117 protein-coding genes and 1 pseudogene (2 of these 118 cut by a window edge) are annotated in these 114,276 nt (G+C 69.1%); 79 read left to right on the top strand and 39 right to left on the bottom strand.

Translation table 11 applies throughout. The annotated features are described in order from the left end of the window. The 3 genes in view from pcaB to pcaH are tightly spaced (at most 29 nt apart) and all read right to left on the bottom strand, a layout consistent with a single transcriptional unit that may run on beyond the window. A protein-coding gene (pcaB, locus tag JWS14_RS06880) for a 3-carboxy-cis,cis-muconate cycloisomerase (protein ID WP_206012741.1) crosses the window boundary here: on the bottom strand, positions 1-334 show its start. Its footprint begins 1,019 nt before the window's first position; only the first 334 of its 1,353 coding nucleotides appear in the window; it begins with the start codon at positions 332-334; its stop codon lies beyond the left edge, outside the window. Between the two features lie 29 nt (positions 335-363). Beyond that, positions 364-1,005, bottom strand: a complete 642-nt coding sequence (gene pcaG, locus JWS14_RS06875) for a protocatechuate 3,4-dioxygenase subunit alpha (RefSeq protein WP_072946556.1) — start codon at positions 1,003-1,005, stop codon at positions 364-366. Then, complete coding sequence (gene pcaH, locus JWS14_RS06870) at positions 1,005-1,733, bottom strand: protocatechuate 3,4-dioxygenase subunit beta (RefSeq protein WP_072946557.1); 729 nt, start codon at positions 1,731-1,733, stop codon at positions 1,005-1,007. Before pcaH ends, pcaG begins: the two co-directional genes overlap by 1 nt. A gap of 152 nt (positions 1,734-1,885) precedes the next feature. On the opposite strand from pcaH, the gene JWS14_RS06865 reads away from it, so the two are divergent. From JWS14_RS06865 to JWS14_RS06845, 5 genes are all read left to right on the top strand, one after another. Beyond that, positions 1,886-2,635 (top strand): CoA transferase subunit A, encoded by a 750-nt coding sequence (locus JWS14_RS06865; RefSeq protein ID WP_087559495.1) that lies wholly within the window; start codon positions 1,886-1,888, stop codon positions 2,633-2,635. Further along, complete coding sequence (locus JWS14_RS06860) at positions 2,632-3,273, top strand: 3-oxoacid CoA-transferase subunit B (protein ID WP_206012740.1); 642 nt, start codon at positions 2,632-2,634, stop codon at positions 3,271-3,273. The genes JWS14_RS06865 and JWS14_RS06860 overlap by 4 nt, the downstream gene beginning before the upstream one ends. A gap of 103 nt (positions 3,274-3,376) precedes the next feature. Next, on the top strand, positions 3,377-4,000 hold the full coding sequence (locus tag JWS14_RS06855; RefSeq protein ID WP_206012739.1) for a GNAT family N-acetyltransferase: 624 nt from the start codon (positions 3,377-3,379) through the stop codon (positions 3,998-4,000). A gap of 61 nt (positions 4,001-4,061) precedes the next feature. Next, a complete protein-coding gene (locus tag JWS14_RS06850) occupies positions 4,062-5,069 on the top strand; it encodes an iron-siderophore ABC transporter substrate-binding protein (protein WP_206012738.1) in 1,008 nt (335 codons plus the stop codon). A gap of 48 nt (positions 5,070-5,117) precedes the next feature. Continuing rightward, positions 5,118-7,166, top strand: a complete 2,049-nt coding sequence (locus JWS14_RS06845; RefSeq protein WP_206012737.1) for a S9 family peptidase — start codon at positions 5,118-5,120, stop codon at positions 7,164-7,166. 44 nt (positions 7,167-7,210) lie between these two features. Here JWS14_RS06845 and JWS14_RS06840 read toward each other — a convergent pair whose 3' ends face one another. From JWS14_RS06840 to JWS14_RS51140, 3 genes are all read right to left on the bottom strand, one after another. Further along, positions 7,211-7,471 (bottom strand): WhiB family transcriptional regulator, encoded by a 261-nt coding sequence (locus JWS14_RS06840; protein WP_206012736.1) that lies wholly within the window; start codon positions 7,469-7,471, stop codon positions 7,211-7,213. Positions 7,472-7,535: 64 nt separating this feature from the next. Further along, complete coding sequence (locus JWS14_RS06835) at positions 7,536-8,087, bottom strand: HNH endonuclease (protein ID WP_206012735.1); 552 nt, start codon at positions 8,085-8,087, stop codon at positions 7,536-7,538. Between the two features lie 72 nt (positions 8,088-8,159). Beyond that, positions 8,160-8,288, bottom strand: coding sequence for a hypothetical protein (locus JWS14_RS51140; RefSeq protein WP_255315012.1), 129 nt, complete (start codon positions 8,286-8,288; stop codon positions 8,160-8,162). A 214-nt stretch (positions 8,289-8,502) separates the two neighbouring features. Between JWS14_RS51140 and mihF the strand changes: the two genes are divergently transcribed. From mihF to proB, 12 genes are all read left to right on the top strand, one after another. Then, a complete protein-coding gene (gene mihF / locus JWS14_RS06830; protein WP_005248100.1) occupies positions 8,503-8,814 on the top strand; it encodes an integration host factor, actinobacterial type in 312 nt (103 codons plus the stop codon). A gap of 152 nt (positions 8,815-8,966) precedes the next feature. Beyond that, positions 8,967-9,434, top strand: a complete 468-nt coding sequence (locus JWS14_RS06825) for an SRPBCC family protein (protein ID WP_206012734.1) — start codon at positions 8,967-8,969, stop codon at positions 9,432-9,434. A gap of 230 nt (positions 9,435-9,664) precedes the next feature. Further along, positions 9,665-9,817, top strand: a complete 153-nt coding sequence (locus JWS14_RS49980) for a hypothetical protein (protein ID WP_009474026.1) — start codon at positions 9,665-9,667, stop codon at positions 9,815-9,817. Between the two features lie 56 nt (positions 9,818-9,873). Then, the gene (locus JWS14_RS06815) at positions 9,874-12,582 is read left to right on the top strand and encodes a valine--tRNA ligase (RefSeq protein ID WP_206012733.1); all 2,709 of its coding nucleotides are present in this window, start codon (positions 9,874-9,876) and stop codon (positions 12,580-12,582) included. Then, entirely contained in the window at positions 12,579-14,006 is a 1,428-nt protein-coding gene (gene folC, locus JWS14_RS06810; RefSeq protein WP_072946568.1) for a bifunctional tetrahydrofolate synthase/dihydrofolate synthase, read from the top strand. Before JWS14_RS06815 ends, folC begins: the two co-directional genes overlap by 4 nt. Then, positions 14,003-14,413 (top strand): DUF4233 domain-containing protein, encoded by a 411-nt coding sequence (locus tag JWS14_RS06805; RefSeq protein WP_012688270.1) that lies wholly within the window; start codon positions 14,003-14,005, stop codon positions 14,411-14,413. The genes folC and JWS14_RS06805 overlap by 4 nt, the downstream gene beginning before the upstream one ends. A gap of 18 nt (positions 14,414-14,431) precedes the next feature. Continuing rightward, positions 14,432-14,851 carry a nucleoside-diphosphate kinase gene (gene ndk, locus JWS14_RS06800; protein WP_206012732.1) on the top strand — a complete coding sequence of 140 codons (420 nt, stop codon included), beginning with the start codon at positions 14,432-14,434 and terminating at the stop codon, positions 14,849-14,851. 458 nt (positions 14,852-15,309) lie between these two features. Then, positions 15,310-18,687, top strand: coding sequence for a translation initiation factor IF-2 N-terminal domain-containing protein (locus tag JWS14_RS06795; RefSeq protein ID WP_206012731.1), 3,378 nt, complete (start codon positions 15,310-15,312; stop codon positions 18,685-18,687). Positions 18,688-18,893: 206 nt separating this feature from the next. Then, entirely contained in the window at positions 18,894-19,205 is a 312-nt protein-coding gene (rplU, locus tag JWS14_RS06790; RefSeq protein ID WP_005248081.1) for a 50S ribosomal protein L21, read from the top strand. 42 nt (positions 19,206-19,247) lie between these two features. After that, on the top strand, positions 19,248-19,511 hold the full coding sequence (gene rpmA, locus JWS14_RS06785) for a 50S ribosomal protein L27 (RefSeq protein ID WP_012688267.1): 264 nt from the start codon (positions 19,248-19,250) through the stop codon (positions 19,509-19,511). A gap of 156 nt (positions 19,512-19,667) precedes the next feature. Further along, entirely contained in the window at positions 19,668-21,128 is a 1,461-nt protein-coding gene (obgE, locus tag JWS14_RS06780) for a GTPase ObgE (protein WP_206012730.1), read from the top strand. Further along, complete coding sequence (proB, locus tag JWS14_RS06775; protein WP_012688265.1) at positions 21,125-22,225, top strand: glutamate 5-kinase; 1,101 nt, start codon at positions 21,125-21,127, stop codon at positions 22,223-22,225. The genes obgE and proB overlap by 4 nt, the downstream gene beginning before the upstream one ends. A 3-nt stretch (positions 22,226-22,228) precedes the next feature. Here the strand turns inward: proB and JWS14_RS06770 are convergent, their stop codons facing one another. From JWS14_RS06770 to JWS14_RS06730, 9 genes are all read right to left on the bottom strand, one after another. Further along, positions 22,229-23,056 carry an NAD-dependent protein deacetylase gene (locus tag JWS14_RS06770; RefSeq protein WP_072946571.1) on the bottom strand — a complete coding sequence of 276 codons (828 nt, stop codon included), beginning with the start codon at positions 23,054-23,056 and terminating at the stop codon, positions 22,229-22,231. Between the two features lie 21 nt (positions 23,057-23,077). Then, the gene (locus JWS14_RS06765; protein WP_206012729.1) at positions 23,078-24,013 is read right to left on the bottom strand and encodes a D-isomer specific 2-hydroxyacid dehydrogenase family protein; all 936 of its coding nucleotides are present in this window, start codon (positions 24,011-24,013) and stop codon (positions 23,078-23,080) included. A gap of 9 nt (positions 24,014-24,022) precedes the next feature. Then, positions 24,023-24,421, bottom strand: a complete 399-nt coding sequence (locus tag JWS14_RS06760) for an ectoine synthase (RefSeq protein WP_012688262.1) — start codon at positions 24,419-24,421, stop codon at positions 24,023-24,025. Between the two features lie 17 nt (positions 24,422-24,438). Beyond that, positions 24,439-25,701: a diaminobutyrate--2-oxoglutarate transaminase gene (gene ectB, locus JWS14_RS06755; protein ID WP_095865163.1), complete on the bottom strand. Its 1,263-nt coding sequence runs from the start codon at positions 25,699-25,701 to the stop codon at positions 24,439-24,441. Positions 25,702-25,728: 27 nt separating this feature from the next. Beyond that, positions 25,729-26,241, bottom strand: coding sequence for a diaminobutyrate acetyltransferase (ectA, locus tag JWS14_RS06750; protein ID WP_009474013.1), 513 nt, complete (start codon positions 26,239-26,241; stop codon positions 25,729-25,731). Between the two features lie 151 nt (positions 26,242-26,392). Further along, positions 26,393-28,492, bottom strand: a complete 2,100-nt coding sequence (locus JWS14_RS06745) for a RecQ family ATP-dependent DNA helicase (RefSeq protein WP_095865164.1) — start codon at positions 28,490-28,492, stop codon at positions 26,393-26,395. A 57-nt stretch (positions 28,493-28,549) separates the two neighbouring features. Next, positions 28,550-29,416 carry a ribokinase gene (locus tag JWS14_RS06740; RefSeq protein WP_072946575.1) on the bottom strand — a complete coding sequence of 289 codons (867 nt, stop codon included), beginning with the start codon at positions 29,414-29,416 and terminating at the stop codon, positions 28,550-28,552. 9 nt (positions 29,417-29,425) lie between these two features. Next, positions 29,426-30,895: an MFS transporter gene (locus JWS14_RS06735; RefSeq protein WP_095865166.1), complete on the bottom strand. Its 1,470-nt coding sequence runs from the start codon at positions 30,893-30,895 to the stop codon at positions 29,426-29,428. A 243-nt stretch (positions 30,896-31,138) separates the two neighbouring features. Continuing rightward, positions 31,139-32,239: an NADH:flavin oxidoreductase/NADH oxidase gene (locus JWS14_RS06730; protein WP_072946577.1), complete on the bottom strand. Its 1,101-nt coding sequence runs from the start codon at positions 32,237-32,239 to the stop codon at positions 31,139-31,141. Between the two features lie 113 nt (positions 32,240-32,352). On the opposite strand from JWS14_RS06730, the gene JWS14_RS06725 reads away from it, so the two are divergent. The 11 genes from JWS14_RS06725 (at position 32,353) to JWS14_RS06675 (ending at position 42,434) form a co-directional block, all read left to right on the top strand. Further along, positions 32,353-33,633, top strand: coding sequence for a glutamate-5-semialdehyde dehydrogenase (locus JWS14_RS06725; RefSeq protein ID WP_206012728.1), 1,281 nt, complete (start codon positions 32,353-32,355; stop codon positions 33,631-33,633). A gap of 64 nt (positions 33,634-33,697) precedes the next feature. After that, entirely contained in the window at positions 33,698-34,579 is an 882-nt protein-coding gene (locus JWS14_RS06720; protein ID WP_095865167.1) for an AAA family ATPase, read from the top strand. 10 nt (positions 34,580-34,589) lie between these two features. Beyond that, positions 34,590-36,050, top strand: coding sequence for a vWA domain-containing protein (locus JWS14_RS06715; RefSeq protein WP_206012727.1), 1,461 nt, complete (start codon positions 34,590-34,592; stop codon positions 36,048-36,050). A gap of 19 nt (positions 36,051-36,069) precedes the next feature. Next, the gene (gene nadD, locus JWS14_RS06710) at positions 36,070-36,765 is read left to right on the top strand and encodes a nicotinate-nucleotide adenylyltransferase (RefSeq protein ID WP_072946580.1); all 696 of its coding nucleotides are present in this window, start codon (positions 36,070-36,072) and stop codon (positions 36,763-36,765) included. Positions 36,766-36,799: 34 nt separating this feature from the next. Then, on the top strand, positions 36,800-37,222 hold the full coding sequence (rsfS, locus tag JWS14_RS06705) for a ribosome silencing factor (protein ID WP_072946581.1): 423 nt from the start codon (positions 36,800-36,802) through the stop codon (positions 37,220-37,222). Continuing rightward, entirely contained in the window at positions 37,219-37,878 is a 660-nt protein-coding gene (locus JWS14_RS06700; protein WP_072946582.1) for a histidine phosphatase family protein, read from the top strand. Before rsfS ends, JWS14_RS06700 begins: the two co-directional genes overlap by 4 nt. Next, positions 37,865-38,662: a diglucosylglycerate octanoyltransferase gene (gene octT, locus JWS14_RS06695; RefSeq protein WP_072946583.1), complete on the top strand. Its 798-nt coding sequence runs from the start codon at positions 37,865-37,867 to the stop codon at positions 38,660-38,662. The genes JWS14_RS06700 and octT overlap by 14 nt, the downstream gene beginning before the upstream one ends. A 4-nt stretch (positions 38,663-38,666) precedes the next feature. Then, the gene (locus tag JWS14_RS06690) at positions 38,667-39,533 is read left to right on the top strand and encodes a DegV family protein (protein WP_206012726.1); all 867 of its coding nucleotides are present in this window, start codon (positions 38,667-38,669) and stop codon (positions 39,531-39,533) included. 69 nt (positions 39,534-39,602) lie between these two features. Continuing rightward, entirely contained in the window at positions 39,603-40,469 is an 867-nt protein-coding gene (locus JWS14_RS06685; protein WP_206012725.1) for a ComEA family DNA-binding protein, read from the top strand. After that, on the top strand, positions 40,469-42,025 hold the full coding sequence (locus JWS14_RS06680) for a ComEC/Rec2 family competence protein (protein WP_206012724.1): 1,557 nt from the start codon (positions 40,469-40,471) through the stop codon (positions 42,023-42,025). The genes JWS14_RS06685 and JWS14_RS06680 overlap by 1 nt, the downstream gene beginning before the upstream one ends. Positions 42,026-42,263: 238 nt before the next feature. Continuing rightward, positions 42,264-42,434 (top strand): hypothetical protein, encoded by a 171-nt coding sequence (locus JWS14_RS06675; protein WP_206012723.1) that lies wholly within the window; start codon positions 42,264-42,266, stop codon positions 42,432-42,434. Between the two features lie 6 nt (positions 42,435-42,440). On the opposite strand, the gene JWS14_RS06670 is transcribed toward JWS14_RS06675, so the two are convergent. After that, positions 42,441-43,169 carry an ANTAR domain-containing protein gene (locus JWS14_RS06670; protein ID WP_206015929.1) on the bottom strand — a complete coding sequence of 243 codons (729 nt, stop codon included), beginning with the start codon at positions 43,167-43,169 and terminating at the stop codon, positions 42,441-42,443. 134 nt (positions 43,170-43,303) lie between these two features. Here JWS14_RS06670 and JWS14_RS06665 point away from each other — a divergent pair, with 134 nt between their 5' ends. Together JWS14_RS06665 and JWS14_RS06660 are read left to right on the top strand one after the other, a co-directional pair. Then, positions 43,304-44,854, top strand: a complete 1,551-nt coding sequence (locus JWS14_RS06665; RefSeq protein WP_072946589.1) for a carboxylesterase/lipase family protein — start codon at positions 43,304-43,306, stop codon at positions 44,852-44,854. A gap of 48 nt (positions 44,855-44,902) precedes the next feature. Beyond that, positions 44,903-46,012 (top strand): carboxylate-amine ligase, encoded by a 1,110-nt coding sequence (locus JWS14_RS06660; RefSeq protein WP_206012722.1) that lies wholly within the window; start codon positions 44,903-44,905, stop codon positions 46,010-46,012. On the opposite strand, the gene JWS14_RS06655 is transcribed toward JWS14_RS06660, so the two are convergent. Then, on the bottom strand, positions 46,005-46,754 hold the full coding sequence (locus tag JWS14_RS06655) for a hypothetical protein (RefSeq protein WP_072946591.1): 750 nt from the start codon (positions 46,752-46,754) through the stop codon (positions 46,005-46,007). The genes JWS14_RS06660 and JWS14_RS06655 overlap by 8 nt on opposite strands. Positions 46,755-46,870: 116 nt before the next feature. Here JWS14_RS06655 and holA point away from each other — a divergent pair, with 116 nt between their 5' ends. Next, positions 46,871-47,848 (top strand): DNA polymerase III subunit delta, encoded by a 978-nt coding sequence (gene holA, locus JWS14_RS06650; RefSeq protein ID WP_095865173.1) that lies wholly within the window; start codon positions 46,871-46,873, stop codon positions 47,846-47,848. A gap of 79 nt (positions 47,849-47,927) precedes the next feature. Here the strand turns inward: holA and rpsT are convergent, their stop codons facing one another. Then, entirely contained in the window at positions 47,928-48,188 is a 261-nt protein-coding gene (gene rpsT / locus JWS14_RS06645) for a 30S ribosomal protein S20 (protein ID WP_012688238.1), read from the bottom strand. A 305-nt stretch (positions 48,189-48,493) separates the two neighbouring features. Between rpsT and JWS14_RS06640 the strand changes: the two genes are divergently transcribed. From JWS14_RS06640 to JWS14_RS06620, 5 genes are all read left to right on the top strand, one after another. Continuing rightward, positions 48,494-50,116: a circularly permuted type 2 ATP-grasp protein gene (locus JWS14_RS06640; RefSeq protein ID WP_206012721.1), complete on the top strand. Its 1,623-nt coding sequence runs from the start codon at positions 48,494-48,496 to the stop codon at positions 50,114-50,116. Continuing rightward, positions 50,116-51,087, top strand: coding sequence for an alpha-E domain-containing protein (locus JWS14_RS06635; RefSeq protein ID WP_072946595.1), 972 nt, complete (start codon positions 50,116-50,118; stop codon positions 51,085-51,087). Before JWS14_RS06640 ends, JWS14_RS06635 begins: the two co-directional genes overlap by 1 nt. An 8-nt stretch (positions 51,088-51,095) precedes the next feature. Then, a complete protein-coding gene (locus JWS14_RS06630; protein ID WP_072946596.1) occupies positions 51,096-51,926 on the top strand; it encodes a transglutaminase family protein in 831 nt (276 codons plus the stop codon). A 64-nt stretch (positions 51,927-51,990) separates the two neighbouring features. Next, complete coding sequence (locus JWS14_RS06625; RefSeq protein WP_072946597.1) at positions 51,991-52,764, top strand: aquaporin; 774 nt, start codon at positions 51,991-51,993, stop codon at positions 52,762-52,764. A gap of 80 nt (positions 52,765-52,844) precedes the next feature. Then, positions 52,845-53,657, top strand: coding sequence for an SGNH/GDSL hydrolase family protein (locus JWS14_RS06620; RefSeq protein ID WP_206015928.1), 813 nt, complete (start codon positions 52,845-52,847; stop codon positions 53,655-53,657). A gap of 5 nt (positions 53,658-53,662) precedes the next feature. Here JWS14_RS06620 and JWS14_RS06615 read toward each other — a convergent pair whose 3' ends face one another. Next, complete coding sequence (locus JWS14_RS06615; RefSeq protein ID WP_206012720.1) at positions 53,663-54,226, bottom strand: type II toxin-antitoxin system PemK/MazF family toxin; 564 nt, start codon at positions 54,224-54,226, stop codon at positions 53,663-53,665. 65 nt (positions 54,227-54,291) lie between these two features. On the opposite strand from JWS14_RS06615, the gene lepA reads away from it, so the two are divergent. The 3 genes from lepA (at position 54,292) to JWS14_RS06600 (ending at position 57,762) form a co-directional block, all read left to right on the top strand. Next, positions 54,292-56,184 (top strand): translation elongation factor 4, encoded by a 1,893-nt coding sequence (lepA, locus tag JWS14_RS06610; RefSeq protein ID WP_095865176.1) that lies wholly within the window; start codon positions 54,292-54,294, stop codon positions 56,182-56,184. A gap of 50 nt (positions 56,185-56,234) precedes the next feature. Next, on the top strand, positions 56,235-57,173 hold the full coding sequence (locus JWS14_RS06605; RefSeq protein ID WP_206012719.1) for an NAD(P)H-dependent flavin oxidoreductase: 939 nt from the start codon (positions 56,235-56,237) through the stop codon (positions 57,171-57,173). 205 nt (positions 57,174-57,378) lie between these two features. Beyond that, positions 57,379-57,762 (top strand): substrate-binding domain-containing protein, encoded by a 384-nt coding sequence (locus tag JWS14_RS06600; protein WP_072946601.1) that lies wholly within the window; start codon positions 57,379-57,381, stop codon positions 57,760-57,762. Here JWS14_RS06600 and JWS14_RS06595 read toward each other — a convergent pair whose 3' ends face one another. Then, positions 57,763-59,718: a glycoside hydrolase family 15 protein gene (locus tag JWS14_RS06595; protein ID WP_206012718.1), complete on the bottom strand. Its 1,956-nt coding sequence runs from the start codon at positions 59,716-59,718 to the stop codon at positions 57,763-57,765. It abuts the gene before it with no gap. A 93-nt stretch (positions 59,719-59,811) separates the two neighbouring features. On the opposite strand from JWS14_RS06595, the gene JWS14_RS06590 reads away from it, so the two are divergent. The 8 genes and pseudogenes from JWS14_RS06590 to JWS14_RS06560 form a co-directional block, all read left to right on the top strand. After that, positions 59,812-60,003 (top strand): hypothetical protein, encoded by a 192-nt coding sequence (locus JWS14_RS06590; RefSeq protein WP_005261263.1) that lies wholly within the window; start codon positions 59,812-59,814, stop codon positions 60,001-60,003. An 87-nt stretch (positions 60,004-60,090) separates the two neighbouring features. Continuing rightward, positions 60,091-60,219: an Ms4533A family Cys-rich leader peptide gene (locus JWS14_RS51710; RefSeq protein ID WP_369426194.1), complete on the top strand. Its 129-nt coding sequence runs from the start codon at positions 60,091-60,093 to the stop codon at positions 60,217-60,219. A 181-nt stretch (positions 60,220-60,400) separates the two neighbouring features. Beyond that, positions 60,401-61,432: a sulfate ABC transporter substrate-binding protein gene (locus JWS14_RS06585; RefSeq protein WP_206012717.1), complete on the top strand. Its 1,032-nt coding sequence runs from the start codon at positions 60,401-60,403 to the stop codon at positions 61,430-61,432. 7 nt (positions 61,433-61,439) lie between these two features. After that, positions 61,440-62,321 carry a sulfate ABC transporter permease subunit CysT gene (gene cysT / locus JWS14_RS06580; protein WP_072946604.1) on the top strand — a complete coding sequence of 294 codons (882 nt, stop codon included), beginning with the start codon at positions 61,440-61,442 and terminating at the stop codon, positions 62,319-62,321. After that, positions 62,318-63,124 carry a sulfate ABC transporter permease subunit CysW gene (gene cysW, locus JWS14_RS06575; protein ID WP_206012716.1) on the top strand — a complete coding sequence of 269 codons (807 nt, stop codon included), beginning with the start codon at positions 62,318-62,320 and terminating at the stop codon, positions 63,122-63,124. Before cysT ends, cysW begins: the two co-directional genes overlap by 4 nt. Next, positions 63,121-64,134: a sulfate/molybdate ABC transporter ATP-binding protein gene (locus tag JWS14_RS06570; protein ID WP_072946606.1), complete on the top strand. Its 1,014-nt coding sequence runs from the start codon at positions 63,121-63,123 to the stop codon at positions 64,132-64,134. The genes cysW and JWS14_RS06570 overlap by 4 nt, the downstream gene beginning before the upstream one ends. Positions 64,135-64,159: 25 nt before the next feature. Then, the gene (locus JWS14_RS06565) at positions 64,160-65,539 is read left to right on the top strand and encodes a sulfatase family protein (protein WP_206012715.1); all 1,380 of its coding nucleotides are present in this window, start codon (positions 64,160-64,162) and stop codon (positions 65,537-65,539) included. A 76-nt stretch (positions 65,540-65,615) separates the two neighbouring features. Next, positions 65,616-66,644: pseudogene (locus tag JWS14_RS06560) on the top strand (Mur ligase family protein); the annotation flags it as partial. Positions 66,645-66,667: 23 nt separating this feature from the next. Here JWS14_RS06560 and cysC read toward each other — a convergent pair. From cysC to JWS14_RS06540, 4 genes are all read right to left on the bottom strand, one after another. After that, positions 66,668-68,551, bottom strand: coding sequence for an adenylyl-sulfate kinase (cysC, locus tag JWS14_RS06555; protein WP_072946608.1), 1,884 nt, complete (start codon positions 68,549-68,551; stop codon positions 66,668-66,670). Further along, positions 68,551-69,480 (bottom strand): sulfate adenylyltransferase subunit CysD, encoded by a 930-nt coding sequence (gene cysD, locus JWS14_RS06550; RefSeq protein WP_072946609.1) that lies wholly within the window; start codon positions 69,478-69,480, stop codon positions 68,551-68,553. The genes cysC and cysD (JWS14_RS06550) overlap by 1 nt, the downstream gene beginning before the upstream one ends. Next, the gene (gene stf0 / locus JWS14_RS06545; protein ID WP_206012714.1) at positions 69,477-70,280 is read right to left on the bottom strand and encodes a trehalose 2-sulfotransferase; all 804 of its coding nucleotides are present in this window, start codon (positions 70,278-70,280) and stop codon (positions 69,477-69,479) included. The genes cysD (JWS14_RS06550) and stf0 overlap by 4 nt, the downstream gene beginning before the upstream one ends. Before the next feature lie 247 nt (positions 70,281-70,527). Then, positions 70,528-71,394, bottom strand: a complete 867-nt coding sequence (locus JWS14_RS06540; protein WP_072946611.1) for a universal stress protein — start codon at positions 71,392-71,394, stop codon at positions 70,528-70,530. Positions 71,395-71,551: 157 nt separating this feature from the next. On the opposite strand from JWS14_RS06540, the gene JWS14_RS06535 reads away from it, so the two are divergent. The 7 genes from JWS14_RS06535 (at position 71,552) to JWS14_RS06505 (ending at position 77,989) form a co-directional block, all read left to right on the top strand. Then, positions 71,552-71,950: a DUF1801 domain-containing protein gene (locus tag JWS14_RS06535; RefSeq protein WP_072946612.1), complete on the top strand. Its 399-nt coding sequence runs from the start codon at positions 71,552-71,554 to the stop codon at positions 71,948-71,950. A gap of 148 nt (positions 71,951-72,098) precedes the next feature. Further along, positions 72,099-72,605 carry a sigma-70 family RNA polymerase sigma factor gene (locus JWS14_RS06530; protein WP_072946613.1) on the top strand — a complete coding sequence of 169 codons (507 nt, stop codon included), beginning with the start codon at positions 72,099-72,101 and terminating at the stop codon, positions 72,603-72,605. Beyond that, complete coding sequence (locus tag JWS14_RS06525) at positions 72,602-73,357, top strand: zf-HC2 domain-containing protein (protein WP_072946614.1); 756 nt, start codon at positions 72,602-72,604, stop codon at positions 73,355-73,357. Before JWS14_RS06530 ends, JWS14_RS06525 begins: the two co-directional genes overlap by 4 nt. Before the next feature lie 186 nt (positions 73,358-73,543). Continuing rightward, positions 73,544-75,256 (top strand): thiamine pyrophosphate-binding protein, encoded by a 1,713-nt coding sequence (locus tag JWS14_RS06520; protein WP_206012713.1) that lies wholly within the window; start codon positions 73,544-73,546, stop codon positions 75,254-75,256. Next, complete coding sequence (locus tag JWS14_RS06515) at positions 75,253-75,912, top strand: SRPBCC family protein (RefSeq protein ID WP_206012712.1); 660 nt, start codon at positions 75,253-75,255, stop codon at positions 75,910-75,912. The genes JWS14_RS06520 and JWS14_RS06515 overlap by 4 nt, the downstream gene beginning before the upstream one ends. A gap of 3 nt (positions 75,913-75,915) precedes the next feature. Further along, positions 75,916-76,938: a 3-oxoacyl-ACP synthase III family protein gene (locus JWS14_RS06510; RefSeq protein WP_206012711.1), complete on the top strand. Its 1,023-nt coding sequence runs from the start codon at positions 75,916-75,918 to the stop codon at positions 76,936-76,938. Position 76,939: 1 nt separating this feature from the next. Continuing rightward, positions 76,940-77,989 carry an aminotransferase class I/II-fold pyridoxal phosphate-dependent enzyme gene (locus tag JWS14_RS06505; RefSeq protein WP_206012710.1) on the top strand — a complete coding sequence of 350 codons (1,050 nt, stop codon included), beginning with the start codon at positions 76,940-76,942 and terminating at the stop codon, positions 77,987-77,989. On the opposite strand, the gene JWS14_RS06500 is transcribed toward JWS14_RS06505, so the two are convergent. The 6 genes from JWS14_RS06500 to JWS14_RS51705 all read right to left on the bottom strand — a co-directional run bounded on the left by JWS14_RS06500 (position 77,925) and on the right by JWS14_RS51705 (position 83,592). Continuing rightward, on the bottom strand, positions 77,925-78,680 hold the full coding sequence (locus JWS14_RS06500) for a sirohydrochlorin chelatase (RefSeq protein ID WP_206012709.1): 756 nt from the start codon (positions 78,678-78,680) through the stop codon (positions 77,925-77,927). The genes JWS14_RS06505 and JWS14_RS06500 overlap by 65 nt on opposite strands. Before the next feature lie 4 nt (positions 78,681-78,684). Then, positions 78,685-79,971 (bottom strand): sulfate adenylyltransferase subunit 1, encoded by a 1,287-nt coding sequence (locus JWS14_RS06495; protein WP_072946620.1) that lies wholly within the window; start codon positions 79,969-79,971, stop codon positions 78,685-78,687. Between the two features lie 2 nt (positions 79,972-79,973). Continuing rightward, positions 79,974-80,927, bottom strand: coding sequence for a sulfate adenylyltransferase subunit CysD (gene cysD / locus JWS14_RS06490; protein ID WP_095865187.1), 954 nt, complete (start codon positions 80,925-80,927; stop codon positions 79,974-79,976). Beyond that, a complete protein-coding gene (locus JWS14_RS06485; RefSeq protein WP_095865188.1) occupies positions 80,924-81,694 on the bottom strand; it encodes a phosphoadenylyl-sulfate reductase in 771 nt (256 codons plus the stop codon). The genes cysD (JWS14_RS06490) and JWS14_RS06485 overlap by 4 nt, the downstream gene beginning before the upstream one ends. Further along, complete coding sequence (locus tag JWS14_RS06480; protein WP_206012708.1) at positions 81,658-83,379, bottom strand: nitrite/sulfite reductase; 1,722 nt, start codon at positions 83,377-83,379, stop codon at positions 81,658-81,660. The genes JWS14_RS06485 and JWS14_RS06480 overlap by 37 nt, the downstream gene beginning before the upstream one ends. Before the next feature lie 120 nt (positions 83,380-83,499). Further along, the gene (locus JWS14_RS51705; protein WP_369426193.1) at positions 83,500-83,592 is read right to left on the bottom strand and encodes an Ms4527A family Cys-rich leader peptide; all 93 of its coding nucleotides are present in this window, start codon (positions 83,590-83,592) and stop codon (positions 83,500-83,502) included. Positions 83,593-83,738: 146 nt separating this feature from the next. Here JWS14_RS51705 and hemW point away from each other — a divergent pair, with 146 nt between their 5' ends. Beyond that, entirely contained in the window at positions 83,739-84,986 is a 1,248-nt protein-coding gene (gene hemW / locus JWS14_RS06475) for a radical SAM family heme chaperone HemW (RefSeq protein ID WP_241031277.1), read from the top strand. Between the two features lie 12 nt (positions 84,987-84,998). On the opposite strand, the gene JWS14_RS06470 is transcribed toward hemW, so the two are convergent. Further along, complete coding sequence (locus tag JWS14_RS06470; RefSeq protein WP_005261240.1) at positions 84,999-85,316, bottom strand: type II toxin-antitoxin system VapB family antitoxin; 318 nt, start codon at positions 85,314-85,316, stop codon at positions 84,999-85,001. Positions 85,317-85,525: 209 nt separating this feature from the next. On the opposite strand from JWS14_RS06470, the gene hrcA reads away from it, so the two are divergent. The 4 genes from hrcA to JWS14_RS06450 all read left to right on the top strand — a co-directional run bounded on the left by hrcA (position 85,526) and on the right by JWS14_RS06450 (position 89,340). Next, entirely contained in the window at positions 85,526-86,569 is a 1,044-nt protein-coding gene (hrcA, locus tag JWS14_RS06465; RefSeq protein WP_072946667.1) for a heat-inducible transcriptional repressor HrcA, read from the top strand. Positions 86,570-86,656: 87 nt separating this feature from the next. Then, a complete protein-coding gene (gene dnaJ, locus JWS14_RS06460; protein ID WP_072946628.1) occupies positions 86,657-87,808 on the top strand; it encodes a molecular chaperone DnaJ in 1,152 nt (383 codons plus the stop codon). 2 nt (positions 87,809-87,810) lie between these two features. Beyond that, positions 87,811-88,572, top strand: a complete 762-nt coding sequence (locus JWS14_RS06455) for a 16S rRNA (uracil(1498)-N(3))-methyltransferase (RefSeq protein WP_206012707.1) — start codon at positions 87,811-87,813, stop codon at positions 88,570-88,572. A gap of 6 nt (positions 88,573-88,578) precedes the next feature. Next, positions 88,579-89,340, top strand: coding sequence for an alpha/beta hydrolase family protein (locus JWS14_RS06450; protein ID WP_095865190.1), 762 nt, complete (start codon positions 88,579-88,581; stop codon positions 89,338-89,340). Here the strand turns inward: JWS14_RS06450 and JWS14_RS06445 are convergent. Beyond that, the gene (locus JWS14_RS06445) at positions 89,314-89,496 is read right to left on the bottom strand and encodes a hypothetical protein (protein WP_206016312.1); all 183 of its coding nucleotides are present in this window, start codon (positions 89,494-89,496) and stop codon (positions 89,314-89,316) included. The two genes, JWS14_RS06450 and JWS14_RS06445, sit on opposite strands and share 27 nt — an antisense overlap. Between JWS14_RS06445 and JWS14_RS06440 the strand changes: the two genes are divergently transcribed. From JWS14_RS06440 to era, 6 genes are all read left to right on the top strand, one after another. After that, entirely contained in the window at positions 89,473-89,781 is a 309-nt protein-coding gene (locus tag JWS14_RS06440; RefSeq protein WP_371851580.1) for a hypothetical protein, read from the top strand. The genes JWS14_RS06445 and JWS14_RS06440 overlap by 24 nt on opposite strands. 108 nt (positions 89,782-89,889) lie before the next feature. Further along, positions 89,890-90,963, top strand: a complete 1,074-nt coding sequence (locus tag JWS14_RS06435) for a PhoH family protein (protein WP_012688199.1) — start codon at positions 89,890-89,892, stop codon at positions 90,961-90,963. A 36-nt stretch (positions 90,964-90,999) separates the two neighbouring features. Then, positions 91,000-91,542: an rRNA maturation RNase YbeY gene (gene ybeY, locus JWS14_RS06430; RefSeq protein WP_072946632.1), complete on the top strand. Its 543-nt coding sequence runs from the start codon at positions 91,000-91,002 to the stop codon at positions 91,540-91,542. A 21-nt stretch (positions 91,543-91,563) separates the two neighbouring features. Further along, a complete protein-coding gene (locus JWS14_RS06425; RefSeq protein ID WP_072946633.1) occupies positions 91,564-92,883 on the top strand; it encodes a hemolysin family protein in 1,320 nt (439 codons plus the stop codon). After that, the gene (locus tag JWS14_RS06420; RefSeq protein ID WP_072946634.1) at positions 92,876-93,208 is read left to right on the top strand and encodes a cytidine deaminase; all 333 of its coding nucleotides are present in this window, start codon (positions 92,876-92,878) and stop codon (positions 93,206-93,208) included. Before JWS14_RS06425 ends, JWS14_RS06420 begins: the two co-directional genes overlap by 8 nt. Further along, positions 93,201-94,118 carry a GTPase Era gene (gene era / locus JWS14_RS06415; protein ID WP_072946635.1) on the top strand — a complete coding sequence of 306 codons (918 nt, stop codon included), beginning with the start codon at positions 93,201-93,203 and terminating at the stop codon, positions 94,116-94,118. The genes JWS14_RS06420 and era overlap by 8 nt, the downstream gene beginning before the upstream one ends. A 43-nt stretch (positions 94,119-94,161) precedes the next feature. Here era and JWS14_RS06410 read toward each other — a convergent pair whose 3' ends face one another. From JWS14_RS06410 to pdxR, 3 genes are read right to left on the bottom strand one after another with little or no spacing between them, the layout of a single operon-like run. Then, positions 94,162-94,734, bottom strand: coding sequence for a TetR/AcrR family transcriptional regulator (locus JWS14_RS06410; RefSeq protein WP_072946636.1), 573 nt, complete (start codon positions 94,732-94,734; stop codon positions 94,162-94,164). 2 nt (positions 94,735-94,736) lie between these two features. Next, complete coding sequence (locus JWS14_RS06405) at positions 94,737-96,182, bottom strand: amidase (RefSeq protein ID WP_206012706.1); 1,446 nt, start codon at positions 96,180-96,182, stop codon at positions 94,737-94,739. A gap of 39 nt (positions 96,183-96,221) precedes the next feature. Further along, positions 96,222-97,670 (bottom strand): MocR-like pyridoxine biosynthesis transcription factor PdxR, encoded by a 1,449-nt coding sequence (gene pdxR, locus JWS14_RS06400; RefSeq protein ID WP_206012705.1) that lies wholly within the window; start codon positions 97,668-97,670, stop codon positions 96,222-96,224. 78 nt (positions 97,671-97,748) lie between these two features. On the opposite strand from pdxR, the gene JWS14_RS06395 reads away from it, so the two are divergent. From JWS14_RS06395 to JWS14_RS06340, 12 genes are all read left to right on the top strand, one after another. Then, positions 97,749-98,378, top strand: a complete 630-nt coding sequence (locus tag JWS14_RS06395) for a pyridoxamine 5'-phosphate oxidase family protein (RefSeq protein WP_095865193.1) — start codon at positions 97,749-97,751, stop codon at positions 98,376-98,378. 241 nt (positions 98,379-98,619) lie between these two features. Next, positions 98,620-98,718 carry a K(+)-transporting ATPase subunit F gene (kdpF, locus tag JWS14_RS06390; RefSeq protein ID WP_095865194.1) on the top strand — a complete coding sequence of 33 codons (99 nt, stop codon included), beginning with the start codon at positions 98,620-98,622 and terminating at the stop codon, positions 98,716-98,718. After that, positions 98,718-100,433, top strand: coding sequence for a potassium-transporting ATPase subunit KdpA (kdpA, locus tag JWS14_RS06385; protein ID WP_206012704.1), 1,716 nt, complete (start codon positions 98,718-98,720; stop codon positions 100,431-100,433). Before kdpF ends, kdpA begins: the two co-directional genes overlap by 1 nt. Beyond that, positions 100,430-102,532, top strand: a complete 2,103-nt coding sequence (kdpB, locus tag JWS14_RS06380; RefSeq protein ID WP_206012703.1) for a potassium-transporting ATPase subunit KdpB — start codon at positions 100,430-100,432, stop codon at positions 102,530-102,532. Before kdpA ends, kdpB begins: the two co-directional genes overlap by 4 nt. A gap of 6 nt (positions 102,533-102,538) precedes the next feature. Continuing rightward, complete coding sequence (locus JWS14_RS06375; RefSeq protein WP_206012702.1) at positions 102,539-103,189, top strand: potassium-transporting ATPase subunit C; 651 nt, start codon at positions 102,539-102,541, stop codon at positions 103,187-103,189. A 7-nt stretch (positions 103,190-103,196) separates the two neighbouring features. Continuing rightward, a complete protein-coding gene (locus tag JWS14_RS06370) occupies positions 103,197-105,719 on the top strand; it encodes a sensor histidine kinase (RefSeq protein WP_206012701.1) in 2,523 nt (840 codons plus the stop codon). Beyond that, entirely contained in the window at positions 105,716-106,396 is a 681-nt protein-coding gene (locus JWS14_RS06365; protein ID WP_072946644.1) for a response regulator, read from the top strand. The genes JWS14_RS06370 and JWS14_RS06365 overlap by 4 nt, the downstream gene beginning before the upstream one ends. A gap of 89 nt (positions 106,397-106,485) precedes the next feature. Further along, complete coding sequence (locus tag JWS14_RS06360) at positions 106,486-106,776, top strand: DUF1905 domain-containing protein (RefSeq protein WP_072946645.1); 291 nt, start codon at positions 106,486-106,488, stop codon at positions 106,774-106,776. 88 nt (positions 106,777-106,864) lie between these two features. Next, on the top strand, positions 106,865-107,827 hold the full coding sequence (locus JWS14_RS06355) for an alpha/beta fold hydrolase (RefSeq protein ID WP_206012700.1): 963 nt from the start codon (positions 106,865-106,867) through the stop codon (positions 107,825-107,827). Between the two features lie 58 nt (positions 107,828-107,885). Continuing rightward, a complete protein-coding gene (gene recO, locus JWS14_RS06350; protein ID WP_206012699.1) occupies positions 107,886-108,701 on the top strand; it encodes a DNA repair protein RecO in 816 nt (271 codons plus the stop codon). Further along, the gene (locus JWS14_RS06345) at positions 108,667-109,476 is read left to right on the top strand and encodes an isoprenyl transferase (protein WP_061045323.1); all 810 of its coding nucleotides are present in this window, start codon (positions 108,667-108,669) and stop codon (positions 109,474-109,476) included. Before recO ends, JWS14_RS06345 begins: the two co-directional genes overlap by 35 nt. Continuing rightward, entirely contained in the window at positions 109,473-109,874 is a 402-nt protein-coding gene (locus JWS14_RS06340) for a hypothetical protein (RefSeq protein WP_072946647.1), read from the top strand. Before JWS14_RS06345 ends, JWS14_RS06340 begins: the two co-directional genes overlap by 4 nt. A 3-nt stretch (positions 109,875-109,877) precedes the next feature. Here JWS14_RS06340 and JWS14_RS06335 read toward each other — a convergent pair whose 3' ends face one another. Together JWS14_RS06335 and JWS14_RS06330 are read right to left on the bottom strand one after the other, a co-directional pair. Further along, positions 109,878-110,303: a Fur family transcriptional regulator gene (locus JWS14_RS06335; protein WP_072946670.1), complete on the bottom strand. Its 426-nt coding sequence runs from the start codon at positions 110,301-110,303 to the stop codon at positions 109,878-109,880. A 5-nt stretch (positions 110,304-110,308) separates the two neighbouring features. Beyond that, a complete protein-coding gene (locus JWS14_RS06330; protein ID WP_206012698.1) occupies positions 110,309-110,674 on the bottom strand; it encodes an ArsR/SmtB family transcription factor in 366 nt (121 codons plus the stop codon). A 221-nt stretch (positions 110,675-110,895) separates the two neighbouring features. Here JWS14_RS06330 and JWS14_RS06325 point away from each other — a divergent pair, with 221 nt between their 5' ends. After that, the gene (locus JWS14_RS06325; RefSeq protein ID WP_095865318.1) at positions 110,896-112,287 is read left to right on the top strand and encodes a glycine--tRNA ligase; all 1,392 of its coding nucleotides are present in this window, start codon (positions 110,896-110,898) and stop codon (positions 112,285-112,287) included. Positions 112,288-112,294: 7 nt separating this feature from the next. On the opposite strand, the gene JWS14_RS06320 is transcribed toward JWS14_RS06325, so the two are convergent. Next, positions 112,295-112,924 (bottom strand): hypothetical protein, encoded by a 630-nt coding sequence (locus JWS14_RS06320; protein WP_241031276.1) that lies wholly within the window; start codon positions 112,922-112,924, stop codon positions 112,295-112,297. Between the two features lie 10 nt (positions 112,925-112,934). On the opposite strand from JWS14_RS06320, the gene JWS14_RS06315 reads away from it, so the two are divergent. Then, entirely contained in the window at positions 112,935-113,156 is a 222-nt protein-coding gene (locus tag JWS14_RS06315; protein WP_206016311.1) for a hypothetical protein, read from the top strand. Here the strand turns inward: JWS14_RS06315 and JWS14_RS06310 are convergent. Next, positions 113,134-114,276, bottom strand: the 3' portion of a protein-coding gene (locus tag JWS14_RS06310; RefSeq protein WP_206012696.1) for a TPM domain-containing protein. The gene runs 924 nt beyond the window's last position; 1,143 of the gene's 2,067 nt are visible here — the last part of the coding sequence; the start codon falls outside the window, past its right edge; it ends in the stop codon at positions 113,134-113,136. The two genes, JWS14_RS06315 and JWS14_RS06310, sit on opposite strands and share 23 nt — an antisense overlap.

The following is a 114,276-nucleotide window of genomic DNA, read 5'->3' as shown; positions in this document are numbered from 1 at the left end:
GCACGTGGCCTCCGGGCACCCCGGCCTCGGTGGCCGCGACCTCGCTGCGGAGCAGTTTCACCAGCGGGATCACCGGATTGCCACCCGCGGCCGCCGCGTCGCCGAGGGCCCCGACGTCCACGGAGCCGTCGGCGACGATTCGCGCGAACACGGAGGAGATCGCGTCGGCGGACGCGGCGGGGATGACGCCGCACTTCGCCTCCGCCCGGGCCAGTGCCCCCTCGACCTCGACCATCGCGGTGACCCACGCCCGGTCGGAGAGCAGCGCCGACAACTCGCCGGCACCGAACGTCGGATCGAACAGGGCACCCCGGGAGGTCTCCGGAGAGTTCACACGCGACACCTTTCTGGGTTTGCGGCCGATTACAGGGCGAAGAACGGGGTTTCCCGTCCGTCCGTGTCCTGCACGTGAATCGTCAGGTGGTATCCGCGATCGGTCTTCTCCGCGATCAGCTTGGGGCGGTCGGCTTCCGGGACGGCGGCGAGCACGGGGTCCGATGCGTGGGCGTCCGTATCCTCCGGGAAGTAGAGGCGCGTGTACAGGCGCTCGAGCATGCCGCGGGCGAAGAGCCCGACGTTGATGTGCGGGGCCTCGACTGCGCCGTCCTCGGCGGGGAGAGTGCCCGGCTTGACGGTGTGCACCACGATCGTGCCGCTCTCGTCGGCGAACACGCGTGCCAGGCTGCGGAATCCGGCGGGAGTCGCCTCGGCGGCACCGCGGGGATCGGCAGGACTGTCGAACCGCCCCGCGGCATCTGCCTGCCAGGTTTCGATCATCGCGTCGCCGATGGGCTGACCGGCGCCGTCGATGACGTTGAAGGACACGTCGATTCGTCCGGGAGCATCCTCGGGGACGGCGTCGCCGCTGTTCTCCCACGTGGGGAACAGGCCGATGTGGACGTACGGGCCGACGGTCTGGGACGGGGTGACGCCGAACGGCACCTCGTCCTGGCTCTTGGCGAAGACCGGGTAGCGCGGGGCGTCCGGGTTCTGGGTGTCGATCATCAGTGGCCCTCCGTCTTGTTGAACGGCGTGTCCTCGAACGGGGTGGCGTCCTGGCCGCGCAGGACGATGTCGAACTTGAATCCGACGGCCCAGTTCTCGCGGGTCTGGTCGTAGTCGAACGTGCTGATCATCCGCTCGCGCGCCGCTTCGGGCACCGAGTTGTAGATCGGGTCCTGGAAGAAGAACGGATCGTCCGGGAAGTACATCTGCGTGACCAGGCGCTGGGTGAACGCCTGACCGAAGAGGGAGAAGTGGATGTGTGCGGGCCGCCACGCGTTGTGGTGGTTGCCCCACGGGTACGCGCCGGGCTTGATCGTCGTGAACTCGTAGTGGCCCTGCTTGTCGGTCAGGCAGCGCGCGACACCGTTGAAGTGGGGGTCGAGCGGCGCGGGCCAGGAGTCGTTCTTGTGGCGGTAGCGGCCGCCGGCGTTGGCCTGCCACACCTCGAGGAGGGTGTCGGGGATGGGCTTCCCGGCGCTGTCGAGGACCCGGCCGTGGACGATGATCCGCTGACCCTGGGCCTCGCCGCCGTTGGCGCGGGTCATGTCGTTCTCACCCTTGGTGACGTCGGCGTCGCCGAAGACCGGACCGGTGATCTCGCCGAGTCGCTGCGGGATCAGGATCAGGTCGTTCTTGGGGCTGCGCAGCCGAGTCGTCTTGTACTCGGGGAACAGCAGCGGGGCATTGGCTTCGTGCCCGGCTTGGTAGTGGGCTGGCAGATGCAGCATGGAAGAAGATCCTCACGTTCTCGATGTGAACAGTCGGCCGCTATTCGCACATAGTAGTCGCGTTCTGTGATGGGGCCAATAGGCGGGGCGCAATTTGTTCGCAATGTGGATGGGTGTTCACTACTCGAACATTTTGCGGTAGCCTGGGTCACATGGTCAACAAAGTCTTCGCAACGGCGGCCGAGGCCGTTGCCGACGTCCCCGACGGAGCGTCCCTCGCAGTGGGTGGCTTCGGCCTCGTCGGTATCCCCTCGGTCCTCATCGACGCCCTCCTCGCACAGGGTGCGACCGACCTCGAGACGGTCAGCAACAACTGCGGCACCGACGGTTTCGGTCTGGGTCTGCTCCTCGAGCAGCACCGGATCCGGCGCACGATCAGCTCGTACGTCGGCGCCAACAAGGAATTCGCGCGGCAGTACCTCAGCGGAGAGCTGGAGGTCGAGCTCACCCCGCAGGGCACGCTGGCCGAACGCATGCGCGCCGGGGGAGCGGGCATCCCCGCCTTCTACACCCCCGCCGGTGTCGGAACGCAGGTCGCCGACGGCGGTCTGCCGATCCGCTACGACGGCAAGGGCGGCATCGCGGTCGCCAGCAAGCCCAAGGAGACCCGCGAGTTCGACGGGGAGGCCTTCGTTCTCGAACGCGCCATCCGCACCGACTTCGCGCTGGTCCACGCGTGGAAGGGCGACCGGCTCGGCAACCTCGTGTACCGGGAGACGGCCCGCAACTTCAACCCCGACGCCGCGGGCGCCGGTCGCATCACCATCGCGCAGGTCGAACACCTCGTCGAGCCCGGCGAGATCGACCCCGCCGAGGTGCACACCCCCGGCATCTTCGTCCAGCGTGTGGTCGAGGTCGGCAAGCAGGAAACGGGAATCGAGAACAGGACGGTGCGGGCATGAGCTGGACGCGTGACGAGATGGCGGCCCGGGTCGCAGCCGAACTCGAGGACGGGCAGTACGTCAACCTCGGCATCGGCATGCCGACCCTGATCCCCGGCCACATCCCGGCCGGCAAGGACGTCGTCCTGCACTCGGAGAACGGCATCCTCGGCGTCGGGCCGTACCCGACCGAGGACGAGGTCGACCCCGAGCTGATCAACGCGGGCAAGGAGACCATCACCGTGGTCGCCGGCGGCGCGTTCTTCTCCTCCTCCGACTCCTTCTCGATGATCCGCGGCGGCAGCGTCGACGTGGCCGTGCTCGGCGCCATGCAGGTCAGCAGCCACGGCGACCTGTCCAACTGGATGGTCCCCGGCGCCATGGTCAAGGGCATGGGCGGCGCGATGGACCTCGTCCACGGCGCAGGCAAGGTCATCGTGATGATGGACCACGTCACCAAGAAGGGTGAGCACAAGATCCTCGAGGAGTGCACGCTGCCGTACACCGGCAAGCGCTGCGTCCAGAAGATCGTCACCGATCTCGCCGTCATCGACGTCACCCCCGACGGCCTGCGGCTCGTCGAGACCGCACCCGGTCACAGCGTCGAGGACGTCCAGGCGGCCACCGGCGCGAAGCTCCTGGTCGACGCCACCGTCTAGAAGATCCGATCTAGAAGGTCCGACCGGCCGCCGCCCGACACGAACCGCGGGTGGCGGCCGGTCGTTCCCGCCCACAGCGATGGCAGGCCCGTACCCTCTGGGCATGGGTGTGAGCGTGCGGGCCGCGACCAAATCCGACATCCCCGAACTGACGCGGGTCCTCGCCGACGCGTTCTTCGACGACCCCGTGATGGTCTGGATGTGGCCGGATCCCGAGCGCAGGCGGCGTGGTCTGCCGAGGCTGTTCTCGGTGGAGATCCGCCATCACCACCTCGCCGGGGGCGGGGCCGAACTGGCCGAAGACGGCGACGGTGTGATCCGCGGGGCCGCCATGTGGGATCCGCCGGGCGGCTGGAAGGAGTCGACGTTGTCGTCGCTCCTCAGCCTGCCGGGCCTGGTCCGCGCGTTCGGCACCCGGCTGGGCGTCGGGGCCGCGGTGAGCGGAACCGTCGAAGACGCGCACCCGGTGGACCCCGTGCACTGGTACCTGGCGACGATCGGGACGTCGAGCGCGGGGCGGGGTGGCGGCTACGGGACGGCGTTGTTGCGGTCGCGGCTCGACCGGTGTGATGCCGACGGCATCCCGGCGTACCTGGAGTCGAGTAAGAAGGACAACATTTCGTACTACCAGCGGTTCGGCTTCGACGTCACCGGTGAGATCCGGATCCCGGACGGCGGGCCGACACTGTGGGCGATGTGGCGGGAACCCGTCCGCGTGAACCCTTAGGCTAAGCTCGGCAAGCCTTACCTAAGTGGATCGGAAACCTGGTAGACGAGAGGGTCGCCGCATGAACGTGGGACAACAGAGGATCGGCGTCAGCCGACGCGGATTCCTCCTGGGTACCGGGGGAGCGCTGCTCGCGTTCGCCGCGGCCTGCAGCAGCTCGGACGGCGAAGGCGGCGGCAACGAGCCCACGGGCCCCATCGTCGCCCACAAGTACGGCGAAACCCAGGTGCCGACGGACCCGCAGCGCATCGTCAGCGTCGGCTACAACGACCAGGACACGATCCTCGCGCTCGGTGGCCCGCTGGCAGGCACGTTCGACTGGTACGGCGACTACCCCTACGGCGTGTGGCCGTGGGCGCAGGACCTCCTCGGCGACGCGAAGCCGGAGATCGTCGGCACGGCGTCCACCAACATCGACTTCGAGAAGGTCGCCGCGGTCGCACCGGACCTGGTGGTCGGCACCTACTCCGGACTCACCCAGGCCCAGTACGACAAGCTCAGCGCCATCGCGCCGACGATCGCGCAGCCCAAGGAGTTCGCCGACTACGGCGTCTCGTGGCAGGACCAGACGCGGATTCTCGGCGACGCACTCGGCAAGAAGGACAAGGCCGCCGAACTCGTGTCCGGCGTCGAGACGCAGTTCGCCGACGTCCGGGCCGCCAACCCGGCGTTCGCGGGAAAGACCGTCCTCGTCGGTGCGCTCAAGGGACCGGGACAGTTCGGTGTGTACGGCCCGGAGGACCCGAAGGTCCGCTTCTTCACCGAACTCGGTTTCGTGAACCCCCCTGTGACGGAACAGATCACCGGCAACTTCGCGGAGATCAGCACGGAGCAGCTGTCGCTGGCGAACGTCGACCTCCTCGTCTGGTACGCGGGCGGCGGCTACGGCGACAAGCTGCGTGCGGAACTCGACAAGACGCCGATCTATCAGGAACTCGACGTGGTGAAGGCCGGCCGCACGATCACGCTCGAGGACGCCGCCGCCGAGGCGATGGCGTGGAGCACCGTACTGAGCCTGCCGTACGCGCTGAACGAGATCCCGCCGCGGGTCGCGCCCCTGCTCGCCTGAGACGCGGATGTGTGACGGGGTGAGCCCGGTTCGTGATACCAACGACTCGTGACCGCCATTCCTGAACTCCACGCCGGAACTCCTTTCGACGACCTCGACGACTATCTCGCGCTCGGTCGCGTCGGCGGCCTCGCGCTGTCGGCGGACGGGCGAAGGCTCGTCGTCGCGCAGTCGACGCTCGACGAGAAGTCGACGAAGTACGTCACCGCGCTGTGGGAGATCGATCCCACCGGCGAGTTCGCGGCGCGCAGGCTCACCCGCGGCCGCACCGGGGAGTCCAACGCGACGTTCACCAGTGACGGCGACCTGCTCTTCACGTCTTCCCGGCCGACGCAGGACGAGGACGACCTTCCCGACGACCTGTGGCGCCTGCCCGCGCGGGGCGGCGAGGCCGTGATCGTCGCGCGACGCGGCGGCGGCATCACCGGTGTGCGTGCGGCCCGGTGCGCGCCGCGTTTCGTCGTCACCACGGGCGTTCTGGGGAGATCCGGCGAGTCCGCCGACGACGAGCGGGTGCGCGCCGAGCGCAAGGAGAAGAAGGTCTCGGCGATCCTGCACACGGGCTACCCGATCCGCTACTGGGACCACGATCTCGGTCCCGACGTGCCCCACCTGCTGTCCGCCCCGCTGGACGCGCTCGCGGAGAACGGGCAGGAGCCGCAGCTCACCGACCTCACGCCGATGCCGGGTCCGGCGCTGCGGGAGGCGAACTACGCGCTGAGCGACGACGGCACGTTCGTCGTGACGTCGTGGACGGTTCCCGGCCCGCTGGCGTCGATCCGGAACATCCTGGTGCGCGTCGACACGGAGACGGGGGCGCGCACCGTCCTCGTCGGCGACGGCGACGCCGACCTGTCGGACCCGGTGATCTCCCCGGACGGACGGCACGTCGTCTTCACGCGGGAATCGCATGCGACACCCGACTCCGCGCCGCGATTCACGCTGCACCGGTACAGCTTCGACACCGGCACCGTCACGGACGTGGCGCCCGGATGGGACCGGTGGGCCACGTCCGTGGCCTGGTTGTCCGACGGCTCGGGTCTCCTCGTGACCGCCGACGACCGCGGGCGCGCACCGATCTTCCTCCTCCGCGACGGCGCGGACCCCACGCCGGTCACGACCGACGACTCCGCCTACACCGACCTGCAGGTCGCTCCGGACGGGTCGACGGTGTTCGCGCTGCGGGCGTCGTACGCGGCGCCGCCGCACCCGGTGCGCATCGACATCACCACCGGCGCCGTGTCGCTGCTGAAGGCGCCCGCGGACCTCCCCGAACTCCCGGGCACGCTGACGGAGGTCGAGACGGTCGCCGCGGACGGCGCGGCGGTGCGCGCGTGGCTCGCGGTGCCGACCGGCGCCTCTGCCCACGCGCCGGTGCCGCTCGCGCTGTGGGTGCACGGCGGCCCCCTGGGTTCGTGGAACACCTGGTCGTGGCGGTGGAACCCGTGGCTTCTGGTGGCGCGGGGATACGCCGTGCTGCTGCCGGATCCGGCCCTGTCCACCGGCTACGGGCAGGCGTTCGTCGAACGCGGCTGGGGGAAGTGGGGCAAGGCGCCGTACACCGACCTCATGTCGATCACCGACGCCGCGGTGGCGCTGCCCGAGATCGACGAGAAGCGCACCGCGGCGATGGGCGGATCATTCGGCGGATACATGGCCAACTGGATCGCCGGGCACACCGACCGGTTCAAGGCGATCGTCACCCACGCGAGCCTGTGGGCGCTGGACCAGTTCGGCCCCACCACCGACGCCGCCTGGTACTGGCAGCGGGAGATGACTCCCGAGATGGCGGTGGAGAACTCACCACACCTGTACGTCGCGGACATCGTGACACCGATGCTGGTCATCCACGGCGACAAGGACTTTCGCGTCCCGATCGGTGACGGGTTGCGGCTGTGGTTCGAGCTGCTGTCCGAGTCGGGGTTGCCCGCGGACGACGACGGGGTCACCGACCACCGCTTCCTCTACTTCCCCGACGAGAACCACTGGATCCTCACCCCGCAGAACGCGAAGGTCTGGTACCAGGTGGTGCTGTCGTTCCTCTCGGAGCACGTGCGGGGCGAGGACGTCGCGCTGCCCGAGATCCTGGGCAAGTAGGCTTCAGCCGGTAGGGCGGGGGGCAGGGGCCGCGCCGGGCGGAGTCACGCCCGCCTCTCGCGGCCCCGGTCGAACTCCTTGCCGCCCCACACCCCGGACTGAGCGGTCGCCCTGGCGAAGAGCTCACAGCGGATCCGTAGCGCGCAGTGCCGGCACACGTCACGCGCGTACGCGAAATCCTCTGTCGGGAAAGGGAACCACCGGTCCGGCTCGGGGTCGTTGCGGCACGCGGCGTCGACCCATCCGGCGGGATCGTCGGAGGCGGGCAGCAGTGTGGACAGGGTTGTGTCCAGGACGTCGGTCATCGGGATATCTCCCCTTTCCGGGAGAAGTCGGTCGGTGGAGGCGGAATACCCGGGGATCTCGCGGCTACACCGCCGCGAGATCCCGCCAGATCTGCCGTTGCGCCTTTTCGATGTGCCGCGGCGCCTTCGGCTCCCACAGGAGCGGCATCCGTGCCTCCTCCGGTGTGCGATCGGCCTTCCTCTGGTTACAGGGGGCGCAGCACGCCACGAGGTTGGCCCACGTGTTCGGGCCGCCGCGGCTCCTCGGTAGCACGTGATCGATCGTCGTCGCGACCGGTTCGGCGCAGTAGCCGCAACGATTGCGGTCGCGACGGAACACGCCCGCGAACGTCGCGCGACTGCTGTCGGTCACCAGCACGGAGTGCTGGACGTAGACGTACCGCAGCAGACGGATGGTCTGCGGCAGGCTGATCTCGACGTGCTGCGACCGGATCGGGAACGGCGGCTCCCGATCGGCGACCGTCTCGGCCGCGCCGACACTGATCAGCACTACTGCGCGTTCCGCGGGAATCTCACAGAGCGCCTCGTATGTGACGTTGAGGACCAGTACGGCCGCGCGTGACCAGGTGCGGGCGTCGAGGGTGGTCGAGGGCGGGTTACGGGATACGTACCTCACGGGTGTTCTCGGTTCTGTCGTCGGTTCGCGGCGGTGGAGGCACGCCGGGCGACGGTCGTCGATTCCGGCGTGTCAGGCGGAGCGCTGGGTCTTCGCGGCGGGCATGATCCCGCGTTCGCCTTGCCTGCCGGCGGGGAAGGATGCGGCGCCCGTGCGTGACGGCTGCAACCGGGCTGCGCTTGCTGTGGGCAGTGCGCGCATCGCTACTTCCTTCCTCGAGTCGACGTGTGAACCGATCGGAACACGTCGAGCATGACACAGCGCACCGCCCGCGTCCTGGCAATTTTCGCGCCGTCGGACCTGTGAGCCGGGGCGTGTCGAATCGGACAGGACGCGCGACACGTCCGATGGATGCGGTGAAGTAGCGGTTCTCTCGCTACGGTGTTCGATACGTACCCCGAATGAAGGAGACACCGTGGCACTTCCCCAGCTCACTGACGAACAGCGGGCAGCAGCTCTCGAGAAGGCCGCCGCCGCTCGTAAGGCACGCGCAGAGCTCAAGGACAAGCTCAAGTCCGGTGACATCACCCTCAAGCAGGTCCTTTCCAAGGCTGATGTCGACGACATCATCGGAAAGACCAAGGTCAGCGCCATCCTGGAGGCCCTGCCGAAGATCGGCAAGGTCAAGGCCCAGGAGATCATGGCCAACCTGGAGATCGCGCCCACCCGCCGCCTCCGTGGCCTCGGTGACCGTCAGCGCGACGCCCTGCTGGCGCACTTCAGCTGACACGTTTCCCGGGTGCCCGCCCCACGCCGTCCGGCGTCGGGGTGGGCACCCGGATGCGTCTCCCCTCATTGTTCCGATCGAGTGCAACCTGAGGGTTGCGCAAGGAACCGCCGATGTGCAACCGTGGGGTCGCACATCGGCGAGAGGTGAGGATGATCATGAGCGTTGCGGATACGTCCCAGGACAGGATCGAGCGCGAGATCCAGATCGACGCCCCCATCGAGCGGGTGTTCCGGCTGGTGAGTGAACCCGGCTGGTTCATCGGCGACGGAGATCCCGGCAAGACCACCACCACACGCGAAGGCGACGTCTTCGTCGTGGATTTCCCCCCGTACGGACGCTTCCCGATTCTTCCCGTCAAGTCCGACGCACCCCACTACGTCTCGTTCCGCGGCGGAGACGATCCCGCGCGGCCCCTCGTGGAGGGCACGTCCACCCTGGTCGAATTCTTCCTGTCCGAGCGGGACGGTGGCACCCTCCTGCGCGTCGTCGAGTCCGGATTCGCTGCCCTGTACCCGAGCGCCGAGCGTCGCGCGTCCGCTATCGAGGGCAATGTCGAAGGCTGGGAGATTCAACTCGCGTTCGCCAAGCGGGACGCCGAAAGCGGCCGGGGCGAATAGCGCGGCAGCTGATGTGTCGACCTCGCTGACCACAGTCGGGGGTTGCGGTCAGCGAGGTCGGTGTCCCGCCGGTTCCGGCAGGCACGCCCGGATAGTCGTCGGGTCAGCGCATTTCGTTACCACCGGCGCGCCGTCGCCGTGTCGCCGCCGATCGGCGGGGGTTTCGATGCATACTCGACATTCTCGAGTGGTTGCCGCATCGGATGCGGCAGACGAACCGGAGGAATCCCTTGAACGACCACCACGTGCAGCTCTTCTCCGAGCTGCACAGCACCGCAGGATCCCAGGCAGGCGGAGAAGACGCCGGCGAGGCGCTACGTCCCGTCGACCCGGAACACCGCACCGCCACCGAAGTGCACCGCGCGCTGTTCAGCGACCAGTAGCGGGGCCGCACGGTAGCCCCGTCGTGGGTCGTCCGCGCGTTCATTAGACTCGACGGGTGACCAGTGCAGCTCCAGAAAATCCCCAGAACCGTGCCGATGCCCTCCCGAAGAGCTGGGACCCCAGTTCCGTTGAGGACGATCTGTATCAGGGCTGGGTAGACGCCGGTTACTTCCGTGCGGACCCCGACAGCGAGAAGCCGGGGTACTCCATCGTTCTGCCGCCGCCCAACGTGACCGGCAGCCTGCACATGGGTCACGCTCTCGACCACACGTTGATGGACGCGTTGAGCCGACGCAAGCGGATGCAGGGCTACGAGGTGCTGTGGCTGCCGGGCATGGACCACGCGGGCATCGCGACGCAGACCGTGGTCGAGAAGCAGCTCGCCGTCGACGGCAAGACGAAGGAAGACTTCGGCCGCGAACTGTTCATCGACAAGGTCTGGGACTGGAAGCGGGAGTCCGGTGGCACCATCGGCGGCCAGATGCGCCGCATCGGTGACAGCGTCGACTGGAGCCGCGACCGCTTCACCATGGACGACGGGCTCTCCCGCGCCGTCCAGACCATCTTCAAGCGCATGTACGACGACGGTCTGATCTACCGGGCCGAGCGACTCGTCAACTGGTCGCCCGTGCTGCAGACAGCGATCTCCGACATCGAGGTGAAGTTCGAGGACGTCGAGGGTGAGCTGGTCTCCCTGCGGTACGGCTCCCTGAACGACGACGAACCGCACGTCGTGGTCGCCACCACCCGTGTCGAGACGATGCTCGGCGACACCGCCGTCGCCGTCCACCCCGACGACGAGCGCTACAAGTATCTGATCGGGACGACGCTCGAGCATCCCTTCACCGGCCGCGACATCCCGATCATCGCGGACGAGTACGTCGACCCCGAATTCGGCACCGGCGCCGTCAAGATCACTCCGGCGCACGACCCCAACGACTTCGAGATGGGCCTGCGGCACAACCTGCCGATGCCGACCATCATGGACAAGACCGGCACGATCGCCGACACGGGAACGCAGTTCGACGGTCTCGACCGCTTCGAGGCGCGGGTCAAGGTGCGGGAGGCGCTCGCCGAGCAGGGCCGTGTGGTCGCGGAGAAGCGGCCCTACCTGCACAGCGTCGGGCATTCCGAGCGCACCGGCGAGTCCATCGAGCCGCGCCTGTCGCTGCAGTGGTGGGTGAAGGTCGAGTCCCTCGCGAAGGCGGCGGGTGACGCGGTCCGCAACGGTGACACCGTCATTCACCCCGCGAGTCAGGAACCGCGATGGTTCGCCTGGGTCGACGACATGCACGACTGGTGCATCTCGCGGCAGCTGTGGTGGGGTCACCGGATCCCGATCTGGTACGGCCCCGACGGCGAGGTCGCGTGCTTCGGACCGGACGAGACCGCGCCCGAGGGCTGGGTGCAGGACCCCGATGTCCTCGACACCTGGTTCTCCTCCGGGCTGTGGCCGTTCTCGACCATGGGCTGGCCCGAGAAGACGCCCGAGCTCGAGAAGTTCTATCCCACAAGTGTTCTCGTCACCGGTTACGACATCCTGTTCTTCTGGGTGGCGCGGATGATGATGTTCGGCACGTACGTGTCGGAGGACGACGCGATTGCCGGGCGGGGCGAGCGAAGCGACGGGGTGTTCAGCGAAGGCAAGTCCGGACCGCAGATGCCGTTCGAGGACGTGTTCCTGCACGGCCTCGTCCGCGACCAGTTCGGCAAGAAGATGTCGAAGTCGCGGGGCAACGGCATCGACCCCCTCGACTGGGTCGACCGCTTCGGCGCCGATGCGCTCCGCTTCACGCTGGCCCGCGGCGCCAACCCCGGCAGCGACCTGTCCGTCGGCGAGGACCACGCACAGTCGTCCCGGAACTTCGCGACCAAGCTGTTCAACGCGACCAAGTTCGCCCTCATGAACGGGGCCGCACCCGCGCCGCTGCCCGCCCGCGGCGAACTGACCGACGCGGACCGGTGGATCCTCGACCGACTCGACCAGGTGCGCGGCGACGTCGACACCGCGTTCGACCGGTACGAGTTCAGCAAGGCGTGCGAGGCGCTGTTCCACTTCGCGTGGGACGAGGTCTGCGACTGGTACCTCGAGTTGGCCAAGGTGCAGTTCGCCGAGAACGACACGGTCGGGGCGAACACGAGGGCAGTGCTCGGTAACGTCCTCGACGCGCTGCTGCGCCTGCTCCACCCGGTCATCCCGTTCGTCACGGAGACCCTGTGGAAGGCGCTCACCGGTAGCGAGTCCGTCGTCGTGGCGCAGTGGCCGCAGGCAGCGGAGGACGCCGCGGATGTGGTTGCGGCGCAGCGTGTCGAGGACATGCAGCGACTGGTGACCGAGGTGCGCCGGTTCCGCAGCGATCAGGGTCTCAAGCCGTCGCAGCGGGTGCCCGCCCGGATCAGCGGGATCGCCGAGGCCGATCTGAACACGCAGCTCGCCGCGGTCACGTCGCTGGCCCGGCTGACGGACCCGGAGGACGGGTTCGCCGCGTCGGCGTCGGTGGAGGTGCGCCTGAGCAAGGCGACCGTCACCGTGGACCTCGACACGTCCGGCAACGTCGACCTCGGCGCCGAGAAGGCGCGGCTGGAGAAGGACCTCGCGGCCGCGCAGAAGGAACTCGCGGGAACCACCGCGAAACTCTCCAACGAGGCGTTCCTGGCCAAGGCTCCCGACGCCGTCAAGGACAAGATCCGGACGCGTCAGCAGATCGCGACAGAAGAAATCGAACGCATCACCAAGCGATTGAAGGAGCTGGAAGGCGCGTGACCTCGCCCGACTTTACGCCGGAGGAAGTCAGCCCCGTCGACCTCGCGGAGTTGACGCTGGTCGAGGCCGAACTCGACAAGCGGTGGCCCGAGACGAAGATCGAGCCGTCGCTGAGCCGAATCGCGGCGTTGATGGACATCCTCGGGTCACCGCAGCACGGGTACCCGGCGATCCACGTCACCGGCACCAACGGCAAGACGTCGGTGACGCGGATGGTCGACGCACTGCTCACCGCGTTGAACCGGCGCACGGGCCGCACCACCAGCCCGCACCTGCAGCTCGCCACCGAGCGGATCAGCATCGACGGGCGCCCGGTGTCGCCGCGCCGCTACGTCGACACGTACCGGGAGATCGAACCGTACGTGCAGATGATCGACCAGCAGTCGCAGGCGGCGGGTGGCCCGGCGATGAGCAAGTTCGAGGTGCTCACCGCGATGGCGTACGCCGCGTTCGCGGAGGCGCCCGTCGACGTCGCCGTCGTCGAGGTGGGCCTCGGCGGGCGTTGGGACGCAACCAATGTCATCGACGGGCAGATCGCGGTGATCACCCCGATCAGCCTCGACCACGCGGAGTATCTCGGCGACGACCTCGCCGGGATCGCGCAGGAGAAGGCCGGCATCATCAAGAAGGGTCGCGAGGACGCGCTCGTGCCCCGCGACACGGTCGCCATCCTCGCCGAACAGACGCCGGAAGTGATGGACGTGCTGCTCCGCCGTGCCGTCGAGGTGGATGCCGCGGTCGCGCGGGAGGGCTCCGAATTCACGGTGCTCGCCCGGCAGATCGCCGTCGGCGGCCAGCAGCTCGAACTGCAGGGCCTCGGCGGGGTCTACACCGACATCTTCCTGCCCCTGCACGGGGAGCACCAGGCGCGTAACGCGTCCCTCGCGCTCGCGGCGGTCGAGGCGTTCTTCGGTGCAGGCCCGGAACGGCAGCTCGACCAGGACGCGATCCGGGAGGGGTTCGCCTCGGTCGTCAATCCCGGCAGGCTCGAACGCGTGCGCAGCGCACCGACCGTCTTCCTCGACGCCGCGCACAATCCGGACGGCGCCCGTGCGCTCGCCGCCGCGCTGACCGCCGAATTCGACTTCCGCAAGCTCGTCGGCGTCGTCAGCGTGATGGGGGACAAGGACGTCGACGGCATTCTGTCGGCGCTGGAACCGGTGTTCGACGAGCTCGTGGTGACCCACAACGGTTCGGCGCGGGCGATGGACGTCGAGGATCTCGCCAATCTCGCGGTCGCAAAGTTCGGCGACGAACGGGTCGTGGTGGCGCCGACCCTCGCGGACGCGCTGGAAACGGCCATCGGACTGGCCGAGGAGGTCGCCGAGCCCGGTGAGGCAGTATCGGGGGCGGGCGTCGTGGTCACCGGATCCGTGGTGACCGCCGGTGCGGCCCGCACCCTCTTCGGAAAGGACCCAGCGTGAGCGAGCAGGACCCCCGTGCTTCGGAACCGGAGTTCGGCCCGCCGACCAAGGACCCGTGGAAGGGCTTCCGCGGCGTGGTCGCGGGATCGCTGATCCTGGAAGCGATCGTGGTGCTTCTCGCCCTGCCGGTCGTCGCGACGGTCGGCGGCGGACTCACCTGGTGGTCCGGGACGTACCTGGTGGGGCTCGCGGTGCTCATGATCCTCGGGGCCGGCCTGCAGGGCCGCCCCTGGGCGATGAAGTACAACCTGTTGTTGCAGGTGGGGCTCCTGCTCGGTTTCTTCGTCCACGTGTCGATCGGTTCGGTCGGGGTGGTCTTCGCCATCCTGTGGGGCTACCTCCTCTACTTCCGCCGGAATGTGCGTCAGCGAATGGAGCGGGGCCTGCTGCCGGGGCAGCGCGGCTGACCATTTAGGCTGTGCGCCGTGACTGAGCGCACCCTTGTACTGATCAAGCCCGATGCCGTTGCCCGCGGATATGTAGGAGAAATCCTCGGTCGTATCGAGCGGAAGGGTCTGACGATCTCCGCGCTCGAGCTGCGCACCGCTCCCGGCGACATCGCCGCCGCCCACTACGCCGAGCACGAAGGCCGCCCGTTCTACCCCGGCCTGCTGGAATTCATCACGGGCGGCCCGCTCGTCGCGGCAGTCCTCGAAGGTCCCCGGGCGATCGCGGCGTTCCGGCAGCTCGCCGGCGGCACCGACCCGGTCGAGAAGGCTGTTCCGGGCACGATTCGCGGTGATTTCGGGCTCGAAGCCCAGGAGAACCTCGTCCACGGCTCCGACTCGGTCGAGTCCGCCGAGCGCGAGATCGCCCTCTGGTTCCCCCAGCTCGCCGCCAGCTGACCCACCCTCTCCACCCACCCCTCGATCCACCGACCTGCCCTCCGGGCCGGCGGCGCCATCGCGAACGGAACATGTTCCAGAACGATACGTGCGCCGCTGGCACGGACCGCGGCACACGTGTGGGATACTGAGGGTGGTCGGACCGCAATTTGTGCACCACGTGGCTTCGACCGGATGACACCACGGCTCGATGCCCTTCATCGCTGCCCCTACGTCAACAGGAAATACCTGGGCGTATCGGCACGCTGGATGATCAGGCGCTCGCACCGCGGACCACGGCCATCCGCAAGGCACTACATGGGTGTGCAGTGAAAACGGACACTGCACGCGCTGTGTGGAGCGAGACCAGACAATCTCGCGCTCACATCTGGGGCGCGAGTACACATACTGCGCCCTCGCGTGGCCGCGTGACATTCCCAGACAGGGGAGTGGACGCGCCCGGGGGCTGAGGAGACTACGTGGCCGATCAAGCGCCGCCCACAAATTCAGAGCCGAACGATACGGCCACCGCCGGGAGCGCGGTTCCCGCTCTTCCGGAGAAGATTCGCGTTCACGCCCTCGCGAAGTTGCTGGGCGTGACGAGCAAGCAGGTTCTCGCCGAGGCCGCGGCCCTCGGATTGGAACTGCGCAGTGCGCAGTCGAGCCTGCAACGCGACATCGCCGAGCGGGTATACGCCGGATTCACCGCTGCGGAGACCACTCCTGCCGAGGCGCCCGCCGAGGTTGCACCGGAAGCGGCGGCCCCGGCTGCGGAGGCCGTCGTCGAGGTGGCTCCGGAACCGGTTGCGGACGTCGAGGGAGCGGTCGCCGAGAAGGCTGCCGAGGCCGAGAAGGCTGCCGAGGCCGAGCAGCCGGAGGCACCGGAGGCTCCCGCCGAGGAAGCCCCGGCCCAGGAAAGCCCGGAACCCGTCGCCGAGGAGGCCGCGGTTTCCGAACCCGACCTCGGGCACGACCTGTTCACCACCGCCGCCTACCAGGCCGAGGCGCCCGCTGCCGAGGAGCCCGCCGAGACTCCCGCCGTTTCTCAGGTCCCGCTCTTCCTGCAGCCCGACCTCGCGGCGGTCGAGACGCCGCCGCGTCGCCGGCGCAGTCGCCGGGACGCCGGGACGCCCGAACCCACCACCGAGCAGCCGCCCGTCGCCGAGTCGCGCGAGGATGTCGCCGAGCCCGCGAAAACCACGGACACCGGAACCGCCGACACCGAATCGGACGAGTCCGACGTCGACGGCGATCAGCCGCGTCGTCGTCGACGTGGCCGTCGCGGCCGCGGCCGCGGCCGGGGCGAGCAGCCGAACGAACAGGACACCGATACCGACACCGAGGGTGCCGAGGCCGAGGAGTCCGCGGGCGAGGACAAGGGCCGCGAAGACACGGGCACGGAGAAGGGCGCGGAGACACCGAGCCGGGTGCCCGAGGAGGAGCCGAAGAAGGAGTCCGAGGAGAAGCCCGCGGACGTCGAGCAGGCGGAAGCGGAGTCCGGGGACGAAGAGACCGGTGAGGGTGACTCCGACGGTTCGAGCCGTCGCCGCCGCCGTCGTCGCCGTCGCAAGTCCGGTGGCGAGGGGTCGGGAGACGCCACGTCCGAGGACGATCCGCCGAACACCGTCGTGCACGAGCGTGAGCCTCGCAACAAGAGCCGCTCGAAGGACGAGGTCCAGGGGATCACCGGTTCGACGCGGCTCGAAGCGAAGCGTCAGCGTCGCCGCGACGGCCGCGATGCCGGCCGCCGCCGTCCGCCGATCCTCACGGAATCGGAGTTCCTGGCACGCCGCGAGGCCGTCGACCGTGTCATGGTCGTGCGCGACCGCGTCGCCACCGGGCAACCGCACGCGACGACGCAGGTCGCCGTGCTCGAAGACGGTGTCCTCGTCGAACACTTCGTGACCACGTCGGCGTCGGCCTCGATGGTCGGCAACGTGTACCTCGGGCGCGTCCAGAACGTGCTGCCCAGCATGGAAGCGGCGTTCATCGACATCGGCCGCGGCCGCAACGGCGTGCTGTACGCCGGTGAGGTCAACTGGGAGGCCGCCGGGCTCGGTGGCAACTCCCGCAAGATCGAGCAGGCGCTCAAGCCCGGCGACCAGGTGCTGGTCCAGGTCAGCAAGGACCCGGTCGGGCACAAGGGTGCGCGGTTGACCACGCAGATCAGCCTCGCGGGCCGGTTCCTCGTCTACGTGCCCGGCGGCACGTCCACCGGGATCAGCCGCAAGCTGCCCGACACGGAACGCAAGCGCCTCAAGGACATCCTGCGCGACATCGTGCCCTCGGACGCCGGAGTCATCATCCGGACCGCGTCGGAGGGTGTGAGCGAGGAGGAACTGGCCCGCGACGTGACGCGCCTGCAGGAGCAGTGGGCCGGGATCGAGGCTCAGGCCGCGAAGGCGGAATCCGGCAAGTCCGGCAACCCGCAGGCCCTCTACGAGGAGCCCGATCTCCTCGTGAAGGTCATCCGCGACCTGTTCAACGAGGACTTCTCGAAGCTCGTGATCGAGGGCGAGAAGGCCTGGTCAACGGTCGAGTCGTACATCAAGTCCGTCGCGCCCGACCTCATGCCGAGGCTCGCGCAGCACACGTCGGACAACGGCGTCGACGTCTTCGAGGCGCACCGCATCGACGAGCAGCTGGCGAAGGCGCTCGACCGCAAGGTCTGGTTGCCGTCCGGTGGCACGCTCGTGATCGACCGCACCGAGGCCATGACCGTGGTCGATGTCAATACCGGCAAGTTCACCGGTGCCGGCGGAAACCTCGAGGAGACCGTCACCCGGAACAACCTCGAGGCTGCCGAGGAGATCGTCCGGCAGATGCGCCTGCGGGACATCGGCGGCATGATCGTCGTCGACTTCATCGACATGGTGCTCGAGTCGAACCGCGACCTGGTGCTGCGACGTCTGACCGAGGCCCTGGGCCGCGATCGCACCCGCCACCAGGTGTCCGAGGTGACGTCGCTCGGGCTCGTGCAGATGACCCGGAAGAAGCTGGGCACCGGTCTGGTCGAGGCGTTCTCCACGACGTGTGAGCACTGCCACGGCCGCGGCATCATCGTCCATGCCGAGCCGATCGAGGTGAAGACGTCCGAGGACACCGGTGCACGCGGGTCTTCCCGCGGCGGCGACGCCGGCGGTTCCCGCAAGAAGCGGGGACGCGACAAGTCGTCCGGCGGGGACACTCCGCAGGCTCCCGTGCACGAGGAGGCCCCGACGGTGGATGCCACCGTGAAGCGGGCCCACCCGGTCGCTCTCGCGATGGCACACCACCATCACGAGGAGGAGGAGGCCGCGCACAAGGCGGAGGCTGCGGCCGCGGACAAGGCGGAGCTGCCCGGGATCGAGGAGGCCGTGGCCGAGGCGCCCGCAGCGGTGGCTGCGGAAGCCGTCGTGGCACCCGAGGCCGAGGTAGCCGTCGTCGAAGAGGCTGTCGTCGAGGAAGCCGTGGAAGCTGCGGCCGAGGCGCCCGTCGTCGAAGCGGCACCGGCCGAAGCGGCTCCGGTCGCCGAGACCCCGGAACCCGTCGTGGAGCGCGCACCCGAACCCGCACCGGAACCCGAGCCCGCACCGGAGCCGGTGGCCCCGACGCGGCGCAGGAGTCGCCGGGTGTCGAGGGCAGCGGCAGCGCCGGTGTCCGAAACCCCGAGTGCCGGGACCGTGTTCGTGATTCCGACGCCGGAGCCCGGCGCGGAGCACGTACCGGAACCGGAGCCGGCCATGTCGGCTTCGACCGTGAGCGGACCGGCGGCGTCCTCGTCGGACGGCGCGGATCCGCAGGCAGCGCCGCGCAAGCCGCGGCGTCGACGGGCCGCGGCACGTCCGGCAGGCCCGCCGGTCGACGCCGACCACTGACGAGGGAACGCGGGAAGGCAATCGACGCCGGTTTGTACGGAACGGTTGCCTTCCTGTAACCTTGACCAGTCGCTACTCGGCGATGAAGGTCAGCTGTGCCCTCACCTGTGAAGGCTGCGCGATCTCGACCGAGCTAGCCGTCACACCAGACCAGTCGCGCACACTGTGGCGCGAGCAAGTTCGAAGAAGCAAGGGGTAGCCCTCCGATGGCAACGTACGCGATCGTCAAGACCGGCGGAAAGCAGTACAAGGTCGCTGTTGGTGACCTCGTCAAGGTCGAGAAGATCGAGGGTGAGCCCGGCACTGCTGTCTCGCTTGCTCCCGTTCTCGTCGTCGACGGATCCGATCTGACGACCGACGCCGACAAGCTGGCCAAGATCTCGGTCACGGGTGAGGTCGTCGAGCACACCAAGGGCCCGAAGATCCGGATCCACAAGTTCAAGAACAAGACCGGCTACCACAAGCGTCAGGGCCACAGGCAGAAGCTGACGGTCCTCAAGGTCACCGGCATCAAGTAGCTAGAGCTTCAGAGCTGATTTCACCCGAGGAGGGTCAAGAACATGGCACATAAGAAGGGTGCATCCAGCTCCCGTAACGGTCGCGATTCAAATGCTCAGCGACTCGGCGTGAAGCGTTTCGGCGGCCAGTCCGTCAGCGCCGGCGAGATCCTGGTGCGTCAGCGCGGAACCCACTTCCACCCCGGCGTCAACGTCGGTCGTGGCGGCGACGACACGCTGTTCGCTCTCTCCGCCGGTGCCGTCGAGTTCGGCACCAAGCGTGGACGCAAGACCGTGAACATCGTTCCGGCGGCGGCAGAGGTCTAGTCCTGCCGCGAGTATGCATCGTCCCGTGAGGGACGTTTCAAGCTCCCAATAGGGGCGGACCTGGGTCGAGATACCCGGTCCGCCCCTATTGTTCGTTTCAGAGATCAACACAGTTTCAGAGATCAACACAATTGACTGAGGAAGGATCCGGCAGTCATGTCCCGATTCATTGACCGCGTCGTGCTGCACGTCAGCGCCGGAAAAGGCGGCAATGGCTGCGCCTCCGTACACCGGGAGAAGTTCAAACCGCTCGGTGGCCCGGACGGCGGCAACGGCGGGCGTGGCGGTGACGTCGTGCTCGAGGTGGACGGCAACGTCCACACCCTTCTCGACTTCCATTTCCACCCCCACGCGAAGGCCACCAACGGCAAGCAGGGGATGGGAAGCAACCGCGACGGCGCCCAGGGCGACGACCTGATCCTGAAGGTCCCCGACGGCACCGTCGTCCTCGACAAGGACGGCCGGATCCTCGCCGACCTCATCGGTGTCGGCACCCGCTTCGAGGCCGCCCAGGGCGGCCGCGGCGGGCTCGGCAACGCAGCCCTCTCGTCCAAAGCACGCAAGGCGCCGGGCTTCGCACTCCTCGGAGAGGAGGGCGTCGAGCGGGAACTGGTCCTCGAACTGAAGTCCGTCGCCGATGTCGGGCTGGTCGGATTCCCGTCGGCGGGCAAGTCCTCGCTGGTGTCCGTGCTGTCGGCGGCGAAGCCGAAGATCGCCGACTACCCGTTCACGACCCTGGTGCCGAACCTCGGCGTGGTGTCGAGCGGCGACACCACGTTCACGGTGGCCGACGTGCCCGGGCTGATCCCCGGCGCGAGCGACGGCCGCGGACTCGGGCTGGACTTCCTGCGCCACCTCGAGCGGTGCGCCGTGCTGGCCCACGTCGTCGACTGCGCGACCCTCGACCCCGGCCGCGACCCGATCTCCGACATCGACGCGCTCGAGGCCGAACTCGCCGCGTACAAGGGCGCGCTGTCCGGGGACACCGGCCTCGGTGACCTCGCGGACCGCCCCCGCATCGTGATCCTGAACAAGGCGGACGTGCCGGAGGCGGCCGAGCTGGCCGACATGGTGACCCCCGACCTCGAGGCCCGCGGATGGCCGATCTTCACGATCTCGGCCGTCAGCCGAGAAGGGTTGCGCCCGTTGACGTTCGCGCTGGCGAAGCTGGTCGCGGACTACCGGGAGGCGCACCCGAAGGCCGAGCCGAAGCGGCAGGTGATCCGCCCGGTGATCGCGAACGAGAACAGCTTCAGCGTCATCGCCGATCCCGAGATCCCCGGTGGGTTCATCGTCCGCGGCACGCGCCCGGAGCGCTGGGTGCGGCAGACGCAGTTCGACAACGACGAGGCCGTGGGCTACCTCGCCGACCGCCTCGCGCGGCTCGGTGTGGAAACCGAACTCGTCAAGCAGGGGGCGGAGCCCGGCGCGTCCGTGACGATCGGCAACGTGAGCTTCGACTGGGAGCCCCAGACACCCGCCGGCGTCGACCTCACCCGGACCGGCCGCGGCACCGACCCGCGTCTGGATCAGGTGGAGCGCATCGGCGCGACCGAGCGTAAGCACGCATCCAGGGTCCGTCGCGGTCTCGAAGGCCTCGACCCCGAAGACCAGTGAGCGCCACCCGGCGCACGGTCGCGTCGGCGGGCAGCATCGTCGTGAAGATCGGCTCGTCGGCGCTGACCAGTCTGGTCGGCGGGCTCGACGTCGGTCGGCTCGACGCGCTGGCCGACGCGATCGAGGCACGGATGCGTGCCGGTTCCGACGTGGTCGTCGTGTCGTCCGGGGCGGTGGGCGCGGGTCTGGCCCCGTTGGGGCTGACCAAGCGGCCGCGGGACCTGGCGACGAAGCAGGCCGCCGCGAGCGTCGGCCAACTGGCGTTGGCCCACGCCTGGGGTACCTCGTTCGCCCGGTACGGGCGCACGGTGGGACAGGTGCTGCTGACGGCGGACGACATCGCCCGCCGCGCACAGCACCGCAACGCGCAGCGCACCCTCGACCGCCTGCGCGCCCTGCACGCGGTCGCGATCGTCAACGAGAACGACACCGTCGCCACCGCGGAGCTGCGATTCGGCGACAACGACCGGCTCGCGGCACTCGTCGCGCACCTGGTCGGCGCGGACGCACTCGTGTTGCTGTCGGATGTCGACGGGCTGTACGACGGCGACCCCCGCAAGGGCAATGCGACGCTGATTCCCGAGGTGAACAGCCCCGAGGATCTGGACGGGGTGGTCGCCGGCTCGGGCGGCGCCCTCGGCACCGGCGGGATGGCGTCCAAGCTGTCCGCGGCGCGCCTCGCGGCCGATGCCGGTGTTCCGGTGCTGCTCGCCGCCGCCTCGGACGCCGGGGCGGCGCTGCGGGACGCCAGTGTGGGGACCGCGTTCGCGGCCCGGCCGTCCCGGTTGTCGGCGCGCAAGTTCTGGGTGCGGCACGCCGCGGACGAGCAGGGGATCCTGCACATCGACGAGGGCGCCGTCCGGGCCGTCGTCACCCGGCGCCGGTCGCTGCTGCCCGCGGGCATCACGGCGGTGTCGGGACGGTTCTACGGCGGCGACGTCGTGTCACTCCTCGGCCCCGAGGAACGTCCCGTGGCCAGGGGAGTGGTGGCCTACGACTCGGCCGAGATCAGCGACATCCTCGGCAAGTCGACCCAGGAACTGCCTGCCGAAATGCAGCGCCCCGTGGTCCACGCCGACGACCTGGTGCCGCTCTAGAGGTCAGGCGGGCAGCGCGGACGACGCGTCGAGCAGCGCGGTGAGGGCTTCCGAGCAGCCGGCGTGCACGGTGAGTGTCGCGAACTCGTCGCCGCGCGTCGCTCCCCGGTTGACGATCGCGATGGGGATTCCGCGTTTGGCGGCGCGCCGGACGAAGCGCAGTCCCGACATGACGGTGAGCGAAGACCCGGCCACCAGCAGTGCCTCGGCCTCGTCGACCACGTCGTAGGCGGCCGCGACCCGCGGTTTCGGGACGGACTCGCCGAAGTACACGATGTCGGGTTTGAGCATGCCTCCGCACGCCTCGCAGTCGACCATCCGGAAATGCTCGGTGCTGGTGACGACCGCGTCGGCGTCCGGTGCGATCTCCACTCCCTGTGCGGCGGCGACGGTTTCGGCGAATCCCGGGTTCGCGCGCTCGAGCCGGTCGGCGAGCGTCGCCCGCGAGATCAGTGCGTTGCACGTCAGGCACCGGACCTGGGCGTACGTGCCGTGCAGGTCGATCACCCGGCGACTTCCGGCCTTCGTGTGCAGTAGGTCGACGTTCTGGGTGACGACCGCGCTCGCGACCCCGGCCCGTTCGAGCCCGGCGAGGGCGCGGTGGCCGGAGTTGGGCCGGGCGGCGTCCATGTGCCGCCACCCGAGGTGGTTCCGTGCCCAGTAGTGGCGGCGGAATTCGGGGTCACCGGTGAACTGCTGATACGTCATGGGGTTGCGCGGGGGTGAATCCGGACCGCGGTAATCGGGGATCCCGGAGTCCGTCGAGATGCCGGCGCCGGTGATCACACACAGGCGCCGGCCCCCGAGTACGTCGATCAGTGGGGCGAACACGCACTCCAGAATAGCGCCGGTTCAGTACCCGACGACGGGATCGATCAGAGCGGTGAGATTCTCACCTGCGACGAAGCGGGTGACGTTCAGCGCTACGTGCTCGGCGAACGCCGGGGGACGCACCGCAGGCGGGTTGGAATCGTGCGGGGTGATGATCACGTTCGGCAGATTCCACAACGGGTGACCGTCGGGTAGCGGCTCGGGGTCGGTGACATCGAGTCCCGCTCCGCCGATCGTGTTGTCCCGCAGCGCTTTCACCAGTGCATTGGTGTGGACGAGTGAGCCGCGCGCGACGTTGATGACCCACGCGGTCGGCTTCATCTGCGCGAACTCCGCCGCCCCGACCAGATGGTGGGTGGCGTCGGTGGCGGGAGCGCCGAGCACGAAGTGATCCGCCCGGGCCCACACCTCGCCCAGCCGGGTGGTGGGGAGCGTCTCGATCGCGCCCGGCACCGGGCTGCCGGAGCGATTCACCGCGATCACGTCGGCACCGACGCCCGCGAGCATCGGGATCAGCGCCCGGCCGATACCGCCGGCGCCCACGATCGCGACCGTGGTGCCCCGCAGGGTGCCGACCTTCGAGAAGAACTCCTGCTGGCGCCAGGTCTTCGCCTCGAGGTGCTCGGGCAGCGCCCGCACCCCGGCAAGCAGCAGGGTCAGCGCGTGCTCGGCGACGGTGGCGGCGAACGCGCCCGCCGCCGACGTCCACAGCACGGTGGACTCGGGTCTGATCACCTTCGCGGCGAACCACTCCTCGACACCCGCGGAGTTCAGCTGCACCCAGCGGATCTTCTCGGGAAGCGGATCCGGGAACCCGATCGGACCCGTGGTCCAGACCAGTGCGTCCGCGGACTCGAGGGGTGCCACACGGGCACCGCCCCGGCGCACCGCATCCTCGAGGAGCGGGTCCGGGGCGGGTCCGATGGCTATAGCTGGAACAGCAGCGTCGTCGGCCATGGGTCGAACTTACGCGGGAACCTCGATCAAGGGGTAGACACCGTTTTCGTCGTGGACCTCACGGCCGGTGACGGGCGGGTTGAACACGCACAGCATCCGCATTTCGGTCTCCGGCTCGACGCGGTGACGTTCGTGACCGTTGAGCAGGTACATCGAACCCGGGCCGAGTTCGTAGACCTTGTCGTTGTCGAGGTCGATCAGTTTGCCGGTTCCCTCGACGAGCCAGACGGCCTCGACGTGGTTGGCGTAGTGGAACTCGTTGACCGAACCGGCTTTGATCGTGGTCTCGTGGAACGAGAAACCCACTTTGTCGCCGCCGAGGATGATGCGCTTGCTGCGCCAGTTCCCGTCCTCGCTGGTGATGTCGCGCTCGGTGTCGGTGATTTCTGCGGTGGTGCGAACGATCATGGGTGTCAGTCCTCTCTCTAGCTGCAGACCTTGCCGGTGGCGTCGGCGAGAATGGCCAGGCCGTGGTCCAGTTCCTCGTCGGTGATGGTGAGCGCCGGCAGGAGCTTGACCACCTCGTCGGACGGTCCGGACGTCTCCGCGAGCAGTCCCTCGTCGAAGGCGAGTGCGCAGACCTTGCCCGCGCGCTCCGGCTCGTCGAAGACGAGGCCCTGGACGAGGCCGCGACCGCGGGTGGAGACGGAACCCTCGAACTGGTTCGCCAGCTCGGTGAACGCCTGGTGGATCTTCTCGCCCTTGGCCAGCGTCGACTTGTGCAGGGTGTCGTCGGACCAGTAGTGGTCCAGGGCGACCTTCGACGTGACGAACGACGGGTTGTTGCCACGGAACGTGCCGTTGTGCTCGCCCGGGCCCCACACGTCGAGCTCACGCTTGAACAGGGTCAGCGCCATCGGGAGGCCGTATCCGCCGATGGACTTCGACAGGCAGACGATGTCCGGGGTGATGCCGGCGATTTCGAACGAGAAGAACGGCCCGGTGCGTCCGCAGCCCATCTGGACGTCGTCGACGATCAGCAGGATGTCGCGTTCGGCACACAGGTCCGCGAGGGCGCGCAGCCACTCGGGGCGAGCGACGTTGACGCCGCCCTCACCCTGCACCGTCTCGACGATCACGGCGGCCGGACGGTTCAGGCCACTGCCCGAGTCGTCGAGCACGCGGGAGAACCAGTGGAAGTCCTCGGTGACTCCGTCGAAGTAGTTGTCGAACGGCATCGGGGTGGCGTGCACCAGCGGGATTCCGGCGCCGGCGCGTTTCATCGAGTTACCGGTGACCGACAGGGCGCCGAGCGTCATGCCGTGGAAAGCGTTGGTGAAGTTGATGATCGACGAACGACCCGTCACCTTGCGCGCCAGTTTCAGTGCGGCCTCGACCGTGTTGGTGCCGGTGGGTCCGGGAAACTGGACCTTGTAGTCGAGACCTCGCGGTTTCAGGATCTTGTCCTGGAAGGTCTCGAGCAGGTCACGTTTGGCCACGGTCGACATGTCGAGGCCGTGCGTGATGCCGTCGCCGACGATGTAGTCGACGAGCGCCGACTTCAGGACCGGGTTGTTGTGGCCGTAGTTCAGCGAACCGGCGCCGGCGAAGAAGTCGAGGTAGTCGCGGCCGTTCTCGTCGCGGATCCACGATCCGGACGCCGACTCGAAGACGGCGGGCCAGCCGCGGCTGTAGCTGCGAACCTCGGACTCGAGGCTCTCGAAAATGTTCGTATCGATGTTAGTCATGTTGCTGCATTCCTCCGGGGCATGCTCTTAGCCGATCGTGTACAGATCTTCGGCTTCGTGTCCATCGGGAAAATCGTTAGGGGAGAACAGTTCCTGCTTGTTGATCGCCGTATCTCGGCGACGCGCCAATGCTGTGAACAGTGCGATCGAAGCCTCGTTGTCGGGGCTGATCGTCGTTTCGAGATGGGTAATCCCTTCGGGTGCAAGGCGATCGAGCAGCGCGCTCAACATACGACCTGCAATTCCCTTGCCGCGCTGGTCGGCGTCTACGGCAACCTGCCAGACGAACAGCGTCGCAGGGGATTCTGGGCGGATGAAGCCCGATACGAACCCCACGACGCGTTCGTCGACGACTGCGACGACCGACGATCGGCTGAAATCTCTACACCACAACAGGTATGCGTAGCTCGAATTGAGATCGAGCACTTCCGTGTTCCTGGCGATCTCCCAGAGCCGGACTCCGTCAGTGATCTCTGGACTTCTGAACAACACCGCGTCCGGCGCGGTGGTCGGGATGGCACTCTTCTGAACAGGCGTCATTGGAAATTCGAACCTAACAACCATCCCCTTCGATTTCACGTGCCTCGCGAAATTGGACAGTTCAGGCGGCAGAGCTTTGCAGGTGAGACATGCAAAGTGATGCTGATCACATTATGTAACTTTTGGGTGAACCGCAAGCGACACACTGCGCCTATTTGAGACTCGCGAGCGCGAAGGGGAGAACCGACGCGGCACCCGCCGCGCGGACCGTCCGCGCGGCCATCGTGAGGGTCCACCCGGTGTCGGTGAGGGTGTCGACGAGCAGCACCGGTCCGGTGCCTTCGGGAACGCCGGGGGTCTCCCAGGCGTCGACGAGCCCCGCCACCCGGTAGGCGGAGTTGGCTGCGGACACCGGCGGATGCTCGGGGCGCAGCCGCAGAACTCCCAGGTCGGTGAGCCGGCCCACCGTGGCCAGCTGCCCCGCGATCGACGCCGACAGAAGCGGGTGGGTGGCCGATTCGACCGCCATCACCGCCGTGGGACGCTCGGCCCAGTCCCAGGACGCCAGCACCTGGATGCAGGCCTTCAGGACGGCGTCGGGCGCCGGTCCGTCCGGTTCGTCGAGCAGGGAGCGCAGGCGCTGACCCCAGCCCAGATCGGACAGCCGGCCCAGCACGCGACCCGGTTCGGGACCGTCGGAGATCTTCCCGGACAGCTTCACGCCGAGCTTCGCGAGGCCCGTGGGCCACTGTTTGCGGGGCGCCAGATCCACGCCTGGGCGCTCGAGGCGCGCTCTGGTCTGTTGCACCGCCTCGGCGTCGACGGTCGCGTCGTGGCGCTCTCCGGTGCAGTTGTCGCACCGCCCGCAGTCCGACGTGCCCGCCGCCAGACCCGGGTCGTCGAGCTGCTCGCGCAGGAACGCCATCCGGCACGTGGTGATCCGCTGGTACTCGATCATCGCCTGCTGCTCGGATTCGCGGGCCCGCTCGAGGCGCTCGTACCGGTCGGCGTCGTACGCCCACGGCTCCCCGGTGCCCACCCAGCCGCCCCGCACCCGGCGCACGGCGCCGTCCACGTCCAAAACCTTCAGCACCATCTCCAGCCGGGTGCGGCCGAGCTCCACGAGTGGTTCGAGCGCCTGCGTGGACTGCGGCCGATCGGTATCGAGGACCTCGATCACCCGGCGCACCACGTGCTCGCGGGGGAACGCGACGGACGCGAAATAGCTCCAGATCTGCTTGTCCTCGGATCCGGGCAGCAGGATCACCTCGGCGCGGTCGGTGGACCGGCCTGCGCGCCCGACCTGCTGGTAATAGGAGATGGGCGACGACGGCGCACCGAGGTGTACCACGAACCCCAGGTCGGGCTTGTCGAACCCCATCCCGAGCGCGGACGTGGCCACCAGCGCCTTGACGCGGTTGCCGAGCAGGTCCTGCTCGAGGGTCTCGCGCTCGGCGGCGTCGGTCTGCCCGGTGTATGCGGCGACCGTGTGCCCCTGCTCGGACAGCAGGCTTGCCAGATCCCGGGCCGCCGACACGGTGAGCGCGTAGATGATGCCCGAGCCGGGCAGACTGTCGAGCTTCTGGGCGAGCCACGCGGCCCGGGCGGTGGCCTCCGGAATCTGCACGACCGACAGGTGCAGCGACTCGCGTTCGAGGCCGCCGCGCAGGACGAGGGTCTCCGCGCCGCCCACCCCGAGCTGCGTGGAGACGTCGGAGACGACGCGGTCGTTCGCCGTGGCCGTGGTGGCCAGCACGGGGATACCCTCGCCCAGCTCGGCGATCAGCGTGCGGATCCGCCGGTAGTCGGGACGGAAGTCGTGACCCCAGTCCGACACGCAGTGCGCCTCGTCGACCACGACGAGGCCGGCGTCGGCGGCGAGGGAGGGCAGGACCTGGTCGCGGAAGTCGGGGTTGTTGAGCCGCTCGGGGCTGACCAGCAGCACGTCGAGTTCGTTGTCCGCGACCCGTGTGTGGATGTCGTCCCACTCGGTGACGTTCCCGGAGTTGATGGTGGCGGCGCGCACACCGGCGCGCTCGGCCGAGGCCACCTGGTTCCGCATCAGCGCCAGGAGCGGCGACACGATGACGGTGGGACCGTGCCCGTGTGCCCGCAGGAGCTTCGCCGCGATGAAGTAGACCGCCGACTTGCCCCAGCCCGTCCGCTGGACGACGAGCGCCCGTCTGCGGCCCACCACGAGCGCCTCGATCGCCGTCCACTGGTCGTCGCGGAGGGTGGCGTGCTCGCCTGCCAGCTCGCGGAGCAGCCGTTCGGCCTCGTCACGGAGTGCGGGTTCGGTGGCGGTCGTCATGCCCCCATGGTGCACGACCGGGGTGACACGGACGATCCAGGCGAGTGCAGGGGGCGCTCAGCCGGGAATGGCCGCCTCGATCTCGGTGCGGGTGGGCGACGACGTGGAGGCGCCGCGGCGGGTGGTCGCGAGTGCGCCCGCCGTGCACGCGAACGGGACGGCGGTCCCGGGGCCGCCGCGCCACGACACGCTGAGGGCGCCCGCGAAGGCGTCGCCCGCGCCGGTCGTGTCGACCACCTCGACCGCCGGGGAGCCGGCGTGGAGCGTGGTGCCGTCACTGCCCGCGTAGTCCGCGCCCGACGACCCCAGCGTGGTGACGACGTGGGAGACGGCGCCGATGACCTCGGCGCCGAGTTGCGCGGCCTCGGTCTGGTTCACCAGCAGCACGTCGATCAGCTCCACGAGTTCGGTCGGAAGTGGCTGCGCCGGTGACGGATTCACCATCACGACGGTGCCGTGGGCCGCGGCGTGCGCCGCCGCGGCCACCACGGTGCCGAGAGGTATCTCGAGTTGGCAGAGCAGGACGTCGGCGTCCGCGACCGCGGCGAGTTCGGCGGGTGTCAGGTCCACCACGGTGCTGTTGGCGCCCGGGACCACGACGATGCTGTTCTCGCCTGCGGCGTCGACGGTGATCGCCGCGATCCCGCTCGGCCCGTCGACCTCCCGCAGGTACCGGGTGTCGACCTCGGCGTCGACGAGGGCCTGCCGCAGATCGAGGGCGAACACGTCGGAGCCGACCGCCCCGATGAATGTCACGGCCCCGCCCGCCCGCGCCGCGGCGATCGCCTGGTTGGCGCCCTTGCCGCCGGGGGTGGCGGCGAAGGCGCTGCCCAGGATCGTCTCCCCGGGCCCGGGTAACCGTTCGGTCGCCGTCAGCAGATCCATGTTGACGCTGCCGACCACGGCGACCCTGGGAGCGGACATATTCCGAGACTAGCCCGCGTCGGCGGCCGCCGTCTCCTGTGCGGGCGTCGTGGATGCCTCGCCCTTGGTGCGGCGGAGACGCTTCAGGATGCGGCGGGCCTCGGCGTCCGTGGCCACGGCGGGCGGCGAACCCTCGAGGGGCTTGCGGGCGGTCTCCGAGATGAGGAGCACCGCGATCCCGCCGACGACCGCCGCGGCCATCATGTACATCGGTGCGACGAGGTCGCTGCCCGTCGCGTCCTGCAGCGCCGTGAGCACCAGGGGAGTGGTGCCACCGAAGATCGACACCGCGAGGTTGTATCCGATCGCCAGGCCGCCGTATCGGATCCCGGTGGGGAACAGCGCGGGAAGGACCGATGGGAACACACCGACGAACAGCAGCAGCAGGCCGCCGAGGATTGCGAGGCCGAGGAAGACGGTGAAGTAGTGGCCGACCCCGATGAGGAGGTACGCCGGCAGCGACAACGCGAAGAATCCGACGAAACCGGCCAGCAGCAACGGTTTACGACCGACCCGGTCGGACAGCTTTCCGACGAAGCTGATCGCTACCATCATGATGAGCATGACGATGATCATGAGGACGAGACCGTGCGATTCGTCGTAGCCGAGCGTGTTCGACAGGTACGTCGGCATGTAGCTGAGCAGGCCGTAGTGGGCGATGTTGTAGGTGGCGACCAGGATCACGCACAGCACCAGTGGACGCCAGTTCTCCACCAGCGTCTCGCGCAGTTTGCGTCCCGTGGATTCGTCTGCGAGCGAACGCTCTTCGGCCTGCTCCATCTGCTGGAACGCGGGCGTCTCCTCGAGCCGCAACCGCAGGTAGAGACCGATCAGACCCAGCGGACCGGCGAGCAGGAACGGAATCCGCCAGGCCCAGTCGACCAGGGCGTCGGCGCTCACCACGGTGCTGATGATGGTGACCAGTCCCGCGGCCGCGACATACCCGGCGAGGGTGCCGAATTCGAGGAAGCTCGCGAAGAACCCGCGGCGCTTGTCCGGTGCGTATTCGGCGACGAACGTGCTGGCGCCGCCGTACTCGCCGCCCGTGGAGAAGCCCTGCACGAGCCGGAACAGCACCAGCAGGATCGGTGCCACGAGCCCGATGGATCCGTAACTCGGGATCAGGCCGATGGCGAACGTGCTGCCCGCCATCAGGATGATCGTGGTGGCGAGCACCTTCTTGCGGCCTATCCGGTCGCCGAGCGGACCGAAGAACAGTCCACCGAGCGGGCGGACGACGAAGGCGGCGGCGAAGATCGCGAACGTCGACAGCAGCTGTGCGGTGCCGCTGGCCTCGGGAAAGAAGACCTTGCCGATCGTGGTCGCCAGGTAGGCGTACACGCCGAAGTCGAACCACTCCATGGCGTTACCGAGCATGGTGGCCTTGACGGCGCGTTTGACGGAGGCTTCGTCGGTGACCGTGACATCAGGTGATTCGGCCACCTCGGCCGACGTGATCGAGTGATCTGGTGCATTCATGTCTTGCGCTCCCCAGCGCAGTTATCACCCGCACGGGGCACGTACCTGATGCACGCATCTTTTCGTCGCCCGCACGGCGATTGCTGGTCGGGTTCGGCAACCCACGGCCCTTCGGCGCGATGCGGCCCCCGCCGATCGGCTCTGGCTCGTCGGTCGGTCCCGCTCCACCGTCCGGGGTGCGGGACTACCAGCTGTAAGAGCGATTACCGTAGCAAAGGATGTGGGGGCTTGTCGGCCCGAGCGTCAGTACGCCCGTGCGTACTGCGCCGGAATCTGCGGCGTCACCTGGGCATTCAATACCAGTGCGGCTTTTCGTGGCCAGTACGGGTCGCGCAGCAGTTCACGCCCGAGGAACACCGCGACGGCCTCTCCCGACTCCACGATCCGCTCGGCCTGCTCCGGCTCGGTGATGAGCCCCACCGCGGCGGCCGGGACCGTGGTCTCGTTCTGGATGCGGCGGGCGAACGGAACCTGGTATCCGGGGCCGACCGGGATCCGCGCGGACGCGACGCCGCCGCTGGAGACGTCGACGAGGTCGACGCCCAGGTCGGCGAGCGCCTGCACGAGGGCGACGGTCTGATCCGGGGTCCAGCTGTCCGCGTCCAGCCCCGGCTCCTCGGACAACCAGTCGGTGGCCGACACCCGGACGAAGACCGGCAGTTCGGCCGGCCACACGCTGCGCACCGCGTCGACGACCTCCAGCAGGAGACGGATGCGGCCCGCGAAGCTGCCGCCGTACTCGTCGGTGCGGTGATTGCTGACCGGCGAGAGGAACTGGTGCAGCAGATAGCCGTGTGCCGCATGGACTTCCACCACCTTGAAGCCTGCGCGCGACGCCCGCTCGGCGGCGGCGGCGAAGTCCGCGACCACCTTCCGGATGTCCTCGTCCGTCGCCGCCGCGGGCGGGGTGTGGCCGCCGAAACCGATCGCGCTCGGCGCCACCGTCCGCCACGACAACGGATCGTCGTCGTCGAGGCTCCCCCCGCCGCGCCACGGGACGTGCGCGGACCCCTTGCGCCCGGCGTGACCGAGCTGGATGCCGGGAACCGCGCCGAAGTACTCGAGCTGCGCGTTGATCTGCGCGAAGGCTTCGGTCTGGGTGTCGTTCCAGATGCCGAGGTCGGCCGGGCTGATGCGGCCCTCCGGGCTGACGGCCGTCGCCTCGGTGAGGATCAGGCCCGCACCGCCGATGGCCCGCGTCACGAGGTGCGTCCGGTGCCAGTCGCCCGGCACCCCCACGTCGCTGCCGCTCACGTCGGCCGAGTACTGGCACATCGGCGCCATCCACACTCGATTGGGGACGGTGACTCCACGGAAGGTGATGGGTTCGAACAACACGCTCACTGCAGCACTCCTACCTCTGATGGTCTCGACCAGTCGCAACCCGTCCTGGGGATGAAATCATTCCCGCCCTTCCCGCTCCGCGGGGTGTCCAGCCCTGTATATAGGCTGTGTTCATGACTGCAGTGACTTCCACCTCGTCGGCCGGTGCCACGGTGGATACCCGTGAAGCCGTCCACGCAGCGGCCCGTCGCGCCCGCACCGCGTCGCGGGTCCTCGCGCTGCTCACCACCGCGCAGAAGGATGCGGCGCTCCACGCGGCGGCCGACGCCGTGCTCGCCGCGTCCACCGACATCCTCGCCGCCAACGCCGCCGACATCGAGGCGGCCAGGGCGTCGGGCACCGAGGACTCCCTGCTCGACCGGCTGCGGCTGACCGCGGAACGGATCGAGGGGATCGCGTCCGGTCTGCGTCAGGTTGCCGGGCTGCCCGACCCGGTCGGTGAGGTGGTGCGCGGCTCCACACTCCCGAACGGTCTCGAACTGCGTCAGCTGCGGGTTCCGCTCGGCGTGGTGGGCATGGTGTACGAGGCCAGGCCCAACGTCACCGTCGACGCGTTCGGGCTGGCCCTGAAGTCGGGTAATGCGGCCCTGCTGCGCGGCTCCGCGTCCGCGGCGAAGTCGAATGCAGCGCTGGTCGTGGCGCTGCGGGCGGCGCTGGCGGCGCAGCAGCTGCCGGAGGACGCCGTGCAGTTGCTGCCGAGCGAGGACCGCTCCAGCGTGACGCACCTGATCCAGGCCCGCGGGCTGGTGGACGTCGTGATTCCCCGCGGCGGGGCCGGTCTGATCAGCGCCGTGGTGCGCGACGCGACCGTCCCGACGATCGAGACGGGCGTCGGCAACTGCCACGTCTACGTTCACGCGGCGGCCGATCTGGAGATGGCGGAACGGGTCCTGCTCAATTCCAAGACGCGGCGGCCGAGTGTCTGCAACACCGCGGAGACCGTGCTGGTCGACGCCGCGATCGCCGAGACGGCGGTGCCGAAGCTCCTGCAGGCCCTGCAGATGCACAGTGTGACCGTGCACGGGGACCTGCCCGGGCTGGTGCCCGCGACGGAGTCGGACTGGTCCGAGGAGTACCTCACCCTCGACGTGGCACTCAAGGTGGTCGACGACCTGAACGCCGCGGTCGAGCACATCGACCGGTACGGCACCGGCCACACCGAGGCCATCGTGACGTCCGACCTCGCGGCCGCCCGCGAGTTCACCGCCCGGGTCGACGCGGCCGCCGTCATGGTCAACGCCTCCACCGCCTTCACCGACGGCGAGCAGTTCGGATTCGGTGCCGAGATCGGGATCTCCACGCAGAAACTGCACGCCCGCGGACCGATGGGCCTGCCCGAACTGACGTCCACCAAGTGGATCGTGTGGGGAGACGGGCACACCCGCCCGGTCTAGACCCCGCCGGCCGTCCCTTCCGTCAAGCCCCCTCTGCCCGTCACCCCTTCTGAAAGGAGCGAGCGTGGACCGCGCACTGCCCACCACGAAGCCGTTCTTCGCCAGCGTCGACGACGTCATCGCTCGGCTCGCCGAAACCGGTTACCTGTCCGACAAGGGCACCGCGACCGCGGTGTTCCTCGCCGACCGGCTCGGAAAGCCCCTGCTCATCGAGGGTCCCGCCGGAGTCGGCAAGACCGAGCTGGCCCGCGCCGTGGCCGAGACCACCGGCGCCGAACTGGTGCGGTTGCAGTGCTACGAGGGCGTCGACGAGGCCCGCGCCCTGTACGAGTGGAATCACGCGAAGCAGATCCTGCGCATCCAGGCGGGCAGCGACCACAGCTGGGACGCCACCAAGGCGGACGTCTTCTCCGAGGAGTTCCTGCTGTCGCGGCCGTTGCTGACCGCCATCCGGCGCGAGGACCCGACGGTGCTGCTGATCGACGAGACCGACAAGGCCGACGTCGAGATCGAGGGCCTGCTCCTCGAGGTGCTCAGCGATTTCGCGGTCACCGTCCCCGAACTGGGCACCATCACCGCCACGCGCAAGCCGTTCGTCGTCCTCACCTCGAACGCCACCCGCGAACTGTCGGAGGCGCTCAAACGTCGCTGCCTGTTCCTGCACCTCGACTTTCCCGACGCCGAACTCGAGCGGAGGATCCTCGCGAGCCGGGTGCCGGAACTGCCCGAGGCGGTGGCCGAGCAGCTGGTCAAGACGATCCGTGTGCTGCGCGGCATGCAGCTGAAGAAGCTGCCGTCGGTGGCCGAGACCATCGACTGGGGTCGCACCCTCCTGGCGCTCGGGCTCGACACCCTCGACGACGACGCCGTGCGCGCGACGCTGGGTGTCGTTCTCAAGCACCAATCCGACCAGCTGCGGGCCTCTGCCGAGCTGCGACTGAACTGAAGGACTCCCCATGGCTGCTGGTGGTCCCCTCGCGTCCCCGTCGAAGCCGGGCGGTCCCGCGGCGCCACACGGGCTGCCGGGGCATCTCGTCGACTTCGTCGAGGCGCTGCGGCGGCGCGGGATCACGGTCGGACCGTCCGAGACGGTCGACGCCGGACAGGTGATGTCGGTCCTCGACCTGCTGGACCGCGAATCCCTGCGGGAGGGTCTGGCGTGTGCGTTGCTGCGGCGGCCCACCCATCGGCCCACCTTCGACGCGTTGTTCGAACTCTGGTTCCCGGCGGCGGTCGGGAACCGGGCGGCCGGGGCGATCGACACGAGCCTGCCGCGCAACGCGAAGGGTGACATCGACTACGAGGCGCTGCGCGAGCTGATCGTCGACCTCCTCACCGACGGGTCGCCGGAGGCGCTCGAGCTCACCGAGTTGCTGACCGCGCAGATGGTCGAGGAACTGGGGCAGTACCAGTCGGCGAACGGCCCGTCGTTCTCCGCCTACCAGGCGCTGCGGGACGTCGCACCGGAAACCCTGCTGAAGAAGATCCTCGACGGACTGCTGGGCAATCAGCAGGACACCGGGGCCCGGACGACGGAAAGCTACGAATCCGAGGTGGCCAAGCGCACCGCCGCCCAGCGGATCGCCGACTTCCGCAAGATGATCGAGAAGGAGACGCGGCGCCGGTCGGCCGAGAACCTCGGCAAGGAACGGGTGGCGTCGTACGGCGTCCCCCGGCTGGCCGAGGAAGTCGACTTCCTGCGCGCCTCGGACGCCGAGCTGACCGCGCTGAAACGCAACGTCACCCCGCTGGCACGGCTGCTCGCCAGCCGACTGGCCGTGCGGCGCAGCCGGGCGAGTGCCGGTTCGATCGACCTGCGCCGGACCCTGCGCAAGTCGATGTCCACCGGCGGCGTGCCCATCGACCTCGTCCAGCGCAAACCCCGGCGGGCGCGTCCCGAACTCGTCGTGATGTGCGACGTGTCGGGTTCGGTGGCCGGCTTCAGCCACTTCACCCTGCTGCTCGTCCACGCGCTGCGCGAACAGTTCTCCCGGGTGCGGGTGTTCGCGTTCATCGACACCACCGACGAGGTCACCCGATTCTTCGACGCGGGGGCCGACCTCGGCAGCGCCATGTCGCGGATGATCCGGGAAGCCGACCTGGTCGGCTACGACGGGCACTCCGACTACGGCAACGCGTTCGGGGTGTTCGCCGAGCGGTTCACCCAGAGCATCACGTCCCGCACGTCCCTGCTGGTACTCGGCGACGGCCGCAACAACTACCGCGACCCGAACCTGGAGGCACTGGCCGGACTCGTGTCGGTGGCGAAACACGCGCACTGGCTCAACCCGGAGCCCAGCGGTCAGTGGGGATCGGGCGACTCGGCGGCCAAGGTGTACAACGAGGTCATCAGCATGCACGAATGCCGATCCGCTCAGCAGCTGGCGTCGGTGGTCGCCGGATTGCTGCCGGTGTGAACACGTAAGCTCGACACTCGTGGAACAGGGAGCAACGGGCGCGCGTCGGCGCCGCCTGGGAGTCATGGGCGGCACCTTCGACCCCATTCATCACGGTCACCTGGTGGCCGCCAGCGAGGTGGCCGACCGATTCAGCCTCGACGAGGTCGTCTTCGTACCCACCGGCAGGCCGTGGCAGAAGCAGGGCAAGGGCGTCAGCCCGGCCGAGGACCGGTACCTGATGACGGTCATCGCCACCGCGTCGAACCCGCGGTTCTCGGTCAGCCGGGTGGACGTCGACCGCGAGAAGGTGACGTACACCGTCGACACCCTGCGGGATCTGCGCAGCTACCACCCGGACGCCGAGCTGTACTTCATTACCGGTGCGGACGCCCTGGCGAGTATCCTGTCCTGGCAGGACTGGGAGGAACTGTTCTCGCTGGCGAAGTTCGTCGGGGTGTCGCGTCCGGGATTCGATCTCAACACCGAACATCTGGCCGGGCACCTGGATGCATTGCCGGAGGACGCGGTCACGCTGATCGAGATCCCGGCTCTGGCGATCTCCTCGACGGAATGTCGGCGGCGCGCCAGTCGCCATCGTCCTGTGTGGTACCTCGTGCCGGACGGTGTGGTCCAGTACATCTCCAAGCGGAACCTGTACCGGCCACCGGACTCCGAGCGCCTCGACGGCGCGACGACGATGTCCGAACCGGCCCCGGACAAGACCAAGAGTTAGACAGCACTTTCCGAACGAACTGGGAGAACATCGCGTGAGCGCAACGACCGAAGCCATCGAGATGGCACGCATCGCGGCAGTGGCTGCCGACGAGAAGCTGGCCTCCGATGTGGTGGTGCTCGATGTTTCCGAGCAGCTGGTCATCACCGACTGCTTCGTCATCGCCTCCGCCCCCAACGAGCGTCAGGTGAACGCGATCGTCGAGAACATCGAGGATCGGCTGCGTGAGGCAGGTCACAAGCCGGTGCGGCGCGAGGGCACCCGCGAAGGCCGTTGGGCACTGCTCGATTTCGTGGACGTCGTCATCCACGTCCAGCACAACGAGGAACGCAACTTCTACGCCCTCGACCGGCTGTGGAAGGACTGCCCGGCCGTGCCGGTCGAGGGCATCGGCCAGCACGGCCCGGCGGACGCGAACGGTGCGGGCGCCCCCGAGACCGAGGAGTCCGAGCTGTGACGGATGCTCCCCGTGCCCCGCGGCGACTGATACTGCTCCGCCACGGACAGACCGAGTACAACGCCGACAACCGCATGCAGGGCCAGCTTGACACCGAACTGTCGGAGCTGGGGCGGTCGCAGGCCCGCGCCGCCGCCACCGCGCTCGTCGGTCGCAGACCGATCTCCATCGTGTCCTCCGATCTGCGGCGGGCCTACGACACCGCCGTGGAGGTCGGCGACAACGCCGGTCTGCCGGTGCAGATCGACGAACGCCTCCGTGAGACGCATCTCGGCGACTGGCAGGGGCTCACGCACCTCGACGTCGACGCGCGCGCACCCGGTGCTCGCGCCGCTTGGCGCGGCGACGCGACGTGGGCACCGCCCGGCGGTGAGAGCCGCATCGACGTCGCCCGCCGGAGCAAGCCGGTGGTCGCGGAACTCGTCGAGAAGCACGAGGACTGGGCCGACAAGCCGGTGGTCCTGGTCGCTCACGGCGGATTGATCGCCGCGCTGACCGCCGCCCTGCTGGATCTGCCCGTCGACCGCTGGCCGGTGCTGGGCGGGCTGGGGAACACCAGCTGGGTGCAGCTGAGCGCGTACGGGAACCCCGATTCGCTCAGCTGGCGCCTCGACGTGTGGAACGCTTCCGCGAGTGTGGCCAGTGACGTCCTCTGAGGTGGGTGCCGGTTCCGGGGAACGCCCCGTCCTGCTCGTGCTCGCCGATTCGCTGTCGTATTACGGACCCAAGGGCGGGCTCCCGTCCGACCACCCCGGCATCTGGCCCAATATCGTTGCCCGTCAACTCGGCTGGGATGTCGAGTTGGTGGCGCGGATCGGCTGGACCAGCCGCGACGTGTGGTGGGCGCTGACCCAGGACCCGCGGGTCTGGTCCGCGGTTCCCCGCGCCGGCGCCGTGGTGTTCGCCGTCGGCGGCATGGATTCGCTGCCGTCCCCGCTCCCGACGGCGTTGCGGGAACAGTTGCGCTACGTCCGCCCGCCCGCGCTGCGGCGCGTCGTGCGGAGCGGCTACCAGTGGCTCCAGCCCCGCCTCGCCCCGCTGGGGTGGCCGGTGGCGTTGCCGCCGCGGCTGAGTGTCGAATACCTGGAGAGCTCACGGGCGGCGCTCGAGTACATGCGCCCCGAATTGCCCGTCATCGGAACACTGCCATCCGTGCACCGCAGTGAGGCCTACGGCAAGGTCCACGCGGGACGTCCCGGTGCCGTCGCCGCCATCACCACGTGGTCGGAGGAGAAGAACGTGCCGCTCGTCGACCTCGCGGAGGCGGTGCGCGCGAACGTCTTCAGCAATCAGGGCAACCCGGACGGCATCCACTGGGGCTGGGACGGACACACCGAGGTGGCCGCGGCGATGCTGACCGCGATCCGCGCGGCGGCTGTCGTGCCGGACTCCGCCGAGGGCGCGGTTCCGGCCGACCCGGTGTCGAGCGGAGCCGAGTAGTCCGATGCCCGTCATCGTCGTCACCGATTCTTCGGCATCGATCCTGCCCGAACACGTCGAGCAGTACGGGATCCGGGTGGTCCCTCTCCACGTCCTCAGTGGCGGCCGGGACTTCCGGGAGGGAATCGACGAGGTCCCCGAGGACCTCGCCGGCGTCACCACGTCGGGCGCCTCGCCCAGCGAGCTGTCCGAGGCCTACGCCGAAGCGCTGGAACTGAGTGAGGGCGCAGGCGTTCTCGCGGTCCACATCTCGCGGCAGCTGTCCGGCACATGGGAGGCGGGCCGCCAAGCGGCGCAGGAGTTCGACGGCCGCGTGCGGATCGTCGACTCCCAGTCCGCCGGAATGGGATTGGGGTACCCGGTGCTCGAGGCGGCGCGGGCCGCGCAGGCCGGCGCGAACCTCGAGACGGCATACCGGCGGGCGGTCGACGTCGCGAGCCGTGGGCATTGCCTGATCGTCGTCGACCGGCTCGACCAGTTGCGTCGCGGCGGGCGGATCGGCACCGCCGCCGCACTGCTCGGCACCGCACTGGCGATGAAGCCGGTGCTGCATCTCGTGGACGGCCGGCTGGTGCTGAAAGAGAAGACGCGGACCTCGACCAAGGCCATGGCCAGGATGGTCGACGCCGCGGTGGAGCAGGCAGGCCTGGACAGGACGGCCGTCGCTGTGCATCACATGCACGCCCAGCGGCGCGCCGAAGCGGTGGCGCAGCAACTGAAAGACCGGATTCCGCAGGTCAGCGATCTGGTCGTCACCGATTTCAGTTCGGTTCTCGGTGCGCACGTCGGGGCGGGCGCCATCGGCATCGTGCTGTGCCCGGAACCCGCATTGCAGGACGAAAACCACGATTCATCCACAACTTCGCACTGATCCACAGGCCGATTCGAATGCCGGGTCGGCGCCGCGATCCTGAGGGCGCCGCACTCTAGCGTCGCGTCCATGGGCATCAGGGAAGAACGTTCGAGAGGGCGAACCCGGCTCGCGTTCCTGACGTCGGGGGAACGCGAAGTGCTGCCGCCCGACACTCCGGCGGCGCCGGAGTGGCTGGCCGAGCCGGGTGAGGCCGGCCTCGACGGCGACCAGACGTGGTCCGCTGCGCGCCGCCGAGTCGGCTTCTCGCTGCCCGACCGGTGGCGGGACGCACGATTCGACCCCGGGCGGTCCGGGGCGATCGCGCTGATCGTGGTGGGAATCGTCGTCGCCACGGTAACTGTGCTGGCGGTGCGCAGCGATCGGCCGGCGACGCAGGCGGTTCCGTCGCTGCCCGCCGCGGGAGTGCATTCCCTGAGTCCGGCGCCGGAACCGACGGCTCCCGCCGCCGCAACGGCGCCTGCAGCCGCACCGGAGGAGGAGATCGTCGTCAGCGTGGTGGGCCTTGTGGTGTCGGCAGGCCTCGTCCGGCTGCCACCGGGCGCCCGGGTCGCGGACGCGCTCGCCGCGGCCGGGGGAGTGCGCGCCGGCGGTGACACCCTCGGATTGAATCTGGCGCAACGGCTTTCGGACGGCGATCAGGTGCTCGTGGGCGCCGCGACCACCCAGGCGCCGCCGAGTGCGGTGGGCGGCACCTCCTCGGGATCGCCGGGAACCGCGGGTACGGCGACCCCCGCGGCCGGTGGACTGGTGAACCTCAACACCGCGACGGAGACGGAACTCGACGCCCTTCCCGGTGTCGGACCCGTCACGGCGGCGGCGATCGTTGCCTGGCGCACGACGAACGGCAGGTTCACCGACATCTCACAACTGGGGCAGGTGGACGGGATCGGGCCGGTGCGGCTGGAGAAGCTGCGCGCCCAGGTCACCCTCTGATGCCCGAGAGCGAGCCGCGGCTCCTCGACCTGCGGCTGCTCCCGTTCGCCGGGATCTGCTGGGCGGCAACGCTGATCGGCATCCTCGGCGGCTCCCGTGCGGCGTGGATGCTTCTGGCGACCCTGTCGGGGACGGCCGCCCTCCTCGCCGGTTGTGCCCTACGGTCACCGCGGCGATGGACGGCGGGAACGCTCGCGCTACTGCTCTTCGGGTCGTGCTGCGCGGCAGGGGTGGCCTGGCGGGTTCAGGCAGTGGAACGGCACCCGCTGACCGAACTCGCCCGGAACGAGACGTGGGTCACGCTCGTCGTCACCCCGGTCGACGACCCCCGGGAGATCGCCGGCTTCGGACGGCACGTCCTGGTGAACGCGAACGTCGTCGAGATCCGCCGGGCAGGCGAGACGATCCACGCGGGCGGCGCGGTGGTCCTCCTCGCCCCGGCGGACGGTTGGCTCGGGCTGCTGCCGGGACAGGACGTGGTGCTGCGCGGGCAGCTGAGCCCGCCGCGGCGCCGGGACCTGAGCCTGGCGACGGTCCGGGTGTCCGGACCACCGGCGGAGGTCGGTCCCGCGCCTGCGCACCAGCGGTGGGCCGGCGCCCTGCGAACCCGGTTCGCCGCGGCCGCCGCCGTCCTGCCCGCCGGCGAGGCGGGACTGCTGCCGGGGCTGGTGGTGGGCGACACCTCGGCACTGCCCCGGGAGGTGAAGGACGACTTCACCGCGACCGGACTGACGCACCTCACGGCGGTGTCGGGGGCGAACGTCAGCATCCTGCTGGGGGCGGTGCTGCTCGTGGTCCGCGGGGTGGGGCTCGGTCCGCGGGCCGGCGCGGCGCTGGCCGCCGCCGCACTGATCGCGTTCGTGGTGGTCGCGCGACCGTCACCCAGCGTGCTGCGCGCCGCCGCGATGGGCTCGGTCGCCCTGCTGGCGCTCGTCACGGGGCGGCGGAAACAGGCGATGCCCGCGCTGGCGGCGGGCGTGATCGCCCTGCTGGTGTGGGCGCCGGAACTGGCGGTGAACTTCGGTTTCGTTCTGTCGGCGACGGCCACCGCCGGGCTGATCGTGATCGCGCCCGTGTGGGTCGACGCGCTGGTGGGTCGCGGGTGGCCGCGGGCGGCGGCGGAGACGCTGGCGGTGTCCGCCGCCGCCTTCGCCGTGACCGCGCCGATCGTGGCCGCGATGGCAGGCACCGTGAGTCTGGTGTCGATCTGCGCGAACATCCTGGTGGCCCCCGTGATCGGCGTGATCACCGTGACCGGCGCGATCACCGCGCTGATCGCGGGCATCAGTGTGCCCGTCGCGGAAGTGGTGGTGCGCCTGACCCAGTGGCCGCTGTGGTGGCTGGTGACCGTGGCCGAGCGGGGCGCGCGGATCCCCGGGGCCTCCGTTCCGGTGCCCTCGGGGCCCGCCGGTGCGGTCCTCGTCCTCGGTGCCGTACTGGCGATCGGCGCGGCGCTGCGCAGCCGGGGAACCCGGCTGGTGCTCACGGGAATCGTGGTCGGGGTGCTGGTGCTGTGGGCGCCGATCTGGCCGCCGTGGATGGGTCGCCTCGTGTGAATGCGCCCGAATGAAAACGTGAATCCAGTTGTGCTGCAATGGTTTGTACCGCATTGCTCCTGTGGGGAGTGGGCGCGGAGGGTGGCCGGCGGCACGCTGAAATTCCGGGGGTGGGGCGATTTCTGTATCGTTTCGAATTCGATTCCCGATGTGGGTATGAGACCCCCGAACACCGACTACCATCCGGTGGCAGATGTCGAGGGCGAACGGTCTTGGAACACCCGCGTTGGAGGGCGAGATGTCGGAATCGGAGCGGACGGATCTCGACGTGGACGACGAACTCGACGCCGGACAGGTGTGGAGAGCGCAGCGGGTCGTCGCTGCTCAGTCACTCGACGCCGAAGACTGCCGCATGCTGCTGTCCATGCTCGGCATCGCGGGTAACCCAGATTCGCCGGAGTCGGACTGACCCCGGTCAGGTGATCTTCCGGTGATGGTGCGCCACGATCTCCTGCGCCACAGTCGCCAGTTTGATGTTCATGTCCTGCGAGGTCGTACGGAGAATTTCCATCGCCTGGGTCTCGGAAATGTTGTGGAACGCCATCAGCAGACCCACCGCCTTCCCGATCTCACGGTTGCTCGCGAGGCCGGCTCGCAGCGTCTCGGCCTCGAGGTGCTCGTGCACCGCCGCCAGTGCCACCGCAGCGAACGAGGCGAGCATGATGCCCTGCTCGACCGAGGTGGTGTTCAGGGCCCCCGGTGTGTCGGAGAACAGATCGAGGGCGCCGACCTTGCGTCCCAGGATGACGAGACGGAATCCGGCCGCCCCGCGCACCGGCGTTTCGGCCAGCACCCGCTGCGAGAGCCGCGGCCATTGCGACGACGTGGACAGGTCCGTTTCGAATTGGGGGGTGTCGCTGACGATGGCGTCGACGCACGGCCCCTCGTTCTCGACGCGCTCGAGCTCGTCGACGCGGGCGGCGATGTCGTCGCTGGCCGCGACCGTCACGTAGCGGGACCCCTGCCGGAGCATCAGGCTCGCGTGCTGACAGCCCTCGACGAGTAGCGGTGCGGCGTCGCAGATGGCGTGGTGGACCTGCCCGAAATCCTGGCCCGCGTAGAGGAGATCGGCGAGGGTCGCGAACGTCACCGCAGACTTGCCGACAGCCTGCGAGCGTGTCGTATCGGGCACGGTGTCTCGCATCGGTTCCTCCAGCGTGCGGGCATGTGCCCGGCTCACTGATTCAGTCTGCCAGAGTGGGCGGTCGGCGCCGCTCCGAGCCGGAGGAATTCGAGAACGGACTCCGGGGGGCGGGCGGCCCGGGCCAAGATGACGTCATGGTTTCGCACACCGAGAACCCGCTCGTGGCCGTCGACCAGGGCCTGCTGCGAGGCGTCCACGAGGGCGGCGTTCTGTCGTGGAAGGGCATTCCCTACGCTGCGCCGCCGATCGGTGAGTGGCGGCTCCGCGCGCCGCGCGCGCCCGAATCTTTCGACGGGGTGCGCGACTGCTCCCGGTTCGGTCCGATCGCGCCGCAGAACGAGCACGGGCCGCTGCCCATCGATCCCGGACTGACCATCGACGAGGACTGCCTCACCCTGAACGTCTTCGCGCCGGCGGCGGATGCCGGGCGACCACGGCCGGTGATGGTGTGGATCCACGGCGGGGCGTACTACCTCGGCTCGTCCGGGCAGCGCATGTTCGATCCGGCTCGGCTGGTCGAACGCGGCGACGTCGTGGTGGTGACGTTCAACTACCGACTCGGTGCGCTGGGGTTCCTGGACTTCTCCGCGTTCTCGACCGAGGAGCACCCGTTCGACACGAACCTCGGCCTGCGCGATCAGATCGCGGCCCTGATATGGGTCCGCGACAACATCGCGGCGTTCGGCGGCGACCCGGGCGACGTCACCCTGTTCGGGGAGTCCGCCGGTGGCGGCTCGGTCACCACGCTGATGACGTCGCCGCAGGCGGAGGGGCTGTTCCATCGCGCGATCGCCGAGAGTTCGCCGGCGACGTCCGTGTACGGCAGTGCGCGGGCCGAGAGCATCGCCGAGTCGTTCCTCGAACTGCTCGACATCGCGCCCGCCGACGCGGGCCGTCTGCGCGACCTGCCCGTCGACGTACTGACGAAGGCGTGCATCGAACTCGTCCAGCAGGTGCCCGCGCGGGTCCCCGGGACGCTGGCCGTGGCCCCGACCGTCGACGGGGACGTGGTCCCGCACTATCCGGTCGCGGCGTTCCGCAAAGGCCTCGCGCATCGGATTCCGCTGCTGATCGGGACGAACAAGGACGAGGCCTCGATGTTCCGGCTGATGAAATCGCCCCTGATGCCGATCACCCCGGACGCCGTCCACCAGATGTTCGTGGCGATCGCCGCCGACCACCCCGACCTCCCCGCCGACGAGGAACAGGAGGTGGCCGCCGCGTATCCCGACTACCCGATGAAACGCTCGGCCATGGAGATCTCGCGGGACGCCGCGTTCCGGATGCCGACGTTGTGGATCGCGGAGGCGCACAGCCGTGTCGCGCCCACCTGGCTGTACCGGTTCGACTACGCCACGCCGTTCCTGCGCGCCGCACGGATCGGCGCCACCCACGGCACCGAGGTGCCCTACGTCTTCGGCAACTTCGGCGTCGTCCCGCACGACCCCACGTTCAAGCTCGGTGGGCACCGGACCGCCGGTCACGTGTCGGAGCGGATCCAGCACCGGTGGCTGTCCTTCGCCACCGAGGGAACCCCGGACGGAACCCGAGCGGAGATCGGCTGGCCGCGGTACGACGAGGCGGACCGCACGACCCTGCTGATCGGCCGATCCGACGCGGTCGTCGACGATCCGGACCGGGAACTGCGCCGGGCGTGGGGTGAGGAAGTCATCGGGTTCACCTGACCGGCGGCGCCCGGTTTCGTCTCCGCGGAAGTCGGGGATACCTGCTGAATGAGTCCTGCAGCAACGGAATCGGATCGCGACCTCAGTGTGGGCGTGGAGGAGGAGTTCTTCCTCGCCGACAAGTCCGGTCACCTCTCCTCCTCCGGACCCGACGTGGTCGCGGAGGCCGGCCACGACATTCACGGGCTCCAGCGCGAGCTGGCCCGGTGCCAGATCGAGACGGCGACGGGCGTGTGCCATACCGGGGAGGAACTGCACGAGGAGTTGCGGAGCCTCCGACGCCGGCTGGCGAAGGCGGCCGCGGGCCGCGACCTGTTGCTGGTGCCCAGTGGTACCTCCCTGATCGCCGAGGGGCTGCCCCCGGCGATCACCCCGAGCCCGCGGTACGAGGAGATGGCCCGCCACTTCGGGTCGATCGTGGATACCGTGACCACGTGCGGCTGTCACGTGCACGTGGGGATCCCGAGCCGCGACGTGGGTGTGCTGGTGAGCAACCAGGTGCGCAGCTGGCTCCCGGTGCTGCTCGCGCTCGCCGCGAACTCGCCGTTCCACAGCGGGCACGACACCGGCTATCACAGCTGGCGGCACATCATGTGGTCGCGGTGGCCGTCGGCGGGACCGCCGCCGCACTTCGATTCCGCGGACGAGTACGAGTCTTCGGTCGGCGCCATGATCGGGACCGGTGCCGCCATGGACCGGGGAATGATCTACTGGCACGTCCGGCTCTCCGACAAACAGCCGACCATCGAGGTCCGGATCGCGGACGTCGCCATGACCGCGGCGCACGCGGCGCTCTACGCGGTGGTGGTGAAGGGCCTCGTCGGGTGGGCGCTGCGCTCGATCAGGGACGGCGTCGCCGTGCCGTGGTTGCGCGTCGAGTTGCTGCGGGCGCAGTTGTGGCGTGCGGCCCGGGACGGACTCGACGGGGAATGCACCAGCCCGGCGACCGATCTTTCCCTGCCGATCCGCCGGCACCTGGAATTGCTGAACGAGTGTGTGGCCCCGGGGCTGGGCGCGAGCGACCGGGCCTTCCTCGAATCGGGACTCGACACCGTGCTGCGGGACGGCACCGGCGCCGAGCGGCAGCGTGCCGAGTTCGGGCGCGTCGGCACCCTCGCGGCGGTGGTCGACCTGCTGACCCGCGAAGTGGTCAGCTGAGCGGTGGTGGCGGAGTCAGCTCGGTGAGACCGGCTGCGGTGGTGGAGCCGAGGTAGCCGGGGTGCAGCAGCCCGGTGGATCCGGGCCCCGCGAGCAGGGTGCCCGCGCTGGAATCCGGTCCGGTGCGCAGCGGACCGGGATCGTCGATCAGCGCCTCCACCGTCGCGGTGTCGGCGAGGCTGAGGTCGATGCGCTGCCCCTCGGGGTGATACACGGCGAGGACGACCGGTTCGGGATAGTGGGCGGCGGTGCGGCGCATCACCTGGAATGCCGGATCGGTGCCCAGTGCGAGCACGGTGACATTCGCGAACGACGCGAGCCGGTCGGCGACCGCACGGCCGGAGACGTTGCGCCACGTGCGTCCGTACAGGGCGAGCGCGTCGGACAGATGACGCCTCTCGTCCTCGCCTCGCGGGCTGCCGCCCGCCGGGTCGAGCAGCGACCGCCACTGGTGCTCGTACACGCCGCACGCGGCGTCGAAGTCGTCGTCGGCGCCGTTCGCGGTGCCCACTCCGAGTACCGGCTCGAGGGCGGATCGACCACCGGCGAACACGGCCTCGGCGTGCCCGGAGACCGAGCAGCGGGCCACCAGTTGCACCGACCACCGCAGAAGCAGCCCGTCGCGGCAGGTGTACCGGAAACTCAGTTCGTACCGTTGCCCTGCCGCGCGGTCGTCGTCGAGGTCGATCGTGTGCGCGAAGCCCTCGCGCGTGACGCCGTCCACCTCGGATTCCGCGGTCATATCACGAGTGTCCACCGCCGACGCCGTCGTTGCGTGGTGATCGCCGGTGTTCGCCGTGCTCGGCCCGGTTCCGGGGTGTCGGCGAACGTGTCCGCCCCACGTGGCACGATCTTCGCGTGAGCACTCCAACTCAGCTCGAACAGCTCCATCTGGTCCTCGGCGACGAGGAGTTCCTCGTCGACCGCGCGGTGGCGCAGGTCGTCAGCCAGGTCCGCGCGAGCGCCAACGTGGCCGCCGGCGCCGAGCTCCCCGTCAACCGGCTGCGGGCGGGCGACGCCGGGGCGGCCGAACTCGCCGAACTGCTCAGCCCGTCCCTGTTCGCCGAAGACCGCGTGGTGGTTCTCGAGGCCGCCGCAGAGGCGGGCAAGGACGCGGTGGCGCTGGTCCTCGACGCTGCGGGCGACCCGCCTCCGGGCGTCGTCCTGGTGATCCTGCACTCGGGCGGTGGGCGTGCGAAAGCGATGACCGGGGCACTGGAGAAGCTCGGGGCCGTGGTGCACCCGTGCGCGAAACTGAAGTCCGGCGAACTCATCGGGTTCATCCGCGGCGAGTTCCGCACCCTCGGGGTCCGGGTGTCGCCGGACGTGGTGCAGAGCGTGTTCGAGGGAGTCGGCTCGAATCTGCGCGAACTGGCCGCCGCGTGCTCGCAGCTCACGGCGGACACCGGCGGAAAGATCGATGTCGCCGCCGTGCAGCGGTACTACTCGGGCAAGGCCGAGGTGAGCGGATTCGACGTCGCCGACAAGGCCGTCGCCGGCGACACCGCGGGCGCGATCGAGGCGCTGCGCTGGGCGATGCTGCGGGGCGTGCCCCATGTGCTGCTCGCGGACGCACTGGCAGACGCGGTGCACTCGATCGCCCGGGTCGCTCCGGCCGGGCGGGGCGACCCGTTCCGGATGGCGTCGGAACTGGGTATGCCGCCCTGGAAGATCAAGAAGGCGCAGGCCCTCGCGAAGGGATGGACACCGACGTCGGTCGGGGAGGCGCTGCGCATCGTCGCCGCCCTGAACGCCGACGTCAAGGGCGCGGCGGCCGACGCGGACTACGCCGTCGAGAGTGCCGTGGGACGCGTCTCCCGGCTACGCCAGATCTGACGACGACAACGCAGACACGACAACAGCCGCTCGGTCCGAGGACCGAGCGGCTGTTGGAGAGCCTACGACGGAAGAACCGTCAGATCTTGTTGACAGCCTGCGCAAGAGCAGACTTCTTGTTGGCAGCCTGGTTGGCGTGAATGACGCCCTTGCTGGCTGCCTTGTCGAGCTTGCGGCTGGTGGCGACGAGGAGCTCGTTGGCCTTGTCCTTGTCACCGGCCGCCGCAGCCTCGCGGAACGAGCGGATCGCCGTGCGCAGCGAGGACTTCACCGACTGGTTACGGAGTCGGGCCGCCTCGTTGGTACGGATCCGCTTCACCTGGGACTTGATGTTGGCCACGCGTAAAATCCTGTCGTCTTAAGCTGGTTACGGTCGAGAAAGCTCTGGGCGCACACATATGCACCGACAGGCGAGATTACCAGTGATCGGTGTCCGATCTCAAACCGGCGCCGGACGCGCCGACAAATCCTGCGGCTGTGCTGCTGAACGGGGGTACATGTAGCAGCATGTCTGGGATGACGCCCCCAGCATCGAAGTCGTCAACAATAACGAAGTCGTCGGCAACCTCGAAAGCCCCCGGCCGAAAATCGGGGGGCAGCACACAGGCGGGTGCGAAGGCTGCGGGAACCCCGCCGCGGACGCGGGTGACCGCCCGGCCGCGCAAGCCCGCGGAACCCGCCCACGTCTTCGACGGGTACACCGACATCGGCCGCTACGGGCTGGCGTTCGACGAGATGTTCGACCGCGACGGCACCGTACGCCCGCCCTACAAGGGCGTGTTCAAGGCGCTCGAGCCCGCGGACCGGGCCGACCTCGCCGCCCGATCCGACGCGCTGGGCAGGGCGTTCATCGACCAGGGCGTGACGTTCTCGCTGTCCGGTCAGGAACGGCCCTTCCCCCTCGACCTGGTGCCCCGCGTCATCGCGGCAGCGGAGTGGACGCGGCTCGAGAAGGGCATCAAGCAGCGGGTGCAGGCGCTCGAGATGTTCCTCGACGACGTGTACGGGGAACAGCGCATCCTGCGCGACCACGTGCTGCCGAAACGGTTGGTCACCTCCTGCGAGCACTTCCACCGGGAGGCCTCGGGGATCGTCCCGCCGAACGGGGTGCGGATCCACGTGGCCGGAATCGACCTCGTCCGCGACGAGAACGGGGTGTTCCGCGTCCTCGAGGACAACCTGCGTTCGCCGTCGGGAGTGTCCTACGTCATGGAGAACCGCCGCACGATGGCGCGCGTGTTCCCCGACCTGTTCATGTCGCACCGCGTGCGGTCCGTCGGAGACTACGCCTCGCACCTGCTGCGGGCGCTGCGGGCGTCCGCCGCCCTCAACGAGGCCGACCCGACCGTCGTCGTCCTGACGCCGGGTGTCGCGAACTCGGCGTACTTCGAGCATTCGCTGCTCGCGCGCCAGATGGGTGTCGAACTCGTCGAGGGCCGCGATCTCTTCTGCCGCGACAACATGGTCTACATGCGCACGACCGAGGGTGAACGCCAGGTCGACGTCATCTATCGCCGCATCGACGACGACTACCTCGACCCGATGCACTTCCGGCCGGACTCGGTGCTCGGGGTGGCCGGTGTGCTGAACGCGGCCCGCGCGGGCAACGTCGTCATCTCGAGTGCCGTCGGGAACGGCGTCGGCGACGACAAACTCGTCTACGCCTACGTGCCGCAGATCATCGACTACTACCTCGGGGAGAAGCCGCTGCTCGCGAACGTCGACACGTTCCGCTGCTGGCTCGACGAGGAATGTGAGGAGGTGCTGGACCGGGTCGACGAACTGGTGATCAAACCGGTGGAGGGGTCCGGCGGCTACGGCATCGTCTTCGGCCCCGACGCGTCACCGAAGGAGCTGAACACGATCACGAGGAAGATCAAGGCGGACCCCCGCGGGTGGATCGCCCAGCCTGTCGTCCAGCTGTCCACGGTGCCGACCAAGATCGGGGACGAACTGGTTCCCCGGCACGTGGACCTGCGGCCCTTCGCGGTCAACGACGGCGACGACGTGTGGGTGCTGCCGGGCGGGCTCACCCGCGTGGCCCTGCCCGAGGGATCCCTCGTCGTGAACTCCAGCCAGGGCGGCGGCAGCAAGGACACGTGGGTGCTCGCGAGCAGGAGCTCCGACGAGGAGCGCGAACTCGCAGGTGAGGAGATCGTGGCCGAACCGGCGCAATCGGCCGAGGCCGAGCAGGGACCCGAACTCAGCACCACGCAGCTGCAGCAACAGCAACAGCAACAGCAACAGGGCCCGGGAGGTGATCGCTGATGCTGGCGAGAAACGCGGAATCGCTGTACTGGATCGGCCGGTACGTCGAGCGGGCCGACGACATGGCCCGCATTCTCGACGTCGCCGTGCACCAACTGCTCGACGACGCGTCGGTGGACCCGGACCGCACGTCCCGGTTGCTGCTGCGGGTGCTCGGCATCGAGGCACCCGACACCGAACTCGACGTCCGGTCGGTGACCGAACTGGTGGCGTTCAGCCGCAACCAGGTGGGCTCGATCATCGACTCCCTCGCGAGCGCCCGCGAGAACGCGCGCGGCGCCCGCGAGGTCACGTCCAGCGAGATGTGGGAGTGCCTCAACACCACGTACAACGGCCTCGCCGAACGGGAGCGGGCGTCCAAGCGTCTCGGCCCGCACGAGTTCTTCCGGTACGTGGAGGAACGCGCGGCGATGTTCGCGGGTCTGGCCGACTCGACGATGAGCCGCGACGACGGGTACCGCTTCCTGCTGCTCGGCCGCTCGATCGAACGCGTCGACATGCTCGCGCGGATGCTGCTGTCCCGTGCCGGTGACCGCCCGTCCTCGCCCGCGTGGGTGACGGTGCTGCGCTCCGCGGGGGCTCACGACACCTACCTGCGCACGTACCGCGGCGCGCTGGACGCCAACCGGGTGGTCGAGTTCATCCTGCTGGACCGGCTGTTCCCGCGGTCGGTGTTCCACGCCATCCGGCAGGCGGAGCTGTGCCTCGCCGAACTCGACCACCAGCCGGACAGTCGCGTCGGGCCCCGGGCCGAGGCGCAGCGCCTCCTCGGCAGGGCGCGGAGCGAACTCGAGTTCCTGCCGCCCGGCGTGCTCCTCGAGGATCTCCAGGATCGGCTCGCGGGATTGCAGGAAACCTGCCGCGAGCTGGGAGAAGCCATCGCGCTGCAATATTTTCACGCCGCGCCGTGGGTGGCGTGGACCGATGCACGGGCCGTCGGCGGCGAATCCGTCGTGGAGGGAGAGCTGTGAGCTGGCGAATGAGAGTCGTGCACACCACCGGGTATGCCTACGACGCACCGGTTACGTCCTCGTACAACGAGGCGCGGCTCACCCCGCGCGGTGACAGCAGGCAGACGGTGATCCTGAACCGGGTGGAGACGACGCCGGCGACGCGGTCGTACCGCTACACCGACTACTGGGGCACCGCCGTCACCGCGTTCGATCTGCATGCGCCGCACAAGGAACTCGAGGTCACCGGACTGTCCGTCGTCGAGACCGAACCGTTCTGGGAGCCGGAGGAGAAGGCGGACTGGGACGAACTGGCGAGCCCGCCGCTCACCGACCGGTTCAACGAGCAGCTGAGCAACACCACATTCGTGCCGCGCAGCCGCAAGCTCGACACCATCGCGCGGGACCTGCGCAAGGGGCGGACCCCCGACGAAGCCGTTGTCGCGGCGGCGGACTGGGTGCACCGGGAGATGGATTACGTCCCGGGGACGACGGGCGTCCACACCTCCGCGGTCGACGCCTGGGCCGAACGGCAGGGCGTGTGCCAGGACTACGCGCACCTGACTCTGGTTCTGTTGCGCAGCATGGGAATTCCGAGTCGCTACGTGTCCGGCTATCTGCACCCGAAACCCGATGCGGCGGTCGACGAGACGGTGGCGGGGGAGAGTCACGCATGGGTGGAGGCATGGACCGGGGCGTGGTGGGGATACGACCCGACCAACGCCGTAGCGGTGAACGAACAGCACGTGTCGGTGGGCATCGGACGGGACTACGCGGACGTTCCGCCGCTCAAGGGCATCTTCTCCGGTGGCCGGGCAACAGATCTCGAAGTCGTCGTGGAGATCACACGCCTGGCGTAAAGTGCCACCCAGATCTATCTGTGGAAAGCAGGACTAACGATCCATTTCGACGAAGGTGGGTTCAATGTCTCCAACCGCACAGGAATACGTAGAAGTCGAACCGATCTCGGATCTCAAGAAATACGTAGCTGAGGCGGTCGGTACGTTCCTACTGGTCTTCGCGGCGGTGGGTACGGCGGTCTTCGCCGGGGCCAAGGTCGGGAACCTCGGTGTGGCACTGGCATTCGGACTGACCCTGCTCTTCCTCGTCTACGCCATCGGGCCCATCTCGGGCTGCCACGTCAACCCTGCCGTCACCGTGGGGCACCTCGCGCTCGGCCGGTTGTCCGTCGCGAAGGCGGGGCTGTACGTCGTCGCCCAGGTCATCGGTGGTCTCGTCGCCGGTGTGGTGGTCTACACGATCGCGCAGAGCCTGCCGTCGTACAACAGGGCGGACGACGGTCTCGGCGCCAACGGCTGGGGCGCGCACAGCCCGTCCGCCATCAAGGGACCGCTCGGCGGGGTCATCGAGAACGGTTACGGCATCGGCGCCGCGATGATCGTCGAAATCCTCCTCACCGCGCTGCTCGTGTTCGTGGTCCTCGCGTCCACCGACCAGATCTCCGACGTCCCCCTCGCGGGCGTGTCGATCGGATTCACACTCGCCGTGATCCACCTCGTGTCGATCCCGATCGACAACACGTCCGTCAACCCGGCTCGCAGCCTCGCCGTGGCGCCCTACCAGAACGGCGCGCTCGCGCAGGTGTGGTTGTTCATCGTGTTCCCGTTGATCGGCGGCGCGGTGGGCGCGCTGGTCTACCGTTCGCTGTTCGGCCGGTACGACCGATTGCAGAGCTGAGCTCCGACCGACCCGGGCCGGGTGCCCGGGGCCTGCGGGCCGGAATTCTCGCGTGCGCGGTCGTCGCGCTCACCGGAACGATCCCCGCGACCGCGACCGCCGAGGACGCGCTACGGCCGGGACCGTCGTATGTCGCCCTCGGCGACTCCCGCGCGTCCGGACCGCTCATCGAATTCTCTGAGCACCGCGACCTGTGCCTGCGATCGCCGGACCTGAACTACCCGGCGAAGCTGGCGCGGCTGATCGGCGCCGCCACTCTCATCGACGTCACGTGCTCCGCCGCCACACCCGCCCACGTGATCAGCACCGCGCAATTCGTGGGGACGCGCTTCGCCCCGCCGCAGATCGATGCGCTGCGGGCGGACACCGACGTCGTGACGCTCAGCATCGGGGGCGGCGGATCCAACCACCTGCCGGTGTCGGTGCGCTGCGGCGCCCTCGTTCCCGGCGCCGACGCCGACTGCCGCGACGACCCGCAGGCGGAGCAGCTCACGGTCGAGGGGATCGCGAAGATGGCGCCGCAGGTCGATGCCGTGGTGGCCGCGATCGTGGCGAAGGCACCGCACGCCGAGGTCTACCTGATCGGGCACGGCGGTTCCGTCGGCCGACGCGGCTGCTGGCCGAACCTGCCCGTGTCCGACGCGGACGCGGTCTGGCTCGACCGGTACTTCGAACGGTTCAACCAGATCTACGTCGACGCCGCCGCCCGGTACGGAGTGCACTACATCGACATCGCGAAGGCCGCGGTGGACGGCGGGCACGACGCGTGCGCGCCGACGGGGCAGCGGTGGTTCGAGGGCCTCGCGCCGCAGTCACCCGCCGAACCGGTACATCCCAACGCACTCGCGATGACCGCGATCGCCGAGATGGTCGCCGAAGACCTGGGTCGGTGACCGCGTCACTGCCAGCTGAAGTCCACACGCAGACGCTGCGCGACGATCTCGAACTTGGCCCGGTCCATGACGGCGCCCTCGCGGCGGATCCCCGCCTCCGGCACGTCCAGCACCCGATCCAGCCGGATCCAGCTCGGACGGCCTTCCGCGTCCCACGACCCCGTGCCGACCGCGATCCAGTCCCGGTCGCCGTCGTGCTTGCTCTGCGAGGACAGCATCAACCCCAGCAGGGTGTCGCCGTCTCGCCCGACGACGAGCACGGGCCGGTCCTTGCCCTGACTCGCGTCCTCCTCGTACGCCACCCACGTCCAGACGATCTCGCCCGGATCCGCGCGACCGTCCAGGTCGGGGGAGTACTCCACCTTCCGTGCCCGGTGGGCGGTCGGGGCGGAGTCGGCGGTGACCGGACGGCCCGGCGCCGGCTTCGGCGCGGCGGCCGTCGACCCGGTCAGGACACCGGCCGCGCGGTCCAGCGCGCCGGACTTCTGCAGCTGCGCCAGAAGCTGCGGTCCCTTGTCCCGTGCAAGTCGGCCCAACGTCTTCCCGATGCTGCTCCACGTGCTCGCCATGGCCGCCGAGCTTAGTGCGTGTATGCCGCAGCAGCCGCAACGCGGTGGCTTGGATATCCTGACAGGTGACAGTGGCCCGGAACCGGGCCGGTGCCGGTCCAGGTAAGGGGTCCCCCATCAGCAGCTTCGCCGACAAGACGTTCACGGATCCTGCCCGGATCCGGAATTTCTGCATCATCGCGCACATCGATCACGGCAAGTCGACGCTGGCCGACCGCATGCTCCAGCTCACCGGTGTGGTCGAGGAGCGGCAGATGCGTGCCCAGTACCTCGACCGCATGGACATCGAGCGTGAGCGGGGCATCACGATCAAGGCGCAGAACGTCCGGCTCCCCTGGAAGGTGGGCGACGACGAGTACGTTATCCACCTCATCGACACTCCGGGTCACGTGGACTTCACCTACGAGGTCTCCCGCGCACTCGAGGCGTGCGAGGGTGCGGTCCTGCTGGTGGATGCCGCGCAGGGCATCGAGGCGCAGACTCTCGCCAACCTGTACCTGGCGATGGAGAAGGACCTCACCATCATCCCGGTGCTCAACAAGATCGACCTACCTGCCGCCGACCCCGACCGGTACGCCGAGGAGATCGCGCACATCACCGGATGCGAACCGGGTGACGTGCTGCGCGTGTCCGGCAAGACGGGCATGGGCGTGAAGGAACTGCTCGACGAGGTCGTGAAGCAGGTCCCCGCTCCCGTCGGCGACCCCGACGGTCCGGCGCGCGCCATGATCTTCGACTCGGTGTACGACGCGTACCGCGGAGTCGTCACGTACGTCCGTGTCGTCGACGGCCGGATCTCGCCGCGCGAGAAGATCACCATGATGTCGACGGGCACCACTCACGATCTGATCGAGGTCGGCATCATCTCGCCCGAACCGAAGGCGAGCATCGGCCTCGGCGTCGGCGAGGTGGGTTACCTCATCACCGGTGTGAAGGACGTCCGGCAGTCGCGTGTCGGCGACACGGTCACCGCCGCGCGCGGCGGTGCGACGGAACCCCTCGTGGGATACCGCGACCCTAAACCGATGGTCTACTCCGGCCTCTACCCGCTCGACGGCTCGGACTACCCGGTGCTGCGCGACGCCCTGGACAAGTTGCGTCTCAACGACGCCGCCCTGGCGTACGAGCCGGAGACGTCGGTGGCGCTCGGGTTCGGGTTCCGCTGCGGATTCCTCGGACTGCTGCACATGGAGATCACCCGCGACCGCCTCGAGCGCGAGTTCGGGCTCGAGCTGATCTCGACCTCGCCGAACGTGGTGTACCGGGTGGTGATGGAGGACGGCGCCGAGCACGTCGTCACCAACCCGTCGTACTGGCCGGAGGGCAAGATCCGCGAGGTCTACGAGCCGATGGTGAAGTGCACCGTCATCGCCCCGAGCGAGTTCATCGGCGCGATCATGGAGCTCTGCCAGAACCGGCGCGGTGAACTCGGCGGCATGGACTACCTGTCCGAGACCCGTGTCGAGTTGCGCTACGAGATGCCCATGGGCGAGATCATGTTCGACTTCTTCGACGCCCTGAAGTCGCGGACCAAGGGGTACGCCAGCCTCGACTACGAGGAGTCGGGCGAGCAGCAGGCCGATCTGGTGAAGGTGGACATCCTGCTGCAGGGTGAGGCCGTCGACGCGTTCTCGTCGATCGTGCACCGCTCCGCGGCCGGCGCGTACGGCGGGCGGATGACGTCGAAGCTGCGTGAGCTGATTCCGCGCCAGCAGTTCGAGGTGCCGATCCAGGCGGCGATCGGCTCGAAGATCATTTCGCGTGAGAACATCCGCGCGATCCGCAAGGACGTGCTCGCCAAGTGCTACGGCGGCGACATCAGCCGTAAGCGCAAGCTGCTCGAGAAGCAGAAGGAAGGCAAGAAGCGGATGAAGACCATCGGCCGGGTCGAGGTTCCGCAGGAGGCCTTCGTGGCGGCGTTGTCGTCCGAGTCCGTCGGGGACAAGCCGAAGAAGTAGACGCCCGATCCTGTTGTCCGTCGACGTCTGATCGAAAGTAGGTGCGGCACGTGGCCCTCGAAACCTGGCTGACCCGGACACTGGGAATCGAGGTGCCGATCTTCGGCGCCCCGATGGGCGGACGGGCCGGCGGGACCCTCGTCGGCGAGGTGTCGAAGGCGGGCGGGCTCGGCCTGCTCGGCGCGGCCCGCTACGCAACCCCTGAGTGGGTCGCGAAGGAGACGGCGGTCGCGCGGGGCATCGGCGGCGACGCGTTCGGAATCGGGTTGATGACCTGGGCGCTCGACGACGACGACGCTCTCCTCGGCGCCGCTCTGGCGGAGAACCCGCGGGTCGTGTCGCTGTCGTTCGGTGACCCCGCCCCGTACGTGGAGCGGATCCACGCCACCGGGGCACTGGTGGCGTCCCAGGTGAACACGATCGACGACCTGCGGGTCGTGGAGGCGGCGGGCGTCGACTTCGTGATCGCCCAGGGCGGCGAGGCGGGCGGCCACACCGGCAGGATCGGGACGCTGCCGCTGCTGCAGGAGGTCCTGGAGGCCACGACGCTGCCGGTGCTCGCCGCAGGCGGTATCGCGACCGGCCGTGGTCTCGCGGCCGTGCTTGCGTCGGGCGCGGAGGGCGCGATGATCGGAACCGCGCTGCTGGCCAGCCCCGAGACGATCGGGCCGGAGTACGCCCGCGGCAAGCTGATCGCGGCGGGCAGCGCCGACACCGTGTACACGTCGGTGTTCGACCAGGCCCGCAGCCAGCCGTGGCCGACCCGGTGGGGTGGGCGGGCCCTGAGCAACGACTTCACGTCACGCTGGCACGGCGCGGAGGCGCCCGACGCCGAACTCGCCGCCGCCTACGATCCCGCGAACCCGGACCTCGGTGTCGTGTACGCCGGGGAAGCGGCGGGTCTCGTCACGGCGGAGCGGCCGGCAGGGGCCGTGGTGCGGCAGATCGCGGCCGACGCGGAGCGATTGCTTCACCGTTACGCGGAGTAACCCGTAGGGCCCGAGCCACCGAGTATGCGGCGGCAGGACCGATGGGTGACGAGCGCGGGTTGTACCCCTGGGAATCCGGGGTCGACGGCTCGGCGGTGGAACTCGACCGCGGAAGCCTGACCCAGATGCGGAGATCATCGCGACCGCCAACGGCAGCGTCGACGGCCTCGCCGACCGGCTGCCCGCGCTGGCGGGCAAAACGGCGGTGCTGTCCCAATTCATGTTCGCCACCGGGCAACTCGTCGTCGGCGCCGACCCCGATGACGGCGCGAGTGCGGTGTTCCGCAGGTTGGGGCTGACGCTGCCGCAGGCGCTCGTGGACGAGGCGGGGGCGACCGGGGGCCGTCTCGCCCTCAGCCCCGAGCGGGTGGACGCCCTGAACGCGGATCTCGTCGTGATGCTGCCCAACGGCGGCACCCGCGACGACCTGATGGCGCTGCCGGGGTTCGACCGGTTGCCGTCCGTGCAGCAGGGTGGTCTCGCCGTCGAGGATGATGCGACGGTGGTCGGTTTCAACACCCCGTCCAGTCTTTCCCTGCAGTACTCGCTCGGCCGGATCACACCGCAACTGGAGGCGGTCGGCGCCTGATCAGACCATGTTGTGGGCGGGCTGGAATCCGCCCGCCGCGGCCTCCTCCGCGCGAATGACGTGGACCACCGCGTTGATCAGCGCCAGATGGGTGAACGCCTGCGGGAAGTTGCCGAGGTGCCGCCCCGAGTCGGGGTCGATCTCCTCCGCGTACAGCTTGAGGGGGCTCGCGAATCCGAGCAGCCGATCGCACAGGCGTTTCGCGCGGTCCAGTTCACCGATCTCTACGAGCGCCGACACGAGCCAGAACGAGCAGATCGTGAACGTGCCCTCCTTGCCGCTCAGTCCGTCGTCCGTGGTCTCCACCCGATAGCGGAGCACCAGCCCGCCCTCGGTCAGCTCGTCCGCGATGGCGAGCACGGTCGCGCGGATACGCGGATCGTCCGCGGGCAGGAACCGGAGCAGCGGTGCGAGCAGCAGCGACGCGTCGAGGCTGTCGCTGCCGTACCGCTGCGTCAGGACGCCGCGCGCATCGACGCCGTGCTCGAGGATGTCGTCTTTGATCTCGTCGGCCAGCTCGGACCATTGCTGCGCATAACTCGTCTCACCCTGCTGATCGGCGAGCTTCGCGCCGCGGTCGAGGGCCACCCAGCACATGATCTTCGACGACGTGAAGTGCTGGGGCTCGCCGCGGACCTCCCAGATCCCGCGGTCGGGGAGACGCCAATGCTTGACCGCCTCCTCGACCTGGCGTTTGAGCATCGGCCACAGGGTTTCCGGGACCCTCTCACGGGATTTCACGTGCAGGTACACCGAATCGAGGATCGTTCCCCAGATGTCGTGCTGGACCTGGTCGTAGGCGCCGTTTCCGATCCGCACCGGTCGCGCACCGTCGTAACCGGAGAGGTGGTGCAACTCCGACTCCTCCAGCGTCTGCTCCCCGCCCACGCCGTACATCACCTGCAGCGGATGATGGTTGCCGTCCTCGGCGCTCGACACGTCGTAGATGAACGAGAAGAAGTCGTTGGCCTCGCGGTCGAGTCCGAGGCTGTACAGGCCCCACAGCGCGAACGTCGAATCCCGCACCCATGCGTAGCGGTAGTCCCAGTTCCGTTCGCCGCCCGGGGTTTCCGGGAGCGATGTGGTCGACGCCGCGAGCAGGGCGCCGGTGGGGGCGTACGTCAACCCCTTCAGTGCGAGAGCGCTGCGCTGCAGGTAGCCCCGCCACTTGTGGTCGGGAAAGCGGCCGATGGTGATCCACTCGCGCCAGCACTTCGCCGTCTGCCACATCTTGTCGGCCGCCTCGTCGAATGTCTGCGGTGCGGGCATGTGAGCCCACGACAGGGCGACGAACACGTTGTCGCCGTCGACCATCCGGGTCCGGGCCCGGGCCTCCCGCCCTTCGAGTCCGATCTTCATGTTCGTCGTCAGCCGCAACGTCGGGTGGTCGCCCGGGCGGCTCGACTTACACGTGGCGGTGGCCTCTTCGTAGACCTTGCCCGTGTACTCCCAGTGCGCCGCGCCGCGGTGGTAGTCGAACGCGGGCTCGCAGCTCATCTCCAGTTCGACGGTCCCGTTGACGCATTTCACCGTCCGCAGCAGGATGTGTTCGGCGTCCCAGTCGGTGGGGGTGCGGCGGTGCGAGCGCGAGCGCTGCTCGACGTTGTGCCACGGGCCGAGCACGAGGGCGTCGCGCACGATGAGCCAGCCCGTCTCGGTCTGCCACGTCGTCTCGACGATCAGTCCCCCCGGCAGATAGCGGCGGGCGGCGGGTACGTTCTGCCCGTACGGCCCGATGCGGAAGTGGCCCGCGCTGCGGTCGAGGACGGCGCCGAAGACGCTGGGGGAGTCGGGCCGGGGAATGCACATCCACTCGACCGAGCCGTTGCGGGCGATCAGGCAGGTGGACTCGCAGTCCGACAGGAACGCGTAGTCGTCGATCGGCGGGAACGAATGGTGGTGATGGTGCGGGGCCGCATGCAGCCGGCCGTGGGAGTGCGCGTCGCTGGACACCATGTGATCATCATCGACCGCCGCCGTCCCCGTCGTCCACCTGTCTGCCGTCCACCTGTCTGCCGGTCACGAGCCGGTCGACGATAGGCTGGCCCGGTGGACCGGATGGCGAGTTGGTGGGACGGCTTCGAGCTGTGGATCGCCGGACTCCCGTTCGTTCCGCAGGTCGCCCTCGTGCTGCTGGTGATGGTGCCGGTGTGCCGGGGACTGGCGTGGCTGCTCGATCGTGGGCTGGCCGCAGTCTTCGTCCTGCTCAGGCGGGACGTCTCGAAGGTGGAGGAACCCTGATGCCGCGCTCACGCGTCACACTCGCGCTGCTCGCGCTGATCGTCCTCGTCGTCGTCGCCTGGCTGCTCACCCGGTAAATCCTGTTCGATGTGGGACGTTGGTTCAGGCTCTGCTACATTTCACGGCGTGTCTGAAGCCGCTGTACACCAGGTCCGCCATGAATTGGCGTTGATCGCTGTCGGCATGCTCGCAGTCGCCGACATCGACTGTTGTTGATTTCTCCTCGCACACAGAAATGCGCGCGGATGACACCGCGCACGCTCGACCGGTTTCGCGCTGCTGATTTTCGTTCGCATTCCTGATTCCGTTCGGGCGGTCTTTGCGTTACTCCTCTCGCACCACCTCCCACGTTTTACGCAACACCCCTCTGTGACAGATCCCCAGGAAGGTTTCTCCCATGAAACGCCGTTCTCGTAGTCTTCTCACGGCCCTCGTGACGCTCGGAGCTGTGGCGCTGACCGCGTGCAGCGGCGGCGCCAGCGACACCGCCGGCGGCGACTCGGCCGGTGCCGACGGCAGCGCGGGCACCATCAACCTGTACGCGTACGCCGTGCCGAAGCCGGGCTTCGACAAGCTGATCCCCGCGTTCAACGCCACCGACGAGGGCAAGGGCGTGGCGTTCCAGCCGTCCTACGGTGCCTCCGGTGACCAGTCCCGCAAGGTCAAGGACGGCGCCGAGGCCGACTTCGTCAACTTCTCCGTCGAACCCGACATCACCCGCCTCGTCGACGCCGGCCTGGTGGACAAGAGCTGGAACCAGGACGCCTACAACGGAATTCCGTTCGGTTCGGTCGTCACCATCGTCGTGCGCGAGGGCAACCCGAAGAACATCCACGACTGGGACGACCTGCTGCGTCCCGACGTCGAGGTCGTGACCCCCAACCCGTTCAGCTCCGGATCCGCGAAGTGGAACCTGCTCGCGCCGTACGCCGCGAAGAGCAACGGTGGCCAGGACCCGGCCGCCGGTCTCGACTACATCACCGCACTGGTGAACGACCACGTGAAGATTCAGCCGAAGTCGGGCCGTGAGGCGTCGGAGGCATTCCTGCAGGGCACCGGCGACGTGCTGCTCAGCTACGAGAACGAGGCGCTGTTCATCGAGGGCAACAGTGACCCCGTCGAGCACGTGACCCCGCCGACCACGTTCAAGATCGAGAACCCGGTCGCGGTGCTGTCGAACAGCAAGAACCTGGAGAAGGCCAACGCGTTCAAGGACTTCCTCTACACCACCGAGGGCCAGAAGCTGTGGGCCGAGGCCGGATTCCGTCCGGTCGATCCCGCGGTCGCCACGGAGTTCACCGACAAGTTCCCGGCGCCGGCCAAGCTGTGGACCATCGCCGATCTCGGCGGCTGGGCCAAGGTCGACTCCGAGGTGTTCGCCAAGGACACCGGGTCCATCGCAGTGATCTACGACAACGCAACCAAGTAAGACCGACGTGAGCGACACATCGACGACGACGGGCGGACGCGGCATCACGGTGCCGCCTCCGCCCGTTCCGCCTGCGCGTAAGAAGGTCGCCCGGGTCACCGGTGCCGTGGGACCGCTCGGCATCGGCATCGCGACCCTGTGGCTGAGCGTCATCGTGGTCCTGCCCCTCGCGGCGCTCACCGTGGCCTCGTTCGGCGACGGGATCGCTGGCTTCGTCGACGCGATCACCTCGCCGGTGGCGGTGGCGTCCCTGCGGGTCACGGTCGTGGTGTCCGTGGTGGTGGCCGTGATCAACGTGATCATGGGCACGCTCATCGCGTGGGTTCTCGTGCGCGACGAATTCCCCGGCAAGCGGGTCGTGAACGCGCTGATCGACCTGCCGTTCGCGTTGCCGACCATCGTGGCCAGCATCGTGCTGTTGTCGCTGTACGGCCCGGAGAGCCCGATCGGCGTCCACCTCAACGCCACGCAGCCCGGCCTGATCGTGGCGCTGGCGTTCGTGACGTTGCCGTTCGTCGTCCGCTCGGTGCAGCCGGTGCTGATCGAGGTCGACAAGGAAGTCGAGGAGGCCGCGGCTTCCCTCGGCGCCGACAACGTGACGATCTTCCGCAAGGTGGTGGTGCCGACCCTGACTCCGGCGATCATCAGCGGCGCGGGGCTCGCGTTCGCCCGCGCGATCGGCGAGTATGGTTCCGTCGTCCTGATCGGCGGAAACATTCCCCGAGAGACTCAGGTCGCATCCCAGTACATTCAACAGCAGATCGAAATCGACAGGCCGGCCGCCGCGGCGGCCGTGTCGGTGGCTCTCCTGGCCATCGCATTCGTGACGCTGTTCGCCCTCCGGGTCTTCGCCAGCCGGGGGCAGCGTCGTGAGGAGCAGGCGGAATGAAGCTCTCTGGGTCCACCCGGATCACCCTGCGCACGGTCGCGCTGCTCTACCTGTTCGGCCTGCTGGTGGTGCCCATCGTCATCATCCTGTTCCGCACGTTCGAGAACGGGATCGGCGCCTTCGTCGATTCGATCAGCACACCCGCCGCGATCTCCGCGCTCAATCTGTCCCTGCTGATCGTGGCTATCGTCGTCCCGGTGAACGTGGTGTTCGGAATCGTCACGGCCCTCGCGCTGGTGCGGGGCCGGTTCCCGGGCCGCGGTCTGGTACAGGCGGTGGTCGACCTCCCGTTCGCCGTCTCACCCATCGTGGTCGGTGTGTCGCTGATTCTGCTGTGGGGCGCCAACGGCTGGTTCGGCGGGCTCGAATCGCTGGGGTTCAAGGTGATCTTCGGGCTCCCCGGGATGGTCATCGCCACCCTGTTCGTGACGTTGCCGTTCGTCGTGCGGGAGGTGGAGCCCGTCCTGCACGAGATCGGCGAGGAACAGGAACAGGCCGCCGCGACGCTCGGCGCGAGCCGCTGGCAGACGTTCTGGCTGATCACCCTGCCTGCCATCCGCTGGGGTCTGACCTACGGCGTGGTCCTAACGGTTGCCCGTTCGCTGGGCGAATTCGGCGCCGTGATCATGGTGTCCTCGGGCTTCCCCGGGGTGTCCCAGACCCTGACCCTGCTCGTGCATTCGCGCTACATCGACGACCACAACACGTTCGGTGCGTACTCCGCAGCCACCCTGCTGATGGGCATCGCGCTGATCACCCTGCTTCTGATGACTCTGCTCGACCGCAAGAGGAGCACCACATGATTACCGTGACCGGCGCCCGGAAGAACTACGGGTCCTTTGCTGCTCTCGACGATGTCTCCATCGACATCCCCTCGGGTTCGCTGACGGCGCTTCTCGGGCCCAGCGGGTCGGGCAAGTCGACGCTGCTCCGCTCCATCGCCGGGCTCGAGGCCCTCGACTCCGGCACCGTCGTGATCGGCGGGAACGACGTCACCGACATCTCCCCGCAGAAGCGGGACATCGGCTTCGTGTTCCAGCACTACGCGGCGTTCAAGCACATGACGGTGCGCGACAACGTCGCGTTCGGTCTGAAGATCCGCAAACGGCCGAAGCCGGAGATCGACAAGAAGGTCAACGAGCTTCTCGAGATCGTCGGCCTCGACGGCTTCCAGCACCGCTACCCGGCGCAGTTGTCCGGCGGTCAGCGTCAGCGGATGGCGCTCGCGCGGGCACTGGCGGTGGATCCGAAGGTGCTGCTCCTCGACGAGCCGTTCGGTGCGCTCGACGCGAAGGTCCGCACGGACCTGCGCACCTGGCTGCGCCGGCTGCACGACGAGGTGCACGTGACGACGGTGCTGGTCACCCATGACCAGGAGGAGGCGCTCGACGTCGCCGACCGGATCGCGGTCCTCAACAAGGGCCGGATCGAGCAGATCGGGGAGCCGGCGGACCTCTACGACCGCCCCCGCAACGACTTCGTGATGTCGTTCCTCGGGTCCGTGGCCAAACTCAACGGGCAGTTGGTCCGGCCGCACGACATCCGCCTCGGCCGCGACCCCGACCTGGCCCTCGCGCAGCAGGCGGGGACGGCCGAATCGCTCGGGGTCACGCGGGCCACGGTGGAGCGCGTGGTTCACCTCGGATTCGAGGTGCGGGTGGATCTGCGCAACGAGGCCACCGGCGAACCCTTCTCCGCCCAGGTCACCCGCGGCGACAGTGCGGCACTCGGCCTGCGCGAGGGCGAGACCGTCTACGCGCGGGCGACACGGGCACCCGAACTCCCGGAGGCCGAAGTTCCGGTCTCCCTGTAACTCCCCGCCGATGTAGGAGGCGACTGTGGCGACCCCGGTGAATCCCGTCCGTGACAACGTTCTGATCGTGCACTGGCACGATCTGGGCCGTCACCTCGGGTGTTACGGTGCGTCCGGGGTGCGCAGCCCGAACCTCGACCGGCTGGCCGCGGAGGGCGTGCTGCTGACCGACGCGCATGCGGCGGCGCCCCTGTGCTCGCCCTCGCGCGGCGCCCTGTTCTCGGGCCGGTACCCGCACAGCAACGGACTGATCGGACTCGCGCACCACGGCTGGCAGTACCACGACGACGTCCGCACGCTGCCGTCCCTGCTGGCGGAGGCGGGCTGGTACACGGCCCTGTTCGGGATGCAGCACGAGACCGCCTATCCCAAGCGGCTCGGCTTCCACGAGTACGACGTGTCGAACTCGTACTGCGAGTACGTCACCGATCGGGCGTCGCGGTGGCTGGCGCGGTTCCCTCCGCACCCGTTCCTGCTGACCGCAGGCTTCTTCGAGACGCACCGACCGTACCCGGTCGACAGGTACGCACCCGCAGATCCCGAGGGTTTCGACGTGCCCCCGTATCTGCCCGACCGTCCGGAGGTCCGTGAGGACCTGGCCGGATTCCACGGGTCGATCGAGGTGGCGGACGCCGCGGTCGGCAGGCTGCTGCAGACCCTGGAGGACGAGGGGCTGGACGACAGCACGTGGGTCGTGTTCCTCACCGACCACGGCGAGGCGTTCCCCGGTGCGAAATCGACGCTGTATGCGCCGGGCACCGGTATCGCGACGATCATCCGCCCACCGCGGAGGCTGCGGGCGGCCCCACGCGTCTACGACGACCTGTTCAGCGGGGTGGATCTGGTTCCCACCCTCCTCGAACTGCTGGGTGTCCCGGTCCCCGCGGCCGTGGAGGGCGTCTCCCACGCCGAGCAGTTGCTGGGCCGGTCGGAGGAGGCGGCGCGCGACGTCCTGTTCACGGAGAAGACGTTCCACGACAGCTTCGACCCCATCCGCGCGGTACGCAGCAAGCGGTTCAGCTACATCGAGAACTACGCGCCGCGGCCCAGGCTCGACCTGCCCCTCGACATCGAGAACAGCCTGTCCGGTGCGGTGCTGGGCACCGAGCATCTCCTGCCGCGTCCGAGCCGGGAACTCTACGACCTGCTCGCCGATCCCGGCGAGCGCGACAATCTCGCCGACACCGACGACTTCGCCGGGACGCAGGCCGAGTTGGCGCTCGAACTCGCCACGTGGCGACGGGCGACGGGCGACTCGATCCCGAGCGAGGAGGAGGGAACGGCCTACGCCCGGAAGGCGATGGAGGAGTACCTCGCCACGCTCGGCCGGGTGCCGGACGTGCGGTCGGCCTACAGCGAGGAACGCGGAATCCTGGACGAACCCCGGAGCGGCGTGGAGACGTAGCGGCGAGGTAGGGCGCCGCGGACGGATGATCGCGGTTCCGTCTTCGCGGCCTGCACACCAGTGATGGACTGGGAGGGTGAGCGTCGACTACCCGCGGTTCACCCCACCGAGGCCGCTGACCGACGTGCTGCGCCGCCTCGGCCGGTCGGCGACCCTCTGCGGGCCGGGCGACGCCGCGGTGACGGGGATCAACCAGGATTCGCGTCTCGTCCGGGCCGGGGACGTGTACGCGGCGCTGCCGGGCCGCCACCGTCACGGGATCGAGTTCGTGGCCGATGCCGCGTCGCGCGGTGCGGTCGCGATGCTCAGCGACCGGAAGTCGGACGTCCTGCCGACGATCGTGGTGGACGATCCGCGCCGGGTTCTCGGTCCGCTGGCGTCGTGGGTGTACGGCGATCCGTCCGAGGCGCTCGACGTCTACGGGGTGACCGGGACGAACGGGAAGACCAGCACCGTGTACCTCCTGGAAGCGGGACTGCGCGCGGCCGGGGCCGCCGCCGGAATGATGACGGGAATCGCGGTCCGGGGACCCGGCGGTTCACGGGCCGCGACCCGGACGACACCCGAGGCGTGCGAACTCCAGCAGACGCTCGCCGCGTTCGCCGAACAGCGGATCGGGGCGGTCGCGATGGAGGTGTCGAGCCACGGTCTCGCTCTGCACCGGATCGACGGGACGTCTTTCCGGGTGGGGGTGTTCACCAATCTCGCCCGCGACCATCTGGACTTCCACCCCGACATGGACGCGTACTTCGCGGCAAAGGCCCGATTGTTCGAACCGGGGCACTGCGCCGCGGCAGCGATCGGCGTTGACGACGAGTTCGGGCGCCGCCTCGCTGCCACCGTCACCGTGCCCCGCGTGACGTTCTCGTCGAGGACGCCGGCGGCCGACTTCTACGCCTCCGCCGTGCACGCCGACGAGGGCGGCACGTCGTTCACGCTCCGCGGCGCCGGGGACCGGAAACCGGTGCGGCTCCGGCTACTCGGAGTGCATCAGGTGGACAACGCACTCGCCGCGATCGCCGCCCTCGCCGCTCGCGGCGTGGACCTCGACGCGGCGGTCGCCGGGATCGAGACCCTCGACACCGTGCCCGGACGGCTGGAGGCGGCACTCCGCCGGCTCGTCGCACGCTAGGCCGACAGTGTCTCGTGCCGGGCGAGTTCGGCGAGAATCCGGGCGACGAGGTCGTCGAGATCGGCGCCGGTGGTGTCGAACGCGAGATCCGGGGTCTCAGGGGCCTCGTACGGTGCGTCGATCCCGGTGAGGCCTCGGAGTTCGCCTGCCCGCGCCCGGGCGTAGAGCCCCTTGGGATCGCGCCGTTCGCATTCGTCGACCGGGGTGCTCACGTGGATCTCGAGAAACGGCAGGCCCGCGGCCTCGTTGAGCGCCCGGGCAATCGCCCGGTCCGATCGGAGCGGCGAGACCATCGACGCGATGGCGACCACCCCGGCGTCCGCGAACAACCGGGTGAGGTGGCCGACGCGGCGGATGTTCTCGGCCCGGTCACCGGGTGAGAAACCCAGGTCGTCCGAGATGCCGTGCCGGACGTTGTCGCCGTCGAGAAGGTACGCGGTCCGGCCCGCGTCGACGAGCGTCCGTTCGAGCGCGACCGCGACGGTCGACTTTCCGGACGCGGGCAGCCCGGTGAGCCAGATGGTGGCGCCCCGCTGCCCGGTCGCGGACCAGCGTCGATCCCGTTTCAGCGACGACGGATGCCACTTGATGTCGTGCCGGGTCTGCTCGCCAGGAACCACTTCGCGGGTGTCGCTGACGGTTCCGGCGCCGACGGTGTCGTTGCTCTGCTCGTCGATGAGGATGAACGCACCCGCGTCGCGATTGGTGGCGTACGGGTCGGCGAGCACCACCGTGCTCGTCCGGAGCGTGATTCGGCCGATGTCGTTGAGGGCGAGTTCGCTGGGGGAGTCGTGTTCTTCGAGGGTTTCCGGGTCGAGCCGCGTGTGCAGCTCCTGCACCGTGGCGCGCACGGTGCGGCTGGTGTGCTTGAGGGCCACCCGGTCGCCCGCCCGCAGCGGCGTTTCGCTCAGCCAGCACACGGTCGCGTCGATCTCGCGGGCCGGGACGGGTGCGGTGGCATCGGTCGCCGCACTGACGACGAGGTCGCCGCGGGCGACGTCGACGTCGTCGGCGAGTTCGAACGACACCGACAGCGGCGCGACCGCGACGGCCCGGTGCGGATCGAGGGTGTCGAGGGCGGTGACCGTGCTGCGGGAACCGGCAGGCAGCACCACCACCTCGTCCCCGACGGACAGGGTGCCCGCCGACAGCCGGCCGGTGTAGCGGCGCCGCTGATGGTCCGTGGGACGCGCGACCCACTGGATGGGCAGTCGCAGTTCGGACGCGACGGCCGACGGCGCGGCGAGTTCCACGCCTTCGAGATACTCGAGGAGCGTGGGCCCGTTGTACCAGGGCGTCGAATCCGACCGCGTGACCACGTTGTCTCCCCGGGTGGCGGACACCGGGATCACCGTGACGTCGCGGCCGCCGAGGCGCTGCGCGAGCAGGCCGAGTTCGGATTCGACTTCCTTGAACCGGGTCTCGTCGAAGTCGACGAGGTCGATCTTGTTGACCACCGCGACCAGGTGCGGGACGCCGAGGAGGTCGGCGATCCGGGCGTGGCGCCGGGTCTGCCGGAGCACCCCGGTGCGTGCGTCCACCAGCAGCACGGCCACGTGGGTGTTCGACGCCCCGGTGAACATGTTGCGGGTGTACCGTTCGTGCCCCGGTGTGTCGGCGAGGACGAAACTCCGGGTCGGCGTCGAGAAGAAGCGATAGGCGACGTCGATGGTGATGCCCTGCTCGCGTTCGGCCCGCAGACCGTCCGAGAGCGCGGCGAGGTCCGCCTCACCGTCGGCGTTCGTCACCGCCTCGAGGTGGTCGGTGGGCAGGCTTCCGGTGTCGTGGAGGAGGCGGCCGATGAGGGTGCTCTTCCCGTCGTCGACGCTGCCCGCGGTGGCGAGTCGCAGCAATTGGCGAGGCCGGCCGGTGGTGGTCATCAGAAGTACCCCTCGCGCTTGCGGTCTTCCATCGCGGCAACGGAAGTCCTGTCGTCGGCCCGGGTTTCCCCGCGTTCGGAGACCGTGGCCGCGGCGATCTCCTCGATCACGCCGGCGACGTCGCCGGCATCCGAACGCACCGCGCCGGTGATGGTGAGGTCCCCGACCGTGCGATACCGCACCCGGAGCCGTTGCACCAGTTCGCTTTCGGTGGGCAGCGTGTACTCGGACAGTCCGAGCAGGATGCCGTCGCGCTCGAACACCTGCCGTTCGTGGGCGAAGTAGATCGACGGCAGTGCGAGCTTCTCGAGTTCGATGTAGCGCCAGATGTCGAGTTCGGTCCAGTTGCTGAGCGGGAACACCCGGACCTGCTCGCCGCGGCGAATCCGCCCGTTGTACAGCGACCACGGCTCGGGCCGCTGCGAACGCGGATCCCACTGCCCGAACTCGTCGCGGAAGCTGAGTACCCGCTCCTTCGCGCGGGCGCGTTCCTCGTCTCGGCGCGCGCCACCGAAGGCGGCGTCGAAGCGGTGCTCCTCCAGGGCGTCGAGTAGGGTCCGGGTCTGCAACCGGTTCCGGGACGTGCCGGGACCGCCCGTTTCGGTGACGCGGCCCTTGTCGATCGACTCCTGCACCGACGCGACGATCAGCCGGTGACCGTCCTCGGCGAGCCTGCGATCGCGGAATTCGATCACCTCGGGGAAGTTGTGCCCGGTGTCGACGTGCAGGACGGGAAACGGCAACGGGGACGGCCGGAACGCCTTCTCCGCCAGCCTCAGCAACACGATCGAATCCTTGCCTGCCGAGAACAGCAGCACCGGTCGCTCGAGTTCCGCGACCACCTCGCGGATGATGTGCACGGCCTCCGCCTCCAGCGCGCGGAGTTCGTCGACGTGTGCGTCCGTGTCGGTGGACGGTGCGGCGGTCACAGCGGAAGTCCGTTCGCGGCGGCCTCGGACCGGTATCGCTCGACCCACTCCTTGGAGCGGCCGTCGCTCTGCCGTTTCAGCGGCGGCGGGGGCGCGAGATCGGCGTCGAGGCCGAGTTCGACGAGCACCTTCGCCGCCGTCGCCTGCGGGGCCGCGACGAGATCGTCGAAACTGATGTCGATGTGGTCGAGGCCCTCCGTCTCGAACCAGTTGCGCCACTGCACATCCTGATCGCGGAGGATGCGGACGAGGTGGGCGATGCCGTCCGCGTGGTACTCGGCGCCGTCGTGCGGGGCCGGCGGGGTGGCGTCGTCGCGCCACACCTGGGTCTGCACCGCCCGCCACATCGATACCGCCTGCGCGACGACGTCACGCCGGTAGACGTGGATGAAGGCGAGGTCGCGGTCCAGGATGTCGCCGAGGGCGGACCGCAGGTCGTTGCCGGACCGGTCCGGAAGTCCGGCGGCGCGGTCGAGGACGAGCGGCACCTGGTTCCACATCAGCTTGCCGCCCCACACGCCGTTGGGGGTGCGCCCGACGCTGAGCAGTTGATCGCGCCACTGCTCCGCGGTGCGGGTGTCGGCGGTTCCCGGTTCGAGCGGGGCGAGCAGGGAGAGCACCGTCTCGTCGGTGACCGACTCGAACCATTGCCGTGGCTGCGGTGACCGGCTGGTGGACGGCAGGTACTGGAAGAACTCCTCCGGGTTGCCTGCCACGGTCGTGGCACGAAGGGATTCGACGAGCAGCGTGCTGCCGCTGCGCTGCGACGCGCAGACGAGATATGAGCGTGGCTCCGACATGCCGGAAACTATAAGGGCGAAATTCGGTGCCGCAATCGGGACGAAATCGAATTTGCGTGATGGAAACACTTGATTTATCCGCGGCGGTCGATTTGTCGGATCCGGCGTCGTGGCGGTGCGTTGATCGAGCAGCTCAGGGCAGTTTTCGGGAACGCCGATCCGGTTCGCTCGTCGCCGGAAGAATGGCGTAGCGACAGGCGAATATGAATCAGGCTGATTTTAACGACCGAAATGGACTCTGCCGTGGTCAGCCTTTTCGGCAGATGAGGACCGGACACCGGGCGTGGTGGATGAGGCTCTGGCTCGTCGAACCGACGATCGACGCGGTGAACGGATTTCGCCCGTGGCTGCCGACGGCGATCAATTGCGCGCCGAAGGAGTACTCGAGGAGCACCTTCATCGGCCCGCCGCGCTCGAGGCAGCGGGTGACCTCGACATCGGGATACTTCTCGCGCCACCCGGCGAGGCTCTCGGCGAGCCACGCCTCCTCGTGCTGCACCAGATCGGACCAGTCGGTGAAGCGGCGTTCCTCCGAATACCACGCACCGAGGGTGGAATGCTCGGCCCACGTGTGCACCGCGACGAGGGGAGCGCCGAAGAACGCCGCGAACTCGAACGCATGGGCCACCGCCATGTCGCTGAGTTCGCTTCCGTCCACACCGACCACGACGGGACGCGTCTCGCTGACCTCGTGGCCCTGGATGCCGCGCCAGACGACGACGGGGCATTCGGCTCGATTCGACACCCGGACCACGTCGGAACCGGCGACCACGGATTTCATCTCACTCGTGGCCGCGGGCCCGAGAACCAGCATCCGGGCCGTCTTGGACAGTTCCACCAACGCGTGGGCGGGTGGGCCGGGATGGGTACTGCGCTCCACTTCCAGGTCATGCTGCCCGTTCAGGACGATGCGCTCGGCGGCGTCGAGGAACTCATCGCCTTCAGGGTGACCGTCGCCGCTCCCGGAATTCGGATGCTTGGGTAACACGTGGACGAGGCGCAGCGGCTCCTCGAAGCGCCGCGCGGCGGAGGCAGCCCACGCCGCCGCCTCCAGTGCGCCGTCCGATCCGTCGATGCCTGCCACGATGCCGCGTCGAATCCGTGCTGTGCTCATGGGGGGTGCTCCTCACCTCCATTCCAGTTTGATCCAGGACGGCGGCGACGCGCCAGAGGTAAATCGGCAGGCGGCCGATCCCGGTGCGATCGACGTGGTCCGCGGGGATACTCGGGTGACCGGCGAGCGAAGACGAACCGAAGGGGCGACGGACCACATGGCGAAGCGGACGAGCGGCTCGAACGGGGGACGAGGAGACTCTCCCTCGCAGCTGATAGATGCGCGCATCGAGGAGCTGGGTGACTGGCGGGGCGAGGTGCTCGCCCGGATCCGGGCTCTCGTCACGCAGGCCGACCCCGACGTGGTCGAGGAGTGGAAGTGGCGAGGGGTCCCGGTGTGGTCGCACGACGGAATGGTCTGCACCGGTGAGACGTACAAGAACGCCGTGAAGGTGACGTTCGCGAAGGGCGCGTCGCTGGACGACCCGGCCGGTCTGTTCAACTCCAGCCTCGAGGGCAACACCCGGCGCGCCATCGACTTCCACGAGGGCGACACGGTCGACGAGAAGGCGTTCCAGGCGCTCGTTCACGCCGCCGTGGCGCTGAACACCTCCTGAGGTATGGGGCAAGGGACACCTCCTGGGGTATGGGGCAAGGGGTTTCGCTCGCCGAGGCACCGGTTCACCTGGGGTTTCCCTCCGTTTCGGTGGTGCGGTGAACCGGAGGCGCGGGTGAACCGTGTGTACTGCTGGGAGGTGGTGACCGATGCCGGATGCCCAGACGGAGCTCATGCACGCGCTGTACGAGGAACATGCCCCGGCAGTGTGGCGGTATGCCCTCCGGCTGACCGGCGACCGCGCCCGCGCCGAGGACATCGTGCAGGAGGTACTGCTGCGCGCCTGGAAGCATCCGAACGTCCTCGACCAGTCGGAGTCCTCGGCTCGGGCGTGGTTGTTCACGGTCGCCAGGAACCTCGTGTTCGACGAGCACCGCAGTGCCCGCTCCCAGCGTGAGGTCGGGATGAGTTCGACACCCGAACGGGCGGCCCCGGACGGTTCGGAGGGCGCACTCGACGCGTGGATGATGGGGGATGCGCTGGCCCGGCTCAGTGCCGACCATCGTGCGGTCCTCGTGCTCGGCTACTACCGGGGGATGTCGACCCACCAGATCGCCGGCGAACTCGGGATACCGGAGGGAACGGTGAAATCCCGCATGCATTACGGATTGCGGGCGCTTCGATTGGCTCTGCAGGAAATGGGGGTGACCCGATGACGCTCGACGACTTCGAGTCGCACGACGATCCCTACGTCCGCTGGGACGCCGCCTATGTGCTCGGTGCCATGTCCGGCGCGGAACGGCGCGAGTACGAGGCCCACCTCGCCCACTGCGCACAGTGCTCGCAGGCCGTGTCCGAATTGGCGGGCATGCCCGGTCTGCTCGCCCTGATCACACCGGAAGAAGCGTTCGGCACGCTGTCCGACGGCGCGCCGGAGGACGAGGAGATGCCCGCACCGCGGGTGCTGACCGGGCTGGTGGGCACGGTGCGGCGGCGCCGACGCCACCGGCGAGCGGCGACGGCCCTCGCAGCCGCGGCCGCCGTGATTGCCGTGGCCGTCCCCGTCGGGGTGCTGGCGACCCAGGACCGGACACCGGACGCCCCCGTCACGGCGCTGCCGGTCCCGGACCGGGGGAACACCACCGAGGCTGTGTTCGCACCGGTGGTTCCGACGACGATCACCGCGAGCGCGTCCGTCGTGTCGACGTCCTGGGGCACGGTGATCTTCGTGGAGTGCTCCTACGAGGACACGTGGCCCGGTGACGGACGCTACGGCGCCGACACCGAGGGGTACGCGCTGACCGTGACCGATCGCTCCGGAGTGGTCACCACCGTGGCCACCTGGACCGGGGAAGCGGGGCAGACGGTGCGGCCCACGGCCACCACCAGCCTGCCCGTCGACGCGATCGCGAGCATCGATGTGCGATCCGACGACGATCATCAGGTATTGCTGACCACGGCGTTGTGAGCGGGCCGCAGGGAGCCGGCCCGGTTTCCGTACTCTCTGCAGGCTCGACCGCCGTGTCTCGCTCGTCACGACCGTTTACGCAAAAATGTTCTGCCACCGGTGAACCCGGCCGGCACGTGGTTCGTGTGTATATCCAGTGGGTGATCACAGTTCGCCCCATCCGATCCACGACACGGGGGTCTGCCGATGAATCTCACGCATCACGAGCCACGGAAAACCGGTCGGAGCATGCGCGTCGCCGACCACATCGTCGCGGTACTGGCCGCGGAGGGGGTTGAGCACGTCTTCGGTGTCGGAGGCGCGAACATCGAGGACCTGTACGATGCGCTGCACCGCTCCCCGGACGTCGAGGGTGTCGTCGCCAAACACGAGTTCTCGGCGACGACCATGGCCGACGGATACGCCAGAACCTCGAACCGGACAGGTGTGGTCGCCGCGACGTCGGGCGGCGGCGCGCTCAATGTGATCGCCGGACTCGGTGAGGCGTTCGCGTCCCGGGTGCGCCTGCTGGCACTGATCGGGCAACCGCCGACGTCGCTCGAAGGGTCGGGCGCGTTCCAGGACACGAGTGGGCTGGCGGGGTCGATCGATGCGTACCGGTTGTTCGGCGAGGTGTCGCTGTACTGTGCGCGCGTCGAATCACCGCTCGACCTCGACCGCCAACTCTCCGAGGCGCTCGCCGCGGCGCGTCGCGGCGGACCGGCAGTACTGCTGCTGCCGAAGGACATTCAGCAGGCGATCGGCGAGTTCCCGGAACCGCACCGAACGGTTCCGGCCGCACCGTGCGCTGCCACCACGGACGTCACGCGGCTCGCCGAGGCCCTGCGCGACGACTACGGCCGTATCACCGTCATCGCAGGCGACGAGGTCGCGCGGGCAGGCGCGCGAGGGGAACTCGCGGAACTCGCGCACGTGCTCGGGGCGCGAGTGGCCGTCACACCCGACGCGAAGGACGTGCTCGACCCGGCGGCGCCGGGACGACTCGGGATCACCGGCGCGATGGGGAACCCGGATGTGATCGAGGCACTGCAGGATTGCGACCTCTGTCTGCTCGTCGGCACCCGACTGCCGGTGATGGCACGGGGAGGGCTCGACACCGTACTGGAGAAGACGCTGGTGTACAGCGTCGGGTCGGCGACGCCGTATGTGCAGGCCCAGCACGTCCCGACCCGGGATCTACGGGCGACGCTGCGCGGACTCGTCGCCGACATCGGACCGGCAGCCTCACCGGTACCCGTCGCGCATTGCGATCCGACTCCGATCGACGTACCTCGATCGGGCACGTCGGGCCTGCGCTACACGGATGCGGTGACAGCGCTCGCCGCGGCGCTGCCCGACGGCGCCGACGTGTTCGCGGACGCCGGGAACACGGGCGCCGCTGTGGTGCATCACCTTCCGGTCGCGAGTGCAGGCCGGTTCGTGGTGGCGCTCGGAATGGGCGGGATGGGCTACACCTTCGGCGCCGCGATCGGTTCCGCGTTCTCGCGGGGCCGCCGCACGTTCGTGATCGCCGGCGACGGCGCGTTCTACGCGCACGGACTCGAGATCCACACGGCCGTCGAGTACGACGTGCCGGTCACGTTCGTCGTATTCAACAACAACGCCCACGCGATGTGCCTCACGCGCGAACAGGTGTATTACGAGGGCGCCTACACCTACAGCCGGTTTCGTCCCGCCCGCATCGCGGCCGGAGTCGGCGCACTGCTCCCCGGACTGCCGTGCCACACGGTCGACACCCACGCCGCCCTGGCCGACGCGCTGCGGTCCACGACGGAGTCGACGGGACCCGCTGTCATCGAGGTCGTCTGCGACCCCGACGAACTACCGCCGTTCCTGCCGTTCCTGACCGCACGCGGCACAGCCGAGAAAATCGAACCCCGAGAAGGAGCACGCCGATGACCGCCCACGAGATCGCACCGCTGCCCGACCTTCCCGCCGACCTGCCGGGCCTCGTCCGCATCGAGACCTCGGACCGTCACGCGACGACACCGATCATCATGGACATGTTGAGGTCGGTGTACCCGCACGACCAGGTGTTCGGAAAGTACTGCACCGTACAGGAATACATCGACTGCCCGCCGGACGAGGTGTTCCGCTACCTCTCGCACACCCGGAGCCTCGAGGAATGGACGTACAGCCTGCGGGGATTCACCCCCGCAGGAGAACCCGGGCTGTGGCTCGCGTACGACCGGCTGGGCGACACGACCGAGATCTACACGCGCACCGTGGCACACCCCGCCGCGATGACCGTCGACTATCACTGCGCCTGGGACCAGGGGACACACCTGTGGATGGTGTACCTCATGCGGGTGGTGGACGCGCGCACGGTCCTCGACGTCGACGGATCCGTCGTGCTGTGGACCAACTGCCGCCACCCGTTCTACGACGAGAATCCCTACCCCGAGACCGCTCCCGCGGACCGGGTTCCGTGGGTGGGCGACTTCTGGGAGATGTTCGCCGCCGGACACCAGCTCGAGATGAGCAATCTCAAGGCGATCTGCGAATACCGATGGGCGAACGACCTGCCCGTGACCCCGACCTGGATGAGTGAGTGAGACATGGACACCGTCAGCCTGATCGACATCGCCGGCTACCTGCCCGAGAACCGGTTGGGAGCAGACTATTTCGCCCAATTCGCCGCCTCCGACCGACTCGCCGAGAACATCATGTTCCGGGCGCCGAAATTCCGTCACCACATCGCGAGCGACGAGAACGCCGTCGACATGGCCGAACGCGCGGTCGCCCCGCTGATCGAACGGAACGGCTCCGAACTCGTCTCCAACGTGGACATCCTCATCACCCACACCCAGCTGCCGGACGTCCCGGTCCTGGGCACCGGCGGAGAACTTGCGCGCCGGCTGGGGATCACCCCGGACTGGGTGGTGGACCTGCACAACGGGGGCTGCGCGTCGTTCGTGTACATGATCAAGCTGGCGCGGCAGATCATGCAGACCGGTGACGCCTCGACCGCCCTGATCGTGTCGGTGCAGAACAGTGCCGGTCAAATCTTCACGCAGTCGGACGTGCGCGTGCTGGCGCAGTCGGCGGTGCCGGGTGACGGCGCGGGAGCGTGCCTGCTGGTGAAATCGCAGGCCGGGCCAGTGCTCGGACTCGAATGCCGGACCTACCCCGAGTTCGCCGGGGACATGACGGCCGCCGTCGATCCGCCGCGCAAGTACTGGGAGGCGGGAACCGGCCAATTGCACATCGGGTTCACCGAAACGAAGATCGCGAAGGTCTTCGCCCGCGGGAACCGACTGGTCCCCGAGGTGGCGCTCGCGGTGTGCAAGCAGATCGGCATCACCCCGGACGAGATCGACACCCTGGTCACCAACCAGCCCAACCGGCTGTTCCTCCGCAACTGGCGGGACGCACTCGAGCTTCCGGCGGAACGACACCCCGACACGTTCGACGAATGTGGGAACCTGTTCGGCGCCGCGATTCCCGTCACCCTCGACCTCGAGAACCAGGCGGGCCGGATCCCCAACGGCTCCCTGGTGATGATGTCCGCCTTCGCGCACGCGGGCGACTTCGCCGGCGCCGGGGCCATCCGATGGGGCGCCGCCCCGGTGGGGGTGTGAGATGACCGCTCCGACCCTTGCCGGCCCCGGCGTGAGATTCGATCTCGCGCTGAGCGAGAACCCCTTCGCCCCACTGCCCTCCGTGCTCGCCGCGCTCGACGGTGTCATGCGTCAGGCGCATCGGTATCCGGAGTTCCTGCCCGACCGGCTGGTCGGGGTCATCGCGGATCACGAAGGGCTCGACGCCGATCAGATGGTGGTGGGCGAGGGTGCCACCGGCGTCGCCCTGCAGATCATGCGCTCCGTCGCCGGGCCGGGGGAGCGGATCGTGTTCACCGCCCCGACATTCGACGGGTACCCGATCCTCGCGCGGATCGCGGCCCTCGACGCGGTGCCGGTACCGATCCGAGCGGACGGCGGGCAGGATCTGGCGGCGATGGCGGCCGCGATCGACAACCGCACCCGGCTCGTCGTCGTGTGCCGCCCGCACAACCCCACCGGAACCCTCGTCGGCACCGCCGAACTGGCCGACTTCCTCCGCCGGGTGCCGGAGCGGGTGGTCGTCGTTCTCGACGAGGCGTACGTGGAGTTCGTCGACCACCGACTGGTCCTGGACGCGCACCGCATCGTCGCCGAACATCCGAACGTCGTGTTCCTGCGCACGTTCTCCAAGGCCTACGGTCTGGCCGGGTTGCGGATCGGATTCGGCTTTGCGAATGCGGCTCTGGCCCGGCGGATTCGAACGCTGCAACTGCCGTTCGGGATGGTCAGCGCCGCCGTTCCCGCGGTCACGGCGTCGTACGCCGCCGAACACGAACTCCGCACCCGGGTGTCCGCCATCGTCGCCGAACGTGAGGAACTGTGGCGCACGTTGCGGGCGGCGGGAATCCCGGTCCCGCGCAGTCACGCCAACTTCCTGTACGTCCCCGGATCGGGAGTCGGCGACGCACTCGCCCGTGCCGGCATCCACGCGCGCACGTATCCCAACGGTGACGTGCGGATTGCGGTCGGGAACCCGGACGCCGGGCGTGCGGTGGTCGCCGCGCTCAGGCCGACAGTGCTCGGTAGCGCCGCAGTTCCGCGTGCGACTGCGAGTAGCGGTCGAGCATGACGTCGAGCAGTCGGGTGTGTGGTCCGATGGTGGCCGCGTAGGTGATGCCGGGCCCGCAGGACTCCGCGGCGCGGCTCAACCGGTCCGTGAGCAGTCCCGGCGCAAGGAACCACGGTGCGATCACGATGCGTTCGGCGCCGTTCCGCCGCAGCGTCGAAATCGCCTGCTGCACCGTCGGTTCCGCCGCGGTGGCGAAGCACGTGACCGCGCCCGACCATCGGGTGCCCGCGACGACCGCCCCCGCCAGTGCGCGCGTGCGGTCGTTGGCAGCCGGGTCGGAAGAACCGACCGCGGCGAGGACGATCCCGAGTCCGGACTCGCCGGTCGCACCGACGGCTTCGCCGATCCGGCCCCGGACGGCCTCGACCAGCCGGGCATCGTGCCCGAGAACGTCGGCCTGCCGGACGTGCAGGTGGGGATGACGGAGGCGGGCGGCATCCAGCAGAGCGGGAAGGTCGACGCGGGCGTGGAACGCGCTGCCCAGCAGCATCGGCACCACGACGGCGGAGGAATGACCCTCGGCGGCGACCGCGTCGATCACCTGGTCCACGGACGGCGCGTTGAGGTCGAGGAAGCACAACCGGACGTCGAGGTCCGGGCGCCGCTCCCGGAGCGCCGACACGGCAGCCGCCACCACCCGCGCACTGCGGGGGTCGCGACTGCCGTGGGCGACAGCGATCAGCGGAGTCATCGCACTAGACGCGCTCGCCGAGCTCCACCGCCGCGATGGCATCCCCGACGAGGCCGGCCGCGAGCGTGTTGCCGCCGGCGGGATCGATCAGCAGGAAGCTGCCGGTGTGGCGGTTCACGGTGTAGTCGTCGGCGACGATCGGCTCGGCGACACGCACCGAGATCTTGCCGATCTCGTTGAGCTCCAGCGACTCCGGGGCGGCCTCCGACGTGAGCTCCTGCTCGTTGAAACGCTCGACGAGCGTGCCCACGATGGCCTGCGTGGTGCGGGTGCCGTGCTTGAGCAGCAGGCGGGCACCGGGACGCAGCGGCTTCTCCGCCAGCCAGCAGACGGTCGCGTCGAACTCGCCGAGCGGCTCCGGGGCGTCGGCGGGCGAGGCGATGACGTCGCCGCGGGAGACGTCGACGTCGTCGGCGAGCACGAGAGTGACGCTGCGGCCGGCGTGCGCGCTGTCGAGTTCGCCGTCCGCCGTGTCGATGCGCGTGACCGTGGTGCGGACACCCGACGGCAGGATCACGACCTCGTCGCCCGGGGTCACCTCACCCGCGGCGACCTGTCCGGCGTACCCGCGGTAGTCGGGGAACTCGGCGGTCCGCGGACGGATCACGTACTGGACGGGGAACCGGAGACCGACCCGGTGGGGTTCGGCGTCGACCGGCACCGACTCGAGGTGCTCGATGAGGGTGGGGCCGTCGTAGTACGGGGTGTTCTCCGAACGCACCGCGACGTTGTCGCCGCGCAGGGCCGACACCGGGATCTCGACGACGTCCTCGGACGCCCAGCCGAGGGAACTGGTCAGCGAGTTGAACTCCGCCGAGATGGTCGCGAACACGGTGGCCGGGTCCTCGACGAGGTCGATCTTGTTGACGGCCAGCACCAGCTTGGGGACGCCGAGCAGCGCCAGAACCGCGGCGTGCTTGCGCGTCTGCGAGATGACACCCTTGCGCGCGTCGACCAGCAGGATCACCAGCTGCGCGGTGGACGCACCCGACACCGTGTTCCGGGTGTACTGCACGTGCCCGGGAGTGTCGGCGAGGACGAACGAGCGGCGGGGCGTCGCGAAGTACCGGTACGCCACGTCGATCGTGATGCCCTGCTCACGCTCCGCGCGCAGGCCGTCGACCAGCAGCGACAGGTCGGGGGTGGACAGTCCCTTGTCCACCGACGCCCGGGTGACGGCGTCGATCTGATCGGCGAGAACCGATTTCGTGTCGTACAGCAGACGGCCGACGAGGGTCGACTTGCCGTCGTCCACACTGCCGGCGGTGGCAAGCCTCAGAAGGTCGCTCATGATCAGAAATAGCCCTCTCGCTTGCGGTCTTCCATGGCCGCTTCGGAAACTCGGTCGTCGCCGCGGGTTGCGCCGCGCTCGGTCAGCCGGGACGCCGCGACCTCGGCGAGGATCGCCTCGTTGTCGCCTGCCTCGGAAAGAACTGCGCCGGTGGTGGACCCGTCGCCGACGGTGCGGTACCGCACCGACAGCGTCTGCAGGTCTTCACCCTCGGACGGTCCGCCCCACACGCCGGGCGTCATCCACATGCCGTCGCGCTGGTACACCTCGCGCTGATGCGCGTAGTAGATGCTGGCCAGTTCGACGTTGTCGCGGGCGATGTACCGCCAGATGTCGAGTTCGGTGAAGTTGCTGAGCGGGAAGACGCGGACCTGCTCACCGGGGGAGTGCTTGCCGTTGTACAGGTTCCACAGTTCGGGGCGCTGCTTCTTCGGATCCCACTGGCCGAAACTGTTGCGCAGCGAGAAGATGCGTTCCTTGGCCCGGGCCCGCTCCTCGTCGCGGCGAGCGCCACCGAAGACCGCGTCGAAACGGTTCTCGGAGATCGCGTCGAGCAGGGGAACCGTCTGCAGCGGGTTCCGGATCCCGTCGGGACGCTCGGTGAGCCGGCCGTCGGCCAGGTAGTCCTCGACCTTCGCCACGTGCAGGCGCAGGTTGTACTTGGCGACGACGTGATCGCGGAAGTCGAGGACTTCCTGCAGGTTGTGACCCGTGTCGACGTGCAGCAGCGCGAACGGCAGCGGCGCCGGCCAGAACGCCTTGATCGCCAGGTGCAGCAGCACCGTGGAGTCCTTGCCGCCGGAGAACAGGATCACGGGGCGTTCGAACTCGCCCGCGACCTCACGGAAGATGTGGATCGCTTCCGACTCCAGCGCATCGAGCGTGTCGAACTGCGTCCCGTCCAACTGCGGCCGGGCCGCGGCTTCTGCGAGGGAAGTGGAGATGTCGATGGTCATGAGGCGTGCAACCCGCATTCTGTCTTGGCCTGACCGGCCCAGCGACCGCTGCGCGGATCGCTGCCGGGGGCTGGCTTGCTGGTGCACGGAGCGCACCCGATGGACGGATAGCCCTCGTCGACGAGAGGATTCACCAGAATCGAGTGCTCGTCGATGTAGGACTGCATGTCTTCGTCGGACCACGCGGCGATCGGATTGATCTTCACCAGACCGAACGCGTCGTCGAACGAGATCAGGGGGGCGTTGGCGCGGGTGGGGGCCTCGACCCGGCGGATGCCGGTGACCCACGCCTTGTAGCCGGCGAGCGTCTTCTTCAGCGGGGCGACCTTCCGCAGTGCGCAGCACCGGTTGGGTTCGCGGGCGAACAGGTCCTTGCCCTCCGCCGCGTCCTGTTCGGCGACGCTCGCCTCGGCGCGCGCGTTGATGATGTTGACGCCGTACACCTGCTCGACGGCGTCACGGGTGCCGATGGTCTCCGCGAAGTGATAACCGGTGTCGAGGAACAGCACGTCCACGCCGGGATGAACCTGGGCGGCGAGGTGGACCAGGACGCCGTCCTGCATGTTCGAGGCGACGATGTAACTATTGCGATACCCCGTCGCTTCGCTCGCCCCGCTCCCGAACGTCTCTTCCGTCCACCGCAGCAGTTCGTGCGCGGAGGCACCCTCGAGACTTGCCGCCCCCTGCGCGGCAAGGAGCCGAAGGTCGTCCTGTGTGGCTGTCGCGAGATTCAACGCAAGTCTCCTTCGTCTGCGCGCACGACCCATTCCGCGAAGCGTTCACCCTCGTTGCGGTGCTTCACGAAGTGCCGGACGACGCGATCGATGTAGTCACCGAGTTCGGCGCTGGTGACCTTGTGCTGGCGAAGCTTCCGGCCGAAGGCCGAATCGAATCCGAGGCTGCCGCCGAGGTGGACCTGGAAGCCCTCCACCTGGTTGCCTTCGCCGTCATCGACGAGCATTCCCTTGAACCCGATGTCCGCGACCTGCGAGCGGGCGCAGGAGTTGGGGCAGCCGTTGATGTTGATCGTGATCGGCACGTCGAGCTGCGCGTTGATGTCGGCCAGCCGCTGCTCGAGCTCGGGAACGAGTACCTGCGAGCGCTTCCGCGTCTCCGCGAACGACAGCTTGCAGAACTCGATACCCGAGCACGCCATCAGGTTCTTGCGCCAGTGCGACGGACGTGCGGGCAGACCCACCTCGTCCAGGTCGGCGATCAGCTGCTCGAGCTTGTCGTCGGCGACGTCGAGGATGATCAGCTTCTGGTACGGCGTGAAACGGATCTTGTCGCTGCCCGCACGCTCGGCGGCGTCCGCGACCTTGGCCAGGATCGTGCCCGACACGCGACCCGCGATGGGGGCGACACCGACGGCGTTGAGGCCGTTGCGGGTCTTCTGCACACCGACGTGGTCGATCGGCCGGGTGGGCTTCTCCGGCGCGGGGCCGTCGATGAGCTTGCGCTTCAGGTACTCGGTCTCGAGGACCTCGCGGAACCGCTCGATGCCCCAGTCCTTCACCAGGAACTTCAGGCGCGCCTTGTTCCGCAGCCGGCGGTAGCCGTAGTCGCGGAAGATCGACACGACGGCTTCCCACACGTCGGGAACCTCGTCGAGCGGCACCCAGACGCCGACGCGCTGCGCGAGCATCGGGTTGGTGGACAGGCCGCCGCCGACCCACAGGTCGAGGCCGGGACCGTGCTCGGGGTGGTTGACGCCGACGAACGCGACGTCGTTGATCTCGTGCACCACGTCCTGCTGGCCGGAGATCGCGGTCTTGAACTTGCGCGGCAGGTTGGAGTACTCGGGCTTGCCGATGTAGCGGCGCACGATCTCGTCGATCGCGGGAGTCGGGTCGAGGACCTCGGACAGCGATTCGCCTGCCAGCGGTGAACCGAGGACGACGCGGGGGCAGTCGCCGCACGCTTCCGTGGTCTTGAGACCGACGCCTTCGAGACGCTTCCAGATCTCCGGGACGTTCTCGACCTCGATCCAGTGGTACTGGACGTTCTCGCGGTCCGAGAGGTCGGCGGTGTCGCGGGCGAACTCGGTGGAGATCCCGGCGATGGTGCGCAACTGCTCGACGTTCAGGGCGCCGGCGTCGCAGCGGACCCGCATCATGAAGTACCTGGCTTCGAGCAGGTCGATGTTCTCGTCACCGGTGAACGTGCCGTCGTAGCCCTGCTCGCGCTGGGTGTAGAGACCCCACCAGCGCATGCGGCCCCGCAGGTCGCCCTTGTCGATGCTGTCGAAGCCCTGCTTCGAGTAGATGTTCTCGATGCGGGTCCGGACGTTGAGCGGGTTGTCGTCCTTCTTGGCCTGCTCGTTGGCATTGAGGGGCTCGCGGTAGCCGAGGGCCCACTGGCCTTCGGCACGTCGCCGGGCCGGCTTCGCCGTGCGCGTGCGCGCGGGTGCTGCCTGGGCGGCAGCGGGGGAGGCGTCGGTGGTCGACGTCATGGAGCACTCCTGAATCTCACGATGCACCGGCTGAGGCCGAGGAGGAGGGCTGATCCTCGCTCGGGGCATTCGAATCCGGCCGGAAGTCGAGAAGAAAGATGAACGGGCTGACAGGCTGAATTACTGCGCGAGACAGGGCAGACAACAACAGCTGCAGACACGCTTGAGATCGACGTGACGACGCGCCACAAGTCGCACTCCGGGTCCGGTCATGTCGACCATTGTGCCACGTCAGATCGCTCACGCAGAGCCGGGCACCGATTTCCACCATTTTTGCGGGAAATATCACGACGAGGGGCGCGCGACGGTCGGGTGGTCACGGAGGCGAGCCGACCATCGATACCGGAGGCGAGCCGACCATGGACACCGGAGGCGAGCCGACCATGGACACTGGTGGGGTGAGCGGATTGAGTACTTCCACGGTCGGTCGCGGCGAGGCGGCGGCATTCGCGCTGCCCGAGAGCGCCCTCATCGGTGTGGGGAGCCGCCCGTTCGGGATCTACGTGCACGTGCCTTTCTGTGCCACACGCTGCGGATACTGCGATTTCAACACGTACACGGCCGGTGAGCTGGGGACGTCGGCGTCGCCGCAGTCGTGGATGGAGGGGTTGCGCCGCGAACTCGACCTGGCGGCGCAGATGACGGGCGCCCCGGCCGTCGACACGGTCTTCGTCGGCGGCGGCACGCCGTCCCTGCTCGGCGGCGACGGCCTGGCGGACGTCCTCGGTGCGGTCCGCTCGAGTTTCGGGCTCGCGGACGGCGCCGAGGTGACCACCGAGTCGAATCCGGAGTCCACGTCGCCGGAGTTCTTCGAACGGTTGCTCGCGGGCGGATTCACGCGGATCTCGCTGGGCATGCAGTCGGCGGCGCAGCACGTGCTGAAGGTCCTCGACCGCACCCACACGCCGGGGCGGGCGGTGGCGGCGGCGCTGGAGGCGCGGGCCGCCGGGTTCGGGCACGTCAATCTCGACCTCATCTACGGGACGCCGGGGGAGCGCGACGAGGACCTCGACCTGTCGCTGGACGCGGTGCTGTCCGCGGGCGTGGACCACGTGTCCGCGTACGCGCTGATCGTCGAGGACGGCACCGCCCTGGCGCGGAAGGTGCGCCGCGGGGAACTGCCCGCGCCCGACGACGACGTGCTCGCGTCGCGGTACGAGCGGATCGACGCCCGGCTCGCCGAGGCGGGCCTGACCTGGTACGAGGTGTCGAACTGGGCGCGCGAGGACGCGGCCTGCCGGCACAACCTGGGCTATTGGGACGGCGGCGACTGGTGGGGCGCCGGGCCGGGCGCGCACAGCCACGTCGGCGGTGTGCGCTGGTGGAACGTCAAGCACCCGGCGCGCTACGCGGACCAGCTGGCGGCGGGAAGCCTGCCGGTCGGGGGCAGCGAGCAGTTGACGGACGAGGACGTCCACGTCGAGCGGGTGATGCTGACGGCGCGGCTGCGCACGGGACTTCCCGTGGCGGAACTGGACGACGCCGAGCGGCGCGCGGCCGAGAGGGTGGTCGCCGACGGACTGCTGGTGCGTGCGGGGGAGCACCTGGTGCTGACCGACCGCGGACGGCTCCTCGCCGACGCCGTGGTCCGGACGGTCCTGCGCTGAGACGCTCCCGTCTCAGGCCGTGACGATGCCGGGCATCTCGTCGTAGTCGAACACGCGGGCGTGCAGCACGACGCGGTTCCGCAGCGCCGAGCGCACCGCCCGGTGCAATCCGTCCTCGAGGTAGAGCACGCCGTGCCACTGCACCGCGTGCGGGAACAGGTCGCCGTAGAACGTCGAGTCCTCCGACAGCAGCCGGTCGAGTTCGAGAACCTTGGTCGTGGTGACGATCTCGTCGAGCCGCACCTGCCGCGGCGGGATCTTGGACCAGTCGCGCAGCGACAACCCGTGGTCCGGGTACGGCTTGCCGTCCATGACACCTTTGAAAATCATCGCCTCGTCATCCGCCCGTGGTGGTTGCCTCTGCTCGTCTCCGCCCACCACAGTAAGGCCTGAACCGGTATCGGCGACGCGACGATTAGACTGGACCGAGCCGAGACGCACGTGCATCTGCGCGTAGCTCAGGGGATGTGACGGCCGACCCGAACGAAGGTTCGGTGACGTCGCTGCTCGTGACGATCGAGAACTGGAGGTGGACGGCGATGTCGAGTACGGACGACAGACGGTTCGAGGTTCTCCGCGCCATCGTCGCCGACTACGTCTCGACCCAGGAGCCGGTGGGATCGAAGGCGCTGGTCGAGCGGCACAATCTGGGTGTTTCCAGTGCGACGGTGCGCAACGACATGGCGTTCCTCGAGAGCGAGGGCTACATCGCCCAGCCGCACACGAGTTCGGGCCGTGTCCCCACCGACAAGGGTTACCGGCAGTTCGTCGACCGCATCGCCGACGTGAAGCCGCTGTCGACGGCGGAACGCCGCGCGATCCTCGATTTCCTCGAGTCCGGGGTCGACCTGGACGACGTCCTCCGGCGCGGTGTGCGCCTGCTCGCGCAACTCACACGCCAGGTCGCGGTTGTGCAATATCCCACACTCTCGGCGTCGTCCGTCCGCCACCTCGAGGTGGTCGCGCTGACCCCCGCGCGGCTGCTGCTGGTGCTCATCACCGACTCGGGCCGAGTGGATCAGCGGATCGTCGAACTCGGCGACGTCCTCGACGACGAGGACCTGGCGCGGCTCCGCGGACTGCTCGGCGGCGCCCTCGACGGCAAACGGCTCGCGGCGGCGTCCATCGCCGTGTCGGAGCTGGCCGACGAGGCCCCCGAAGATCTGCGCGACGCCGTGATCCGGTCGGCCACCGTGCTGGTGGAAACGCTCGTCGAGCATCCCGAGGAGCGGCTGGTCCTCGGCGGCACCGCGAACCTGACCCGCAACGCGGCCGATTTCACGGGAATCAGCGGATTCCCCGGTTCGCTGCGTGCGGTCCTCGAGGCGCTCGAGGAGCAGGTGGTGGTGCTCAAGCTGCTGGCCGCCACCCAGGACGCGGGCACGGTGACGGTGCGGATCGGCGAGGAAACCCAGGTGGAGCAGATGCGCGGCACCTCCGTCATCTCGACCGGCTACGGTGCGGCGGGCACCGTGCTCGGCGGAATGGGCGTGCTCGGACCTACCCGGATGGACTATCCGGGAACAATCGCGTCGGTGGCAGCCGTTGCGAGATACATCGGCCAGGTGCTCGCCGAGCGGTGACGGCCGGCCCGGCGACAGCGCCGCGCGTGGACAGCGCGCACGGACCAGTGGCGAGATAACGAAGCAGAGAAGGACGAGAGACTCAACGTGGCACGGGATTACTACGCAACGCTCGGCGTCGATCAGAAGGCGACCGATCAGGAGCTCAAGCGCGCGTACCGCAAGCTTGCGAGGGAACTGCATCCCGACGTGAACCCCGACGAGGCGGCGCAGGCCCGGTTCCGGGACATCTCGACGGCCTACGAGGTGCTGTCGGACCCGGAGAAGCGCCGCATCGTCGATCTCGGCGGCGACCCCCTGTCCTCGGGCGGCGGCGGAGGCGGTGCCGGCTTCGGCGGCGGTTTCGGTGGCGGCCTCGGCGACGTGTTCGAAGCGTTCTTCGGCGGCGGAGGCGGTGCGGGCCGCGGGCCGCGCGGCCGCGTCCAGCCGGGCGCCGATTCACTGCTGCGCACCAAGCTGACGCTGGCGGAGTGTGCGACCGGCGTCAGCAAGCACGTCACCGTCGAGACGGCGATCCTGTGCGACAGCTGCACCGGTTCGGGCACCAACGGCGATTCCACGCCGGTGCGCTGTGAGACGTGCGGCGGCGCGGGCGAGGTCCAGTCCGTGCAGCGTTCGTTCCTCGGTCAGGTCATGACATCCCGGCCGTGTCCCACCTGCCGCGGCGCGGGCGAGACGATTCCCGACCCGTGCCACAAGTGCGGCGGCGACGGCCGGGTGCGCGCCCGCCGCGACATCACGGTGAAGGTGCCCGCCGGCGTCGCGGGCGGCATGCGGATCCGGCTCGCCGCGCAGGGCGAGGTCGGCCCCGGCGGCGGACCCGCAGGCGACCTGTATGTCGAGGTGGTCGAGCAGGCGCACGAGGTGTTCGTGCGCGACGGCGAAGACCTGCACTGCACGATCCGGGTTCCGATGATCGACGCCGCCCTCGGCACGACCGTGACGATCGACACGATCATCGACGGTCCCAAGGAGATCACCATCGAGCCGGGCACCCAGCCGGGGTCGGTGACGGTCCTGCGCGGGCACGGCATGCCGAAGCTGCGGTCCGGCATCCGCGGCGACGTGCACGCGCACCTCGAGGTCGTGGTGCCGTCGCGCCTCGACCACAAGGAGACGAAGATTCTCCGCGAGCTCAAGGACCTGCGCGACCGCGACGTCGCCGAGGTCGTCTCCACCCAGTCCCAGCACAGCGGCGGATTGTTCTCGCGCCTGCGTGAAGCGTTCAGCGGTCGCTGATCGTGGCGGCGACGGTCTTCTTCCTCGACCCGCTGCCCGAGGTGGGGAGCACCGCCGTCCTGGACGGCCCCGAGGGCAGGCATGCCGCGACGGTGCGCCGGATCGGTGTCGGGGAGCGGATCGTGCTGGCCGACGGCCGGGGTGGTCTCGCCGACACCGAGGTGACGGCGGCCGGGAAGGACCGGCTCGAACTCACCGTTCACGAACGGCGTCAGGTGACGGCGCCGTCGCCGAGTGTGACCGTGGTGCAGGCGCTTCCGAAGGCGGAGCGGTCCGAGCTGGCGGTCGAGCTGGCCACCGAGGCGGGGGTCGACGCGATCGTGCCGTGGCAGTCGTCGCGGTGCGTGGCGCGGTGGGAGGGCCCGAAGGTCGCGAAGGGTGTCGCTCGCTGGCGTAGCGCCGCTCTCGCCGCCGCCAAACAGTCCCGGCGGGCGATCGTGCCCGAGGTGTCGGAACTGCACCGCACCGCGGGAATGCTCGCCGTCGTCCGCGAAGTGGTCGGCCGGGGCGGAGTCGTCGCCGTGCTGCACGAGGCGGCGACGCAGGGCCTCGCCGAGCTTCCGCTGCGTGCGGCCGCCGAGATCGTGCTCGTCGTCGGTCCCGAGGGCGGTATCTCCGAGGAGGAGATCACCGCGCTGACCGAGGCGGGCGCCGTGCCCGTGCTGCTCGGTCCGCACGTCCTGCGGACCTCGACCGCCGCGGCCGTCGCGCTGGGCGCCATCGGCGTCCTCACCGACCGCTGGGGCGCGGCCCCGCTAGCCTGACTGTCCGTGGACCGCATTCGCATCGCCTACGGAACCGAACCGCAGCAGTTCGGGCACTTCTATCCGCCCGAGGAACCGGTGTCGACCCCGGTGCCGGTGGTGATGGTCGTCCACGGCGGTTTCTGGAGCGGGAAATACCACCTGAACCTGGGCACGAGTTTCGCGGTCGACCTGGCGCGCCACGGTGTCGCGGTCTGGAACATCGAATACCGCAGGCTTGGCGCGGGCGGCGGGTGGGACGAGATGTCCGCAGACGTTCTCGCCGCGCTCGACGCGATCGCCGGTCCGGTCGCCGAGCGGTCGGCGGTCCCGTTCGACCTGTCGAAGGTCCGGGTTGTCGGTCACTCGGCGGGCGGGCAACTCGCGGTGTGGCTGGCCGGTCAGCGGCAGACGGCGGTCCGGCCGGAGAAGGTCGTGTCGCAGGCCGGCGCCCTCGACCTCGCCTCCGCGGGGGAACGCGGCAGGCGGATCGGATACATCGAGGATCTCCTCGGGGTGCCGTTCGACGAGGACCCGGATCGGTACCGCGCCGCATCCCCGCTGCACCGCATCCCCACCGGGGTGCCGGTGGTGTGCATCCACGGCACGGAGGACGCACAGGTCCCGGCGAAGGTGAGCGTCCGGTACGGGGAGGCGGCGCGGGCGGCAGGCGATCCGGTCGCGCTGCACATCGTCGAGGGAGAAGACCACTACGCGTTCCTGAATCCCGAGACCGAATGCTGGAAGATCTCGCGGGACGCCCTACTGTCCGGTGACGGCGAGTTCTGAACTGCGGTCCCCGGATTCGGGTGTGACCGTGCGTCCGGGCAGGACGAGTGCCACGACCAGCGCGCCGATGCCCAGTGCGAGTCCACCGATCAGACCGGCCAGGGAGACGACGTCGTGCCCACCGCCGGAGTCGTGCGCCGCACCGTCTACGCGCATTTCCCCAGCCGCGAGGCGCTCGTCGAGGGCATCGCCGACGAGGCGTCCGCCGCCCTCGTCGCCGCCATGGGGGACGAGGCGCGGCAACCGGAGCGTCCCGACCTCGCGGAGGCGATGACGATCACCCTGCTGGACCAGGCGAATTCCGGCGAGGTGCAGGATTCGGGCGAGTCGTTCGCCGTCGCGTACCTCGCGGTGCTGGGGTTGACGCCTGCCGAGGGGACCCGCGTCGTGGACGAGGCGCGGCGGTGGCTGCGCGAGAATCCGGCCGTCCTGGATCGGTGACGGCGTCGCGTAATCGGGTGGGCGCTGTGACCTGCGAGCGATAGACTTCCCTCATCGCGACGACCGTCGTGACCGACCAGGAACCGGGAAGAAGGCCATATCCCTCACGTGAGCGAACAAGACCAGAACGGCGAGACGTTCGGCGCCACGCGTCCGGCGGAACGCACCGTGCGTTCGAGTATCGATCTCCCACCCGAAACGGTCCCGCCTCTCCTCGGTTCTTCCGACGAGAATCTGCGCGCTCTCGAACGGGTCCTGGACGCAGACATCCATGTACGCGGCAACGCCGTCACGTTGACGGGACGGCCCGGCGACGTCGCGCTCGCCGAGCGGGTCATCGCCGAACTGGGCGCCATCGTCGGTCGCGGGCAGCCGCTGACCCCCGACGCAGTGCGCCGGACGGTCGGCATGCTCACGCAGGGCCTGAGCGAATCGCCCGCCGAGGTCCTCACCCTCGACATCCTGTCGCGTCGCGGCAAGACGATCCGGCCGAAGACACTGAACCAGAAGCGGTACGTCGACGCGATCGATGCCAACACCATCGTGTTCGGTATCGGGCCCGCGGGCACCGGCAAGACGTACCTCGCCATGGCGAAGGCGGTGCAGGCCCTGCAGACCAAGCAGGTGTCGCGGATCATCCTCACCCGCCCCGCGGTCGAGGCGGGGGAGCGGCTCGGGTTCCTGCCCGGCACGCTGCACGAGAAGATCGATCCGTACCTGCGGCCGTTGCACGACGCCCTGCACGACATGATGGACCCCGAGGCCATCCCGAAGCTGATGCAGTCGGGTGTCATCGAGGTGGCGCCGCTCGCGTACATGCGCGGCCGCACGCTCAACGACGCGTTCATCATCCTCGACGAGGCGCAGAACACCACCGCCGAGCAGATGAAGATGTTCCTCACCCGGCTGGGCTTCGGTTCCAAGGTCGTCGTCACCGGCGACGTCACCCAGGTGGACCTTCCGGGCGGCGCCCGGTCCGGGCTCCGCGCAGCCACCGAGATCCTCGGTGACATCGACGACATCTATTTCGCCGAACTCAACAGCAGCGACGTGGTCCGGCACCGGCTGGTGTCCGACATCGTCGACGCGTACGAGCGTTTCGAGGCGGACCGGGACGGCAAGGTCGAGCTCGGGAACCGCGCACAGCGGAGAGCGGCGCACTCGCGTTCTCCACGACGGTAGGGTGAGTGTCGCCGGAACCAGGAGGAAGCGACACACATGAGCATCGAAGTCTCGAACGAATCGGGCATGGACGTCTCCGAAGAGGAGCTGATCAGCGTTGCCCGCTTCGTGATCGCGAGGATGGACGTGCACCCCGCGGCCGAGTTGTCGATGGTCCTCGTGGACTCGGCCACCATGGCCGACCTCCACATGCGGTGGATGGACCTGCCCGGTCCCACCGACGTGATGTCGTTCCCGATGGACGAGCTCGAGCCAGGCGGCCGCCCGGATTCACCCGAGCCGGGACCGTCGATGCTCGGCGACATCGTGCTGTGCCCGTCCTTCGCCGCGGACCAGGCCGACAAGGCCGGTCATCCGCTGGCCCACGAACTCGCTCTGCTCACCGTGCACGGTGTGCTGCACCTCCTCGGCTACGACCACGCCGAACCGGAGGAGGAGAAGGAGATGTTCGGCCTGCAGAACCAGTTGCTCGACGACTGGTACGAGGATCTGCGCAGGGCCGAACGCGACGCCGCGCTCGCTGCCCGGGACCAGAAGCTGCTCGGCAAGGCCGGGTTCTTCGACGCCCCGGATCAGTAACCGCCACGTGAAGGGTCTTCTGTGAGTAGCGCCATCGCGCTGATCGTCCTCGCGATCGTCCTCGTCCCTCTCGGTGGTGTCTTCGCCGCCGTCGATTCCGCACTCAACACGATCTCGTCCGCGCGCATCGAGGAGATGGCGAAGGAGGATCGCCCCGGCGCCACCCGGGTGCTCCGCATCCTGTCGGATCGTCCCCGGTACGTGAATCTCATGGTGCTGCTGCGCATCCTGTGTGAGATCACGGCGACGGTGGTGCTCGTCGGAGGCCTGTCCGATCTCCTCGAACCCGTGTGGGCGCTGACGTTCACCGCCGTCATCATGGTGCTCGTCGACTACGTGGTGATCGGGGTCGGCCCGCGGACGCTCGGCCGCCAGCACGCCTACACGATCGCGTTGATCACGTCGTTCCCGCTGCAGGTCATCGGAACCCTGCTCGGTCCGATCAGCCGCCTGCTCATCCTGATCGGCAACGCGATCACCCCGGGCAAGGGATTCCGCAACGGCCCCTTCGCCTCCGAGATCGAACTGCGCGAACTCGTCGACATGGCGCAGGAACGGGGCGTGGTGGCCGACGAGGAACGCCGGATGATCCAGTCCGTCTTCGAACTCGGCGACACCTCCGCCCGCGAGGTGATGGTGCCGCGCACCGAGATGGTGTGGATCGAAAGCGACAAGAGCGCCGGGCAGGCGACGTCGCTGGCCGTCCGCAGCGGACATTCGCGGATTCCCGTGATCGGGGAGAACGTCGACGACGTCCTCGGGGTGGTCTACCTCAAGGACCTCGTGCAGCAGACGTACCACTCCCGCGACGGCGGACGCAGTGTCCTCGTCGGCGACGTGATGCGGCCCGCCGTCTTCGTGCCCGATTCCAAACCGCTCGACAGCCTGCTCGCCGAGATGCAGCGCGACCGCAACCACATGGCCGTGCTGGTCGACGAATACGGCGGCATCGCAGGCCTGGTCACCATCGAGGACGTCATCGAGGAGATCGTCGGGGAGATCGCCGACGAGTACGACCAGGACGAGACCCCGCCGGTCGAGGACCTCGGCGACGGCATGTACCGGGTGTCCGCGCGGCTGCCGATCGAGGATCTCGGTGACCTGTTCGGCATCGAGGTGGAGAACGACGAGGTCGAAACAGTCGGTGGGCTCATCGGATACGAACTCGGCAGGGTGCCGCTCCCGGGATCGGAGGTCGTCTCGCACGGTCTCGTCCTCCGCGGTGAGGGTTCGCCCGACGTGCGCGGGCGGGTGCGGATCAGCACGGTCTTCGTGCAACGCGCACCGATCGACGAGGACGACGACGTCAACGACCGTGAACGGGAGGGCGACGATGACTGAACTGGACGCCGAGGACGCGAAACTGATCGTGCTCGCGCGAGGAGCGTTCGGCCGCACCGGAAGTGGTCAGGGCGCCGCCGTCCGCGATCTCGACGGCCGCACCTACTCTGCCGGCGCGGTCGCGTTGACGGCGCTGTCGCTGACCGCGCTGCAGGCGGCCGTCGCGGCGGCGGTGTCGAGTGGTGCCGAGGGTTTCGAGGCGGCAGCCGTGATCGGCGGGGACCCGGACGACCCGGGCATCGCCGCGCTACACGAAGTCAGTGCGCAGGCGGCCGTCGTCTTCGCGCGAACCGATGGATCCGTGATCGAGGAGCAACATGAGTAAACCCGAATTCCGTTCCGGATTCGTCTGTTTCGTCGGACGGCCCAACACGGGCAAGTCCACGCTGACCAACGCGCTGGTGGGCAGCAAGATCGCGATCACGTCCTCGCGGCCGCAGACCACCCGGCACACCATCCGCGGCATCGTGCACCGCGACCACGCACAGCTGATCCTCGTCGACACCCCGGGGCTGCACCGTCCCCGGACGCTCCTCGGCCAGCGCCTCAACGACCTCGTGCGCGACACCTACTCCGAGGTCGACGTGATCTGCCTGTGCATCCCGGCGGACGAGAAGATCGGCCCCGGCGACCGGTGGATCGTGCAGCAGGTCCGGCAGATCGCGCCGAAGACCACGCTCGTCGGCATCGTCACGAAGATCGACAAGGTCAGCAAGGACATGGTCGGGCAGCAGTTGCTCGCCGTCTCCAAGCTCCTCGGGCCGGAGACGGACGTCGTGCCGGTGTCCGCCGCCTCCGGTGAGCAGGTGGAGGTGCTGGTCGACGTCCTCGCGTCGAAGATGGAGGAGGGCCCGGCGTTCTACCCGGACGGCGAACTCACCGACGAACCCGAAGAGACGCTGATGGCCGAACTCATTCGCGAGGCCGCTCTCGAGGGCCTCGGCGACGAACTGCCGCACTCCCTGGCCGTGGTCATCGAAGAGATCATCCCCCGCGAGGGACGCACCGAGAAGCAGGGCGAACTGCTCGACGTGCACGCGCTGCTGTACGTCGAGCGGCCGTCGCAGAAGGGCATCGTGATCGGCAAGGGCGGCGCCCGCCTCCGCGAGGTGGGGACCAAGGCGCGGCTGCAGATCGAGAAACTGCTCGGCACCAAGATCTTCCTCGAACTGCACGTGAAGGTCGCCAAGGACTGGCAGCGCGACCCGAAACAGCTCGGCAGGCTGGGGTTCTAGGCGGCTCCGCCGCCCGTGCGTGGTTGACGAGTCCAGGGACCCGTCAACCACGCACGGGGCCGGCGGCCCGCAGGAGAAGCAGCACCGACGCCGCGAAGTCGTGCTCCCCGTCGCTTCCGGTGGCGAGTCTGCGCAGTTGCAGGCCGGCGATGGTCGCCACGACCGTGGGGGCGACGGACTCCGCATCGGGGACGCCGAGGGCGGTGAGAATCGTCACCGTCAATTCGTCGTACGCGGCGAAACATTCGGCGGCGGCCTGACGGAGTTCGTGATCGCGGCCCGCCTGGATGTACAGCTCGAACGGGGCGATCCGCTCCGCGGAGAACGCCAGATCCTTCGCGACCTTCTCGGTCAGTGCGGCGACGTCCTCGAAGCTCAGCCCCTTGTCGCGGTACCCCTCCGCCAGCTCCGACAGCCGCTGCGTCTCCTCCGTCACGAACCCCGACAGCGCGGCGCGCAGCAGGTCCGTCTGCGTGGGGAAGTGGTACGTGATGGAGCCGAGCGAGACCCCGGCCTGCGCCGCGATCCGCCGATTGGTCACGCCGGGAATGCCTTCCGTGCCGACGATGTGCAGCGCCGCCGCGAGGATGCGGTCACGGACGTCCGTCGAAGCCACGCTCACCACCACTTCCCGGGACGTTCCAGGTCCCACCGGAGCACCGACTCGAGCTGGGCCGCAACGGAAACCAGGAGCGGCTCCGCGTTGTCGTGCCCCATCAGCTGGGCGCCGATCGGCAGGTTTCCGGACGTGAACCCGGCCGGGACGTTCACGCTCGGCCAGCCCAGCACGTTCCACGGCCACGCGTACGGGCAGACCGCGGTGATCACCTTGTCCGTGGCCCACGAACCGATGCCGTCGATCTCCTCGACCCTCGGCGGGGGAGTGGCGGTGGTGGGGGCGAGGACGAGGTCGTACTCGTCGAAGATCGCACCGACGCGTCGCCGCATTCTCGGCTCGGCCGCCCGGGCGGACCGGAGCGGGGCCCCGCGCAACAGCCGCCCGGTCCGGGCGTTGCCCTTCGTGCGGGGGTCGACGAGGGACGGGTCGGGGACCTTCCGCATCCAGTCGTCGATGCCGACCATCGACCGGGGGAGGAAGCCGAGACCGAACATGATCCCGTAGTCGGGGTCGTCCACCACGACGCGGTGCCCGAGCCTGCGCAGTGCCTCGGCGATCCGCGCGACACCCCGGCGCACCTCGGGGTGCAGCGTGGTGGGGGTGGCGGTGAACGGGATCCGGAGGGACAGCGCGATGCGCAGCGGCCCGGGGTCGCGGCCGATGGCGTCGCTGACGGTGACCGGCGGCGGTGTGTGGATGTCGCCCTCATGAGGTCCCGCCGCGATATCGAGGAGCAGGGCCGCGTCGGCGACCGTCCGGGCCAGCGGTCCGTTGACGGTGAGACCGTAGAACGCCTCGGCGGCAGGCCAGGTGGAGATGCGGCCGCGTTGCGGCTTGATCCCGACGAGGTTGGTCCACGCGGCGGGGATGCGGATGGAACCGGCGCCGTCGGAACCGATCGCGGCGGACACGAGGCCGGCGGACACGGCCGCCGCAGCGCCCCCGGACGACCCGCCCGGGGTGTGGTCGCCGTTCCACGGATTGCGGGTGTGACCGAAGGCGGGTCCGCCGGTGAGCGGCCACTGCCCCAGTTCGGGACTGTTGGTCTTGCCGACGACGACGGCACCGGCCGCGCGCAGTCGCCGCACCATCTCGGAGTCCCGCGCCGCGGGCGGGAAGTCGCCCGGGCAGCCGAACGCGGTGGGCTCCCCGGCCACGTCGACGTCGTCCTTGACGGCGATCGGGACTCCGAGGAGCGGGAGGCGTTCACCGGCGGCGATCCGGCGGTCGGCCTCCGCGGCCTCGGCGAGGGCCTTGTTCCGGCGGACCACCTTGAACGCGTTGAGCGTCGGCTGGCTGGCATCGATGCGGTCGAGGGCGGCGCGGGTGGCCGCGACCGACGTGGTGTCGCCGGAGGCCAGGGCTTTCACCTGTTCGACGAGTCCCGGTGACCGGTCGCCTTCCTCTTCGCGCCGCTGTTCGCTGCCCAGTTGTCCCGTGCTCATCTCGCCCCTCCCCGTGACTGTTCGTTCGAACGAACAGTATCAGCGGAGGTGCCTGCGGACCACCTCCCCGATCACCCCGGCGGCCCCGCGGGCCGCGGACTCGGGCAGTCGGGCGTACCCGCAGACCAGTCCCCGGGGTCCGCTCGGCGTGGTGCGGTAGTCGGCGAGGCTCGGCACCGTCACCCCGTGGTCCTGCAGTTCCGCCGCGAGGGCGACGTCGTCGACCGAGCGCGGCAGTGTCAGGACGACATGGAGACCGGCCTCGATGCCGGCGACCCCGACGCCGTCCGTGCCGACCGCGGACAGCTGCTGCTGCAGTGCGGCGACGAACGCCGACCGGCGGGCCGCGTACGTGCGGGAGGCGCGGGCGAGGTGCCGCGACAACGCACCCGAGTCGATGAAATGCGCCAGCGCGAGGGCCGTGATCGCACAGCAGGCCTCGCCGGTCGTGTCCAGCGCCCGGACGATCCCCGGCCGCAGCGCCGCGGGGGCGATCACCCACGCCACCCGGACCGCGGGAGTGAGGATCTTCGACGCCGTGCCCAGGTAGGCCACGTAGTCGGACCCGCGGTCGATGCTGCGCAGGGCGGGCAACGCCGACACGTCGTAGCGGAACTCGCCGTCGTAGTCGTCCTCGATGATCAGCGTCCCGGACGCCGCGGCGTCGGCGACGAGCCGGGCCCTGCGGCCCACCGGCATCCGGGCGCCCATCGGATACTGGTGGGCCGGCGTGCAGTAGGCCGCCGCGTCCATGCCGCGCAGCAGTGCGGGATCGAGGCCGTCCTCGTCCACGGGCACGCAGCGTGTCCGCGCGCCCGCGGCCTCGAGGACCAGGCGGGCCCGGCTGTAGCCGGGCTCCTCGAACACCACGTCGCGGCCGCTCAGCCGGGCCGCGGCGACGAGAGTCCGAAGCGCGGAGCCCACTCCGGGAACGATCACGAGTTCGTCGGGCCGCGCCGAGATGCCCCGGGTGCGGCGCAGATGCCCCGCGAGGGCGCGCCGCAACTCCGGGTGCCCGTCGGGGCCGGGAACGTCGGACGTCACCGTGGCGGCCGCGGCCGACCGCCACGCCCGGCGCCAGTCGGTGGTCGAGATCAGGCCGGGGTCGGGGTGGCCCGGGGTGAGGTCCCACCGCGCCTCCGGTGTCGCGGCAGCGGCCTGCGACGCCCGCTCCGACGTGTGCGTGATCGCGTGCGGGGCGACGTGCGCGCGGGCCGCCACGTCGGCGCCCGGTGCGATCCGGGTGCCGGAACCGGCGCGGGCGTTCGCGTATCCGGACGAGCAGAGTTCGTCGTACGCGTCGACCACCGACGCCCGCGCGACCGTCAGGTGGCCGGCGAGGGCCCGCGTGGAGGGCAGCGGATCGCCGGGCCGCAGACGGCCGCCTCGGATCTCGTCGAGGATCGACTCCGCGATGCGGTGCCGAAGCGGTGCGTCGGTGTCGGGGAGCCGCAACGTCAGGTGCAGCTCGGGGCTGATCCGGGGCATGAACCCACAATACTGGTCTGCCGATATTTTCAATTGTGGATCTGGAGCCTGAACCACATGGGGGGTGAGGATGGTCTCGTGGACAAGATCAGGAGATACCCGGACCGTGCCCGAACCGAACGTGCGCAGCTCGACGCCGTCCTCGACGCCGCGCCGATGGGCACCCTCGCCACCGTCGTCGACGGCCTGCCCTGGGCCGTGCCGATGCTCTACGCCCGCGACGGCGACAGGATCCTGCTGCACGGTTCCACCGGGGCCGGCGCGCTGCGGCAGGTCGCGGCAGGCGCCCCCGCGGTGCTGTGCGTCGCGATGCTCGACGGAATCGTCGTCGCGGACACACTGTTCGACTCGTCCGCCAACTACCGTTCGGCGGTGGTGCGGGGCAACCTCGTCACCCTCGGCGAAGACGAATCCGCCGGCGCCCTCGACGCACTGTCGGACGTGCTGATCCCCGGTCGCAGCAGCGAGGTCCGGGGACACCGTCGCAAGGAACTCGCCGCGACGCTGGCCCTCGCCCTCCCGATCACGCCGGGGCAGTGGACCGTCAAGGTGCGGGACGCGCCGCCGGGCGAACCCGCCGAAGCGAGCAGTGCGTGGGCCGGGGTCGTCCCCGTGCGGTCGGTCGCCGGTGCGCCCGTCCCGGCGCCGTGGGTGGCGACCGGCACACCCGTGCCCGCGTCCGTGTCGCGGCTGACCCGGACCGCGTAAGGAAAGCGTCAAGAGCCCTGGACGTCCCGTAAGCGCTTCGTCAGCGAGGCCTCTGTCGCCCGGATCCGGCGTGATGCTGGCATGACACCCCGCAACCGTGGGGTGTCATGCCTGCGCTGAACCGCAGGATCAGTACGAAGAGGGATCCTCACATGGCCGACGTGGCCTACGTTGCGCTCGTCCTCGGCGGGTTCGCCTGTTGCGCGCTCGTTCTCCGTGCCCTGCAGACCGGACGCGTGAAATGACCGGCGCCGGAATACTCGCCGTCGTCCTCGTCGCGATCGCGGCGGCGCTCGTCGTGTATCTGCTGGTCGCGCTCATCGACCCGGAGCGGTTCTGATGACGCCCGCCCTCGCGGCCGGCCTGCAGATCGCGCTCGTGATCGCGGTACTCGCGGCGCTGTACGTGCCGGTGGGCGACTACATGGCCCGCGTCTACGAATCGCGCCGCCACCTGCGGGTCGAATCCGTGCTGTACCGCCTGTGCCGCATCAACCCCCACACGGAGCAGACCTGGTACGGCTACGCGGGCAGCGTTCTGGGCTTCTCGATGGCCGGCGTGCTCTTCCTGTATGTCCTGCAACGCATTCAGGGTGTGCTGCCGCTGTCCGGCGACCTGACCGGGGTCAGCCCCGCGGTCGCGTTCAACACGGCCGTGTCGTTCGTCACCAACACCAACTGGCAGTCCTACGCCCCCGAGACCACGATGAGCAACCTGACCCAGCCGGTCGGACTCGCCGTGCAGAACTTCGTGTCCGCGGCGGTCGGCATGGCCGTCGCGGTCGCGCTGATCCGCGGGTTCGTCCGCGTGGCCCGCGGCGGTGAGATCGGCAACTTCTGGGTGGACCTCACCCGCGGCAGTCTGCGGATTCTGCTGCCGTTCTCCTTCGTCATCGCGTTGATTCTGTTGAGCCAGGGCGTGATCCAGTCATTCCACACGGGATTCGAATCCACCGGCCTGGACGGCAATGCCGTCACCAACGCCCTGGCGCCCGTCGCCTCGCAGGAGGCGATCAAGGAACTCGGCACCAACGGCGGCGGCATCCTCGCCGCCAACTCGGCACACCCGTTCGAAAACCCCACCCCGGTCAGCAACATCGTCGAGATCCTCGCGATCCTGCTGATCCCGGTGTCCCTCACCCGCACGTTCGGCACCATGGTCGGCGATCCTCACGACCGAGCGAGCGAGGTGTCCGGGCACCGCCAGGGCCTGACCCTGCTCGCTGTGATGGGCATCCTGTGGGGTTCACTGCTCGCCGTCACCCTTGCCGCCGAATCGGGACGACGCGGCGTCGCGGCCTCCGCGGCAGGCGCGATGATGGAAGGCAAGGAAGTCCGCTTCGGCATTCCGGGCACCGCACTGTTCGCCGTGAGTACCACGGGAACGTCCACGGGCGCGGTGAATTCCGCCCACGACAGCCTGTCGCCGCTCGGTGGCGCAGCCGTGTTGCTGAACATGCTGCTCGGGGAGATCGCGCCCGGCGGTGTGGGCACCGGGCTCTACGGCATTCTCGTCCTCGCCCTCATCGCCGTCTTCGTCGGTGGACTCCTCGTCGGCCGCACACCCGAGTACGTGGGCAAAAAACTACGGCAACGGGAGATCACCCTCGCCGCGCTGTCGGTGCTGGTGATGCCCGCGCTGGTCCTGATCGGAACGGGCATCACCGTGATCCTGTCCTCGACCACCGGTTACCAGGGCAACAGCGGCGACCCCGGCAGTCCCGGATCGATCCACGGATTCTCGGAGGTGCTGTACGCGTTCGCGTCGGCGTCGAACAACAACGGCAGCGCGTTCGGCGGGCTGACGGTCACGAGCGACTGGTTCCAGACCGCGCTCGGCGTGTGCATGCTGTTCGGCCGGTTCCTGCCGATCATCTTCGTCCTCGCGCTCGCCGGATCCCTGGCGTCGCAGAAGAAGACGGCCCCGGGCGCCGGAACCCTGCCGACGGCGGGCCCGATGTTCACGGGGCTGCTCACCGGCACCGTCGTGCTCGTGGCGGCGTTGACATTCTTCCCGGCCCTCGCGCTGGGACCGATCGCGGAGGCCCTGCAGTGAGTGTGAACGTGACCAGTCGTCCGGCGACCGAGCCGACGACGCCGCCCGAGGGCGGCCACGCCCCGGCGCCCGTCAAGGCCGGGATCTTCAGTCCCGCCCAGCTGGTGACGGCGTTGCCGGGCGCGCTGCGCAAACTCGACCCCCGGCACCTCGCCCGCAACCCGGTGATGTTCGTGGTGTTCGTCGGTTCCGTCGTCACCACCGTCATGGCCATCGCCGACCCGTCGGTGTTCTCCTGGGCGGTCACCGCGTGGCTGTGGTTCACCGTGCTGTTCGCGAACCTCGCCGAGTCGGTCGCGGAGGGGCGGGGCAAGGCGCAGGCGGCGAGCCTGCGGAAGGTGAAGCAGGACACGGTCGCCCACAGGATCACGGCGAGCGGCGCTCTGGAATCGGTGCCGGGCACCGACCTCGTCGTCGGCGACCGCGTGGTCGTCGTCGACGGTGAGGTGATCCCGGGCGACGGCGACGTCGTCGAGGGCATCGCCACCGTGGACGAATCGGCGATCACCGGCGAGTCCGCGCCCGTCGTCCGCGAATCCGGCGGTGACCGGTGCGCCGTCACCGGCGGCACGACCGTGCTGTCCGACCGGATCGTCGTCCGCGTCACCGCGGCCCCCGGGCAGTCGTTCGTGGACCGGATGATCGCCCTCGTGGAGGGGGCGGCGCGGCAGAAGACGCCGAATGAGATCGCGCTGAACATCCTGCTGGCGTCGCTGACGATCGTCTTCCTGCTGACCGTCGTCGCGATCGGCCCGATGGGTCTGTACGCGGGGCAGGAACAGGACCCGATCAAACTGATCGCGCTGCTGGTGTGTCTGATCCCCACCACGATCGGCGCCCTGCTGTCGGCCATCGGGATCGCCGGGATGGACCGGCTGGTGCAGCGGAACGTCCTGGCGATGTCGGGGCGGGCGGTGGAGGCCGCCGGCGATATCGACACCCTGCTGATGGACAAGACCGGCACCATCACGTTCGGCAACCGGCAGGCCACCGCCCTGCATCCCGCACCGGGAGTGTCCGCGAGCGAGCTGGCAACGGCGGCACGGCTGTCCAGCCTCGCGGACGGCACTCCCGAGGGGCGCAGCATCGTGGACCTGTGCGCCCGGGACTTCGGGTTGGACCCCGCGCCGTCCGAGGCCGAGAGGGCAGCGGAGTTCGTGCCGTTCACCGCGCAGACCCGGATGAGCGGGCTCGACATCGACGGCACCCGCATCCGCAAGGGCGCCGGCGACGCGGTGCTGAACTGGGTGCATTCGCTCGGCGGACACACCTCGCCCGCGGTCACCGGCGCGGTGAACGAGATCGCGCAGGCCGGCGGAACACCCCTCGTGGTGGCCTCGATCCACGCGGATGCGCCGACGGTGCTGGGCGTGATCGCGCTGTCGGACGTGGTGAAGCCGGGCATCGCCGAGCGGTTCGCGGAACTGCGGGCGATGGGAATCCGCACGGTGATGATCACCGGCGACAATCCGCTCACCGCCAAGGCCATCGCGGCCGAGGCCGGTGTCGACGACTTCATGGCGGAGGCGACACCCGAGGACAAACTCGCGCTGATCCGCAAGGAACAGGAGGGCGGCCGGCTGGTCGCGATGACCGGTGACGGCACCAATGACGCCCCGGCCCTGGCCCAGGCGGACGTCGGGGTGGCGATGAACACCGGCACGTCCGCGGCGAAGGAAGCCGGGAACATGGTGGATCTCGATTCCGATCCCACCAAGCTCATCGAGGTGGTGGAGATCGGCAAGCAGCTGCTCATCACCCGAGGTGCGCTGACCACGTTTTCGCTCGCCAACGACCTGGCCAAGTACTTCGCCATCCTCCCCGCGCTGTTCAGCGTCATCTATCCGCAGCTGGACACGCTGAACATCATGCGTCTGGCCACCCCGGAATCGGCGATCCTCTCGGCGGTGATCTTCAACGCCGTCGTGATCGTGGCGCTGATCCCGTTGTCGCTGAAAGGTGTTCGCTATCGGCCGTCGTCGGCGTCGACACTGCTGGGCCGCAACCTGCTGATCTACGGCCTCGGCGGCGTGATCACACCGTTCGCCGGTATCTGGCTCATCGACCTCGTCGTCCGTCTCATTCCCGGAATTGGGTGACTTCGCATGCGTTTTCTCATCGGACTGCTCCGGCAGACCTGGGCCGGACTCCTCGTCCTGCTCGCACTCACCGCCGTTCTCGGCGTGCTCTATCCCGCCGCGGTGTGGGGGGTGAGCCGGATCGGCGCCGGCGCGGCGGAGGGTTCGCCGGTCCGCGACACCACCGGGTGCGTCGTCGGGAGCCGGTGGGTCGGTGTCGACCCGCAGGTGCCGGCAGGGGACCCGGACCCGTTCTTCCACAACCGGGTCACCGGGTCGGTCGCCGCACAGGATCCGTTCGCACCGGGCGACCCCGCCACCGCCTTGCCCACCAATCAGGGACCGAGCAGCGAGATCCTGGCGGCGTTCGTCACCCAGCGCCGGAACGCGATCGCCGCCCGCGAGGGGGTGCAACCCGAGTCCGTGCCGGCGGACGCGGTCACCGGATCGGGTTCCGGCATCGATCCGCACATCAGCCCCGCGTACGCCGCGTTGCAGGTGCCGAGGGTCGCACAGATGAACGGCCTCAGCGAGAGCCGCGTCCAGCAGTTGGTCGACGAGAACACCGAGGGACGGCAACTCGGGTTCCTCGGGGAGCAGCGGGTGAACGTTCTCGAGCTGAATCTCGCCCTCGGCCTGACCGTTCCTCGGTGCACCGCCCCGACAGCTGGTGGATGATGGCGAGGTGAGTGGTACCGGACCCGAAGGCGAACGCCGGCGCGGCGAACTGCGCATCTATCTCGGCGCCGCACCGGGTGTCGGCAAGACGTTCGCGATGCTCGGCGAGGCGCACCGCCGCCGCGAACGGGGGTGCGACGTCGTCGCGGCCGTGGTGGAAACCCACGGCCGCGACCGCACGGCGGCGCAACTCGGTGACCTCGAACTGATTCCGCCGAAGGTCATCGCCTACCGCGGCACGCTCGGCCGCGAGCTGGACGTCGAGGCGGTGCTGGCCCGCAGGCCGGCGCTGGTGCTCGTGGACGAACTCGCGCACACGAACACGCCGGGCAGTGTCCACGAGAAACGCTGGCAGGACGTGGAGATTCTGCTCGGCGCGGGTATCGACGTCCTCTCGACGCTCAACGTCCAGCATCTCGAAAGCCTCAACGACGTGGTCCAGCGGATCACCGGGGTGGTGCAGCAGGAGACTGTCCCCGACGAGGTGGTGCGCGCCGCCACCCAGGTGGAGCTGGTGGACATCACCCCGGAAGCGCTGCGCCGCAGGCTGTCCCACGGCAACATCTACGCCGCGGAAAAGGTCGACGCCGCACTGAGCAACTACTTCCGGAAAGGAAACCTCACCGCGCTGCGCGAACTGGCCTTGCTGTGGGTTGCCGATCAGGTCGACGCCGCACTCGCGAAATATCGTGCGGAGAACAAGATCACCGACACGTGGGAGGCCCGGGAACGGGTGGTGGTCGCGGTGACGGGCGGACCGGAATCGGAGACACTCGTCCGGCGGGCAGGGCGGATCGCGTCGAGGTCCAGCGCCGAGCTGATCGTCGTGCACGTGGTGCGCGGCGACGGCCTCGCCGGCGTGTCGGCCCCGGAGATGGGCAAGGTGCGGACGCTCGCCGCGAGTATCGGGGCGAGCCTGCACAGCGTCGTCGGCGACGACGTCCCGACCACACTCCTCGACTTCGCCCGGACTGCGAACGCCACCCAGCTGGTGCTGGGCACGTCGAGACGCTCACGGTGGGCGCGGATCTTCGACGAGGGAATCGGTGCGAGCGTGCTGCACCAGTCGGGGTCGATCGACGTGCACATGGTCACCCACGGCGAATCCCACCGGCTGAGGCGGTTGTCGCCGGTGGGATCGCGGTCCCGCACGATGATCGCCTGGATCGCCGCGGTCCTCGTGCCGTCGGTGGCGACCGTGGTGATGAGCGCCGTCGACCGCTGGCTCGGGCTGGTCGGCGAGGGCGCTCTGTTCTTCATCGTGGTGCTGCTCGTCTCGCTGCTCGGCGGTGTCGCCCCCGCAGCGTTCTCCGCGCTGATCTCGGGTCTGTTCCTCAACTACTTCTTCACGCCGCCGGTGCGGAGCTTCACCATCGCCGAACCGGACAACTTCATCACCACGGTCGTGCTGCTCGTGGTCGCCGTCGCCGTCGCGGTCCTGGTCGACGCGGCCGCCAAGCGTTCACGGGAGGCCAGGCGGGCGTCGCAGGAGGCCGAGTTGCTGGCGCTGTTCGCCGGATCGGTGCTGCGGGGGGCCGATCTCGGCACGCTGCTCGAGAAGGTGCGCGAGACGTACGGTCAGGAGTCCGTGAGCGTCCTGCACCGGGACCGCGGTCTCGTCGGGTCGGTCGGGCCGCATCCACCGGCGAGCGTCGACGACGCCGACACGGTCTGCGAGGTGGGGGAAGGGGAGTACGCGCTCGCCCTCCGCGGCAGCGAGCTGCACGCCCGGGATCGCCGCGTGCTGCTCGCCGTCGCGAATCAGGCCGTGGGCATGATCCGCCAGACGGAACTCGCGCAGGAGGCGGGGCAGGCGCAGGCGCTGGCCGAGGCCGACCGGCTGCGGCGGTCGCTGCTGTCCGCCGTCAGCCACGACCTCCGGACGCCGCTCGCCGCGGTCAAGGCCGCTGCGTCCAGCCTGCGCAGCGACGACGTCGACTTCTCCCCGGAGGACACCGCCGAACTGCTGGCGACCATCGAGGAATCGGCTGACGTCCTGACTTCTCTCGTCGGCAACCTGCTCGACTCGTCCCGGCTCGCGGCGGGAGTGGTGACCCCGACGCTGCGGCCCGTGTACCTCGACGAGGTGGTGCACCGGGCGCTGGTGGGGCTGGGAATCGGCGGCCGGACCGGGACACGGGCCCGCGAACGGGTCGAGGTCGACGTCGGAACGGTCGCGGCGATGGCGGATTCGGGCCTGCTCGAGCGGGTGCTCGCGAATCTGATCGACAACGCGCTCCGCTACGGTGAGGACTCCGTGATCCGGGTCGGTGCCGCGGCGGTGGGAGACCGTGCCGTCGTCACCGTCGCCGACACGGGCCCGGGAGTTCCGCGGGGCCGGGCGGAGGAGATGTTCGCCCCGTTCCAGCGGCTGGGGGACCGCGACACGACCACGGGAGTCGGGCTCGGGCTCTCCGTCGTCCGCGGATTCGTCGACGCGATGGGCGGCACCATCAGCGCCACCGACACCCCCGGTGGTGGTCTGACGATGGTGGTGGAACTGGCCGGGGCGGGAGGGGAGCACCCATGACGAGAATCCTCGTCGTCGACGACGAACCGCAGATTCTCCGCGCCCTGCGAATCAATCTCAGTGTGCGCGGATACGACGTGGTGACGGCCGCATCCGGGGCCGCCGCACTGCGCGCCGCGGCCGAGCGACCGCCCGACGTGATCGTGCTCGACCTCGGGTTGCCCGACATGGACGGCACGGAGGTGCTCGCGGGCCTGCGCGGGTGGTGCCCGGCGCCGGTGATCGTGCTGTCGGCGCGCACCGATTCCGCGGACAAGGTGGAAGCTCTCGACGCGGGCGCCGACGACTACGTCACCAAGCCGTTCGGGATGGACGAGTTCCTGGCCCGGGTGCGGGCCGCGGCCCGCCGCGCGACGACGGCCGTCGACACGAGCGAGCCTGTGGTGGAGACGGATTCGTTCACGGTCGACCTGGCTGCGAAGACGGTGCGGCGGGCGGGCGCCGAGGTGCACCTGACGCCGACGGAGTGGGGGATGCTCGAGATGCTCGTGCGCAACAAGGGCAAGCTGGTGGGCCAGAAGGAACTGCTGCGGGAGGTGTGGGGTCCGGCGTACGCCACCGAGACCCATTACCTGCGGGTGTATCTGGCGCAGTTGCGGCGCAAGCTCGAGGACGACCCGTCGCACCCGCGTCACCTCATCACCGAGGCCGGAATGGGGTACCGGTTCCAGGTGTGACCGTGATCCCGCTCACGACCGATGATTCGGGCCCGGTCCGGGAGTCTTACCTTCGACCGCAGCATCACACTCGACCGGAGGAGCCACGAATGCCCGCACCGAAGACCCCGCAACCGCTCGCGCACACCTTTACGGCGCCGATCCAGAAGGACGGGGCATTCGCGACGTACGTGACCGTGCCGGACTCCGCCGAACTCCTCGGAACGAGGCGGCCGGTGAAGGTCGGCGGGACGATCGACGGCCACCCGTTCAATGCCACCCTGATGCCCTCGGGCGAGGGTCCGCACTGGCTTCCCCTGAAGATCGCACTGTGCAAGCTCATCGGCAAGGACGCGGCCGGCGTCGAGGTGACGGTGCACCTCGAGCAGCGTTTCAGCTGATGTGGGCTGCCCGGGTTTGATCCGGGGAGCACTGGGTACGGATCATCCGGAAGCGGTCCGCGTTTCCGGACGGGTTTCGAGGTGTTTCGTGCCGAGGTGGCCGCGGTTGTCGGGATGGCTCCCCACGCTGGGGGTCGTGGTGCTCGTCGCCGCGTGCGGAACGGGCGACGACGGCAACACGAGCGAGGAATTCGCCGGCACCGTCGACATCGGCGGGGGCCGGAACATCTATCTCGAGTGTGCGGGCACGGGCACGCCGACCGTCGTGTTCGTGTCCGGTCTCCGGTTCGGTGCCGATCAGTGGACGATGACGGCTGATCCGGCGAGCACCTCGGCCTTCGACGGAGTCGCCGAGTTCACGCGAGTCTGCTCGTACGATCGGCCGGGAGTCGTGCTGGGCGGGGATGCAGTGAGCCGCAGCGACCCGGTCCCGCAGCCGATCACCACCAGCGACGCGGTCGCCGACCTCCAGTCGCTGCTGGGCGCCACGGATGCAGCCGGGCCCGGTCCCTATGTTCTGGCCGCCCACTCCTACGGCGGTCAGATCGCGAGACTCTTCGCCGGTACCCATCCCGACGAGGTGGCGGGCCTGGTGCTGATCGACGCGCAGTCGGAGGAGTTGCAGACACTCCTGCCCCCGGAGCAGTTCCAGGAGTTCCTGCGCCTCAACGAACCGCCGCAGGACAGTCTCGACGAGTACCCGGATCTCGAGCGCGTCGACTTCGTCCGCAGCTTCGACGAGATCCGCGCCGCCGAACCGATCCGGCCCCAGCCGCTCGTCGTACTCTCCGCCGACCGCTCGGTGGCGCCGCAGATCGCGGAGGGCGTCGCGAACGGAAGCCTCCCCGCCGACATCGATCCCGGCTACGGCCCGGCCCTCGACGCCGTGCAGCCGAAGGCGCAGGAGGATCTGGCCCAGCTCGTACCGGGTGCCAAACATGTCACGAACACGAACAGCGGCCACAACATCAACATCGAGCAGCCGCAACTCGTCGTCGACGGGGTCCGCGACGTCGTCGACGCCGTGCGCGACGGGCGCAGCGAGCCCTGACCGTCGCATGTGGCTCGGCCTGCGGAATGTGGCCGCCCGGGCGTGGGAGACTGGACCGGTGAGGTTGTATCGAGACAATGCGGTGGTCCTGCGCCAGCACAAGCTGGGCGAGGCCGACCGTATCGTCACACTCCTCACCCGGCAGTACGGTCTGGTGCGCGCGGTCGCCAAGGGGGTGCGCCGCACGAAGTCCAAGTTCGGCGCCCGCCTCGAGCCGTTCGCGCACATCGACGTGCAGCTCTACCCGGGCCGCAACCTCGACATCGTCACCCAGGTCCAGACGGTCGACGCGTTCGCGACCGACATCGTCGACGACTACTCCCGGTACACCACGGCGTGCGCGATCCTCGAGACCGCCGAGCGGCTCGCCGGCGAGGAACGGGCCCCGGCGCTGCAGCTGCACCGCCTGACGGTCGGGGCGCTTCGGGCCGTCGCGGAACACCACCGGCCGTGCGAGCTCATCCTCGACGCCTTCCTGTTGCGGGCCATGGGTTTTGCGGGGTGGGCGCCTGCCCTCGACGACTGCGCGCGGTGCAGCGCACCCGGCCCGCACCGGGCATTCCACGTGGCCGCCGGGGGAGCGGTGTGCGTCCAGTGCCGGCCGCCGGGCGCTGCCACCCCGTCGCCGGGTGTCCTCGACCTGATGGACGCTCTGTTCCGCGGCGACTGGGCGAGCACCGAGCAGGTGCCCGAGTCGTTGCGAGGGCAGGCCAGCGGTCTGGTCGCGGCGCATCTGCAGTGGCACCTCGAACGGCAACTCCGCACTCTCCCGCTGATCGAACGCGCACGACCGCATGCGGCGGTAGGGGCGGAGGATTCGGTCAGGCAGGATGGGGACCGTGATTCGACGACGCGAACCCCGAGCTCCGCATAATTCCGGGGCCGAGCGCCAGATCCGGCCGCCGGACCCGCATCCCTCGGGCGCCCGCCCGCCGGGCCTGCAACCCGAACTCGTGCCCCGGCACATCGCGCTGGTGATGGACGGCAACGGCCGTTGGGCGCAGGAGCGGGGACTGCCTCGGACCGCGGGCCACGAACGCGGCGAGGCCGTGTTGATGGACGCCGTCTGCGGGTGCATCGAGATGGGCGTCGAGTGGTTGTCGGCGTACGCGTTCTCCACCGAGAACTGGAAACGCAGCCCCGAGGAGGTGCGCTTCCTGATGGGCTTCAACCGCGACGTGATCCGTCGTCGCCGTGACGAGATGCACGAGATGGGGGTGCGGGTGCGGTGGGCGGGTCGCAGGCCCAAGCTGTGGCGCAGCGTCATCAAGGAACTCGAGATCGCCGAGGAGTTGACGAAGCACAACACGGTCATGAACCTGACCATGTGCGTCAACTACGGCGGTCGCGCGGAGATCGCCGACGCGGCGAAGGAGATCGGCAGGCGGGTCGCGGCGGGTCAGCTCGACCCGGAGAAGATCACCGAGGCGACCGTCGCCCGCTATCTCGACGAGCCGGACATGCCGGACGTCGACCTGTTCCTCCGGCCGTCCGGCGAGCAGCGCACGTCCAACTTCCTGATCTGGCAGTCGGCCTACGCCGAGATGGTGTATCAGGAGAAGCTGTTTCCCGATTTCGACCGCCGCGACCTGTGGGCGGCGTGCGTCGAATACGCGTCACGTGACCGCCGGTTCGGTGGCGTCAAATGACCGTCGACGGGGCGCCCGCACTCCTCGGGCGGGCAGCGGACGCGCTGGAGCATTTCGCCACCGTCGCCCGGGCCGAGGACGGCTCGCTGAGCTTCGAATACGCCGGGGCGCTGTGCTCGATCAGTGCGATGACTCTCACCGACGGCCTCGACGTGCTGTCGATGACGTGCGTCCTGGCCTGGGATCGTCCGGTCAGCGCCGCGCTGCACAAGAAGGTCGCGGAGCGCAACGGCGCATTGCAGTTCGGTTCGATCGCGGTGTTCGGTCACGGCAGGCTCGCGGACGTCATCCTGCGTTACACGTTCCCCGCCGCCGGACTCGTGGACGAGGCGCTGACCACGATGCTGCTCCTCGTGCTGAGCGGCGCGGACACCGCCCGGCAGGGGCTGATCCCCTGACGTTCACCGCGGCGCGTTGCAGTCCTTGCAGAGACCGAAGATCTCGATGGTGTGGCTGACGTCGGAGAAACCGTGGGCGTCGGCGATCGACTGCGACCACTGCTCGACGGTCGGCCCTTCGACCTCGACGGTGTAGCCGCACGCGCGGCAGACCAGGTGGTGGTGGTGTCCGGACGAGCAGCGCCGGTACACCGATTCGCCGGTGTCGGTGCGCAGGACGTCGACGGTGCCGGCGTCGGCGAGCGTCTGCAGGGTGCGGTAGACGGTGGTCAGCCCGATGCCCTCGCCGCGCTTGCGGAGTTCGTCGTGCAGTTCCTGCGCCGACCGGAACTCCTCGATGTCGTCGAGGAGTGCGGAGATGGCGCTGCGCTGCTTGGTGGCGCGGACTCCCACGACGACGGGCTTGCGCTGGCCGGTGTTCTGGGTCAAGGCGTTCATCCTTCCTCGGCGTGCGCGACGGCGTCCACGACGATGTGGGCGAGGTGGTCGTCCACCAGGCGGTAGAGGACCTCACGTCCGGTGCGTTCGCCGCGCACGACGCCCGCGGCCTTGAGCACGCGAAGATGCTGGCTGATCAATGGTTGTGTGACGCCGAGCGCTCCGACGAGTTCGTGCACGCACCGTTCCGATTCGCGGAGTTGGAGGACGATCGCGATGCGGACGGGGGCGGCGAGGGCGCGCAGGATGTCGCCTGCCGCCGTCAGCGTCTCCTTCGACGGCACAGGAGCCGGGGGAGCGGCCTCGAACGGATGCGGGGTGGCCTCGAACGGATGCAGATCCCCGGGATCGACGACGCTCACCAGTGATCTCCTTCGGTGTGCCGGACAATGGACGGGACCGTGGCCGCGTGGCCGTCGGCCCCGGGAGGAACACCCCATCTTATTGCAAATCGATTCCATTTTGATATGCACGAATACGCATGTCAACCGGCGGGGTGAACCGACCGTGATCGGACAGATAGGCTGGGATCCGAAAAGCGCACGTGAACCATGCATCTATTACCCAGATGGAGAGCACCCGAGTGGCACCGAAGTCCAAAGTCGAAACCGTCGTCAATCTCGCCAAGCGTCGTGGCCTGGTCTACCCGTGCGGTGAGATCTACGGAGGCACGAAGTCGGCCTGGGACTACGGCCCCTTGGGTGTCGAGCTCAAGGAGAACATCAAGAAGCAGTGGTGGCGCAACATGGTCACCAGCCGCGAGGACGTCGTCGGCCTCGACTCCTCGGTCATCCTGCCGCGCGAGGTGTGGGTGGCGTCCGGCCACGTCGGCGTGTTCAACGACCCCCTCGTCGAGTGCCTCAACTGTCACAAGCGTCACCGTCAGGACCACCTGCAGGAGGCGTATGCGGAGAAGAAGGGCCTCGACAACCCGGACGACGTCCAGATGGACGTCGTGGGCTGCCCCGACTGCGGCACGGTCGGCCAGTGGACCGAACCCCGCGACTTCAACATGATGCTCAAGACGTACCTCGGCCCGGTCGAGAGCGAAGAGGGCATGCACTACCTCCGCCCGGAGACCGCGCAGGGCATCTTCGTGAACTTCGCGAACGTGCTCACCACGTCGCGCAAGAAGCCGCCGTTCGGTATCGGCCAGATCGGCAAGAGCTTCCGCAACGAGATCACCCCCGGCAACTTCATCTTCCGCACCCGCGAGTTCGAGCAGATGGAGATGGAATTCTTCGTCAAGCCCGGCGAGGACGAAGAGTGGCACCAGTACTGGATCGACTACCGCATGGACTGGTACACCGGTCTGGGTATCAACAAGGACAACCTGCGGCTGTACGAGCACGCGCAGGACAAGCTGTCGCACTACTCCAAGCGCACCGTCGACATCGAGTACCGCTTCCACTTCCAGGGCAGCGAATGGGGCGAGCTCGAGGGTGTGGCCAACCGCACCGACTTCGACCTGTCGACGCACTCGAAGCACTCGGGCACCGATCTCAACTACTACGACCAGGCCTCCGGTGAGCGGTACACGCCGTACGTCATCGAGCCGGCAGCCGGTCTCACGCGTTCGCTGATGGCGTTCCTCGTCGACGCGTACACCGAGGACGAGGCGCCGAACGCGAAGGGCGGCGTCGACAAGCGCACCGTGCTGCGCCTGGACCGTCGTCTCGCCCCGGTGAAGGCCGCGGTGCTGCCGCTGTCGCGTAACGCGGACCTGACGCCGAAGGCGAAGGATCTCGCCGCGACGCTCCGCCAGCACTGGAACGTCGAGTTCGACGACGCAGGCGCGATCGGCCGCCGCTACCGCCGTCAGGACGAGATCGGCACGCCGTTCTGCATCACCGTGGACTTCGACACCCTCGAGGATCACGCCGTGACCGTGCGTGAACGCGACTCCATGGCCCAGGAGCGGGTCGCGCTCGACCAGGTAGAGGGCTACCTGGCGCAGCGCCTCATCGGTTCCTGATCCGCGGTCACCTGCGCGCGTCGCAGGTGGTGGTCAGATAGTTCGTCAGGATTCGCCGGTTTTCCTCGGACACCGGGATACGCGAGTATTCCGGTGCCGAAGAGCCGACCGCGATCCACAGCGGAAAGACGAAGGGCTTCTTCGATTCCGCGAGTGCGTGCGGGTCGCAGCGTGCCGCGTCGATCGTGATGTCGATGCTCAGCCGGTACTCGTCCGCCCGCATGGTGGCGGGCAGCGCCCCGCGCAGGGCGTACAGGACGCTGCCGCCGATTTCGTCGACCCGGACGTCACCCGACGCTGTTCCCCGGCTCACGAGGAGCTGAGCGGGGAGGGGCGCTGCCGGCTCCGGCGGCGTCGCCGCCGGGATCAGTGTCACCGGGACGGCCCGCGCCAGTTCCTCTGCGGCGCAATCTCCGTCGTGGATGCGGCCGAGGACGTCGTACGGGGTGGCGAGCGGCACCCGCACGGGCGACGCGCCCTGACCGGTGACCCCGATCACGGCGTCCGCCGGTTCCGGTCGGGTGTCGCAGCGGACGGTGCCGTACTGGGCCTCGACGTCGATCCGGTTGCCGGGGCCGAGTTCGACGACCCGCCCGGTTTCGGGCGCCGCCTCGAAGCCCGGGCTGTCCAGCGCCACGGATGTCACGGTGACGGGCGCGCCGCCGGTATTCGCGATCCGCACGTGGATCCGGCCGCCCGCCGCGTCGTCCTCGCGGCTGCGGTACGCCTCCGCCGACAGCGGGATCGCCGGCTCGTCCCCGGCGTCTCGCCCGCCCGCGCAGCCCGACAGGACGCCGCAGCAGGTGGCCGCGACGCAGGCGAGTGCGACGAATGCTCGGGAGGACGTCAGAATCGGCCGCCCCCGCTGATCCGGCCCGAACTGCTCGGCCCGCCGAACGAACGGGGACCGCTGCCGCGGCCGCCGCCGGAGCCGCGGCTACCCCAGTTGCCGCCGCCGCTGAATCCGCCGCGCAGGATGCTGTCGATCAGGATGCCCCCGAGGATCGCGCCGGTGGCATTCCCGCCGCCGGCACCGAGCCCGGGGCGCTGACGGGACTCCCAGCGGCTCACGTCGTTCTGCGCCAGCCGCAGCGCGTCGGCGGCCAGGCTCGCGGCGGCCTGGGCGTGCTGCAGCGCGCGGGAGGCGTCGGTGGTGCGCAACTGCTGGGCCCCTGCCAGGTGCCGCTGTGCCTCCGTCAGGCGGGTCCTGGCCTCCGCTCCCACCGCGCCGCGGCGGGTGCCGATGAAGTCCGATGCTGCCGTGACCTGCGACTGCGCGGCCACGAGGTCCTGCTCGAGACGCTGCTGTGCACGCTCGGCCTGCTGCCGTGATTCCTGCGCCTCGGCGAGGACCGCGTCGAGTTCCGCGTCGGCCTTCACGATCTGGGTGAAGCTGCCGAGCGGGTCGGTGTCCGCGGCGGTCCGGGCCGCCGCCAGCGCGGCCTCGGCCGCGGTGCGCGCCGCCGCGAGCCGGTCCCCACCCTGCTCGGTGAACTGGGCCGCGGCCGCGATCCCCGCCTCCACGTCGGTGATCGCGGCAGGCAGCGTGGCGATGGCGTGCCGGATGTCCTCCGCGGCGTGATCGACGGCGTCGAGCAGGATCCGGGCCTGTTCGAGGGCGCCCTCGGCGCCGCGGATCGCCGACACCGCCGGTCCCTGCTTGCCCGGTGGCAGGGCGACGGCGTCCCGGCCCTCCGTTACGGCCTTCTCGGCGTACGCGAGCCGTTCCTCCGCCATCGTCACGTTGTGGGCGACGGAAGCGAGTGCGGCGGCCGGGAATTCGGTCTGCAGGGTGGCGAGGGTCCGGGTGGAGTCGGGGATGCGCACGGTCAGCGCAACCATGTCGCGGGTGAGCGCGTCGAGCCGGTCGGGGGCGTTGATCAGCAGGTCCCGCAAACCGTCGAACTCCTGGACCTTCTCGTTGAGTTCGCGGTCCGCGCGCCCGCACGAGGTGATGATGTCGATGAGCATTTCCCGCTGCTGCTGCGG

Origin of the sequence: Rhodococcus koreensis, assembly GCF_017068375.1 — a bacterium.
Lineage (GTDB): Bacteria > Actinomycetota > Actinomycetes > Mycobacteriales > Mycobacteriaceae > Rhodococcus_F > Rhodococcus_F koreensis.
The sequence above is the reverse complement of the archived record's forward strand: the minus strand, read 5'-3'. Positions and strand labels throughout refer to the sequence as shown.

Coding starts and splice junctions, on each gene's coding strand:
- JWS14_RS06530 (WP_072946613.1), top strand. CDS start 72,099: ATGCCGGATGCCCAGACGGAGCTCATGCACGCGCTGTACGAGGAACAT.
- JWS14_RS06740 (WP_072946575.1), bottom strand. CDS start 29,416: ATGTCCGCTCCCAGGGTCGCCGTGGTCGGCAGCGTCAACATGGATCTG.
- JWS14_RS06715 (WP_206012727.1), top strand. CDS start 34,590: ATGGCTGCTGGTGGTCCCCTCGCGTCCCCGTCGAAGCCGGGCGGTCCC.
- hemW (WP_241031277.1), top strand. CDS start 83,739: ATGGACACCGGAGGCGAGCCGACCATGGACACTGGTGGGGTGAGCGGA.
- JWS14_RS51140 (WP_255315012.1), bottom strand. CDS start 8,288: ATGCGCGCACTGCCCACAGCAAGCGCAGCCCGGTTGCAGCCGTCACGC.
- JWS14_RS06585 (WP_206012717.1), top strand. CDS start 60,401: ATGAAACGCCGTTCTCGTAGTCTTCTCACGGCCCTCGTGACGCTCGGA.
- JWS14_RS06515 (WP_206012712.1), top strand. CDS start 75,253: ATGACCGCCCACGAGATCGCACCGCTGCCCGACCTTCCCGCCGACCTG.
- stf0 (WP_206012714.1), bottom strand. CDS start 70,280: ATGTCGGAGCCACGCTCATATCTCGTCTGCGCGTCGCAGCGCAGCGGC.
- obgE (WP_206012730.1), top strand. CDS start 19,668: ATGTCCCGATTCATTGACCGCGTCGTGCTGCACGTCAGCGCCGGAAAA.
- pdxR (WP_206012705.1), bottom strand. CDS start 97,670: ATGCCCCGGATCAGCCCCGAGCTGCACCTGACGTTGCGGCTCCCCGAC.
- JWS14_RS06860 (WP_206012740.1), top strand. CDS start 2,632: ATGAGCTGGACGCGTGACGAGATGGCGGCCCGGGTCGCAGCCGAACTC.
- kdpA (WP_206012704.1), top strand. CDS start 98,718: ATGACGCCCGCCCTCGCGGCCGGCCTGCAGATCGCGCTCGTGATCGCG.
- JWS14_RS06375 (WP_206012702.1), top strand. CDS start 102,539: ATGCGTTTTCTCATCGGACTGCTCCGGCAGACCTGGGCCGGACTCCTC.
- ybeY (WP_072946632.1), top strand. CDS start 91,000: ATGAGCATCGAAGTCTCGAACGAATCGGGCATGGACGTCTCCGAAGAG.
- JWS14_RS06570 (WP_072946606.1), top strand. CDS start 63,121: ATGATTACCGTGACCGGCGCCCGGAAGAACTACGGGTCCTTTGCTGCT.
- JWS14_RS06525 (WP_072946614.1), top strand. CDS start 72,602: ATGACGCTCGACGACTTCGAGTCGCACGACGATCCCTACGTCCGCTGG.
- JWS14_RS51710 (WP_369426194.1), top strand. CDS start 60,091: ATGTGGGACGTTGGTTCAGGCTCTGCTACATTTCACGGCGTGTCTGAA.
- JWS14_RS06660 (WP_206012722.1), top strand. CDS start 44,903: ATGAGTCCTGCAGCAACGGAATCGGATCGCGACCTCAGTGTGGGCGTG.
- ectB (WP_095865163.1), bottom strand. CDS start 25,701: ATGACTAACATCGATACGAACATTTTCGAGAGCCTCGAGTCCGAGGTT.
- JWS14_RS06360 (WP_072946645.1), top strand. CDS start 106,486: ATGCCCGCACCGAAGACCCCGCAACCGCTCGCGCACACCTTTACGGCG.
- rplU (WP_005248081.1), top strand. CDS start 18,894: ATGGCAACGTACGCGATCGTCAAGACCGGCGGAAAGCAGTACAAGGTC.
- JWS14_RS06520 (WP_206012713.1), top strand. CDS start 73,544: ATGAATCTCACGCATCACGAGCCACGGAAAACCGGTCGGAGCATGCGC.
- JWS14_RS06470 (WP_005261240.1), bottom strand. CDS start 85,316: ATGATTTTCAAAGGTGTCATGGACGGCAAGCCGTACCCGGACCACGGG.
- JWS14_RS06500 (WP_206012709.1), bottom strand. CDS start 78,680: ATGACTCCGCTGATCGCTGTCGCCCACGGCAGTCGCGACCCCCGCAGT.
- JWS14_RS06655 (WP_072946591.1), bottom strand. CDS start 46,754: ATGACCGCGGAATCCGAGGTGGACGGCGTCACGCGCGAGGGCTTCGCG.
- JWS14_RS06670 (WP_206015929.1), bottom strand. CDS start 43,169: ATGCGAGACACCGTGCCCGATACGACACGCTCGCAGGCTGTCGGCAAG.
- cysC (WP_072946608.1), bottom strand. CDS start 68,551: ATGACCACCACCGGCCGGCCTCGCCAATTGCTGCGACTCGCCACCGCG.
- JWS14_RS06745 (WP_095865164.1), bottom strand. CDS start 28,492: ATGACGACCGCCACCGAACCCGCACTCCGTGACGAGGCCGAACGGCTG.
- JWS14_RS06665 (WP_072946589.1), top strand. CDS start 43,304: ATGGTTTCGCACACCGAGAACCCGCTCGTGGCCGTCGACCAGGGCCTG.
- JWS14_RS06675 (WP_206012723.1), top strand. CDS start 42,264: ATGTCGGAATCGGAGCGGACGGATCTCGACGTGGACGACGAACTCGAC.
- JWS14_RS06480 (WP_206012708.1), bottom strand. CDS start 83,379: ATGACGTCGACCACCGACGCCTCCCCCGCTGCCGCCCAGGCAGCACCC.
- hrcA (WP_072946667.1), top strand. CDS start 85,526: ATGTCGAGTACGGACGACAGACGGTTCGAGGTTCTCCGCGCCATCGTC.
- JWS14_RS06725 (WP_206012728.1), top strand. CDS start 32,353: ATGACTGCAGTGACTTCCACCTCGTCGGCCGGTGCCACGGTGGATACC.
- JWS14_RS06445 (WP_206016312.1), bottom strand. CDS start 89,496: ATGCGCGTAGACGGTGCGGCGCACGACTCCGGCGGTGGGCACGACGTC.
- JWS14_RS06535 (WP_072946612.1), top strand. CDS start 71,552: ATGGCGAAGCGGACGAGCGGCTCGAACGGGGGACGAGGAGACTCTCCC.
- pcaH (WP_072946557.1), bottom strand. CDS start 1,733: ATGCTGCATCTGCCAGCCCACTACCAAGCCGGGCACGAAGCCAATGCC.
- JWS14_RS06760 (WP_012688262.1), bottom strand. CDS start 24,421: ATGATCGTTCGCACCACCGCAGAAATCACCGACACCGAGCGCGACATC.
- JWS14_RS06365 (WP_072946644.1), top strand. CDS start 105,716: ATGACGAGAATCCTCGTCGTCGACGACGAACCGCAGATTCTCCGCGCC.
- era (WP_072946635.1), top strand. CDS start 93,201: ATGAGTAAACCCGAATTCCGTTCCGGATTCGTCTGTTTCGTCGGACGG.
- cysW (WP_206012716.1), top strand. CDS start 62,318: ATGAAGCTCTCTGGGTCCACCCGGATCACCCTGCGCACGGTCGCGCTG.
- JWS14_RS06625 (WP_072946597.1), top strand. CDS start 51,991: ATGTCTCCAACCGCACAGGAATACGTAGAAGTCGAACCGATCTCGGAT.
- JWS14_RS06420 (WP_072946634.1), top strand. CDS start 92,876: ATGACTGAACTGGACGCCGAGGACGCGAAACTGATCGTGCTCGCGCGA.
- JWS14_RS06765 (WP_206012729.1), bottom strand. CDS start 24,013: ATGGCCGACGACGCTGCTGTTCCAGCTATAGCCATCGGACCCGCCCCG.
- pcaG (WP_072946556.1), bottom strand. CDS start 1,005: ATGATCGACACCCAGAACCCGGACGCCCCGCGCTACCCGGTCTTCGCC.
- JWS14_RS06485 (WP_095865188.1), bottom strand. CDS start 81,694: ATGGGTCGTGCGCGCAGACGAAGGAGACTTGCGTTGAATCTCGCGACA.
- cysD (WP_095865187.1), bottom strand. CDS start 80,927: ATGACCATCGACATCTCCACTTCCCTCGCAGAAGCCGCGGCCCGGCCG.
- JWS14_RS06735 (WP_095865166.1), bottom strand. CDS start 30,895: ATGAATGCACCAGATCACTCGATCACGTCGGCCGAGGTGGCCGAATCA.
- JWS14_RS06540 (WP_072946611.1), bottom strand. CDS start 71,394: ATGAGCACAGCACGGATTCGACGCGGCATCGTGGCAGGCATCGACGGA.
- JWS14_RS06825 (WP_206012734.1), top strand. CDS start 8,967: ATGATCATGAGCGTTGCGGATACGTCCCAGGACAGGATCGAGCGCGAG.
- JWS14_RS06405 (WP_206012706.1), bottom strand. CDS start 96,182: ATGAGCACGGGACAACTGGGCAGCGAACAGCGGCGCGAAGAGGAAGGC.
- kdpF (WP_095865194.1), top strand. CDS start 98,620: ATGACCGGCGCCGGAATACTCGCCGTCGTCCTCGTCGCGATCGCGGCG.
- JWS14_RS06495 (WP_072946620.1), bottom strand. CDS start 79,971: ATGAGCGACCTTCTGAGGCTTGCCACCGCCGGCAGTGTGGACGACGGC.
- JWS14_RS06685 (WP_206012725.1), top strand. CDS start 39,603: ATGGGCATCAGGGAAGAACGTTCGAGAGGGCGAACCCGGCTCGCGTTC.
- rpmA (WP_012688267.1), top strand. CDS start 19,248: ATGGCACATAAGAAGGGTGCATCCAGCTCCCGTAACGGTCGCGATTCA.
- JWS14_RS06615 (WP_206012720.1), bottom strand. CDS start 54,226: ATGGCGAGCACGTGGAGCAGCATCGGGAAGACGTTGGGCCGACTTGCA.
- JWS14_RS06635 (WP_072946595.1), top strand. CDS start 50,116: ATGCTGGCGAGAAACGCGGAATCGCTGTACTGGATCGGCCGGTACGTC.
- JWS14_RS06510 (WP_206012711.1), top strand. CDS start 75,916: ATGGACACCGTCAGCCTGATCGACATCGCCGGCTACCTGCCCGAGAAC.
- JWS14_RS06680 (WP_206012724.1), top strand. CDS start 40,469: ATGCCCGAGAGCGAGCCGCGGCTCCTCGACCTGCGGCTGCTCCCGTTC.
- JWS14_RS06595 (WP_206012718.1), bottom strand. CDS start 59,718: ATGGTGTCCAGCGACGCGCACTCCCACGGCCGGCTGCATGCGGCCCCG.
- ectA (WP_009474013.1), bottom strand. CDS start 26,241: ATGACGCCTGTTCAGAAGAGTGCCATCCCGACCACCGCGCCGGACGCG.
- JWS14_RS06855 (WP_206012739.1), top strand. CDS start 3,377: ATGGGTGTGAGCGTGCGGGCCGCGACCAAATCCGACATCCCCGAACTG.
- JWS14_RS06850 (WP_206012738.1), top strand. CDS start 4,062: ATGAACGTGGGACAACAGAGGATCGGCGTCAGCCGACGCGGATTCCTC.
- JWS14_RS06340 (WP_072946647.1), top strand. CDS start 109,473: ATGACCGTCGACGGGGCGCCCGCACTCCTCGGGCGGGCAGCGGACGCG.
- JWS14_RS06690 (WP_206012726.1), top strand. CDS start 38,667: ATGCCCGTCATCGTCGTCACCGATTCTTCGGCATCGATCCTGCCCGAA.
- JWS14_RS06865 (WP_087559495.1), top strand. CDS start 1,886: ATGGTCAACAAAGTCTTCGCAACGGCGGCCGAGGCCGTTGCCGACGTC.
- JWS14_RS06630 (WP_072946596.1), top strand. CDS start 51,096: ATGAGAGTCGTGCACACCACCGGGTATGCCTACGACGCACCGGTTACG.
- JWS14_RS06840 (WP_206012736.1), bottom strand. CDS start 7,471: ATGACCGACGTCCTGGACACAACCCTGTCCACACTGCTGCCCGCCTCC.
- JWS14_RS06505 (WP_206012710.1), top strand. CDS start 76,940: ATGACCGCTCCGACCCTTGCCGGCCCCGGCGTGAGATTCGATCTCGCG.
- JWS14_RS51705 (WP_369426193.1), bottom strand. CDS start 83,592: ATGACCGGACCCGGAGTGCGACTTGTGGCGCGTCGTCACGTCGATCTC.